This is a genomic window from Reyranella sp., assembly GCF_044224635.1.
GTDB lineage: Bacteria > Pseudomonadota > Alphaproteobacteria > Reyranellales > Reyranellaceae > Reyranella.
The window spans coordinates 227,392-339,755 of sequence record NZ_JBGAKA010000002.1 but is presented as its reverse complement, the minus strand read 5'-3'; the positions used below and the strand labels follow the sequence as shown (position 1 = coordinate 339,755).

113 protein-coding genes, 1 tRNA gene and 2 pseudogenes (2 of these 116 only partly in view) are annotated in these 112,364 nt (G+C 65.3%); 52 read left to right on the top strand and 64 right to left on the bottom strand.

Translation table 11 applies throughout. The features are described 5' to 3' along the window. Positions 1-381: the 3' portion of a sigma-70 family RNA polymerase sigma factor gene (locus ACILR9_RS03420; protein ID WP_395708478.1), read on the top strand. It extends 171 nt beyond the left edge of the window; only the last 381 of its 552 coding nucleotides appear in the window; its start codon lies beyond the left edge, outside the window; its stop codon occupies positions 379-381. Next, entirely contained in the window at positions 362-1,153 is a 792-nt protein-coding gene (locus ACILR9_RS03415) for an anti-sigma factor family protein (protein ID WP_395708477.1), read from the top strand. Before ACILR9_RS03420 ends, ACILR9_RS03415 begins: the two co-directional genes overlap by 20 nt. A 28-nt stretch (positions 1,154-1,181) precedes the next feature. Here the strand turns inward: ACILR9_RS03415 and ACILR9_RS03410 are convergent, their stop codons facing one another. The 10 genes from ACILR9_RS03410 to ffh all read right to left on the bottom strand — a co-directional run bounded on the left by ACILR9_RS03410 (position 1,182) and on the right by ffh (position 10,870). Beyond that, the gene (locus ACILR9_RS03410) at positions 1,182-2,555 is read right to left on the bottom strand and encodes an IS4 family transposase (RefSeq protein WP_395708476.1); all 1,374 of its coding nucleotides are present in this window, start codon (positions 2,553-2,555) and stop codon (positions 1,182-1,184) included. Positions 2,556-3,148: 593 nt separating this feature from the next. Further along, the gene (gene leuB, locus ACILR9_RS03405) at positions 3,149-4,270 is read right to left on the bottom strand and encodes a 3-isopropylmalate dehydrogenase (RefSeq protein WP_395708475.1); all 1,122 of its coding nucleotides are present in this window, start codon (positions 4,268-4,270) and stop codon (positions 3,149-3,151) included. A 26-nt stretch (positions 4,271-4,296) separates the two neighbouring features. Then, the gene (gene leuD, locus ACILR9_RS03400) at positions 4,297-4,911 is read right to left on the bottom strand and encodes a 3-isopropylmalate dehydratase small subunit (RefSeq protein WP_395708474.1); all 615 of its coding nucleotides are present in this window, start codon (positions 4,909-4,911) and stop codon (positions 4,297-4,299) included. A gap of 77 nt (positions 4,912-4,988) precedes the next feature. After that, positions 4,989-5,474: an RDD family protein gene (locus tag ACILR9_RS03395; RefSeq protein WP_395708473.1), complete on the bottom strand. Its 486-nt coding sequence runs from the start codon at positions 5,472-5,474 to the stop codon at positions 4,989-4,991. Positions 5,475-5,801: 327 nt separating this feature from the next. Beyond that, entirely contained in the window at positions 5,802-7,244 is a 1,443-nt protein-coding gene (gene leuC / locus ACILR9_RS03390) for a 3-isopropylmalate dehydratase large subunit (protein ID WP_395708472.1), read from the bottom strand. Positions 7,245-7,254: 10 nt separating this feature from the next. Then, positions 7,255-7,740, bottom strand: a complete 486-nt coding sequence (gene rplS / locus ACILR9_RS03385) for a 50S ribosomal protein L19 (protein WP_395708471.1) — start codon at positions 7,738-7,740, stop codon at positions 7,255-7,257. Positions 7,741-7,761: 21 nt separating this feature from the next. Continuing rightward, positions 7,762-8,484, bottom strand: a complete 723-nt coding sequence (trmD, locus tag ACILR9_RS03380; RefSeq protein WP_395708470.1) for a tRNA (guanosine(37)-N1)-methyltransferase TrmD — start codon at positions 8,482-8,484, stop codon at positions 7,762-7,764. A gap of 1 nt (position 8,485) precedes the next feature. Beyond that, the gene (gene rimM / locus ACILR9_RS03375) at positions 8,486-9,025 is read right to left on the bottom strand and encodes a ribosome maturation factor RimM (RefSeq protein WP_395708469.1); all 540 of its coding nucleotides are present in this window, start codon (positions 9,023-9,025) and stop codon (positions 8,486-8,488) included. A gap of 27 nt (positions 9,026-9,052) precedes the next feature. Continuing rightward, positions 9,053-9,409 (bottom strand): 30S ribosomal protein S16, encoded by a 357-nt coding sequence (rpsP, locus tag ACILR9_RS03370; protein ID WP_395708468.1) that lies wholly within the window; start codon positions 9,407-9,409, stop codon positions 9,053-9,055. A gap of 57 nt (positions 9,410-9,466) precedes the next feature. Continuing rightward, the gene (ffh, locus tag ACILR9_RS03365; protein WP_395708467.1) at positions 9,467-10,870 is read right to left on the bottom strand and encodes a signal recognition particle protein; all 1,404 of its coding nucleotides are present in this window, start codon (positions 10,868-10,870) and stop codon (positions 9,467-9,469) included. 241 nt (positions 10,871-11,111) lie between these two features. Here ffh and ACILR9_RS03360 point away from each other — a divergent pair, with 241 nt between their 5' ends. Beyond that, positions 11,112-11,708, top strand: a complete 597-nt coding sequence (locus ACILR9_RS03360) for a lysostaphin resistance A-like protein (RefSeq protein ID WP_395708466.1) — start codon at positions 11,112-11,114, stop codon at positions 11,706-11,708. Positions 11,709-11,847: 139 nt separating this feature from the next. Here the strand turns inward: ACILR9_RS03360 and ACILR9_RS03355 are convergent, their stop codons facing one another. Then, positions 11,848-12,450: a 2-hydroxychromene-2-carboxylate isomerase gene (locus tag ACILR9_RS03355; RefSeq protein WP_395708465.1), complete on the bottom strand. Its 603-nt coding sequence runs from the start codon at positions 12,448-12,450 to the stop codon at positions 11,848-11,850. Positions 12,451-12,624: 174 nt separating this feature from the next. On the opposite strand from ACILR9_RS03355, the gene ACILR9_RS03350 reads away from it, so the two are divergent. The 4 genes from ACILR9_RS03350 to ACILR9_RS03335 are packed head-to-tail and all read left to right on the top strand — an operon-like array spanning position 12,625 to position 16,300. Further along, complete coding sequence (locus ACILR9_RS03350) at positions 12,625-13,509, top strand: hypothetical protein (protein WP_395708464.1); 885 nt, start codon at positions 12,625-12,627, stop codon at positions 13,507-13,509. A gap of 8 nt (positions 13,510-13,517) precedes the next feature. After that, the gene (gene dapF / locus ACILR9_RS03345) at positions 13,518-14,366 is read left to right on the top strand and encodes a diaminopimelate epimerase (RefSeq protein ID WP_395708463.1); all 849 of its coding nucleotides are present in this window, start codon (positions 13,518-13,520) and stop codon (positions 14,364-14,366) included. Between the two features lie 9 nt (positions 14,367-14,375). Beyond that, positions 14,376-15,704, top strand: a complete 1,329-nt coding sequence (gene ftsY, locus ACILR9_RS03340) for a signal recognition particle-docking protein FtsY (RefSeq protein WP_395708462.1) — start codon at positions 14,376-14,378, stop codon at positions 15,702-15,704. After that, positions 15,701-16,300 (top strand): septation protein A, encoded by a 600-nt coding sequence (locus ACILR9_RS03335; protein WP_395708461.1) that lies wholly within the window; start codon positions 15,701-15,703, stop codon positions 16,298-16,300. Before ftsY ends, ACILR9_RS03335 begins: the two co-directional genes overlap by 4 nt. A 157-nt stretch (positions 16,301-16,457) precedes the next feature. On the opposite strand, the gene ACILR9_RS03330 is transcribed toward ACILR9_RS03335, so the two are convergent. The 9 genes from ACILR9_RS03330 to hemC form a co-directional block, all read right to left on the bottom strand. After that, the gene (locus tag ACILR9_RS03330) at positions 16,458-17,558 is read right to left on the bottom strand and encodes an ABC transporter ATP-binding protein (protein WP_395708460.1); all 1,101 of its coding nucleotides are present in this window, start codon (positions 17,556-17,558) and stop codon (positions 16,458-16,460) included. Between the two features lie 10 nt (positions 17,559-17,568). Further along, the gene (locus ACILR9_RS03325; protein ID WP_395708459.1) at positions 17,569-18,579 is read right to left on the bottom strand and encodes an extracellular solute-binding protein; all 1,011 of its coding nucleotides are present in this window, start codon (positions 18,577-18,579) and stop codon (positions 17,569-17,571) included. A 25-nt stretch (positions 18,580-18,604) separates the two neighbouring features. Further along, positions 18,605-20,332, bottom strand: a complete 1,728-nt coding sequence (locus ACILR9_RS03320; protein ID WP_395708458.1) for an ABC transporter permease — start codon at positions 20,330-20,332, stop codon at positions 18,605-18,607. Between the two features lie 314 nt (positions 20,333-20,646). After that, positions 20,647-21,981 carry a Rieske 2Fe-2S domain-containing protein gene (locus tag ACILR9_RS03315; protein WP_395708457.1) on the bottom strand — a complete coding sequence of 445 codons (1,335 nt, stop codon included), beginning with the start codon at positions 21,979-21,981 and terminating at the stop codon, positions 20,647-20,649. A 342-nt stretch (positions 21,982-22,323) separates the two neighbouring features. Next, on the bottom strand, positions 22,324-22,920 hold the full coding sequence (locus tag ACILR9_RS03310) for an NUDIX hydrolase (RefSeq protein ID WP_395708456.1): 597 nt from the start codon (positions 22,918-22,920) through the stop codon (positions 22,324-22,326). An 84-nt stretch (positions 22,921-23,004) separates the two neighbouring features. Then, positions 23,005-24,210, bottom strand: coding sequence for a phosphoglycerate kinase (locus ACILR9_RS03305; protein WP_395708455.1), 1,206 nt, complete (start codon positions 24,208-24,210; stop codon positions 23,005-23,007). 105 nt (positions 24,211-24,315) lie between these two features. Then, positions 24,316-24,543, bottom strand: coding sequence for a sulfurtransferase TusA family protein (locus ACILR9_RS03300; protein WP_395708454.1), 228 nt, complete (start codon positions 24,541-24,543; stop codon positions 24,316-24,318). Next, positions 24,536-25,351, bottom strand: coding sequence for a M48 family metallopeptidase (locus ACILR9_RS03295; protein WP_395708453.1), 816 nt, complete (start codon positions 25,349-25,351; stop codon positions 24,536-24,538). Before ACILR9_RS03295 ends, ACILR9_RS03300 begins: the two co-directional genes overlap by 8 nt. 136 nt (positions 25,352-25,487) lie before the next feature. Then, positions 25,488-26,417, bottom strand: a complete 930-nt coding sequence (gene hemC / locus ACILR9_RS03290) for a hydroxymethylbilane synthase (RefSeq protein WP_395708452.1) — start codon at positions 26,415-26,417, stop codon at positions 25,488-25,490. 44 nt (positions 26,418-26,461) lie between these two features. Here hemC and tsaD point away from each other — a divergent pair, with 44 nt between their 5' ends. From tsaD to ACILR9_RS03250, 8 genes are all read left to right on the top strand, one after another. Next, on the top strand, positions 26,462-27,496 hold the full coding sequence (gene tsaD / locus ACILR9_RS03285; RefSeq protein WP_395708451.1) for a tRNA (adenosine(37)-N6)-threonylcarbamoyltransferase complex transferase subunit TsaD: 1,035 nt from the start codon (positions 26,462-26,464) through the stop codon (positions 27,494-27,496). Next, a complete protein-coding gene (locus tag ACILR9_RS03280) occupies positions 27,493-28,119 on the top strand; it encodes a TIGR02466 family protein (protein ID WP_395708450.1) in 627 nt (208 codons plus the stop codon). The genes tsaD and ACILR9_RS03280 overlap by 4 nt, the downstream gene beginning before the upstream one ends. Beyond that, the gene (locus ACILR9_RS03275) at positions 28,116-29,105 is read left to right on the top strand and encodes an NAD(P)H-dependent glycerol-3-phosphate dehydrogenase (protein ID WP_395708449.1); all 990 of its coding nucleotides are present in this window, start codon (positions 28,116-28,118) and stop codon (positions 29,103-29,105) included. The genes ACILR9_RS03280 and ACILR9_RS03275 overlap by 4 nt, the downstream gene beginning before the upstream one ends. 14 nt (positions 29,106-29,119) lie before the next feature. Beyond that, positions 29,120-29,530: an EVE domain-containing protein gene (locus tag ACILR9_RS03270; protein ID WP_395708448.1), complete on the top strand. Its 411-nt coding sequence runs from the start codon at positions 29,120-29,122 to the stop codon at positions 29,528-29,530. After that, on the top strand, positions 29,527-30,387 hold the full coding sequence (locus ACILR9_RS03265) for a DMT family transporter (protein WP_395708447.1): 861 nt from the start codon (positions 29,527-29,529) through the stop codon (positions 30,385-30,387). The genes ACILR9_RS03270 and ACILR9_RS03265 overlap by 4 nt, the downstream gene beginning before the upstream one ends. A gap of 64 nt (positions 30,388-30,451) precedes the next feature. Continuing rightward, positions 30,452-30,658 (top strand): hypothetical protein, encoded by a 207-nt coding sequence (locus ACILR9_RS03260; protein ID WP_395708446.1) that lies wholly within the window; start codon positions 30,452-30,454, stop codon positions 30,656-30,658. 257 nt (positions 30,659-30,915) lie between these two features. Next, complete coding sequence (locus ACILR9_RS03255; RefSeq protein ID WP_395708445.1) at positions 30,916-32,151, top strand: hypothetical protein; 1,236 nt, start codon at positions 30,916-30,918, stop codon at positions 32,149-32,151. Further along, positions 32,148-33,395 carry a DNA cytosine methyltransferase gene (locus ACILR9_RS03250; RefSeq protein WP_395708444.1) on the top strand — a complete coding sequence of 416 codons (1,248 nt, stop codon included), beginning with the start codon at positions 32,148-32,150 and terminating at the stop codon, positions 33,393-33,395. Before ACILR9_RS03255 ends, ACILR9_RS03250 begins: the two co-directional genes overlap by 4 nt. Here ACILR9_RS03250 and ACILR9_RS03245 read toward each other — a convergent pair. From ACILR9_RS03245 to ACILR9_RS03230, 4 genes are all read right to left on the bottom strand, one after another. Next, complete coding sequence (locus tag ACILR9_RS03245; RefSeq protein WP_395708514.1) at positions 33,367-33,744, bottom strand: very short patch repair endonuclease; 378 nt, start codon at positions 33,742-33,744, stop codon at positions 33,367-33,369. The two genes, ACILR9_RS03250 and ACILR9_RS03245, sit on opposite strands and share 29 nt — an antisense overlap. A 116-nt stretch (positions 33,745-33,860) precedes the next feature. Beyond that, positions 33,861-34,604: a creatininase family protein gene (locus tag ACILR9_RS03240; protein WP_395708443.1), complete on the bottom strand. Its 744-nt coding sequence runs from the start codon at positions 34,602-34,604 to the stop codon at positions 33,861-33,863. 12 nt (positions 34,605-34,616) lie between these two features. Next, positions 34,617-36,653 carry a thioredoxin domain-containing protein gene (locus tag ACILR9_RS03235; protein WP_395708442.1) on the bottom strand — a complete coding sequence of 679 codons (2,037 nt, stop codon included), beginning with the start codon at positions 36,651-36,653 and terminating at the stop codon, positions 34,617-34,619. A 14-nt stretch (positions 36,654-36,667) separates the two neighbouring features. After that, positions 36,668-37,825 carry a diaminopropionate ammonia-lyase gene (locus tag ACILR9_RS03230; RefSeq protein WP_395708441.1) on the bottom strand — a complete coding sequence of 386 codons (1,158 nt, stop codon included), beginning with the start codon at positions 37,823-37,825 and terminating at the stop codon, positions 36,668-36,670. A gap of 250 nt (positions 37,826-38,075) precedes the next feature. Between ACILR9_RS03230 and ACILR9_RS03225 the strand changes: the two genes are divergently transcribed. Continuing rightward, complete coding sequence (locus ACILR9_RS03225) at positions 38,076-38,333, top strand: DUF6489 family protein (RefSeq protein ID WP_395708440.1); 258 nt, start codon at positions 38,076-38,078, stop codon at positions 38,331-38,333. Between the two features lie 7 nt (positions 38,334-38,340). Continuing rightward, entirely contained in the window at positions 38,341-38,739 is a 399-nt protein-coding gene (locus ACILR9_RS03220; RefSeq protein ID WP_395708439.1) for a (2Fe-2S) ferredoxin domain-containing protein, read from the top strand. Positions 38,740-38,889: 150 nt separating this feature from the next. Here ACILR9_RS03220 and ACILR9_RS03215 read toward each other — a convergent pair whose 3' ends face one another. Continuing rightward, positions 38,890-39,612 carry an HAD family hydrolase gene (locus tag ACILR9_RS03215; RefSeq protein WP_395708438.1) on the bottom strand — a complete coding sequence of 241 codons (723 nt, stop codon included), beginning with the start codon at positions 39,610-39,612 and terminating at the stop codon, positions 38,890-38,892. A gap of 37 nt (positions 39,613-39,649) precedes the next feature. Further along, the gene (locus tag ACILR9_RS03210; RefSeq protein ID WP_395708437.1) at positions 39,650-40,825 is read right to left on the bottom strand and encodes a penicillin-binding protein activator; all 1,176 of its coding nucleotides are present in this window, start codon (positions 40,823-40,825) and stop codon (positions 39,650-39,652) included. Between the two features lie 50 nt (positions 40,826-40,875). On the opposite strand from ACILR9_RS03210, the gene rsmI reads away from it, so the two are divergent. From rsmI to ACILR9_RS03160, 10 genes are all read left to right on the top strand, one after another. After that, complete coding sequence (rsmI, locus tag ACILR9_RS03205; protein ID WP_395708436.1) at positions 40,876-41,766, top strand: 16S rRNA (cytidine(1402)-2'-O)-methyltransferase; 891 nt, start codon at positions 40,876-40,878, stop codon at positions 41,764-41,766. Further along, positions 41,763-42,128, top strand: a complete 366-nt coding sequence (locus ACILR9_RS03200; protein WP_395708435.1) for a YraN family protein — start codon at positions 41,763-41,765, stop codon at positions 42,126-42,128. Before rsmI ends, ACILR9_RS03200 begins: the two co-directional genes overlap by 4 nt. A gap of 9 nt (positions 42,129-42,137) precedes the next feature. Further along, positions 42,138-42,980 carry a SirB1 family protein gene (locus ACILR9_RS03195; protein ID WP_395708434.1) on the top strand — a complete coding sequence of 281 codons (843 nt, stop codon included), beginning with the start codon at positions 42,138-42,140 and terminating at the stop codon, positions 42,978-42,980. A 38-nt stretch (positions 42,981-43,018) separates the two neighbouring features. Continuing rightward, positions 43,019-43,981 (top strand): glutathione synthase, encoded by a 963-nt coding sequence (gene gshB / locus ACILR9_RS03190; RefSeq protein WP_395708433.1) that lies wholly within the window; start codon positions 43,019-43,021, stop codon positions 43,979-43,981. Then, entirely contained in the window at positions 43,978-44,268 is a 291-nt protein-coding gene (locus ACILR9_RS03185) for an ankyrin repeat domain-containing protein (RefSeq protein ID WP_395708432.1), read from the top strand. The genes gshB and ACILR9_RS03185 overlap by 4 nt, the downstream gene beginning before the upstream one ends. Then, the gene (gene arfB / locus ACILR9_RS03180; RefSeq protein ID WP_395708431.1) at positions 44,268-44,726 is read left to right on the top strand and encodes an alternative ribosome rescue aminoacyl-tRNA hydrolase ArfB; all 459 of its coding nucleotides are present in this window, start codon (positions 44,268-44,270) and stop codon (positions 44,724-44,726) included. Before ACILR9_RS03185 ends, arfB begins: the two co-directional genes overlap by 1 nt. Before the next feature lie 427 nt (positions 44,727-45,153). Then, complete coding sequence (gene fumC, locus ACILR9_RS03175; RefSeq protein ID WP_395708430.1) at positions 45,154-46,557, top strand: class II fumarate hydratase; 1,404 nt, start codon at positions 45,154-45,156, stop codon at positions 46,555-46,557. 5 nt (positions 46,558-46,562) lie between these two features. Then, positions 46,563-48,659, top strand: a complete 2,097-nt coding sequence (locus tag ACILR9_RS03170; protein WP_395708429.1) for a hydantoinase/oxoprolinase family protein — start codon at positions 46,563-46,565, stop codon at positions 48,657-48,659. Next, positions 48,656-50,392, top strand: a complete 1,737-nt coding sequence (locus ACILR9_RS03165; protein WP_395708428.1) for a hydantoinase B/oxoprolinase family protein — start codon at positions 48,656-48,658, stop codon at positions 50,390-50,392. Before ACILR9_RS03170 ends, ACILR9_RS03165 begins: the two co-directional genes overlap by 4 nt. Positions 50,393-50,418: 26 nt before the next feature. After that, positions 50,419-50,931 carry a cupin domain-containing protein gene (locus ACILR9_RS03160; protein WP_395708427.1) on the top strand — a complete coding sequence of 171 codons (513 nt, stop codon included), beginning with the start codon at positions 50,419-50,421 and terminating at the stop codon, positions 50,929-50,931. A gap of 94 nt (positions 50,932-51,025) precedes the next feature. Here ACILR9_RS03160 and ACILR9_RS03155 read toward each other — a convergent pair whose 3' ends face one another. Together ACILR9_RS03155 and ACILR9_RS03150 are read right to left on the bottom strand one after the other, a co-directional pair. Further along, on the bottom strand, positions 51,026-51,202 hold the full coding sequence (locus ACILR9_RS03155; protein ID WP_395708426.1) for a hypothetical protein: 177 nt from the start codon (positions 51,200-51,202) through the stop codon (positions 51,026-51,028). A gap of 9 nt (positions 51,203-51,211) precedes the next feature. Continuing rightward, positions 51,212-51,808, bottom strand: a complete 597-nt coding sequence (locus ACILR9_RS03150) for an amidohydrolase family protein (RefSeq protein WP_395708425.1) — start codon at positions 51,806-51,808, stop codon at positions 51,212-51,214. Here ACILR9_RS03150 and ACILR9_RS03145 point away from each other — a divergent pair. Further along, entirely contained in the window at positions 51,803-51,961 is a 159-nt protein-coding gene (locus ACILR9_RS03145) for a hypothetical protein (RefSeq protein ID WP_395708424.1), read from the top strand. The two genes, ACILR9_RS03150 and ACILR9_RS03145, sit on opposite strands and share 6 nt — an antisense overlap. Positions 51,962-52,392: 431 nt before the next feature. Here the strand turns inward: ACILR9_RS03145 and ACILR9_RS03140 are convergent, their stop codons facing one another. From ACILR9_RS03140 to ACILR9_RS03120, 5 genes are all read right to left on the bottom strand, one after another. Then, complete coding sequence (locus ACILR9_RS03140) at positions 52,393-53,640, bottom strand: threonine/serine exporter ThrE family protein (protein ID WP_395708423.1); 1,248 nt, start codon at positions 53,638-53,640, stop codon at positions 52,393-52,395. Positions 53,641-53,646: 6 nt separating this feature from the next. Beyond that, on the bottom strand, positions 53,647-55,137 hold the full coding sequence (gene mqo / locus ACILR9_RS03135) for a malate dehydrogenase (quinone) (RefSeq protein WP_395708422.1): 1,491 nt from the start codon (positions 55,135-55,137) through the stop codon (positions 53,647-53,649). A gap of 272 nt (positions 55,138-55,409) precedes the next feature. Continuing rightward, positions 55,410-55,784, bottom strand: coding sequence for a hypothetical protein (locus ACILR9_RS03130; RefSeq protein ID WP_395708421.1), 375 nt, complete (start codon positions 55,782-55,784; stop codon positions 55,410-55,412). Positions 55,785-55,876: 92 nt separating this feature from the next. After that, on the bottom strand, positions 55,877-58,039 hold the full coding sequence (locus tag ACILR9_RS03125; protein ID WP_395708420.1) for a VIT domain-containing protein: 2,163 nt from the start codon (positions 58,037-58,039) through the stop codon (positions 55,877-55,879). Further along, positions 57,978-58,430, bottom strand: coding sequence for a helix-turn-helix domain-containing protein (locus ACILR9_RS03120; protein ID WP_395708419.1), 453 nt, complete (start codon positions 58,428-58,430; stop codon positions 57,978-57,980). Before ACILR9_RS03120 ends, ACILR9_RS03125 begins: the two co-directional genes overlap by 62 nt. A gap of 392 nt (positions 58,431-58,822) precedes the next feature. Here ACILR9_RS03120 and ACILR9_RS03115 point away from each other — a divergent pair, with 392 nt between their 5' ends. Further along, positions 58,823-59,338: a c-type cytochrome gene (locus ACILR9_RS03115; protein WP_395708418.1), complete on the top strand. Its 516-nt coding sequence runs from the start codon at positions 58,823-58,825 to the stop codon at positions 59,336-59,338. Positions 59,339-59,494: 156 nt separating this feature from the next. Here ACILR9_RS03115 and ACILR9_RS03110 read toward each other — a convergent pair whose 3' ends face one another. Then, on the bottom strand, positions 59,495-60,313 hold the full coding sequence (locus ACILR9_RS03110) for an alpha/beta fold hydrolase (RefSeq protein ID WP_395708417.1): 819 nt from the start codon (positions 60,311-60,313) through the stop codon (positions 59,495-59,497). 24 nt (positions 60,314-60,337) lie between these two features. Continuing rightward, the gene (locus ACILR9_RS03105) at positions 60,338-61,297 is read right to left on the bottom strand and encodes a tripartite tricarboxylate transporter substrate binding protein (RefSeq protein WP_395708416.1); all 960 of its coding nucleotides are present in this window, start codon (positions 61,295-61,297) and stop codon (positions 60,338-60,340) included. On the opposite strand from ACILR9_RS03105, the gene ACILR9_RS03100 reads away from it, so the two are divergent. Beyond that, positions 61,291-61,767: an LLM class flavin-dependent oxidoreductase gene (locus ACILR9_RS03100; protein ID WP_395708415.1), complete on the top strand. Its 477-nt coding sequence runs from the start codon at positions 61,291-61,293 to the stop codon at positions 61,765-61,767. The two genes, ACILR9_RS03105 and ACILR9_RS03100, sit on opposite strands and share 7 nt — an antisense overlap. A gap of 109 nt (positions 61,768-61,876) precedes the next feature. Here the strand turns inward: ACILR9_RS03100 and groL are convergent, their stop codons facing one another. The 3 genes from groL to ACILR9_RS03085 form a co-directional block, all read right to left on the bottom strand. Next, positions 61,877-63,502: a chaperonin GroEL gene (gene groL, locus ACILR9_RS03095; protein ID WP_395708414.1), complete on the bottom strand. Its 1,626-nt coding sequence runs from the start codon at positions 63,500-63,502 to the stop codon at positions 61,877-61,879. A 164-nt stretch (positions 63,503-63,666) separates the two neighbouring features. Then, complete coding sequence (locus ACILR9_RS03090; RefSeq protein ID WP_395708413.1) at positions 63,667-64,803, bottom strand: hypothetical protein; 1,137 nt, start codon at positions 64,801-64,803, stop codon at positions 63,667-63,669. Positions 64,804-64,922: 119 nt separating this feature from the next. Next, on the bottom strand, positions 64,923-65,765 hold the full coding sequence (locus ACILR9_RS03085; RefSeq protein ID WP_395708412.1) for a universal stress protein: 843 nt from the start codon (positions 65,763-65,765) through the stop codon (positions 64,923-64,925). Between the two features lie 342 nt (positions 65,766-66,107). Here ACILR9_RS03085 and ACILR9_RS03080 point away from each other — a divergent pair, with 342 nt between their 5' ends. Continuing rightward, positions 66,108-66,848, top strand: a complete 741-nt coding sequence (locus ACILR9_RS03080; protein ID WP_395708411.1) for a tetratricopeptide repeat protein — start codon at positions 66,108-66,110, stop codon at positions 66,846-66,848. Positions 66,849-66,901: 53 nt separating this feature from the next. Here the strand turns inward: ACILR9_RS03080 and ACILR9_RS03075 are convergent. The 5 genes and pseudogenes from ACILR9_RS03075 to ACILR9_RS03055 all read right to left on the bottom strand — a co-directional run. Continuing rightward, positions 66,902-67,213, bottom strand: a pseudogene (locus ACILR9_RS03075) (YbaY family lipoprotein); the annotation flags it as partial. Positions 67,214-67,231: 18 nt separating this feature from the next. After that, positions 67,232-67,525: a c-type cytochrome gene (locus ACILR9_RS03070; RefSeq protein WP_395708410.1), complete on the bottom strand. Its 294-nt coding sequence runs from the start codon at positions 67,523-67,525 to the stop codon at positions 67,232-67,234. 40 nt (positions 67,526-67,565) lie between these two features. Then, the gene (locus ACILR9_RS03065) at positions 67,566-68,342 is read right to left on the bottom strand and encodes a helix-turn-helix domain-containing protein (RefSeq protein ID WP_395708409.1); all 777 of its coding nucleotides are present in this window, start codon (positions 68,340-68,342) and stop codon (positions 67,566-67,568) included. Beyond that, on the bottom strand, positions 68,308-70,875 hold the full coding sequence (mgtA, locus tag ACILR9_RS03060) for a magnesium-translocating P-type ATPase (protein WP_395708408.1): 2,568 nt from the start codon (positions 70,873-70,875) through the stop codon (positions 68,308-68,310). Before mgtA ends, ACILR9_RS03065 begins: the two co-directional genes overlap by 35 nt. A 29-nt stretch (positions 70,876-70,904) precedes the next feature. Beyond that, positions 70,905-71,501, bottom strand: coding sequence for a hypothetical protein (locus ACILR9_RS03055; RefSeq protein ID WP_395708407.1), 597 nt, complete (start codon positions 71,499-71,501; stop codon positions 70,905-70,907). Between the two features lie 161 nt (positions 71,502-71,662). Between ACILR9_RS03055 and ftsH the strand changes: the two genes are divergently transcribed. From ftsH to ACILR9_RS03035, 4 genes are all read left to right on the top strand, one after another. Further along, complete coding sequence (gene ftsH / locus ACILR9_RS03050) at positions 71,663-73,516, top strand: ATP-dependent zinc metalloprotease FtsH (RefSeq protein ID WP_395708406.1); 1,854 nt, start codon at positions 71,663-71,665, stop codon at positions 73,514-73,516. A 145-nt stretch (positions 73,517-73,661) separates the two neighbouring features. Next, complete coding sequence (locus ACILR9_RS03045) at positions 73,662-74,771, top strand: HlyD family secretion protein (RefSeq protein WP_395708405.1); 1,110 nt, start codon at positions 73,662-73,664, stop codon at positions 74,769-74,771. A 3-nt stretch (positions 74,772-74,774) separates the two neighbouring features. Beyond that, positions 74,775-77,519 (top strand): ribosome-associated ATPase/putative transporter RbbA, encoded by a 2,745-nt coding sequence (gene rbbA, locus ACILR9_RS03040; protein WP_395708404.1) that lies wholly within the window; start codon positions 74,775-74,777, stop codon positions 77,517-77,519. Between the two features lie 6 nt (positions 77,520-77,525). Beyond that, positions 77,526-78,650: an ABC transporter permease gene (locus ACILR9_RS03035; RefSeq protein WP_395708403.1), complete on the top strand. Its 1,125-nt coding sequence runs from the start codon at positions 77,526-77,528 to the stop codon at positions 78,648-78,650. A gap of 21 nt (positions 78,651-78,671) precedes the next feature. Here ACILR9_RS03035 and ACILR9_RS03030 read toward each other — a convergent pair whose 3' ends face one another. The 10 genes from ACILR9_RS03030 to ACILR9_RS02985 all read right to left on the bottom strand — a co-directional run bounded on the left by ACILR9_RS03030 (position 78,672) and on the right by ACILR9_RS02985 (position 85,759). Next, on the bottom strand, positions 78,672-79,586 hold the full coding sequence (locus tag ACILR9_RS03030; RefSeq protein ID WP_395708402.1) for a 1-phosphofructokinase family hexose kinase: 915 nt from the start codon (positions 79,584-79,586) through the stop codon (positions 78,672-78,674). Positions 79,587-79,734: 148 nt separating this feature from the next. Further along, positions 79,735-80,211 carry an Hsp20/alpha crystallin family protein gene (locus ACILR9_RS03025; RefSeq protein WP_395708401.1) on the bottom strand — a complete coding sequence of 159 codons (477 nt, stop codon included), beginning with the start codon at positions 80,209-80,211 and terminating at the stop codon, positions 79,735-79,737. Positions 80,212-80,287: 76 nt separating this feature from the next. Beyond that, positions 80,288-80,473, bottom strand: a complete 186-nt coding sequence (locus ACILR9_RS03020; RefSeq protein ID WP_395708400.1) for a hypothetical protein — start codon at positions 80,471-80,473, stop codon at positions 80,288-80,290. A gap of 40 nt (positions 80,474-80,513) precedes the next feature. Next, a complete protein-coding gene (locus ACILR9_RS03015) occupies positions 80,514-80,834 on the bottom strand; it encodes a hypothetical protein (RefSeq protein ID WP_395708399.1) in 321 nt (106 codons plus the stop codon). A 240-nt stretch (positions 80,835-81,074) separates the two neighbouring features. Further along, complete coding sequence (locus ACILR9_RS03010) at positions 81,075-82,010, bottom strand: ABC transporter ATP-binding protein (protein ID WP_395708398.1); 936 nt, start codon at positions 82,008-82,010, stop codon at positions 81,075-81,077. A 41-nt stretch (positions 82,011-82,051) separates the two neighbouring features. After that, on the bottom strand, positions 82,052-82,432 hold the full coding sequence (locus ACILR9_RS03005) for a response regulator (protein ID WP_395708397.1): 381 nt from the start codon (positions 82,430-82,432) through the stop codon (positions 82,052-82,054). Positions 82,433-82,510: 78 nt separating this feature from the next. Then, positions 82,511-83,602 carry an SbmA/BacA-like family transporter gene (locus ACILR9_RS03000; RefSeq protein ID WP_395708396.1) on the bottom strand — a complete coding sequence of 364 codons (1,092 nt, stop codon included), beginning with the start codon at positions 83,600-83,602 and terminating at the stop codon, positions 82,511-82,513. Beyond that, complete coding sequence (gene glk, locus ACILR9_RS02995; RefSeq protein WP_395708395.1) at positions 83,589-84,542, bottom strand: glucokinase; 954 nt, start codon at positions 84,540-84,542, stop codon at positions 83,589-83,591. Before glk ends, ACILR9_RS03000 begins: the two co-directional genes overlap by 14 nt. After that, positions 84,539-84,673 (bottom strand): hypothetical protein, encoded by a 135-nt coding sequence (locus tag ACILR9_RS02990; RefSeq protein ID WP_395708394.1) that lies wholly within the window; start codon positions 84,671-84,673, stop codon positions 84,539-84,541. Before ACILR9_RS02990 ends, glk begins: the two co-directional genes overlap by 4 nt. 12 nt (positions 84,674-84,685) lie before the next feature. Further along, positions 84,686-85,759 (bottom strand): NAD(P)-dependent alcohol dehydrogenase, encoded by a 1,074-nt coding sequence (locus tag ACILR9_RS02985; protein ID WP_395708393.1) that lies wholly within the window; start codon positions 85,757-85,759, stop codon positions 84,686-84,688. An 88-nt stretch (positions 85,760-85,847) separates the two neighbouring features. On the opposite strand from ACILR9_RS02985, the gene ACILR9_RS02980 reads away from it, so the two are divergent. Together ACILR9_RS02980 and ACILR9_RS02975 are read left to right on the top strand one after the other, a co-directional pair. After that, positions 85,848-86,609, top strand: coding sequence for a CBS domain-containing protein (locus ACILR9_RS02980; protein WP_395708392.1), 762 nt, complete (start codon positions 85,848-85,850; stop codon positions 86,607-86,609). A 205-nt stretch (positions 86,610-86,814) separates the two neighbouring features. Further along, positions 86,815-86,891, top strand: a tRNA-Arg gene (locus ACILR9_RS02975). On the opposite strand, the gene ACILR9_RS02970 is transcribed toward ACILR9_RS02975, so the two are convergent. From ACILR9_RS02970 to ACILR9_RS02950, 5 genes are all read right to left on the bottom strand, one after another. Further along, positions 86,850-88,532, bottom strand: a complete 1,683-nt coding sequence (locus tag ACILR9_RS02970; RefSeq protein WP_395708513.1) for a recombinase family protein — start codon at positions 88,530-88,532, stop codon at positions 86,850-86,852. The two genes, ACILR9_RS02975 and ACILR9_RS02970, sit on opposite strands and share 42 nt — an antisense overlap. A 57-nt stretch (positions 88,533-88,589) precedes the next feature. Beyond that, positions 88,590-89,036 carry a GNAT family N-acetyltransferase gene (locus ACILR9_RS02965; RefSeq protein ID WP_395708391.1) on the bottom strand — a complete coding sequence of 149 codons (447 nt, stop codon included), beginning with the start codon at positions 89,034-89,036 and terminating at the stop codon, positions 88,590-88,592. Positions 89,037-89,112: 76 nt separating this feature from the next. Next, positions 89,113-89,418: a DUF1778 domain-containing protein gene (locus ACILR9_RS02960; protein WP_395708390.1), complete on the bottom strand. Its 306-nt coding sequence runs from the start codon at positions 89,416-89,418 to the stop codon at positions 89,113-89,115. 84 nt (positions 89,419-89,502) lie between these two features. Then, the gene (locus ACILR9_RS02955) at positions 89,503-90,090 is read right to left on the bottom strand and encodes a hypothetical protein (protein WP_395708389.1); all 588 of its coding nucleotides are present in this window, start codon (positions 90,088-90,090) and stop codon (positions 89,503-89,505) included. A 73-nt stretch (positions 90,091-90,163) separates the two neighbouring features. Next, positions 90,164-92,008 carry an AIPR family protein gene (locus ACILR9_RS02950; RefSeq protein WP_395708388.1) on the bottom strand — a complete coding sequence of 615 codons (1,845 nt, stop codon included), beginning with the start codon at positions 92,006-92,008 and terminating at the stop codon, positions 90,164-90,166. A 117-nt stretch (positions 92,009-92,125) separates the two neighbouring features. Between ACILR9_RS02950 and ACILR9_RS02945 the strand changes: the two are divergent. From ACILR9_RS02945 to ACILR9_RS02935, 3 genes and pseudogenes are all read left to right on the top strand, one after another. Then, a pseudogene (locus tag ACILR9_RS02945) lies at positions 92,126-92,425 on the top strand (ParB/Srx family N-terminal domain-containing protein); the annotation flags it as partial. 20 nt (positions 92,426-92,445) lie between these two features. Further along, complete coding sequence (locus ACILR9_RS02940; RefSeq protein WP_395708387.1) at positions 92,446-93,336, top strand: ATPase, T2SS/T4P/T4SS family; 891 nt, start codon at positions 92,446-92,448, stop codon at positions 93,334-93,336. Between the two features lie 9 nt (positions 93,337-93,345). Further along, positions 93,346-93,579 (top strand): DUF2274 domain-containing protein, encoded by a 234-nt coding sequence (locus tag ACILR9_RS02935; protein WP_395708386.1) that lies wholly within the window; start codon positions 93,346-93,348, stop codon positions 93,577-93,579. On the opposite strand, the gene ACILR9_RS02930 is transcribed toward ACILR9_RS02935, so the two are convergent. The 3 genes from ACILR9_RS02930 to ACILR9_RS02920 all read right to left on the bottom strand — a co-directional run bounded on the left by ACILR9_RS02930 (position 93,562) and on the right by ACILR9_RS02920 (position 97,715). Next, on the bottom strand, positions 93,562-94,449 hold the full coding sequence (locus ACILR9_RS02930; RefSeq protein WP_395708385.1) for a LysR family transcriptional regulator: 888 nt from the start codon (positions 94,447-94,449) through the stop codon (positions 93,562-93,564). The genes ACILR9_RS02935 and ACILR9_RS02930 overlap by 18 nt on opposite strands. Before the next feature lie 323 nt (positions 94,450-94,772). Beyond that, positions 94,773-94,979, bottom strand: a complete 207-nt coding sequence (locus ACILR9_RS02925) for a hypothetical protein (protein WP_395708384.1) — start codon at positions 94,977-94,979, stop codon at positions 94,773-94,775. 375 nt (positions 94,980-95,354) lie between these two features. Then, the gene (locus ACILR9_RS02920) at positions 95,355-97,715 is read right to left on the bottom strand and encodes a heavy metal translocating P-type ATPase (RefSeq protein WP_395708383.1); all 2,361 of its coding nucleotides are present in this window, start codon (positions 97,713-97,715) and stop codon (positions 95,355-95,357) included. Between the two features lie 39 nt (positions 97,716-97,754). Between ACILR9_RS02920 and ACILR9_RS02915 the strand changes: the two genes are divergently transcribed. Then, positions 97,755-98,030, top strand: a complete 276-nt coding sequence (locus tag ACILR9_RS02915; RefSeq protein ID WP_395708382.1) for a metal-sensitive transcriptional regulator — start codon at positions 97,755-97,757, stop codon at positions 98,028-98,030. On the opposite strand, the gene ACILR9_RS02910 is transcribed toward ACILR9_RS02915, so the two are convergent. Further along, positions 98,027-98,206 (bottom strand): DUF305 domain-containing protein, encoded by a 180-nt coding sequence (locus ACILR9_RS02910; RefSeq protein ID WP_395708381.1) that lies wholly within the window; start codon positions 98,204-98,206, stop codon positions 98,027-98,029. The two genes, ACILR9_RS02915 and ACILR9_RS02910, sit on opposite strands and share 4 nt — an antisense overlap. A 303-nt stretch (positions 98,207-98,509) precedes the next feature. Here ACILR9_RS02910 and ACILR9_RS02905 point away from each other — a divergent pair, with 303 nt between their 5' ends. The 10 genes from ACILR9_RS02905 (at position 98,510) to ACILR9_RS02860 (ending at position 108,749) form a co-directional block, all read left to right on the top strand. Continuing rightward, positions 98,510-98,965 carry a hypothetical protein gene (locus tag ACILR9_RS02905; RefSeq protein ID WP_395708380.1) on the top strand — a complete coding sequence of 152 codons (456 nt, stop codon included), beginning with the start codon at positions 98,510-98,512 and terminating at the stop codon, positions 98,963-98,965. A gap of 378 nt (positions 98,966-99,343) precedes the next feature. Continuing rightward, positions 99,344-100,777 carry a TolC family protein gene (locus ACILR9_RS02900; RefSeq protein ID WP_395708379.1) on the top strand — a complete coding sequence of 478 codons (1,434 nt, stop codon included), beginning with the start codon at positions 99,344-99,346 and terminating at the stop codon, positions 100,775-100,777. A gap of 15 nt (positions 100,778-100,792) precedes the next feature. Further along, positions 100,793-102,178, top strand: a complete 1,386-nt coding sequence (locus ACILR9_RS02895; RefSeq protein ID WP_395708378.1) for a multicopper oxidase family protein — start codon at positions 100,793-100,795, stop codon at positions 102,176-102,178. A gap of 23 nt (positions 102,179-102,201) precedes the next feature. After that, the gene (locus ACILR9_RS02890) at positions 102,202-102,693 is read left to right on the top strand and encodes a plastocyanin/azurin family copper-binding protein (RefSeq protein ID WP_395708377.1); all 492 of its coding nucleotides are present in this window, start codon (positions 102,202-102,204) and stop codon (positions 102,691-102,693) included. A gap of 31 nt (positions 102,694-102,724) precedes the next feature. Further along, positions 102,725-103,015, top strand: coding sequence for a copper-binding protein (locus ACILR9_RS02885; RefSeq protein ID WP_395708376.1), 291 nt, complete (start codon positions 102,725-102,727; stop codon positions 103,013-103,015). Between the two features lie 340 nt (positions 103,016-103,355). Continuing rightward, positions 103,356-104,657 carry an adenylate/guanylate cyclase domain-containing protein gene (locus ACILR9_RS02880; RefSeq protein WP_395708375.1) on the top strand — a complete coding sequence of 434 codons (1,302 nt, stop codon included), beginning with the start codon at positions 103,356-103,358 and terminating at the stop codon, positions 104,655-104,657. Between the two features lie 80 nt (positions 104,658-104,737). Continuing rightward, the gene (locus tag ACILR9_RS02875) at positions 104,738-105,175 is read left to right on the top strand and encodes a c-type cytochrome (protein ID WP_395708374.1); all 438 of its coding nucleotides are present in this window, start codon (positions 104,738-104,740) and stop codon (positions 105,173-105,175) included. Positions 105,176-105,599: 424 nt separating this feature from the next. After that, on the top strand, positions 105,600-107,333 hold the full coding sequence (locus ACILR9_RS02870) for a 2Fe-2S iron-sulfur cluster-binding protein (protein WP_395708373.1): 1,734 nt from the start codon (positions 105,600-105,602) through the stop codon (positions 107,331-107,333). Position 107,334: 1 nt separating this feature from the next. Continuing rightward, entirely contained in the window at positions 107,335-108,015 is a 681-nt protein-coding gene (locus ACILR9_RS02865; protein WP_395708372.1) for an iron reductase, read from the top strand. Further along, positions 108,012-108,749 carry a class III cytochrome C family protein gene (locus tag ACILR9_RS02860; protein WP_395708371.1) on the top strand — a complete coding sequence of 246 codons (738 nt, stop codon included), beginning with the start codon at positions 108,012-108,014 and terminating at the stop codon, positions 108,747-108,749. The genes ACILR9_RS02865 and ACILR9_RS02860 overlap by 4 nt, the downstream gene beginning before the upstream one ends. A 616-nt stretch (positions 108,750-109,365) precedes the next feature. Here ACILR9_RS02860 and ACILR9_RS02855 read toward each other — a convergent pair. Together ACILR9_RS02855 and ACILR9_RS02850 are read right to left on the bottom strand one after the other, a co-directional pair. Next, a complete protein-coding gene (locus ACILR9_RS02855; protein WP_395708370.1) occupies positions 109,366-109,737 on the bottom strand; it encodes a hypothetical protein in 372 nt (123 codons plus the stop codon). Between the two features lie 1,174 nt (positions 109,738-110,911). Then, complete coding sequence (locus tag ACILR9_RS02850) at positions 110,912-111,283, bottom strand: hypothetical protein (RefSeq protein ID WP_395708369.1); 372 nt, start codon at positions 111,281-111,283, stop codon at positions 110,912-110,914. A 480-nt stretch (positions 111,284-111,763) separates the two neighbouring features. On the opposite strand from ACILR9_RS02850, the gene ACILR9_RS02845 reads away from it, so the two are divergent. Beyond that, a protein-coding gene (locus tag ACILR9_RS02845; protein ID WP_395708368.1) for a class I SAM-dependent methyltransferase crosses the window boundary here: on the top strand, positions 111,764-112,364 show its 5' portion. The gene runs 212 nt beyond the window's last position; the window shows 601 of its 813 coding nt (coding positions 1-601); its start codon is at positions 111,764-111,766; its stop codon lies beyond the right edge, outside the window.

The following is a 112,364-nucleotide window of genomic DNA, read 5'->3' as shown; positions in this document are numbered from 1 at the left end:
TTTCGCGGCGAGGAGGCGAGGCCGTGGCTGCTTCGCATCGTGCGCAATACCTGGAGCGACCTCTCGGCGCGCCGAGGCTCGGCCGACCAGCCGCTCGAGGAGATCGAGGACCGGCCGGCCGACGGGCCCGATCCCGAACAGAGCGCCCTGGCGGTCGATCGTCGCCGACAGGTTGCGGCGGCGCTCGCGACCCTGCCGGCCGAAGCCCGCGAGATCCTGGTCCTGCGCGAGATCGAGGATCTCTCTTACAAGCAAATCGCGGCGGTGATCGACGTGCCGATCGGCACCGTCATGTCGCGCCTGGCGCGGGCGCGCGAAAGGCTGGCTGCCGAGCTCGGCGACCGGCTGGGAAGGAGGGACCATGGATTGCCCGACCTGTGAGGGGATGGTCGACGCTTACCTCGACGGCGAACTGTCGATCACCGAGGTCGCCGCTTTCGAGCAGGCGCTCGTCGGCTGCCCGGAGTGCCGGCGGCGACTGGAGTCGGCGCAGACGATGCGGAGCCTGCTGCGTGAGCTGCAGCCCGAACGGGCGCCTGAGCTTCTGCGCCGGCGCCTCGAGCGCGCGATGTCCGCCAATGTTGGTGTCGGTAGCGGTGTCTACGGCAATGCTCATGGCGGTACCCGTGTCGGCGAGCGGCGCGAGGGATTGCGCTGGCTGGCGATCGCGGCGAGCCTGCTGGTGGCGGTCGGGCTCGGCTGGCTGGGCGGCATCCTGGTCGGGCAGGGCAACCGCCAGGTCGATGAGCTGGTAGCAGGTTACGTGCGCATGGCGATGAGCGAGCATGCGGTCGATGTCGCCTCGTCGGATCGCCACACCGTGAAGCCGTGGTTTGCCGGCCGTATCGATTATTCGCCGCCGGTCCATGATCTCACCGCCGCAGGTTTTCCCCTGGTCGGCGGCCGCATCGACGTGATCGATGGCCGCAAGGTCGCGGTGCTGGTCTATCGCCGCAACCAGCACCGCATCGCGCTCACCGCGTGGCCTGCCGCCGGCGCCAACAAGGCGCCGGATGTCAGCCAGCGCGATGGCTTCGCCCTCGCGCGCTGGCGCCATGCCGGCTTCGATCTGCGCGCGGTGGCCGACATCACACCAAGCGACATGGCGAAATTCGCCGCCGCTGTCGATGGGGCGATCGATGCCGAGAGGTGAGGTTCATTTTCCTCCCCAGCTTCGCTGGCTAGCTTGAGCACAGATGTTGCGCTGCGAGATGGTAACCATCAGCGATAGCGTAGAAGCGTTCGAGTCCGTCGCGCATTGTGATGGGGCCATTTGATTTGTCACTTTGGTATCCGGTCCATCCGCCGAGTCGAGCGATGATCCAGGCAGCGGCAGCGAGACTGTTGGGAGGAAAGGGATTTCGCTGTTTTGCGGTGCGCCCTTGTCTGGTGCTGAGCAAGGCGGCGATGACGATGAGCTGCTGAGATGAGAAGACGCGGCTTGCCGGGGCGGCTTGTTGGGGGGCGGAGCGAGCGGCGACGAGCTGCATGGTGATGGCAGCGGTGATGAGAGCGATGGCGGCGAGCTTTTCGAGAGCGTTGCCGTCCTCGAGGACGCTCTGTTCGAGGCGCAGGCCCTGTTGCTTGAGGGTTCGAAAGAGCTGCTCGATGTCCCACCGCCTGCGGTACCAGCCGATCACGGTGACGGCCTTTTCGAGGCTGTCGAGGCGATGGGTGGTCAAGAGGCGCCAGATGATGGGTGTCTGGCCGGGCGGCGGGTCGATCTCGCGGGCTTCGATGGCGAACAGGTCGATCTCGGGCGAGGCTTGGCGATCGGAGCACGATTTAGGGCGTCGAATGGTGAGCGGTCCGAAGCGGACGGCGATCGTGGCCTTTCGGGCGATGCGCTTTTTGCCCGGTCGGGCGGTCAGATCGAGCTCGAAGCGGTGGACCTCGTCGAAGCTGGCCAAGGTTTCGAACAATTTGCCGCCGTCGCCCAGGCTACGATTGCGACAGGCGCGGGTCAGCAGGTGGGTGTGTTGGTCGGGCAGGCGATCCCATTTCTCGTAGATGTCGGCCTCACGGTCATCGACGACCGAGATCAGGGCGGCGTTGGCCAGGACGGCCTTGGCGCGGTCGGCCCCCGTGAGCCATCGATTGGACTCCTTGGCCTCGATCGGCAGTTCTTTGTAGTTGGCGGCCTTGCCGGTGGTGCGGCGCCAGATCTGTGCGTCGACCAGGCCCAGGCATTCGCTGTTGTCGGCGTCGACGGCGAGCACCGGATGGATGAACAGCCCGACGTCGGTGCCATTGCCGACCGTGCCGAGCGAGTGCTTGCGCCGGCGTTGTGCCTGGTAGTTGATCTCGCTGGTGTCCTGGATTGCCAGGACGTGGCGGCCGACCGCCGCGGCGCCGGCCAGGAGCGCGCGATGCGAGACCATTTCCTCCACCGTGACCTCCTTGTTCGACAGAAAGCGCAGGACCCTGACCTGTTCGGCCCGGTCCTCGGTGAGCTTGCGTATACAGACAGTCTGTCGTTGGTGCATGCGCTCGACCAGCAAGGCGCCATTGCGGGCCAGTCGCGGGTCGCCGAAATAACCGATGTCGCCGAACATGGTGATCCTCTTTGGGTTGAAGAGGATCGTCAGAGATCACATTGAAACTGGTCGCTGCAACAGAGGGCTTTGAAGTGATTCGCCAGGCGATTCGAGGAGTCTATTCTTGCTCTCAACCGTTGTATTGGATTCCAAAATTACAGGGAAATCGTGCGCCTCGACACGCACGCCGAACCTCTCCAGTCTTCGTGCAGCGCAACATCTGTGCTGAAACTAGCCAGCTCCGCTGGGGAGGTGTCTCGGTAATCCGAGACGGAGGGGTCATGGGCTAGGGACGCGCCACTCATAGGTGCGCACTTACAAAGGAGCCTCACCCTGAGGAGCGGCCCGCAGGGCCGCGTCTCGAAGGGTCAGCAGCGCGGCAAGTGCTGCGACACCTCTTTTCCAACGATTTCGTGTGTGGCCCATCCTTCGAGACGGCCGCTGCGCGGCCTCCTCAGGATGGGTTTTTGTTGGGTCTTCGACCAAAGTTGGCGCCTGTGGGCGCGCCACTCCAGTGGCGCGATCATCGTCGATCACACAGAAGAACGCACCGCTGGAGTGGCGCGCCCCCAGCAAGAACATGACCCCTCCCCACTTCGTGGGGAAGAGGCTCAAACCAGCCGGTCGAGCTCTTTGACGATGGCGTCGCCCATTTCCTGGGTGCCGACCTTCTTGAGGCCGTCCTGCTTGCCACCGCCCAGCAGGTCGGCGGTACGGTAGCCGGCGGCGAGCACGTTCTCGACCGCCGTCTCGACCAGGTCGGCTTCCTTGCCGAGGTCGAACGAGTAGCGCAGCATCATGGCGTAGGAGAGCGTCTCGGCCAGCGGGTTGGCGAGGCCCTTGCCGGCGATGTCGGGCGCGCTGCCGTGGATCGGCTCGTACAATGCCTTGCGCCGGCCGGTCGCATCGGGCGCGCCGAGCGAGGCCGAGGGCAGCATGCCGAGCGAGCCGGTCAGCATCGAGGCCTCGTCCGACAGGATGTCGCCGAACAGGTTGTCGGTGACGATGACGTCGAACTGGCCGGGCGAGCGCAGCAGCTGCATGGCGAGCGCGTCGGCGTACATGTGCTCGAGCTTCACGTCGGAGTATTTTTCCTTGTGGAGCTTGGTCGCCTCCTCACGCCACAGCACGCCGGTGTGCATGACGTTGGCCTTTTCCGATGACATCACCTTGTTCTTGCGCTTGCGTGCCAGCTCGAACGCGACGGCGCAGACGCGGCGGATCTCGCCCGCCGTGTAACGCTGCGTGTCGAATGCCTCGACCTCGCCCTGGGCGTTGGTATGCCGGCCGCGCGGCTCGCCGAAATAGACACCACTTGTCAGCTCGCGGATGATCATGATGTCGAGACCCTTGACGATCTCGGGCTTGAGCGAGCTCGCGTCGATCAGCGCGTCGAACACCTTGGCCGGCCGCAGGTTGGCGAACAGGTCCATTTCCTTGCGCAGGCGCAGGAGACCGCGTTCCGGCTTCTTGTTGAACTCGACATTGTCCCACTTCGGGCCGCCGACCGAGCCGAACAGCACGGCGTCGGCCTCGAGCGCCGTCTTCATCGTGGCGTCGGCCAGCGGGATGCCGTGCTTGTCGAGGGCGGCGCCGCCCACGACGTCCTCCTGGATGTCGAAGCCGACGGCGCGCTTCCTGCCCATCCAGGCGATGATCTTGCGCACCTCGTTCATGACTTCGGGGCCGATGCCGTCGCCGGGCAGCACCAGCAGATTGCGATTTGACGCCATTGTCCTGTTCTCTCGGATGCCTTGTCTCAGCTCGCCGCGTGCAGCCAGGGCTGCGCTTCCTTCTGGCGCGCCTCGAAGTCGTCGATCTCCGACTTCTTCTCCATGGTGAGCCCGATGTCGTCGAGCCCGTTGAGCAGGCAGTGCTTGCGGAAGGCGTCGATCTCGAAATGCACCGTGCCGCCGTCGGGCCCCTTGATCTCCTGCTTCTCGAGGTCGATCTCGATGATGGCGTTGGAGCCGCGGCTCGCGTCATCCATCAGCTTGGCGATGATCTCCTTGGAGACCTTGATCGGCAGGATGCCGTTCTTGAAGCAGTTGTTGTAGAAGATGTCAGCGAAATCCTCGGAGAGGATGCAGCGGATGCCGAAATCGAGCAGCGCCCAGGGCGCGTGCTCGCGGCTCGAGCCGCAGCCGAAATTCGGGCCGGCGACAATGATCTTGGAATTCTGGTAAGCCGGCTGATCGAGCACGAAGTTCTTGGACTGGCCGTCGGCCGTCCAGCGCAGCTCGGCGAACAGCCCTTCCTTGAGACCGGTGCGCTTGATGGTCTTCAGGTAGTTCTTCGGGATGATCATGTCGGTGTCGACATTGACCATCGGCAGCGGCGCGGCGACGCCGCGCAGCGTGGTGAATTTTTCCATGGGTTTTCCCTCGCGAACGCCGGAATAAACGGGTTTTCGGCCCGCCGGTCAAGCGATCGAGGGGGCGTCCGTCAGGGTCAGCGGACCTTGATCACCAGGGTGCTGGCGATCATGTCGTGCAGGCCGCGCTTGCGATCGGTGAAGCCGATCATGATGAAGCCGATGCATAGGATGATCGCCGAGATGATCTTGGCGAAGTAGCGACCGGTGGCATTGAGGAAGCTGATCCGCTTGCCCTCGTTGCTCACCACCCTGAGGCCCATCACCATCTTGCCGACGGTGCCGCCGCGCTCGGAACTCTCCATGAGGGCGAAGTAGAGCCAACCGACCAGCAGGGAAACCACATTGGCTTCATTGGCGTGGTTGATGAATTCAGGCGACGTCAGGTCGATGCCCAGGATGGTCGCGACGACGTAGTAGACGATGCTGAGCAGGATCGCGTCGACGATGTAGGCCACGAAGCGAATCCAGAAGCCGCCATAGGCGACCTGGGCGGTGCCGGCCGGCTGGGCATCCCAGACCGGCGGCGGCGGTGCAGAGCTCGAGTTCGGAACACTGGCCACGGCGTAACTCCCCGGAGAGTGACATCGTCATCCTACCACGTGCGCGTCTCCTGCAACATCTTGCACGGGTATGCATTCATGCACCGCGGGCGACCCCGAATTGGGCCACATTTTTCGAAGCGCTCGCTCTTCTCTCCTCCCCAGGCTTCGCTGGGGCGGTGCCCCGTCATACGGGGCGGAGGGGTCATGAGCCTCGGTCCCGCTGCTCATGACCCCTCCGTCGCCAAAGACGGCGACACCTCCCCAACAGAGTTGGGGAGGAAAATGAGAGCGAGAAGTCGGTCTTGCTTCCGCCGATGACGGGGAAGCAAACGACCTGCAGCGTCCCTACTGGAAGTCGCGCACGTCGGCCAGCGTGCCCTTGATGGCTGCTGCCGCCGCCATGGCCGGGCTCACGAGATGAGTACGGCCGCCGCGACCCTGACGGCCCTCGAAGTTGCGGTTCGAGGTCGAGGCGCACCGCTGGCCTGGCTCGAGCCGGTCGGCGTTCATCGCCAGGCACATCGAGCAGCCCTGCAGGCGCCATTCGAAGCCGGCCTCGATGAAGATCTTGTCGAGGCCTTCCTTCTCGGCCTCGGCCTTCACCAGGCCCGAGCCCGGCACGACCATGGCCGACACGTTGGCCGCCACCTTGCGGCCACGGGCGATCTCGGCCGCCGCGCGCAGATCCTCGATGCGGCCATTGGTGCACGAGCCGATGAACACGCGGTCGATCGGCACGTCGACCAGGCGGGTGCCCGGCTTCAGGTCCATGTAGGCGAGCGAGCGCGCCCACGCCTCACGGCGGTTCTCGTCAGGCGCATTGGCCGGGTCGGGGATCACGTCGGTGATCGGCAGCGCATCCTGCGGGCTGGTGCCCCACGTCACCATCGGTGGAATGTCCGCCGCCAGCAGGTCGAGCTGGGTGTCGAAGGTGGCGCCCTTGTCGCTCGGCAGGCGCCGCCAGTGGCTGAGCGCCAGATCCCAGGCGCCGCCCTTGGGCGCATAGGGTCGGCCTTCAAGATACTTGAAGGTCGTCTCGTCGGGCGCGATCAGGCCGGCGCGGGCGCCCGCCTCGATCGACATATTGCAGACCGTCATGCGGCCTTCCATCGTCAGCTCGCGGATGGCGCGGCCGGCATACTCGACCACGTAGCCGGTGCCGCCGGCCGTGCCGAGCTTGCCGATGATGGCGAGGATCACGTCCTTGGCCGTGACGCCGAGCGGCAGGCTGCCCTCGACCGAGACGCGCATGTTCTTGGCCGGCCGCTGGATCAGCGTCTGGGTGGCGAGCACGTGCTCGACCTCCGAGGTGCCGATGCCGAAGGCCAGCGCGCCGAAGGCGCCGTGCGTCGAGGTGTGGCTGTCGCCGCACACGATGGTCATGCCGGGCAGGGTCAGGCCCTGCTCGGGGCCGATCACGTGCACGATGCCGCGGCGCGGATCGTCGAGCCCGAAATACGGCACGCCGAAATCGACGACGTTCTTCTCCAGCGTCTCGACCTGGATGCGCGATTCGTCGTCGGTGATGCCGCCGCTGAAATCGGTGGTCGGCGTGTTGTGGTCGGCCACCGCGATGGTGGCGTCGGGGCGGCGTATCCGGCGGCCGGCCATGCGCAGGCCTTCGAAAGCCTGCGGACTGGTCACCTCGTGCACGAGGTGACGATCGATGTAGATCACGCAGGTGCCGTCGTCCTGGCGGTCGACGACATGGGCATCCCAGATCTTCTCGAACAGGGTGCGCGGCGGCGGCGGAGCGGGCGGCGGTGCTGCCTTCTTGCGGGTGGCCATGGCGCGCCTGCTACTTCCTGCCGCCGCCCTTGGCGGCGCGCACCGAGCCGTCGCCGCGCGGCTTTTCCTTCTTGAGCTTCTCGCGCCGCGGCCGCTTCGCCTCCTCCACGGCCTGCTCGGCGATCAGCTGGCGCTGGGCCTCGACGTCCTCGGCGATGCGGCTCGCCTTGCCGCGCAGATCGCGCAGGTAGTAGAGCTTGGCGCGGCGCACGACGCCCTTGCGCACCACCTCGATTTCCCAGACGCCCGGGCTGTACAGCGGGAAGACGCGCTCGACGCCTTCGTTGAAGCTGATCTTGCGCACAGTGAACGAGGAGTTCACGCCGGCGTTCTTGCGGCCGATGCACAGGCCTTCGAACACCTGGATGCGCTCGCGGGTGCCTTCCTGCACCTTGACGTGCACGCGCAACGTGTCGCCCGGCTCGAAGCGCGGCACCGGCCGCTCCGCTACGATCCGGTCCATCGTGGCCTGGCCCAGCGTATCGAGAATGTTCATGGCATCCATCCTTTCGTCACTTCAATTCGTTTCCCTGCGCGATCGGCGGGCCCACAGGTCGGGCCGCCGACGACGCGTGATCTCTTCTCTCTGCCGGGTCCGCCATTCGGCGACCCGCCCGTGATGGCCCGACACCAGGACCTCCGGCACGCACCGTTCGATCCCGTCGGGCCCTACCCAGGACGCGGGCCGTGTGTAGTGCGGATACTCCAGCAGTCCGTCCTCGAAACTCTCCTCGCTCGCCGAGAGTGGCTCGCCCATCACCCCGGGCAGCAGCCGCACGCAGCAATCCATCACCGCCATGGCCGCGATCTCGCCACCCGAAAGCACGAAATCGCCAACCGAAATCTCCTCCAACGCGTGGGCCTCGATGACACGCTCGTCGACGCCCTCGAACCGTCCGCATACCAGCATCACGCCCGGCCCCGCCGCCAGCCTGCGCCCGCGCGCCTGATCGAACGGCGCACCGCGCGGCGACAGCAACACTTTCGGCGCCTTCGCCATGCCCGGCATCGCCGACACCGCCTCGAGCGCCGCCGACAGCACGTCGGGCTTCATCACCATGCCGGCGCCGCCGCCGAAGGGCGCATCGTCGACCGTACCATGGCGATCCCTGGCGTAGCCCCGGATGTCGACCGGCTGCAACTCCCAGAGGCCCTCCTTGAGGGCCTTGCCGGCCAGGCTTTCACCCAGCGGGCCCGGAAACATCCCAGGGAAGAGCGTCAGCGCCGTCGCGCGCCACACGTTAGTCCTCCGCCTCCTTCTCTGCTCCGCCGGCCAGCACGCCGTCCGGCGGATCGACCACCACCTTGCCACCTGCGACGTCGATCTCGGGCACCGCATCGTCATTGAACGGCAACATCACCGAACTGCGCGACGCTACGCCACCCGACACCTCCATCGTCGACCCTGCGCCGAAATCGTGGAAGGCGATCACCTTGCCCCAATCCCGGCCATCCCGGCCGACCGCGGCGAGACCGATCAGGTCCGCCTCGTACCACTCGCCCTCGTCCGGGGCCGGCAAGACGCTGCGCTCCGCATAGAGCCGCAATCCGCGTATCGCTTCGGCCGCCGTTCGATCGGCTACGCCCTCGATCCGGGCCAGCACCGCACCCTTTACCGTGCTCAGCGCCTCCACCCGGTACTGTTTATGCCCCGTCTCGTCCGACAGCGGGCCATAGCTGGCGATCGCCATCGGTTCCTCGGTGTAGCTCCTGATGCGGACCAGGCCGCGCACGCCGTGCGGCGCCGCCACGACGCCCAGCAGGATGCGGCCCTCAGCCATCGCCCCTTCTCATCAGGTCGCAGCTCATCAGCTCGCGGCAGCTTCCTTCTCGGCTGCCGCGGCCGCCGCCTTCAGACGCTCCTGCGCCTTGGCGCGCGGCAGCGGCTTCTTGCTCTGCTCGCGACGCTCGCGCGGGGTCATCAGCTCGGCCTGGGCGAAGAACTTGGCGACTCGGTCCGACGGCTGCGCGCCGACCTTCAGCCAATGGGCGATGCGCTCCTTGTCGAGCGTGACGCGCTGCTCGTGCTCGCGCGGCAGCAGCGGATTGTAGGTACCCAGCTTCTCGATGAAGCGGCCGTCGCGCGGGCTGCGCGAGTCGGCCACGACAATGTGGAAGAACGGCCGCTTCTTGGCGCCGTGCCGGGTCATGCGGATCGCTAGCATTCCTTCAAATCCTCTCTGGTCGTTTCGTGTGTCTCGATTGATGTGTCGTTTCAGCCTTCAGCGCGGAAAGCCCGGCGGCGGAGTCATCCCGCCAAGGCTGCGCATGAATCCCTTGTCGCCGAGCTTGTTCACCCGCTTCATCATCTTGAGCATCTCGGCGTGTTGCTTGAGGAGCTTGTTGACGTCCTGAACCTGCATGCCCGCGCCCTTGGCGATGCGCTTCTTGCGCGAGGCGTGGATCAGGTCGGGGTTGCGCCGCTCCCTGGGCGTCATCGACAGGATGATCGCCTCCTGGCGCTTGAGCTGGGTCTCGTCGATCTTGGCCTTGGACATCGCCGCCTTGGCCTGCATGGCGCCCGGCAGCATGCCCATCAGGCCCTGCAGGCCGCCCATCTTGCGCAGCTGGCGCAGCTGGTTCAGCAGGTCGTCCATGTCGAACTGACCCTTGCGGACCTTGGCGGCGAGCTTCTCGGCGTCTTCCTTGTCGATCGTCTCGGCGGCGCGCTCGACCAGCGAGACGATGTCGCCCATGCCGAGGATGCGGCTGGCGATGCGATCGGGATGGAACGGCTCGAGCGCATCGAACTTCTCGCCGACGCCGATCAGCTTGACCGGGCGGCCGGTGACGGCGCGCATCGACAGCGCGGCACCGCCGCGCGCATCGCCGTCGACGCGGGTCAGCACGATGCCGGTGACGGCCAGCCGGTCGTTGAACGCCTTGGCGACGTTAACCGCGTCCTGGCCGGTCATCGCGTCGGCGACCAGGAGGGTTTCCTTGGGCTTGGCGAGCGCGCTGATGTCGGCGACTTCCTGCATCAGCTCTTCGTTGATCGAGAGCCGACCGGCCGTGTCGAGGATCAGGACGTCGTAGCCTTCGCGTCGCGCCACCTCCATCGCCCGCCGGGTGATGGCAAGCGGCATCTCCAGGGGCACGATCGGCAGGGTCGGCACGCCGGTCTGCTCGCCGAGTATGGCGAGCTGTTGCTGTGCGGCCGGCCGGCGCGTGTCGAGCGAGGCCATGAGGACACGCCGCTTGACCGAGAACGTTCCCTCGAACATCTCGGCCGCCATGCCCTGCGGGCCCTGGGTCAGGCGGTAGGCGATCTTGGCGCTCGACGTGGTCTTGCCTGAGCCCTGCAGGCCGACCATCAGGATGACCACCGGCGGCACGGCGTTGAGATCGAGGTCGGAGACCGTGCCACCCAGCATCTCGACCAGGTGATCGTTGACGATCTTGACCACCATCTGGCCGGGCGTGACCGAGCGGATGACGTCGGAGCCGACCGCCTTGGGGCGCACCGAGTCGATGAACTGGCGCACCACCGGCAGGGCGACGTCGGCTTCGAGCAGCGCCGTCCTGACCTCGCGCAGGGCCGTGTCGACGTCGGCCTCCGACAGCGCCCCGCGCCCGCGGAGACGGTCGAATACAGTGCCCAGACGTTTGCTCAGACCTTCGAACATGTCGCTTCCGTTCGCCCAAGTGCCGATCGGGCCCGATTCCGATCGGATCACCCAAACGCAGAGCGCGCCGATGCGCGAACCTTCGCGGATCAGCGGAGCTCCCCGACGGGGGAACCGAGAAATCGGCACGACCGATTGAACGGGCGGGGTATAAGGCCTGCCGGGCACGGAGTCAAAAGGCTTGGCGGACCAGCATAACCCGTTGATTGAACAGGGTAATCCAAAGATCCACGGATGGTCCGTGGCGATCTGCATTGTCGCCCTGCCGTTGCTGGTGATGCCGGCGGTCTGGCTGGCCCGCCGCGACGGCACGCTGGCGATCATCATCGCCTTCTTCCTGGCGGCCCTGCTGGCGGTCGTCATATCGGTTGCGCCGCTCGGCCGACGGGCGGTTCCGGCGCTGGGAATTCGGGCGGTCGGCTGGCGGCCGATCGTGCTCGGTACGCTGGCGACGATCGGGCTGTCGGTGGCGGTCAGTCAGATCGGCCTCGACCCGAAGGGGATGAAGCAGGCGGTGGAAACCGCTCGCGATCCCGGTCTGTTCGCCCTGAGCCTGCTGGCGCTGGCCGGCCTGGCGCCGCTGGTCGAGGAGCTGCTGTTCCGTGGCATCCTGTATGGGTGGCTGGCCTGGCGGTGGGGCGGCGTGCTCGCCTGGATCGTGAGCTCGCTGGCGTTTGCCGCCGCCCATGTCGAGCTGGAGCACATCCTCCTGGTGTTGCCGCTCGGCCTGTGGTTCGGCTGGCTGCGCTGGCGTACCGGGTCGCTGTGGCCGTCCCTGGTGGCGCACGCCGCCAACAACGGCTTCGCCATCGCCGCGGCGGCCCTGCTCGGGATTTGACGACGCGGTACGAGATCGCGAGGCCAGAACAGCTGTCATCCCGAGCGTAGCGAGGACCTTTGCTGCGGCCTTAAAGGTCCCTCGCTGCGCTCGGGATGACAGGAATACTGTCTCGGCGGTCGTTGGCTTGTTTCAGACGTCAGGCTGCGAGCTTGCGATCGACGAAATCGAGCCGGTCCTGGCCCCAGAAGATCTCGCGGTCGATCACGAAGGACGGCGCCCCGAACACGCCCTGGTCGATCGCGTACTGCGTATAGGATTCGCGCTTTTCGATCATGTTGGGCGCTTCGCTCGCCTTGATCACCGTGGCGGCATCGAGTCCGCAGCTGGCGACGATCTCGTGCAGGGTCGCCGGATCGCCGGTGTTCTTCTCGTCCTCCCAAAGTGCCGCCAGCACGGCATGCGCGAGCTTGATGGCGTCGGCCATGCGGCCCAGCTCGCGCAGCGCGATCACGCATTTCGCGGCAGGCACCTCGTTGGCGGGAAAGAACTTGGGCTCGAGATTCATCTTCACGCCGAGATGATCACGCCAGCGCTTCAGCTCCATCATGCGGTAGGCTTGGCGCTGCGGCGCGCGCTTGGGCAGCGGCAGGCCGCCCGAGACCGAGAACACGGAGCCAAAATCGACTGGCCAGATCGAGACGTGAGCATTGTGCTTCTTGGCGAGAGTCTCGAAGCGTCGTGATGCGAGATAGGTCCAGGGCGAATTGAGCGAGACGTAATAGTCGACATGCTTGGCCATGGCTCCTCCTCCGTTGGGCCCGCGCGACTCCAGTCGCGCGTCTTTTGTGTGATCGACGGTGATCGCGCCACTGGAGTGGCGCGCCCCCAGCAAGAGGCTTCAGCTGATCGAGGGCGGCCGACTGTGGCGGAAAGGACAGGCGACAGCAAAGCGCAGTTGGGCCACCCTGACTCCATGGCGGAACAAATCATCGCGATCACCGGCGGCGATGCCGGCTACTTCGACCTGATGAAGGACTGCATCGCCTCCCTGCAGAGCGTGCCGGAGGGCCGGGCACTGGCGCTCGGCATCCTCGATTGCGGCCTGACCGACGAGCAGCGGGCCTGGTGCTGCGATCGCGGCGCCACGCTGGTCATGCCGGGCTGGGATTTCGACTTCCCCGGCCGCGACAAGCTCAAGAACGGCTACAAGGCGTTGACGGCGCGTCCCTTCCTGCCGCGCTATTTCCCGGGCTTCGACCTCTATCTCTGGATCGACGGCGATTGCTGGGTCCAGCAGGGTGATGCGATCGCGCTCTTCCTCGCTGGCGCCCGCACCGGAGCGCTCGCCGTGGCACCGGAAATCCATCGCTCGATGCGGCACTACCATCACGCCTGGGCGGAGTTCTCCGCCGTCTGCGGTGCCGCTTACGAAGCGTGCTTCGACAAGGCGACCGCCGAGCGCCTGGTGCGCTACCCCATGATCAACGCCGGCGTGTTCGCGCTCACGTCACGGGCGCCGCACTGGCAGGGCTGGGCGACCGTGCTGGGCGAGGCCTTGCAGCGCTCGACCGACATGACCGACCAGATGGCGCTGAACGTGCTGGTCTACGACCAGGGCTTCGCCTGCGAGCCGTTGCCCAGCCGGTGCAACTGGCCGGTCCATCATGCCACTCCGGCCTGGGATGCCGGGCGCGGCTTTTTCGTCGAGCCGGCCATGCCCTACGACCCGCTCGGCATCCTGCATCTCACGATCTACACCAAGCGGCTGGCGGCACTGGATGTGCGCGAGCTGGGCGGCTCCCATGCCGGCCAGGTCCGGCCACGCTCGTTGCGCTGGCCGGGGCGAACCGCCATATAGCGCGCAAGATGACGGGAACGCCCTTCCTCAAGATGCACGGGCTCGGCAACGACTTCGTCGTGCTCGATGCGCGCGGTGCCGCGTTCGATCTGACGGCCGACCGGCGGCGGACCATCGCCGACCGCCGGCTGGGCGTCGGCTGCGATCAGCTGATCGTGCTCGAGGCGCCGACCGAGCGCGACGCCGACGTCTTCATGCGCATCTACAATCCCGATGGCGGCGAGGCCGGCGCCTGCGGCAACGCCACGCGCTGCGTCGCCTCGGTGCTGATGGACGAGCGCAAGACCGACCACGTCACGGTGCAGACGATCGCCGGCCTGCTCGATTCGCAGCGCACCGGGACAGGCAGCAACGGCCTGCCGGTGATCTCCGTCGACATGGGGCTGGCGCGGCTCGATTGGCGGGAAGTCCCGGTACGCGCCGCTTGCGATACCAATCATCTGCCGGTCGGCGCGGGACCGTTGCAGGATCCGGTCGGTACCAACATGGGCAACCCGCACGCCACCTTCTTCGTCGCCGATGCCGACGCCATCCCGCTCGCCGAGCTGGGCCCCAAGCTCGAGCACGACAGCTTCTTTCCCGAGCGGGCGAATATCGGCGTCGCCCAGCTGCTGGGCGAAGGCCGCCTGCGCCTGCGCGTCTGGGAACGCGGCGCCGGCCTGACGCTGGCCTGCGGGTCGGGCGCCTGTGCCGCCGTGGTGGCGGCGAGCCGGCGTGGCTTGGTGAAGCGCAGGGCAGACGTCGTGCTCGAGGGCGGCACGCTCACCATCGAATGGCTGCGCGACAATCATGTGATGATGACCGGCGGCATCGCCGTCGCCTTCAAGGGCGAGCTCGACCGCTCGCTGCTTTCCTGAGGTGTCCCGGTGAGCGAGACGGAACCCGAGAAGAAGGGCTGGTTTGCGCGGTTGCGCTCCCGGGGAGCGCCGGCGAGCGAGCCTCCCAGGCCGGTAGAGCCCGAGATCGAGAAGGAGGCTGAGACCCCGGTCTCGACGCCGCCGACGCTTTCCGCAAGCGGATCGACGAGCGAGGTGCTCGACGCCCGGGCGGCAGCGGAGGTCGAGAAGGAAGAACAGGTCGAGAAGAAGGGCTGGTTTGCGCGGCTGCGTTCCCTGGACACCCCGGCGAGCGAGACGCCCAGGCCGGTCGAGCCTGACGTCGAGAAGGCAGCCGAGACGCGGATCTCGCCTCCGCCGTCTCCGGCAAACGGATCGGCGAGCGAGGCCCCCGACACCTGGGCGGCGGCGGAAGTCGAGAAGGAAGAAGAGGTCGAAAAGAAAGGAGGCTGGCTGTCGCGTCTGCGCGCCGGCCTTGCCAAGTCGACCAAGCGCGTCACCGAAAGCATCACCGCGCTCTTCACCAAGAAGAAGCTCGACCAGCAGACGCTCGACGACCTCGAGGACGTGCTGATCCAGGCCGATCTCGGCGTCACCGTGGCCTCCCGGCTGGTCGGCAAGCTCGGCAAGGAGCGCTTCGGCAAGGAGGTCACCGACGAAGAAGTGCGCGCCGCCTTCGCCGACGACATTGCCGAGATTCTGCAGCCGGTGGCGATGTCGCTGGTGATCGACCGTGCGAAGAAGCCGCACGTCATCCTGGTGATCGGAGTCAACGGCAGCGGCAAGACCACGACCATCGCCAAGCTCGCCAATCTCTACAAGAGCGAGGGCCGCAAGGTCATGCTGGCGGCGGGAGACACGTTTCGCGCCGCCGCCGTCGAGCAGCTCAAGGTGTGGGGCGACCGCGCCGGCGTACCGGTGGTTGCCAAGGGCACCGGGGCCGATGCTGCAGGTCTCGCCTACGAGGCGCTGGAGCAGGCACGGGCCGAGCAATACGACGTGCTACTGATCGATACGGCCGGTCGCCTGCACAACAAGTCGAATCTGATGGCCGAGCTGGCCAAGATCGTGCGCGTCATCCGCAAGCTCGATCCGGAGGCGCCGCATTCCTGCCTGCTCGTGCTCGACGCGACGACCGGCCAGAACGCCCATGCCCAGGTCGAGACCTTCAAGGCGATGACTCCGGTCGATGCGCTGGTGCTGACCAAGCTCGACGGCAGCGCCAAGGGTGGCGTGCTGGTGGCGCTGGCCGAGAAGTTCAAGCTGCCGGTGGTGGCCATTGGCGTCGGCGAGGGCATCGACGATCTGCGGCCCTTCGAGGCGCGGGCCTTTGCGCGCGGCCTGATGGGGCTGTCGTGAGCGACGGGGCAAGCGCCGATCGCGGCGGCCTGCGCAAGCTCTATGCGACCGCGCTCGAGCTGGGGCCGCTGCTGCTGTTCTTCGTCGCCAACGGCAAGTGGGGCATCTTCATCGGGACCGGCGTGTTCATCGTCGCGACGTCGGTGGCGTTGCCGCTCTATCGCGTGCTCGAGAAGCGTTGGCCGGTCATGCCGCTGGTTGGCGGCTTCTTCGTGCTGGTGTTCGGCGGGCTGACGATCTGGCTGCAGGACGAGACCTTCATCAAGCTCAAGCCGACGATCGTGAACTGCCTGTTCGGCGTCATCCTGGGCGGCGGCCTGCTGCTGTTCCGCCGCCCGCTGCTGAAGCCGATCTTCGGCACCGCCTTCCGGCTGACCGACGAGGGCTGGTACAAGCTCACCGTCCGCTGGGCGGTGTTCTTCTTCGTGCTGGCGGCGATCAACGAGGTGATGTGGCGGAACTTCCCGACCGACACCTGGATCGCCAGCAAGATGTTCCTGAGCTTCCCGCTCACGCTCGTGTTCGCCTTCTTCCAGGTCCCGCTGCTCAAGCGCCACTGGGACGGCGACGACAATCCCTTCGCTGGCAAGGAGTGATCATCCCCTCCCCAGCGTGCAGCTGGGGAGGTGTCGCCGTCTTACGGCGACGGAGGGGCATGGTCTTCCGGATCGCCGGCGTCCCGCCCGCTCATGCTCATGCAGGTGAGACGCCCGCGGTCCAAATGAGGGGGCTTCGGGTCACCCGCGTCACTGCTCACGCCTTCAACGCCCAGGCGTTGTCCGCGTCGACCAGCAGCGTCACCGTCTCGCCGACGGCGGCGGCACGCGTCGCCGGGCATTCGACATTGAGTCGCAGGCCTGCGGCGTCGACTGTCAACGACCGCCGCGAACCGCGGAACACGCACTCGACGACACGACCTCGCCAGGCCAGTCGATCGCCGGCCGGCGCGGCGTCACTTTGCCCGAGGGCAATGTCTTCCGGGCGGACCACCACGAGGACGGGTGCCCCGACCGGATGTGCCTGGCCGGCACGGCATGTGCCGCGCCCGTTGGCGCCCTCGACCGTGAGCGTATGGCCTCCGCGATCGTCGTTGAGACAGCCCGTCACCGTGGCGTCGATCAGGTTGGGCGCACCGAAAAAGGCGGCGACGTCGCGGCTGGCCGGCCGGCGGTAGACGGCTTCCGGCGCGTCGGCCTGCAGGATGCGGCCGCGCTGCATCACCACGACCCGATCGGACAGTGCCATCGCCTCTTCCTGGTCGTGGGTGACGTAGAGCGTGGTGATGTCGAGGCGCCGCTGCAGAGCGCGGAACTCGTCGCCCATCTGGGTGCGCAGCCGGGCATCGAGATTGCTGAGCGGCTCGTCGAGCAGCAGCACTTCCGGCTCGAACACCAAGGCGCGTGCGATCGCCACGCGCTGCTGCTGGCCGCCCGACAGGGCGGGCGCCGGCCGGTCGGCAAAGCGCTCCATCTCGACCAGGCGCAACGCCGCCGCCACCTTGTCGCGGATCTCGGCCCTGGCGACGCGCCGCACACTCAGCGGATAGGCGACGTTGTCGAACACCGTCATGTGCGGCCAAATCGCGTAGGACTGGAACACCATGCCGAGCTTGCGGTGATCGGGCGGCACGAACAGATCGGCGAGCGCATCGCTCACCACGCGGCCGCCGATCGCGATGCGACCGGTATCGTTGCGCTCCAGCCCGGCGACCATGCGCAAGGTCGTCGTCTTGCCGCAGCCCGACGGTCCGAGCAGGGTGACGAACTCGCCGTGCTCGACGGCGAGGTCGATCGCATCGACCGCCTTCACCTCGCCGAAGTGCCGGCCGACCGTCTCCAGGGTGACGCTGGGCACGGTCGGCGTCCTACTTGAAGATCTGCTTGGCGAGCTCGAGCATGGCGTCCTGGCGTTCCGGGACGGTGGTGCCGAGCGCCTTGGTCGCGAGCAGCACGCGGATCTCCTCGATCGTCTTCTCGACCACGCCTTTGACCACCGGATTGTAGCCGGCATTGGCGAAGACGAGCTGCGAGTCAGGCTCGAGATAATGGTTCATGAACAACCGTGCCGCATTGGCATGCGGCGCGTTCTTCAACACCGTCAGGTCGAACCGGACGTAAGGCCGGCCTTCGACGGGCACGATCGGCTTGACCGGCAGGCCCTTGAGGTTGTTGTAGTTCTGCAGCGAGAAGGGCAGGTAGAGCGGGTACTCGCCGCGCGCCACCCGGCGCTCGCTGTTCTGGATATCGCGCGAGAAAGCCGGCTTCTGGGTCGCGAGCTTCTCGAGGAAATCCTTGCCGAACGTGTCGTGCATGACGACGAAGAACACCGCGCCGCCGCCCAGCGCGCGATAGTCGTCGGACAGGATTTTCCCGGTCCATCGCGGATCGAGGATGTCCTTCCAGCTCTTGGGCTCGTCGCCCGGTTTCACCATGTTGGGGTTGATCATCAGGCCGTAGCTGATGACCTCCGCCGGGACGCGGATGTCGTCGGCCCCGTAGGGCGGCACGATGCTCTTGATGTTGGGAATGAAGCCATGCGGCTGGAAATTGCCGTCGCGGTTCATCAGCCAGGTCGTCGTGCTGCCGTTGTGATGGATGTCGCCGAGAAAGCGGCCGGCCGCCTGCTCGACCCGCACCCGCTCGCGCACCTCGCTGGCCCGTGCCTCGAGCATCTCGACCGTGATGCCGTACTTCTGCTCGAACGACTTGATCACCACCTTGTGGAACGGCGAGCCGATCGAGGCCGTGTAGATGACGAGCTTGCCTTCCTTCTTCGCCGCCTCGACCACCTTGGCCCAATCGTCGCCCTGCGCCATTGCCGGCGTGACGACGGCGGGGGCCATCGCGAGCAATCCCAGAATATCCCGTCGCCGCATCGTCCCTTCCTCCCTGAACGCCCCGTCACAGCGTGCTGATTCGTTTCTTGATGAAGCGCAGCTGGGCCCAGCGGAACACCAGCACCAGGATCAGCATGACGAGGCCGATGACGCTGACCTCCTCTGGCTTGCCGCCGAGCCACAGCTTCAGCATCACCACCGACAGCACCTCGGTGCCGGGCGCATAGAGCAGGATCGAGGCGCTGAGCTCGCGCATGATGCCGAAGAAGATCAGCACCCAACCGACGGCGAAGGCCGGCCAGGCCAGCGCGATCAGGATGCGGCCCAGGGTCTGCCACCAGCCGGCCCCGTGTACCCGCGAGCATTCCTCGATGTCGGTCGCGATCTGCTGATAGGCGGCAGAGGTGACGCGTACCGCCACCGGCGTGCCGAGCGCGATATAGGCCAGCAGCAGCGCCCACAGCGTGCCGTAGATCGGGATTGCGTGCGGCAGGATGGCGAAACCCCACAGGAAGCCGATGCCCAGCACCATGCCCGGCATCATCCAGGGCAGCCAGGCCAGCACGTCGATCAGCCGCCGGCCGCGCCAGCGCGTGCGCGTGATGACGTAGGCCACGATGCCGCCCAGCGCCATGGTTGCCGTCGCACCGGCGAAGCCCAGCAGCATGGTGTTGCGGAAGGCGCGCCAGAAGCCCGAATTCTCCCAGACGTTGCGATAGTGCTCGAAGGTCAGCATGTCGGCTTCGTAGAAGCCGAAGAACTTGAAGAAGGAGCTGAGCAGGAGCTGGCCGATCGGCAGGGCGACGCTCGCCAGGAAGAAGGCGACGCAGACGGCGAACGTCACCCAGCGCATCCAGCCCAGTCGGGTGATGTTGGGCGCGTAGCCCTTGCCGGTGACCGTGGTGAAGCTACGGCCGCGCAGCAGACGGTTCTGGAGCATGACCAGCAGGAACATCAGGGCGAGGGCAGCGAAGCTCAGCGCCGTCGCCGACTGGTAGTCGGGCTGCGCCCGCTGGGTGATCGAATGGTAGATCGTCGTGGTGATCACCTCGATGCCGACCGGCGTGCCGAAGAACACCGCCGATTCGAACGATTCGATGCCGCGGATGAAGCTCAGGAGAAAGGCGCTGGTGGTGACCGGCAGCATCAGCGCGAAGGTGATGCGCCAGAAGGTCTGCCAGCGCGTTGCGCCCGACATGCGGCTCGATTCCTCGAGCGAGGGGTCCATGGCGCGAAAGGCATCGACGACGAACAGGAAGATGAACGGCGTCGAATACTGCATCATGTGCCAGATCACGCCGCCGTAGGAATAGACGTCGACCAGCGTGCCGTCGCCGCCGGTGAGCCAGCGCCACGCCAGGTTGATGGTGCCGACCTGGGCGTTGCCCAGCATCGCCCAGGCGGTCGCCGTCAGGATGGGCGGGATGAAGAAAGGCAGCGTGATCAGGATTTCCAGGACGCTGCGGCCCGGCGTGTCGGTGCGCGCCACGATCCAGGCCAGCAGCACGGCGAGCGCCAGCGCCAGCACCGTCTTGACCAGCGAGATGCCGATCGTATTGGCCAGCACGATCAGGCTCTCGGTCGTGGCGATGCCGGCATAGCCGTCGAGATTGAAGACGCCGGGGATGCCCGGCGGCGTCGAATGCAGGCTGCCGTAGAGCAGCATCACCATCGGGTAGAGCGACAGGAAGCAGAGCAGCAGGATCAGCGCGGCAATGCCGGCCGGCCGGCCGTAGCGCCACCAGCCGCCGAACAACGCCTTCTCACCCAAGGGGGCGACAACGGTCACCATCCTCGCGCCTCCTCCCAACCGAAAGCTCTCACTGCTCCTCTCCGCCGCTAGGGCAGGGCATTCCCACATGGAGGCGCCTTTCACTCTCCTCCCCAGCTTTGCCGGGGAGGTGCCCGTCATACGGGGAGGAGGGGTCATGAGCGTCAGTCCCGCTGCTCATGACCCCTCCGTCGCCGAAGACGGCGACACCTCCCCAACAGAGTTGGGGAGGAGAATGATTGAGCGCCCGTCTGCGAATGCCCTGCCCGCTAAAGGAGAGGAACATGAGCCGTCGGGCCCTGTGATGGCTGTCTGGTGCAGCCTTTTCTCGCGTGCTACTCGGCCGCCAGCGGCAGCTGCTTCCTGTTCAACAAGCCCAGCGGACTCTTGGCCGTCTGCATCTTCTCGGCGTAGGCATCGAGCCAGTCCTGCTCGACTGGCGCGACGAATGCGCCGCCGCGCGCGCCGAGATAGATGTCGGGATGATCGACGGTGACCGGCACCTTCTTTTCGTTCATCAGCTCCTGGGCCGCCTGCAGAAGGCGTCGGCGCGTGATGGCGATCATGCGGTCCGACGGGGCGAGGTGCTCCATCGAGCGGTCGACGATCTCGCCCATGCATTCGATCATCGCCTGGTCCTGCCGGCCGATGCCCTGGATGCCGGTGTAGTTGACGTTTTTCTGCATGTCGCGGTCGATCAGGTAGTCGTTCTCGCGCCGTGCCACCAGGCGCCACCGGCCGAACCAGTCGTTGGTGTTCGGCAGGTATTCCACGTCGGGCTTGAGGCCGGGAATCCAGTCGCCGTTCTTCAGCAGCTCGAGCGGACGCGTCTTCTGCTTCCAGGCGATGTTGTAGGTCATGGTGTGCGTGTCATCCATCGGCACGTTCAGGGTGCACGCGACCTGGTCCTCGAAGAAGCCGTTGGGCGTGAGGGTGATGAACGGGAACAGGAAATGGGCGAAGCGATAATAGTAGGTGCCCGGTTCGGCCGGCCGGTAGGCCGCGTACATCGTGCCCCAGTCGGTCTCGGTCGACTTGTAGTCCGGTGCGCGCTCGCCCACCGCCCAACGGTTGATCGTGGTCGGGTCGACGTCCTCGGTCTTGACGCCGCCGACATGCAGGAAGCCGAAATGCGAGGTGTCGATGTCGCCTTCGAGCGACTGGAACCAGTTGCACTCGCGCATGTGCATTCGGGTGACGCGCTCCGCCTCGGGCAGCATCAGCACCTCGATGCTGGGCAGCGGCGGCGCGTCCTTGCGCGTGCCCATGTAGGTCCAGACGAAGCCCGCGCGCTCGACCACCTTGTAGGCCTTGTTCTTGACGCGATGCTTGAAGTCCTGGGCCGCCGGCACGTTCGGCATGTCGAGGCAGTTGCCTTCGACGTCGAACTTCCAGCCGTGATAGACGCAGCGCAGGCCGCCTTCCTCATTGCGCCCGAAGAACAGCGAGGCGCAGCGATGCGGACAGCGGTGCTCCAGGATGCCGACGCGGCCGTCGGTGTCGCGGAAGGCGACGAGCTGCTCGCCCAGCAGCATGAGCCGCATCGGCTCGCCGTCGGCCTTCAGCTCGGACGAAAGGCAGGCAGGGATCCAGTATTCTCGCATCAGGTTGCCCATGGGCGTGGCTGGCCCAACGCGCGTCAGCATCTCGTTGTTGGCTGCAGTCAGCATGGTTTCCTCCAAGTTCGTCCGTTTACCGAACATTTGTACGATCGTAGCAAACGCCAGCAAGACCGGCAACGAAGGGTCGTGTCGAGATCTGCGGGCGTCTCCCTCAGTGGCTTGGCTTTGAAGTCTGGACGATCACCACACGCCGCATCCAGAGGAGCCGCGCGAAGCGCGGCGTCTCGAAGGATGGGCCTCAGGCATGGTGCCGGTTGCCCATCCTTCGAGACGCGGCTTGCGGCCGCTCCTCAGGATGAGGTTGTAGGGTCGCGGCGCTGACGTCCCGGCTCGAGCTGCCCGCCCGCGGGGGGGGGTATGCCGGGGGCGGGCCGACGCAGTCCTATGCGCCTACACGCCCGCGGGCTTGCGCGGCGGCCACAGGCGGGCGAGGTCGCCCGTCGGATTGGAGTAGGTCGCAAAGTCGATCCGCTCGCGCGACTCATGGAAGTGGGCCAGCGCCCACACCACGGTCGGGAAGGCGAGCTGGTCCCACGGGATGTCGGCCCAGTCGACCAGCGCCACTGCCTCGCTCTCGGGTCCGGCGGCAACATCGGCGCTGACCAGGCGCGCGCGATACATGATCTGTACCTGGCCGATGCGGGCGACGCTGTACATGGCGAGCAGGCGGTCGATCTCGATCTCGGCGCACGCCTCTTCACGCGCCTCGCGCTGGGCGGCCTGCTCGGTCGTCTCGCCGAGCTCCATGTAGCCTGCCGGCACCGTCCAGAATCCCCTGCGCGGCTCGATCGCGCGCTTGGCCAGCAGGATCTTGTCCTGCCAGGTGCAGACCGCGCCGGCGACGATCTTGGGGTTCTGGTAGTGGATGAACTCGCAACGGCCGCACACCAGGCGCTCGCGATTGTCGCCGTCTGGAATCCGCTTCTCGAAGTGATCCGGCGGATCCCAGGGCAGCCGCGGCCGGTCGGTCGTTGTCGGGGCACTCATGCCCCGACCCTAGAGCAGCCTCTTGCAACAGCCAACTCCCGTGCGCGCATTCTCGATCAGGGCGCGCCCTGATCGAGAATCGCTCTAGGCTGCCCGGATAAGCGCCGCAACGCCGGGCAGGGTCTTGCCTTCCATCCATTCCAGGAAAGCGCCGCCCGCTGTCGAGACATAGGAAAGCTTGTCCTCGACTCCGGCCGCCGCCAGCGCCGCCACCGTGTCGCCGCCGCCGGCGACCGACAGAAGCTTGCCGGCGCCGGTGAGGCGCGCCACTTCCTGGGCGAGCGCCACGCCGCCCTCATCGAACGGCTTCAGCTCGAAGGCGCCGACCGGTCCGTTCCACACCAGGGTGGCGCAATCGCGCAGTTCCGCGATGTAGTTGGCGACCGACTTTGGCCCGATATCGAGAATCAGCTGGTCGTCCGGACAGGCCTTGGCGTCGACCACCTGGTGCGGCGCCTCGGCCTTGAACTCGGTGGCGACCACGACGTCGACCGGCAGCAGCACCTTGCATCTTGCCGCTTCCGCCTTGGCGAGGATTTCGCGCGCCGTATTGGCGAGATCCTTCTCGCACAGCGACTTGCCTACGGCGAGGCCCTGGGCATGCAGGAAGGTGTTGGCCATGCCGCCGCCAATGATCAGCTTGTCGACCTTGCCCACCAGGTTGCCCAGCAGGTCGAGCTTGGTCGACACCTTGGCGCCGCCGACCAGCGCGCACACTGGCCGCTTGGGATTGCCCAGTGCCTGGTCGAGCGCCTGCAGCTCGGCCTGCATCAGCCGTCCGGCCGCGGCAGGCAGGAGATGGGCGAGGCCTTCGGTCGAGGCGTGGGCGCGATGCGCGGTCGAGAAGGCGTCGTTGACGTAGACGTCGCCCAGCACCGAGAGCTTGTCGATGAAGCCGCTCTCGTTCTTCTCCTCTTCCTTGTGAAAGCGCAGATTCTCCAGCAACAGGATCTCGCCCGGCTTCAGGAGACGTACCGCATCCTCCGCGACTGGGCCGATGCAGTCCTCGGCGAAGGCCACTGGCTTGTCGAGCGCCCTGGCCAGCGGTTCGACCAGCGGGCGCAACGACATCTCGGGCACGCGCTTGCCGTCGGGTCGGCCGAAATGGCTCAGCACGATCACGCGTGCGCCTTTCGACGCCAGCTCGGCGATCGTCGGCGCCGCCCGCTCGATGCGCGTGGCGTCGCTCACCACGCCCTTCTTCATCGGCACGTTCAGATCGACGCGGACCAGCACACGCTTGCCCGAAACGTCGAGCGAGTCGATCGTCTTGAAAGTGGCCTTCGGCATATGCTCCCCTGAGATTTGGCCTCGGAGTAATGACTCGTGAGTTCGGCTCTTGGGCTTGGCCGCCGGGTTTGGCCCCTGAGCCTGGCTGCCGCGCCGCCCGCCGCTCTAGCGTTTCCGGATGACGAACACCAGCACGTCGCCGTCGCGGCGAGTTTCGACCAATTCATGGCCGGTCTGCCTGCAGTAGGCGGGAAAGTCCTGCTCGGCCGCCGGATCGGTGGCGCGCACCGTCAGCAGGCCGCCCAGCGGCAGCTGGCGCAGCTTGCGGTTGGCGCGCAGCACCGGCAGCGGGCAGAGCAGGCCGGTGGCGTCGTATTCAGCGGAGTCAGTCACGGGGACGATAATACCTCATGGCTTCGGGCAGCCAGTGGCGGATGTCGGCGAGCCGCGTCGAATCGGCAGGGTGTGTGCTCAACCACTCGGCGGTGTGCTTGCCGGTATTGGCCGCCCTCATGCGCTCCCATACGCCGATCGCCTCCCGCGGATCGTAGCCGGCGAGCGCCATCAGCACGAGCCCGATACGGTCGGCCTCCGATTCCTGGGCGCGCGACATCGGCAGCAGGTAGCCCACGGTGGCGCCGGCGCCCAGCGCCGCCATCATCATCGGCACGTAGCGCCGGTTGCTGCCGCCGACTGTCGCCGCCAGGGCGACGCCCGCGGCCGTGGCGCCGACCTGTGCGACCATCTGGTCGCTCATGCGTTCGGCGCCGTGACGGGCCAGTGCGTGCGCCACCTCGTGGCCGACCACGACGGCAAGGCCTGCCTCGGTGCGGGTGATCGGCAGGATGCCGGTATAGACCACGACCTTGCCGCCGGGCAGGCAGAAGGCGTTCGGCTCCTTGTTGTCGACGGTCTTGAACTCCCAGCGGAAGCGCGGCGCGCGCCACAGCTCGCCGGGCGGCCGTTCCGCCGCCGCCGCGATGCGGCGCCCGATCTTGTCGACCAGCGCGGTGACCTGCGCGTCGTGCGACAGCGCCTCTTTCGACAGCACCTGCTGATAGGCCTGCAGGCCCATCTGGCGTTCCTCGCTCTCGCTCACCAGCATCATCTGCGAGCGGCCGGTGATCGGTGCCGAGTCGCAGGCGGCGAGCAGGCTCGCCGCTGCGCCGAGAGCCATCAGGAGTCGCGGACCGAAACGCATGCAGCCGACTCTAGAGCGTGATTTTCTCTGGTTGAAGCACCAAAGAATGACCTCACCGCTGAGGAGCGGCCGCAGGTCGCGTCTCGAAGGGTGAGGTTTACATTTGAAGCAACCATGCTCTAGGGGCGTCTGCCAGTCAGGTCGAGAGGAAGCCCGGACCGCCGCGGCGCAACAACTCGTGGCCGAGCTCATGGCCCAGCGCCTCGGCCTCGCTGGCCGCGCCAAGGCGCTCGCCGAAGATAAGCTCGGACCCGTCAGGCTTGGCGATCAGGCCACGCAGATGCAGGCCGGCGTCACCGGTCAATACGGCATGGCCGGCGATCGGCGTGCGGCACGAGCCATCGAGCACCGCCAGCATGGCATGCTCGGCCTCTACACAGGTCGCGGTCGGCGCGTGATCGATGGCGGCGAGCCAGGCACGGGTCCGCGAATCGTCAGCCCGGCATTCGATGCAGACGGCGCCCTGGCCGACCGCCGGCAGCATCTCGTCTTCCGGTACCGCATGGCCGACATGGGCGAGGCCAAGCCGCTTCAGGCCCGCCAGTGCCAGGAGCGTGGCCTCGACCGTGCCAGCCTCGCGCTTCGCCAGCCGTGTGTCGACATTGCCGCGCAAGGTCACGATCTGCAGGTCGGGCCGGCGATGCAGCAGTTGGGCGCGCCGGCGCAGGGCAGACGTGCCGACGATCGCTCCCTGCTTGAGATCGGCAATGCGCGCCACGTCGCCCGCGATCAGCACGTCGCGTGCGTCTTCGCGCGGCAGGAAGGCCGCGATCGTGAGCCCCGGCGGCTGCAGTGTCGGCATGTCCTTCATGCTGTGCACGGCGGCGTCGATGCGGCCGGCGAACAGGGCGTCCTCGATCTCCTTGACGAACAGGCCCTTGCCACCGGCCTCGGAAAGAGGACGATCCTGGATGGCATCGCCGGTCGTACGGATGGTGACGATCTCGATGGCGTCGGCCGCCGCCAGGGCCGGCACCTGGGCGGCGAGCGCCGCGCGCACGAGGCCGGTCTGCACGAGAGCCAGCTTGCTGCCGCGCGTGCCCAGCCGGAGGGAGGGGGTCGCCATGATGCTGCTCTAGCGTAGCCGGGGCGCCGACGCTAGAAGACGCCATGCGCGTCCTGGGAATCGAAACCAGCTGCGACGAGACGGCGGTGGCCATCGTCGAGACGACGGAGCCGGCGCCGCAACCGGTCGGCCGAATCCTGGCCAACGTCGTCTACAGCCAGCTCACCGAGCATCGCCGCTTCGGCGGCGTCGTGCCGGAGATCGCCGCGCGCGCCCATCTGGAGCGCATCGACGGGCTGGTCGAGGAGGCGCTGCGCACCGCCGGGCTCGACCTGGCCGATCTCGACGGCGTTGCCGCGACGGGCGGTCCCGGCCTGATCGGCGGCGTCATGGTGGGCGTCATGACGGCCAAGGCGTTGGCCTTCGCGCACCAAAAGCCGTTCATCGCCGTCAACCATCTCGAGGGCCATGCCCTGTCGGCCCGGCTCACCGAGGAGGTGGCCTTTCCCTACCTGCTGCTGCTCGTGTCGGGCGGTCATTGCCAGCTGCTGACGGTGCGCGGCCCGGGCGATTTCACGCGGCTCGGAACCACCATCGACGACGCCGTCGGCGAATGCTTCGACAAGACGGCAAAGCTTCTGGGACTGGGTTTTCCCGGCGGACCGGCGGTCGAGCGGGCGGCCGCGGGCGGCGATCCTGCTCGCTTCAGCCTGCCGCGGCCGATGTGGCGCAAGCCCGGCTGCGACTTCTCCTTTTCCGGGCTCAAGACGGCGGTGCGGCAGACGGTCGAGAAGATCGCGGCAGGCGACAGCGCGGCCATCGCCGATCTCTGCGCCTCCTTCCAGCGCACCGTGGGCGACGTGCTGGCCGATCGCTGCGCCAACGCCTTCGCGATGTCGTCGTCGCCGATCCTGGTCGTTGCCGGCGGCGTCGCCGCCAACCTTTATCTGCGACAGAGGCTGGAGGAGGTAGCCGGCCGCCATGGTGCGCGCCTGGTGGCGCCGCCAGTGAAGCTCTGCACCGACAACGGCGCCATGATCGCCTGGGCCGGCATCGAGCGGTTGCGGCTCGGCATGGTCGATGCGCTCGACTTCAAGCCGCGACCGCGCTGGCCGCTCACTCGGGAATCGATGTCATGAGCACGGATCCCGAGCTCCTGCCGATATTCGCTACGCCGATCGTGGTGTTCGATGTGGCGGACGCGGCGGCGCTCAATGCCGACTTGCGCAAGGTGATCGAGGGGCGCCAGCGCACGCATCCCGGCACGCAGCATTCCAATCTCGGCGGCTGGCAATCGACGTGGGACATGGATCGCTGGGGCGGCGTGCCGGCGATCAAGCTGCTCGCCATCGGTCGCAACCTCGCCAATCGTTTCACCACGGATCGTGAAGGCAAGCCGATCGCGCCGGCCTGGCGCGGCAACATCTGGGCGAACGTCAATAGAAGCGGTCACGGCAACGAGTTCCATTCCCATCCCGGCAGCTTCTGGTCGGCCGTCTACTATGTCGACGACGGGGGCATCTCGGCCGATGCCTCGCTTGGCGGCGAGCTCGAGTTCATGGATCCACGCGGTCCGGGCCCGGCGATGTACGCACCGCAATTCGCCTTCGCCATGCCCGGCGGCCTGTCGGTCGGCGCCAACGAAATGGTTCGTCCGCAGACGGGCCGGATGGTGATGTTCCCATCCTGGGTCCTCCACCAGGTGCGTCCTTACCGCGGCACGGCCGAGCGCATCTCGATCGCCCTCAATCTCAGCCTGTGACCGGCATTCGCCATATCGGGGTGGTGGGCGGCGGCGCCTGGGGAACGGCGCTGGCCTGCCTGGCGCGCCGGGCCGACCGGCGCGTGACCTTGTGGTCGCGCGATCCGGCCATTGCGGCCTCCATTGCGCGTGATCGCGTCAACTCGGTCTATCTGCCGGGTCAAACCATCGAGGCCGGCATCGACGCGGCCAGTGCGCTCGATGATCTCGGATCCTGCGATGCGATCCTGCTCGTCTGCCCGGCTCAGGCGGTGCGCGAGGTTGCGGCGCGCCTGACAGGCGATGCGCCCGTCGTGATCTGCGCCAAGGGCATCGAAGCGAGAAGCGGGCTGCTCATGCCCGAGCTGCTGGCCGAGGTGTTGCCAGGGCGGCCGCTTGCCATGCTGTCGGGTCCGAGCTTCGCCGAAGAGGTCGTGCGCGGCCTGCCGACGGCGGTCAGCATCGCCACCGTCGACGAGGAGCTTGGCCGCCTGCTGGCGTCATCGCTGGGCGCTGGTGCCTTTCGCCCGTATTGGACGGGGGACGTGCTGGGTGTCGCGCTGGGCGGCGCGGTCAAGAACGTGCTGGCGATCGCCGCCGGCATCGTCGAAGGCCGTGGGCTCGGCTACAATGCTGCCGCCGCCCTGATTACGCGCGGCTTCGCCGAGATGGCCCGGCTCGGGCAGGCGATGGGCGCCCAGCTCGAAACCCTGACGGGGCTGAGCGGCCTGGGCGATATCGTGCTCACCTGTCACGGTCCGCTGTCGCGCAACCGCTCCCTGGGCCTTGCACTCGGCAAAGGAGCGAGCCTGTCGGACTACATGAGCGGCCGGCGCCAGGTTGTCGAAGGCGAGGCAACGGCGCCGGCGGTCCTGGCGCGCGCCCAGCGCTTGGGAATCGAGATGCCGATTTGCGCCGCCGTCGACGCTATCCTGCACCGCGAAGCAACTCTCGACGACGCGATCCGCGCCCTGCTGGCGCGGCCACTGCGCCGGGAAGGCAAATGAAGGCGGAGGGTGACATGGCGCACTGGCTCATCAAGTCCGAGCCGTCGGCCTATTCGTGGGAGCAGCTGGTGAAGGACAAGAAGACGTCCTGGACCGGCGTGCGCAACGCCCAGGCGTCGAGCAATCTCAAGGCGATGAAGGTGGGTGATCGCTGCTTCTTCTACCATTCCAACGAGGGCAAGGAGATCGTGGGCATCGCCGAGGTCGTGAAGGCAGCCTACCCCGACCCGACCGACAAGGAAGGCAAGGCAGTGACGGTCGACGTCAAAGCCATCGAGCCGGTCAAGCAGCTCGTGACCCTTGCGGCGATCAAGGCCGAGCCGAAGCTCAAGGAGTTCGGCCTGGTGCGCCAGTCCCGGCTCTCCGTCGTGCCGGTCAGCGACGAGCAGTGGAAGCTCATCATGAAGATGTCTGCTGCAAAGTGATCGACAATCGCCGCGGCATCCTCGCGATGTCGGCGTCGGTCCTGGTGTTCATTATCAACGACGCACTCATGAAGCTGGTCGCCGAGACGGTGCCGGCGGTGCAGGCGATCGGTGTGCGTGGCGCCTTCGCCACCCTGTGGTGCGGGCTCGCCCTGCTGGCCACGGGGACATGGCGCCAGCTCGGCGCCGTCGGGCATCCCCGGGTCCTGCTGCGCGGAGTCCTGGAATCTGGATCGGCCTTCATCTTCCTCATCGCGCTGTTCCACATCCCGTTCGGCATCGCCACCGCCGTCGGCCTGTCGTCGCCCCTGATGATCACGGTGCTGGCCGTGCTGATTCTTGGCGAGGATGTGCGATGGCGGCGGTGGAGCGCGGTCGCCGTTGGCTTCGCCGGCGTGCTGATGGTGATCCAGCCGCGCCCGGGCGACCTCAATGCCTGGACTTGGGTGGCGCTGGCCGGGACCTTTTGCGGCGCCCTGCGCGATGTGCTGAGCCGCGATTTCCCGCGCGGCCTGCCGACCCTGGTCGTGTCGTTCGCCACCGCGGTCATCGTCACGCTGGTCGGCTTCGGCTCGATCCTGGTCGAAGGCTGGCAGCCGATGAGCCTGCAGGCGCTGGGCTACATCGTCGCCGCCTCGCTGCTCCTGGCGATCGGCTACCAGCTTGTCGTGCTGGCTCTACGCTCGGGTGGCGAGCTCTCCGTCATCGGCACGTTTCGCTATTCTTCTATCCTGTGGGCGCTCGCCATCGGCTATGTCGTGTGGGACGAGGTGCCCAATGCGCTGGCCCTGACGGGCATCGCCGTGATCGTGGCGTCGGGCATCTACATCCTGCACCGCGAGCGCATGCGGCGATAAGGCATGCGCCGAAGCAGCCGCCGCGGCGGATGATCACCTCAATTCACGGGAGCAGATTGCCAGAATGGACATCACCAGAACGGACAAGCGGTGCCCGCACTGCCATGTCACGCTGTTCCGCGCCGTTTCCGAGGAGTCCGACGAGCTGTTCTGCCTCGACTGCGGGGCAGGCGGCCCCACGATCGACATCATGGAAGGCGCCGGACTGACGGCCGGCTGGGTGAAGCCAGACGTGCTCAAGGCAATCCGGCGGACGGTGGTGCGGGATTAGGCCTGCTGCAGCGGCCAAGTGCCGGCCGTTCGGCAGCCGGCAGTCGCTCAATGCACATTGAAAGCGAAGCGGGGAAGCGTATTTTATGACACGTGAGACCGCTCGGCAACTTGTGGTTGGGTATCCATGCAAGCCAGATCGGTTAAGTGGAGCAGATATGATGTCGACGTGGTGAATTTGAGCGCGTCAGAGCCGGCTCCTCGTTTCGCTCGGCCACGTTGCCGAGCCGCTCCTGTGCGGCTGAGGAGGCCCTTCCGATGAGAGGTGCCACGCAGGGATTAATTCCCGGATTGAGGACGTACTCGGTCAACCCGAGGGCTAGGGCGCCCCTTGTCGACTACATGGTCAGCGGACTTACGAAGGCAGGCTGCAAGATCATTCACAGCTCGTCCTCAGACAGGGCACCTTTCGTCGTAGCCTTCGAGACGGCGTCACGCGAGAGGATGGGCATTGTTGCCTACGCCTTCCTGGCCACGCGGACGCCAACGAGGAATCGACCTCAAGACGAGCGAAGCTTCCAAATCAAGTATGGCAGCAAGGAGAGCTACGCTGAGAAGAACTCTCATGAGCTATGGCAGGACCCTTTGGGGATGTTTACGACCATGCTCGTGGGTATCGATCCCGAGCATGCAATTTGCGTTTCCGCTGATCCGATCGCTCACAGCCCTACCAAGTTCTTCATCCGGCTGGAGTTCAAGGACGAGCATGCGGAAGCCATTGCCAAGAAGGGCTGGCATGCTTGGGAGCGCATCAGGAGAAGCACGCCTGCTGACGCTCCTCGTGTTGAGACATTGGTCGGCGCAGACAAGAGCAGGTTTCTAGACCTCGTGCGTTTTGAGAGGGCCGCACGCGGGTTGGAGCCGGGCAACAGGCTGATCCTTGCAGAAGAGCACGCGTTCTCATTGCCGACCTCCCGAGCGACCCAGGAAAGCGAGAGCCCGACAGTGATGCGGATGGCCGCAACGCATCCGCTCGTGAGGCAATTCGGGCTCAGGACGAGTGAGATTCTTGATCTCATTGCGGGTGCGCGGCGATTGAAGATGGCAGTCCGGGGATGGGTGGCCGAGGAGCATCTTCAGAGGAGCTTGTCCAAGGTGCCTGGAGTCAGCCATTGCGAGCGACTCGACGAGGAAGGAGGTCCGGATATCAGGCTGCGCTATCGCCAGGGCCCTGTCCTGACGGTTGAGTGCAAGAATGTCGCGCGGGAAAGGGATCGCAATGGCAATCCCAGATTGGACTTCCAGCGGACGCGCGCCGCCAAGGGTAATCCGTGCTCACGGTACTATGAGCCTACGGAGTTCGATGTCGTTGCTGCTTGCTTGCATGCGGTCTCGTCGGAGTGGGATTTCCGGTTCGCGTTGCCAGGTGATCTGTCACCCCACAATATCTGCGTCGGACGAATCGCCAGCAACGTAAGGATAGACGATCGCTGGCGTGAGGATGCCGGAATGGCTTTCCAACGCGCCTATGCAGCCAAGGGCCTCACCCTATGAAGGAGCTAGCCGCGATAAGCCTGTTTACCGGCGCAGGTGGCCTAGACTTCGGATTTGAGGCTTCAGGATTTCGCACGGCCGTTGCGCTCGAGATCGACAGGCGGTGCTGCGCGACGCTTCGCCACAATCGAACGTGGCCCGTGATCGACCGGGACGTGGCGACAGTCTCAACCAAGGAACTTCTGGATGTTGCCGGGCTCAAGATTGGAGAGGCCGATGCATTGATTGGCGGCCCGCCGTGCCAGCCCTTCTCGAAGTCGGGATTTTGGGCGACGGGTGACGCGAAGCGTCTCGACGATCCACGGGCAACGACCCTCGAAGCATACTTGCGCATTCTGGCGGAGGCTCAACCCCGAGCGTTCCTGCTGGAGAATGTCGAAGGGTTGGGATTCAAAGGCAAGGACGAGGGGCTGAAGCTCATCCATTCGCGCCTGTTGGCCATCAACGAGGCGCACGGGACACGCTATCGTGCGACGATAGCGACGCTGAATGCCGCCGACTACGGTGTGCCGCAGCTCCGAAAGCGCATCTTTGTCGTTGGCGCGCGAGATGGATCCACCTTCAACTTCCCGGCGGCAACTCACGCGCCGGCCGGCTCGAGCGATTGGACGGACTCGCGCCCGCGGACACTGACTGCCTGGGATGCGCTTCATGACCTTCCCGAGCCGAACGATCCGGGTGTCCTGCTGAAGGGAAAATGGGCTCACTTGTTGCCCACTATTCCCGAGGGAAAGAATTATCTTTGGCACACAGACCGGGGGGGTGGCGAACCTCTGTTCGGTTGGCGACGTCGGTATTGGTCATTCTTGCTGAAGCTCGCCAAGGACCAGCCGGCTTGGACGATTCAGGCACAACCCGGTCCGGCGACCGGGCCTTTCCACTGGAACAACAGGCGCCTGACCATGCGAGAGATGGCCCGCCTACAGACCTTCCCGGACGATGTCGAGATTCTCGGCAGCATTGCCGATGCGCAGCGACAGCTTGGCAATGCCGTACCTTCCTTGCTCGCGGAGGTGCTTGCCAAGGCGATCGTCTGGCAGTTGCTGGCGATCCGGACATGGCCGGGTAGCCTCAAGCTTGCCTTGGGGCAGGCCAAGGAAATGCCTCCTCCCGCGGTTCCCGCAACTTCAGTGCCGTCGGCTTACTTGGCCCTCAAGGGCAAGCACGACGCCCATCCCGGCACTGGGAAGGGCGTGAGAGCGAGCGCACGCAGTATCAACGCGAGCGAGCAAGCGCCCGAGTGAGACGACGTTCGAGCCTTTCCAGGTGGCTGGTTTGGCACTCCCATATCACCAGGACGCGCCAACCGGCTTTGCAGAGCGCCTTTCGAGACTGCATGTCACGCTCGACATTGCGCGCGAGCTTCGGATGCCAATACTCAGGGCGGCTGCGAGGCCGTTTGGCCAGCGGGCAGCCAGGATGCTGATGCCAGAAGCATCCGTGGACCTGGATCGCCATCCCGTGACGTGGAAGCACAATGTCCGGCGTTCCTGGCAGGTCGGCTCGATGCAGCCGGAAGCGTGTGCCCATTGCATGAAGAAGTCGGCGCACGGTCAGCTCCGGCCGTGTGTCCTTCTTTCTTATGGACCGCATTATCGCCGACGTTAAGGCCGAGCTCCTGGGAACTCGCGCATTTTGAGGTTGGCCGATACAGCCAAGGGCCTGATCAGGGCCAGCTTTCGCCATGGCAGCGCGTCGCTCGTCGGCGTCTACCGCGCCACCCACTTCTCGTAGTCGCGCGCCACTTCCTCGACCGCCACGTCATAGAAGCGCTTGCCGTGCTCGGGCGTCGCCTGGCTGGGATCGGAGCCGATGCGGCCGTCGGGGAAGGCGCGGCGGTAGTCCTCGGCATCGGCGAACGAGCCGTTGGGGGCGACCCGCGGCTCGAGCTGCGTGCGGTTCATCGTCTCCGGATACTTGTACCAGGTGAGGGCCACTTCCGAGGCGGTGGCGTGGCTGCCTTCGCCGACCGGGTAGAGCTCCTGGCTGAGCTTCTTGATGCCCGGACCGTCCCACCAGTTGCGCAGCGCGCACTTGATCGAGGGCTGGTTGCTCAGCCGCTCCATCGAGCGCTCGGCGTAGATCTCCGAGAACGCCGCAGTCACGGTGGCGATGTTGCCGCCATGACCGTTGACGAAAAAAAAGCGGGTGAAGCCGTGGCGCGCCAGCGACACCACGGTATCGCGCACGACGGCGATCAGCGTGGTTGGCCGCAAGGTCACCGAGCCGGGAAAATCGAGGTGATGCTGCGCCATGCCGACGGAGATGGTGGGCGCCACCAGCGCGCCGACTTTTTCGCCGGCGCCACGGCCGATCATCTCGGCGGTCAGCGCATCGGTGCCGATCAGGCCGGTCGGTCCGTGCTGCTCGGTCGAGCCGATCGGGATGATGATGCCGGTCTTGGTCTTGAGATAGTCCTCGACGAACGTCCAGGTCTTGAGCTGCAGTTGCACGAACCAACTCCTTCACGGATCGAATGCGGCCGCATCGGTGATCGGCGGCCGGCACGCCATGTCGTGGCAAACGTAGAGGGCGGGCCGGCCGTCGACCAGCCCCTTGCCCGCGGCAGGATGGCCGGGTGGCAGCGCGCTGCCAGGCGCCAGGACGCGCACGATCTTGTTGGGCAGGCTGCGGCCCTGGACGGCGCGGTGCAGCGCCCGCGTCTCGCGTGCCGCCGGATCGCCCACGATCACGATCTCGGTGGCGCCCTGCAGCAGGTCGTAGCCGTTGAGCAGCGTCATCAGCGGGAAGAAGTTCTTCTCGAGCTCGGCGGCGAAGGCGGCGAGCTGGCGCTCGGCCTTGTCGCGCCACGCTGAATCGCCGGACAGCGCCCATAACCTGGCGAACACGCCGAGCAGCATGCCGTTGCCCGACGGCGCGGCATTGTCGTGGCAATGGCGGGCGCGCAGGATCAGGTCGCTGGCATCGTCGGCGGTGATGAAATAGCCGCCGCCCTCGGTATCGGCGAAGTGACGATCGAGCACGCTGACCAGGGCCTTCGCCTCGTCGAGGAAGAACGTTTCGCCGGTCACCTCGAACAGGACCAGGCCGGCGCGGGCCATGGCGGTATAATCGTCGAGCGTGCCGCGATGCTGGCGCTTGCCGGCACGCGCGGCATGGAACAGGCGGCCCTCGCCATCGCGCATGTCGTCCATCACGAAGCGCCAGGCACGCCGTGCGGCCGCGAGCCAGTCGTCGCGCTCGAACACGATTGCGGCATTGGCGAGGGCGGCGATCATCAGGCCGTTCCAGTCGGCCAGCACCTTGTCGTCCCAACCTGGCCAGACCCGCTTGTCACGCACCATCTTCAGCTTGCCGCGCAGAATCTCGAGTCGCTGCTCGCCGGCCTCGTCGAGCAGCTGCGGCCGGCGATTGCGGTGCAGGATGGTGTGATGCTCCCAGTTGCCACCCGGCGTGACGTCGTACGCCTGCTTGAAGAAGGCCGCATCAGCGCCGAGGATCGCCTCGATCTCGGCGTCGTCCCAGACATAGAACTTGCCCTCGACGCCTTCGCTGTCGGCGTCGTACGTGGCGGCGAATCCGCCGCTTGCCGTCGTCATCTCGCGCAAGGTCCAGTCGCACGTCTCGGCGATGCGCCTCGCGTAGAGCGGGCTCCTGGTTTCCTGCCAGACCAGGGTCAGGAGATCGATCAGCTGCGCATTGTCGTAGAGCATCTTCTCGAAATGCGGCACCAGCCATTCGGCATCGGTCGAATAGCGGGCGAAGCCGCCGCCGAGATGATCGTAGATGCCGCCCTGGCACATGCGGTCGAGTGTCACCGTGACGATGTCGAACAGCGCGGCCTCGCGCCGCCCGCCGCGCAGCCACGCCCGCCACAAGGTCTCGAACATGTAGGGCGAGGGGAACTTGGGCGCCTGCTTGAGGCCGCCCCATTCGCTGTCGCACGCCTCGGCGATGCGCCGGGCGATCTGATCCAGCATCTCGAGCGGCAGGGGCGGGCCGTCGCCTTTGAATTGCACGGCCTGGCTCTCAGCCCGCCGCTTCAGCGCGGTCAGCAGGCCCTGGCGATTCTGCTCGACCTCGGTGGCCTTCTCCTGGAAGGCCTTCGATACGCCGTGCAGGATATCGACGAAGCTCGGCCGGCCATAGCGCGCAGGATAGGGGAAATAGGTGCCGCCCCAGAACGGCTCTCCGGCCGGCGTGCAGAACATGGTGAGTGGCCAGCCGCCCTGCTCGCCCAACACCTGCAGCGCCTGCATGTAGATGCCGTCGATGTCGGGCCGCTCCTCGCGGTCGACCTTGATGTTGACGAACAGCTCGTTCATCACCGCGGCCACCTCAGGCGCTTCGAAGCTCTCGTGCGCCATCACGTGGCACCAGTGGCAGGCGGCGTAGCCGACCGACAGCAGGATCGGCCGGTTGGTGCGCTGCGCCTCGGCCAGCGCGGCATCGCCCCACGGCCACCAATGGACCGGATTGTCGGCGTGCTGCAGCAGGTAGGGGCTGGTCTCCTCGTTCAGTCGATTGCGGCTATTGGTCATGACAGAGACTCGCGTCATGGCGGGGCCTCGCCGAGATTGCCTTCACTGTTGATCAAAAGAATGCGCGACTGGCGATCGAGTTTCAGCGCCTTGAACGCGGCTGCGTCGGCGCCGACGCGCAGCAGGCCGGCCAGGCCGGCGCAGCCCGACGGACCCGAGGCGACCGCGGGATCATTGCCGAGCGGGTGCGCATAGAGGCGCCGGGCTGGCAGCACCTCGTCCTCCTCGATGGTCATGAACCAGTCAGTGCCGTCGCCGACCACCGGCCACGTCACCGGCGAGATCTCGCGACAGGCCAGGCCCCCCATGACGGTATCGGCATTGCCGCTCGCCAACGCCGGCTTGCCGGCGAGGTTGCTCTGGAACCAGCAATCCGCACTCGCCGGCTCGACCACGATCGAGATCGGGCGCTCCTCCAGCACGGCCCACAGATAGCCGATCACGGCGGCGGCGAGGCCGCCGACGCCGGCCTGCACGAACACGTGTGTCGGCGCCTGCCGCCATTGCACGACCGCCTCGTGGGCCAGCACGCAGTAGCCGCGCATGACGCTGCGCGGCACCGAATCGTAGCCCTCCCACGAAGTATCCGAGATGATCGACCAGCCTTTTTCGTCGGACAGGCGCCGGCATTCGGCGACGGCGGTGTCGTAGTCGCCATCGACCCGGATCACCTCGGCGCCGCGGGCACGGATCGCCGCCTCTTTCTCGGCACTGGTGAACTTGGGCAGGAACACCGTGCACGGCACGCCGAACAGCTTGGCGCCGGCGGCGACCGACCGGCCGTGATTGCCCGAGCTCGCGGTGGCGAAGGTGAAGCGGGAGGTGATTTTGCGATGCTGTCCCTTCACGAGCTCGGCGAAACTGGTGCTGGAATGGCAGGCCTCGCCGACCGCGCCGGACAGCACGTTGTAGACGGCAATGACGCCGCCCAGCGCCTTGAAGGCGCCGAATCCGAAGCGCTGGCTCTCGTCCTTGACGCGGACCTGTCCGACTCCCAGGCGCTCGGCCAGCGCCGGCAGGTCGTGGAGCGGCGTCGGGGTGTGGCGCGGGCATTCGCGCAACTCCTCGCAGAGCTCGGGAATGCCGTTGGGATTGACCACGAACTGCTGGTCGCGGCCGAATTTCTGCCGCCGGTTGGCGCGCGGGTTGGGGGCAAGCCAGGAAGGAACCATGGTTCTTCATACGCCTCCCCAGCTTCGCTGGGGAGGTGTCGCGTCATACGCGACGCAGGGGTCATGGATTCATGGTTCATGAGAGCCATAACCCTTCGTTGCAGTATCGGCATTTTGGCTGCTGCGCGGCCAACAGCCTTTGACGGCGACACCTCGCCAGCGAAGCCGGGGAGGACAATTGCGAGGAACCATGGCCAGCATGGCTCGCCGCGCCGATATCGCCTAAGCTCGGCGAAACGGAGAGAACGCCATGAAGGTCAACGTCGAGGTTACCTGCACGCCCGAGGAAGCGCGTGCCTTCTTCGGCCTGCCCGACATCAAGCCCATGCAGGATCGCATCATGGGTGAGATCGAGGAGCGCCTGCGGTCGAGCCTCGGCGCCATGAACCCTGAGACCATCTTCAAGACCTGGCTGCCGGCATCGATGCAGGGCATGGAACAGATGCAGCAGATGCAGCAGGCTTTCTGGGCACAGCTCGCCAACATCGCCAGCGGAAAGAAGGATTGAACCCCCCATGAGCCAGCGTGAAAAGCCGACCGACCCCAAGCCGTACTACAATGCGCATGTCTTTTGCTGCACCAATCGCCGGGTGGCCGGCCATCCGCGCGGCTCGTGCGCCGATCGCGGCAGCGAGGCGTTGCGCGATTACATGAAGGGGCGAGCACGGCAATTGGGTATCGACAATGTTCGCATCAACAATGCCGGTTGCCTCGATCGCTGCGAGCTCGGACCGACCGTGGTGATCTATCCCGAAGGCGTCTGGTATTCCTGCCCGACCAAGGAAGACATCGACGAGGTGCTGCAGAAGCACCTGATCGAAGGCGAACGCGTCGAGCGCCTGATGCTGCACACCGCCGACAAGATGCCGGAAGATCGCGCCAGGCGCAGCGAGGGTCTCAAGGCCGCGGAGTAGTGATCATTGTCCTCCCCAGCGTCTTCGCTGGGGAGGTGTCGCCGTCTTACGGCGACGGAGGGGTCATGAGCTGCAGTCGCGCTGCTCATGACCCCTCCGTCGGCGACTACGCCGACACCTCCCCAACTTCGTTGGGGAGGAAAAAGATGGCTACTCCAGCAATTCCCCCAGCCGCCGGATGATGCGCGTGGGCTGTGCTGGCGCGTGGGCCGGGACGCCCGCTTCGTAGGGGTCGTACCAGATGCCGCACATGCCGAGTTGCTGCGGCGCCACGACTTCCCATTCGTAGTTGTCGCCGACCATCCATGCGTCGGCGGGCGTGACTCCCAGCCGCTCCAGCGCGTGGCGATAGACGGCGAGCTCGGGTTTGCCCTGGCCGAACTCGCCTTCGATCTGGATGTGGTCGAAGCGATGGCCGAGCTCGAAGCGCACGATCTTGTCGCGCTGGGTGGCCGAGGCGCCGTTGGTCACCAGGGCCAGCCTGACGCCGGCCTGGCGCAGGGCGTCGACGGTGGCGTGCGCGTCGGGATAGAGCCGGTACTCGTTGCGCCGCATCTCGGTGAAGGCATCGGCGATCCTGTCGGCCAGCGCCTCGTCGGCGTAGCCGAGCCGCGCCAGCCCGCGCCGCGTCGACAGCCGACGCGCCGTCGGAATATCCAGGCGCCACTTCGCCGCCTCGGCCTGGTCCGACCAGAAGGCGCGCGCCTCGTTCATGATGGCGATGCGGACGCGCTCGATCGCCGCCTCGTCGTGGGCGTCGAGATGGGCGGCGAACACGTGGAGCAGCCGGCGCCACGCATCGTCCGGCTGGGCGTAGGCGCGGATTAGCGTGTCGTCGAGATCGAACAGAATCGCGCGGGGCAGGCCTGGCATGGTCAGCGGATTGGGGTCTGTGACACGTCACAACCCCCTAGTTGGTCGGCCGCGGCGCGAACTGGCCCGGGGCCGGGCTCACCACGTTGTTGCGGCCGGCCTGGACCTCGATCACCGCCAGCGCGCGCTCCGACTTGCCGTCCGGCAGGAAGCGGAAGATGCCGTCGATGCCCGACCAGCCGGCCGGGTTGGTGATCGCCTCGGCCGAGAAATCGCCACCAGGCTTGAGACGGGCGAGGTGCCCGGCGAGCGCCACGGCGTCATAGGCGAGGGTCGACAGCCGGTTGGGCGGCCGGCCATAGGTCGCCAGGAATTTGCGCTCGAAATCGGCCCGCGCGGCCGGATCGGGTGCGGCATACCAGGCGCCGCGCAGCAGGGACTCGTTGCCGATGCCGGCGACGTCCCATACCCCGGTGCCGATCAGCTGGATCGACTTGGTGTCGATGCCGGCCGCGGCGAGGGCGGCCAGCGCCGATGACAGGCGCGGCGGCGCCACCGGTACCAGCACGGCGAGCTTGCCGTCGTCGCCCTGCAGCGTGCCGGCTAGGCGCCGGGCGGCCGCGGTAAGGTCGAGGCTGTTGGGATCGTAAAGTTCGGTCCCCACCACCCGGGCGCCGCGCAGCGTGGCCTGGCTTTCCAGGGTGCGGACCATCTGCTCGCCATAGGAGGTCTGCGGCGCGAAGGCGGCGAAGCGACGGATGCCGTTGTCGACCGAGTAGTCGACGACACGGCGGACCTGCGGCGGCGCCGCGATGCCCATGATCCACACGCCGCGCCGCGCCACCGATTCGTCGTTGGAGAAGGAGATCACGTTGGCGCCGCCCTGGTCGACCAGCGGCGCCAGGCCGGCGGCCGACTGGCCGAACAGCGGGCCGAGCACCAGCGCCACCCCGTCGGTCCGCGCCTTGCGGTAGGCTTCCATGGCCGTATCGGCGCTCTCGCCGGAATCGTAGGCGGCCAGCGCCAGCTCCTTGGCGCCGGTGTCGAACAGCGCCATCTCGGCGGCCTGCTGCATCGATTGCCCGATCGGCGCCGCCCGGCCGGTGAGCGGAAGCAACAGGGCAATGCGCGTCTTGCCAGAGGGCGTGACCGGCGATCCGACGGCCGGGCCGGTGGTCGTGGGCTTGGGCGGCGCCGTGCTAGTCTGGGGCTGCTGCGCGCAGGCGCCCAGCAGGAAGGCAAGGGCGGCAAGCGCGAAGAACGACTGGCGCATCGGCGCAAAACTCCAGCAATCGGCTGACGATGGAAGTGGACGAACGGGACGTGGACGAACCGGCACAAGCTAGCGATGGGCAGGCGCGGCGTAAACCGCCGCTGGCGCCGGGGTTGCACATCGTCGCAACCCCGATCGGCAACCTGCGCGACATCACGCTGCGTGCCCTCGATGTCCTGCAGGCGGCCGACCTGATCGCCTGCGAGGACACCAGGGTGTTTGCCAAGCTCGCCAGCCATTATGGGATAGCCGTGCCGACCGTGGCCTACAGCGACGCCACCCAGGACGATGCCGAGCCGCGGCTGCTGCGCGCACTCGCCGCCGGCAAGCGGGTCGCCCTGGTGTCCGACGCCGGCATGCCGCTGATCTCCGATCCGGGCTATCGCCTGGTGCGGGCCGCCCTGGCCGGTGGTTATTTCGTGACGGCCGCGCCGGGCGCCTCGGCCCTGCCGATGGCGCTCGCCCTGTCCGGCCTGCCGACCGACCGGTTCTTCTTCGGCGGCTTCCTGCCGGGCCGGGAGGGCGAGCGCCGCCGCGCCATCGCCGCCGCGGCCAACGTGCCTGCGACCTTGGTGTTCTTCGAGGCGCCGCACCGGCTTGGGCCCTCGCTGGCCGACCTGGCCGACCTGCTGGGCCCGCGGCCCGCGGCGATCGCACGCGAGCTCACCAAGCTGTTCGAGGAGGTGCGGCGCGGCCCGCTCGACGAGCTGGCCCGGCATTATGCCGGCCAACCCGACGTCAAGGGCGAGATTGTCCTCGTGATCGGGCCGCCCGACCGGGCGGCTGCACCCGGCCCCGGCGCGCTCGACGAGGCCCTGCGATTGGCGATGGCTGGTGCGTCGGTCAAGGATGCGGCGGCGGAGGTCGCGGCGCGCTATGGTTTGCAGCGCCGCGAGGTCTATGCCCGGGCGCTCGAACTGAAACGAGGGATGACGGCATGACAATCCAGGCGCGTCAGCGGGCTCATCGGCTGGGAAAGGTTGCCGAGACGTGCGCGGTCTGGCGCCTGCGATTGGCCGGCTATTCGATCCTGGCGCGGCGTTACAAGACCAAGCTCGGCGAGATCGATATCGTCGCGCGGCGCGGCGGCGTCCTGGCCTTCGTCGAGGTCAAGGCGCGGCGCGATGTCATCGTTGCTGCCGAGGCGCTGGGCGGCCGCCAGTTCGGCCGCGTGGCGCGCGCCGCCAGCCTGTTCGTCGCCCGCCATCCCTATTATGCCACGCACTCGGTGCGTTTCGATGCCGTCCTGGTCTCGGGCGTCTGGCCGCGCCATCTGCCCGACGTGTGGCAGGCGCCGGAGTGATGGTGAGACGTGCCGGATGACCGCGCGCTGCAGGCCAGGCTCGATCGCCTGCGCGATCTCTGCGCCGGCGGCGGTCAACGACTCGACGTGCTCGAGGCTGGCTTCGCCCTGAGCGTCGCCCGCAGCGAGGAAGCCATCGATCTCGTGCCGTTCCGCCAGCATGCCGCGGCGATGGTGTCCGACCTCGCCGACCTGGTGCGCCGGCGAGGCGCCACGTCCGAGGGCTTGGCCGAGATCATCGCCCGCTCCTACGCCTATCGCGGCGACACCGAGTCCTACGACGACCTGCAGAATGCCGACCTCGTTCGCGTCATGGAGCGACGCAAGGGACTGCCGGTTGCGCTCTCGCTGCTCTACCTGCACGTCGCACGGGCGCAGGGATGGCCCGCCGTGGGGCTGGGCTTTCCCGGCCATTTCCTGATCCGCGTCGCCATCGACGGCGCGCGCCATGTGGTCGATCCGTTCCACGACGGCGCCGTGCGCGATGCCGCCGATCTGCGCGGGCTGCTGCGCAAGGTGCAGGGCCAGGAGGCCGACCTGCAGCCGCAATACTTCCACCCGGTCGACGACCGCGACGTGCTGCTGCGGCTCGAGAACAACATCCGGCTGCGCCTCGCCAAGAAAGCCGACTGGCCGGGCGCGGCGCAGTCGCTCGAGCGCATGCTGGCTATCGCCCCCGACCGGCCGGAGCTGCTGTTCGAGGCGGGGCAGCTCCATGCCCGGCTCGACAAGCGCCGCGCCGCTATCGCCGCCTTCCAGCGATTCCTCGATCTCGAGGGCGGAGGTGGCGACCCGGCCGTGCGCCAGCACGCAACGGCGCTGTTGCAGGAGTTGCGGCGCGGCCTTAACTGACTGCAACAGACCTCGCAATTCCAGTCCAGGACCCGCCCATGACGCTCAGTGTCGCCATCCAGATGGATCACGTCTCGACCATCGACATCGAGGGCGATTCGACCTTCGTGCTGGGCCTCGAAGCCGAACGGCGCGGCTATACGGTGTGGCATTACACGCCGCCCGACCTGACGTTTCGCGACCGCAAGGTGACGGCGCGCGCCCAGCCGATGAAGCTTCGGCGCGAGAAGGGCAATCACTTCACCCTGGGTGCCCCCGAGATGATCGACCTCGCGACAGTCGACATCGTGTTGCTGCGCCAGGATCCGCCGTTCGACATGTCCTACATCACCACCACGCACATCCTGGAGCACATCCATCCCAGGACGTTCGTGGTCAACGACCCGGCGAGCGTCCGCAACGCGCCGGAGAAGCTGTTCGTCACCCATTTCGACAACGTGATGCCGCCGACCCTGATCAGCGCCGATCCGCGCGCCATTCGCGCCTTCCGCGAGGAGCATCAGGACATCATCCTGAAGCCGCTGTTCGGCAATGGCGGCGCGGGCGTGTTCCGCGTCCGGCCCGACGACGAGAATTTCAACTCGCTGCTGGAGATGTTCTCGCAGCGCAGCCGCGAGCCGCTGATCGCCCAGCGCTACCTGCCCGAGGTGCGCAAGGGCGACAAGCGCATCATCCTGATTGACGGCAAGGCGGTCGGCGCGATCGACCGCGTGCCGGCGGCGGGGGAGGCGCGCTCGAACATGCATGTCGGCGGCGTCGCCACCAAGGCCGGCCTGACGAAGCGCGACATCGAGCTGTGCGAGACGATCGGCCCGGAGCTTGCCCGGCGTGGCCTGCTGTTCGTCGGCATCGACGTCATCGGCGACTACCTTACCGAGATCAACGTCACCTCGCCGACTGGCCTGCAGCAGATCAACCGGTTCGACGGCGTGTTACTGGAAGCACAGATCTGGGACCGCATTGAGGCCCGCTTCCAGGAATCGCGGGGTGGGAAGACGTGATCCGCCGGACTGTTCTCGTATGGTTGCTGGTGATACCGGCTGCGTCGGTTTCGGCGCAGGACCTTCTGGGTGTGAAGCCGATCGTCAAGGCGCAAACCGAGCAGGGGGCGACGGCGCTGATCATCGCCTCGCGGCGGGGCTTCGCCGAGGTGGTGCGTGGGCTGCTCGACAAGAAGGCTGATCCCGACATTGCCGACTTCACCGGCCGCCGGGCGCTCACCTATGCCAAGCAGGGCGGCCGCACGCCGATCGAGGAGATGCTGTGCAAGGCCGGGGGGCGGGAGTGATGGCGGCGGTCGGCGAAACCACGCATCGCGCCCAGCCGATCCGCATCACCGGCACGATCGCCCTCGATCCCGACGAGATCGAGGAGACGTTCGTGCGCGCCGCCGGGCCGGGCGGCCAGCATGTCAATACGACGTCGACGGCGGTGCAGCTGCGCTTCGACGTGCGCCATTCGCCGTCGCTGCCGGACGACGTGCGCCAGCGGCTGGAGCGGCTGGCCGGGCGGCGGCTGACGCGCAGCGGCGTGCTGGTCCTTGTCGCCCAGGGCGAGCGCAGCCAGCTGCGCAACCGCGAGGAAGCGCTGGCGCGCCTGGTCGCGCTGGTGCGCGCCGCTGCGCGTCCGCCGATCCCGCGCAAGAAGACCAAGCCCACCAAGGCGAGCAAGCGGCGGCGCCTCGACGACAAGAAGCGGCACGGCACCCTGAAGTCGCTGCGCGGGGCGCGGCCGCCGGTGGAGTGAATGAAGAAAGAATTAGCCACAGATGAACACAGATGTTCGACGTGGCGGCGTGGCCTCTTCTGGACTGCCGGCGTTTCGCCGGTTTACGCGCCGGGAGCGCGCCACTTCGTGGCGCTCATCTCATTCTCCTCCCCAGTTTCGCTGGGGAGGTGTCCGCGTAATCGCGGACGGAGAGGTCATGAGCAACCCCTCCTGTGCCCTTAACCCCTCCATCGCGTACGACGCGACACCTCCCCAGCGAAGCTGGGGAGGGAGAATGAAAAGAGCGCCACAGAGTGGCGCGCTCCCGGCAGAGCATGAGCGGGCGAGACGCCCGCGGTCCAAAGAACAAAGCAATCCGTGTTTATCTGCGTTCATCTGTGGCTAGGAATCAGTTGATCTGTGGCAAGATCGAACGCTGCTTCCAAAACAAGGCGAGGAGGTCCGTGTGGCAGACTTTCGCAAGGAGACCGACAGTCTCGGTGATGTGAGCGTCCCGGCGGACAAGCTGTGGGGCGCCCAGACGCAACGCTCGCTCGAGCATTTCAGTATCGGCAAGGACCTGATCCCGCGCGAGATGATCGGCGCCTATGCGACGCTGAAGAAGGCCTGCGCCAACGCCAACCATGCCGGCAAGCGGCTCGAGGCCGCGGCGCACGACCTGATCGTCAAGACGTGTGACGAGATCCTGGCTGGCCGGCATCACGACATGTTCCCGCTGCATGTGTGGATGACGGGCAGCGGCACGCAGTTCAACATGAACGTCAACGAGGTAATCTCCAACCGCTGCTGCCAGCTCGCCGGCACGCCGGTCGGCTCGAAGAAGCCGGTCCATCCCAACGATCACGTCAACATGTCCCAGTCGTCGAACGATTCGTTCCCGTCGGCGATGTACATCGCCGCCGCGGTCGGCGTCGCCGAGCGGCTGTTGCCGGCGGTCGGCGCGCTGCACGATGCCATCGCCGGCAAGGCCAAGGCATGGGACGACATCGTCAAGATCGGCCGCACCCACATGCAGGATGCCACGCCGATCACGCTGGGCCAGGAATGGTCGGGCTATGCCGGCATGCTGGCCGACAATCTCGAGCGCTTGAAGGATTCGCTGAAAGGGACATACCAGCTGGCATTGGGCGGCACCGCGGTCGGCACCGGCATCAACGCCGCCCCGGGCTTCGCCGAGGCGGCGGCGGCCGAGATCGCGCGGCTCACCGGCCTGCCGTTCGTGAGCGCGCCCAACAAGTTCACGGTACAAGGCGCGCACGATGCGCTGGTACAGCTCTCCGGCACGCTGCGCACGCTCGCGGTGTCGCTCTACAAGATCGCCAACGACATCCGCCTGATGTCGTGCGGGCCGCGCGCCGGCTTCGCCGAGCTCGAGATTCCGGAGAACGAGCCCGGCTCGTCGATCATGCCGGGCAAGGTCAACCCGACGCAGTGCGAGGCGCTCACCATGATCGCCGCCCAAGTGATGGCGAACGACGTCGCGGTGGGGCTGGGCGGTGCCGGCGGCTATCTCGAGATGAACGTCTACAAGCCGCTGATCATCTACAACATCGCCCATTCGATCACGCTGATGACCGACGGCTGCACCAACTTCCGCAAGTTCCTGGTCGAGGGCACGAAGCCCAACCTTCGCAAGATCAAGGAATATGTCGACCGCTCGCTGATGCTGGTGACGGCGCTGGCCCCGGTGATCGGCTACGACAAGGCCTCGAAGATCGCCCATCACGCGATGGACAAGGACCTGACGCTGAAGCAGGCAGCGCTCGAGCTCGGCTATGTCGGCGAAGCCGATTTCGACCGCATCGTCGACCCGGCTAAGATGGTGCGGCCTTACGTTGCGAGTGAGTAGAAATCATGGCTTGGCGTATTGGGGTCGATATCGGGGGTACATTCACTGACGTTGCCGTGGTGGACGACGCGAGCGGTCGCATCGGCGCTGCCAAGACGCTGACGACACCACGTGATTTCGTGTCCGGGGTGCTCGATGCCCTTGGCTCCGCGATGCGGGCCTATGGCATCGCACCGGGCGACGTCGGGTTGCTCTGCCATGCCACGACCGTCGTCACCAACGCGCTGCTCGAGGAAAAGGGCGCTCGCGTCGGCCTTGTCGCGACACGTGGCTTTCGCGATGTCCTGGAGTTGCGACGGTCCTCGCGCGGCGATCTCTATGATCTTTTCCAGGACCCTCCGGCTACGTTGACGCCACGTCGGCGCCGGTTCGAGATCACGGAACGCATCGGCGCCGACGGGCAGATCGCGACGCCGCTTGCAGAGACGGAAATCGACGGGTTGATTGCCGATCTGAAGGCAGAGCGCGTGGAATCGATTGCGGTCTCGCTGCTGTTCAGCTTCCTCAATCCGGCTCACGAACAAAGCCTCGGCCGCCGGCTGCGGGCGGCATTTCCAGACATTCCCGTCTATCTCTCGTCCGAGGTGCTGCCGGAGATCCGCGAGTTCGAGCGCACCAGCACGACGACCGTCTGCGCCTATGTCGGGCCGATCCTCGGTTCCTATCTGGCGAAGCTCGAGGCGGCGACGAGACAGATGGGCCTGCCGGCGCTCTACCTGATGGGCTCGAACGGTGGCGTGTTCGAAGCGCCCGAGGGCGTCGCCATGCCGGCGATGGCGGTGGAGTCCGGCCCGGCGGCCGGCGTCGTCGGTGCCGCCCTGGTTGCACGCCAGACCGGCAAGCTGGATCTCCTTTCGTTCGATATGGGCGGCACCACCGCGAAGGCCAGTCTCATTCGCGATGGACGATACGAGACGACGCCGGAATACGAGGTTGGCGGCGGATCCAACGTGACGCGGTTCATGAACGGCGCCGGGCATCCGATCCGCGTTCCGGTGATCGATCTCGCCGAGGTTTCCGCGGGCGGCGGCTCGATCGCCTGGGTCGACCGCGCCGGTGCCCTGCGCGTGGGGCCGAAGAGTGCGGGCGCCGAGCCCGGCCCCGTCTGCTATGGCCGTGGCGGCACCGAACCAACCGTGACCGACTGCAACTTGGTGCTGGGTTATCTCGGCCAGCAATCGCTGCTTGCCGGCACCATGGCGTTGGATCTCGAGGCAGCTGCGGCCGCAATCGAGAAGCGGCTCGCGATCCCGCTCGGCGTGGACGGGCGGACTGCTGCCGCCGCCGTCATCGATATCGTCAACCATGCCATGGCAGAGGCGTTGAAGATCGTCTCGGTGCAACGCGGCCATGATCCCCGCGACTTCGCGCTGGCTGCCTTCGGGGGGGCCGGCCCGCTGCACGCAACGGCTCTCGCCGAGGAGCTCGGTATTGCGTCAGTCGTTTGTCCGCCGATCCCGGGAGCGTTCTCGGCTTTGGGCCTGGTCGGCACGGACCTGCGGCGCGACTACGTGCGTACCGTTTACACCACGACGGCGACAGCCGATCCGTCCGTCCTGGAGGCGGCCTTCCGCGCCATGGAAGCCGAAGGCAGTGCCATGCTCGAGCGAGCCGGGATCGTCGCCGCTCGCCGCCGCTTCGATCGTTCCGTCGACGCGCGCTATGCCGGCCAGTCGTATGAATTGAATGTGCCCGTCGCGGGCGGCGCCGTCGATGCGGCCGCGATCGGCGGAATTGCCGAGGCCTTTCACCGCCATCACGCGAAGACTTATGGTCACGACAATCGCGCCGAGCCTGTGCAGTTCGTCAGCCTGCGTCTCGCGGCGATTGGGGTCATTCCGCCGCTCGCCATTCGCCAGCAACCGGCCGCGCCCGGCGCGCGGTCTGCGAAGCCATCGCGCGAAGTCTGGTTTCGCAGTACCGGCATGATCACCGCCGAAGTGCACGATCGTGCACGCATGGCGGAGGGCGCTGTCGTCGACGGCCCCGCTGTGGTCGAGAGCCTCGAATCGACCATCCTGATCCCGCCTGGCTGGCAGGCGCGCATGGATGGCGACGGATTCATCCTGATGGCGCGGGCAAAGCAGGGAGCCGCACAATGACGAAGCCACGCCGAAAGGATCCGGCAGCCTTCGAGATCGCGAAGAATGCCCTCTTCAAGATCGCCGAGGAGATGCGCGTCATCCTGTGCAAGACCGCCTATTCGCCGATCTTGAAATCGGCCGGCGATTTTTCCTGCGGCGTGTTCGATGCCGAGGGCGCCATGGTGGCCCAGGGGATCGATCTTCCGATCCATCTGGGCTCCATGCCGGATGCCGTCCGTGCCATCGTCACTGCCTTCGGCGGCGACGTGCACGATGGCGACGTCTTCATCCACAACGATCCCTATTTCGGCGGCAGCCATCTGCCCGACGTCAACGTCATCCGTCCGGCCTTCCACGATGGACTGCTGCTCGGTTACACGTGCCTGCGGGCGCACTGGCCTGATGTCGGATCCGCGACGCCCGGCAGCTATGGCGCGGTGACCGAAATCTACGGCGAGGGCTTGCGGCTGCCCCCGCTTCGCCTCGTCGCCAAGGGTGTCATGAATGCCGACCTCGAGAAGCTGATCCTGGCGAACGTCCGCACGCCCGCCGAGCGGCGCGGCGATCTCGGCGCCCAGCTGGCGGCAACCCTTCGGGGCGTTCAACGGCTGCAGGAACTGGCGCAACGCTACGGCGCGCGCGAGCTCGTCGAGACGATGGCGGAGGTCATGGACTACTCCGAGCGCCTGATGCGCGTCGCCCTCGTCGACCTGCCCGATGGCGAGGGCACGTTCGAGGATTTCTGCGACGGCGATGGTATTGCCGACGATGCTGATGGCAACGACACAAGGTTCCGCGTGCGCATGCACATCAAGAAGTCCGGCGACCGGCTCGTGGTCGATTTCGCGGGCAGCGATCCGCAGGTGAAGGGTCCGATGAACGCCCCGCTGTCGGTGACGGCATCGGGCGTCTATTGCGGCCTGAAGATGGCGGTGGACCCGGGCAGCCTCATTCCGCCGAACTCCGGTTGCTGGCGCGCGATTTCCGTCGTGGCGCCGCAAGCCTCCGTGGTCAACGCGGCGTTTCCCGCACCCGTCGTCTATGCCAATCACGAGATGAGCCACCGCGTCGCCGACATGGTGATGGGCGCGCTTGCCGCGATCTGGCCGGATCGTGTCATGGCCTGCAGCCAGGGGACGTCTGCCGTCGTCACGTTCGGTGGTGTCGATCCCCGCTCGGGAGCGCGCTACGTCTCCTACGAAACGATCAAGGGCGGCTTCGGCGCGCGGCCGAACAAGGACGGCATCAACACGATCGCCAGCGGCATCTCGAACACGATGAACACGCCCATCGAGGTTCTCGAGATGGCCTTCCCGCTTCGTGTCGAGCGCTATGCCGTGAATCCGGATTCAGGCGGCGCGGGACAGTTTCGCGGCGGCTGCGGCGCCGTCCGCAGGTGGCGCTTGCTGCCGGGAGCCGATGCCGTGGGCTCGCTCTGCATGGAGCGGATGACGTCGCCACCGTTCGGATTGATGGGAGGCAAGGCCGGCGCCGCTGCCGTCGTCACGCTGACCACACCCGACGGCAAATCGCGCAACCTTCCTTGCAAGGGAGCATTCCAGGCGCCGGCGGGCTCGGTGATCGACATGGTCACGCCGGGCTCCGGCGGCTTTGGCGTACCTGCCAAACGTGCGCCGGAGGCCATCGGCCGGGATCTGCTCGACGGCTACGTGACTTCTGACGGGGCAACACGCGACTATGGCGTCGGAACTCCAGGCGAGCTTCTGGTTCGCGCAAGGAAGGAAGGCTGAGGCTTGCGAGCCGCTAGGAGACTTCGATGACGATCGCACTGGAAATGATGATGCCGGTCGCGGGTCGAGCGCAGTTCCGGCTATCGCTCGTTCTCGCCGCGGCTACCGTTTGCGCAGTCGTGAGCGTGCGAACCTTGCCCTCAAAAATGGACGCGACGTCGGAGAGTCCACTCCCGATATGCGCTTCTGATGCCTCGGCCGGCTCATCGCTCAATAAAGTGGAGGTGATCAGTTCGCACGCGCTACCGGACATACCGGGCAAGAGAGTAACCATCGTCCGAGTGACCTACGGACCGGGTGGCTTTACGCCGCCGCACCGTCACGCAGGCACGGTCACGGCCCACATCACCAAAGGCCAAATCAAGTCGCAACTCAAAGGTGGCCCGGTGGAGATATTCGATGTCGGTCAGTCGTTCTTTGAACCGCCAGGCGCAATCCATCTCGTATCCGCCAACGCGAGCAACACCGACTGGGCCGAATTGATTGCCGTCTTCGTCGCTGACGAAGGTGCACAATTGACGACCCTTATCACGCCTTGAGGCAACGGACGCCCAAAGCGCACAATGCGCGCCTTCTGACGTGACGATACGCTCTGCCATCGCGGGACCTTCTCGGTACGTGCCCGTCGGTCCACTATCCCAGCACCGTGCCTCGTCGCCTCAGCAGCCGGCCCGGCAAGGCGCCGGTGTGCTCGCCATCGTCGATCACCACCGTTCCATTGACGATCACTGTCCCGATGCCTGCCGGATACAGATGCGGGTCATCGTAGGTCGCCCGGTCGATGATGGTTGCGGGGTCGAAGAGAACCACGTCGGCTGCCTAGCCTTCACGCAACAAGCCACGATCCGCCAAGCCGAGCGCCGATGCGGCGCCGCCGGTCATCTTGGCGATCGCCTGAGGCAAGGTCAGCAGACCGAGATCGCGGGCATAGTGGCCGATCAGGCGCGGGAACGTGCCGTAGAAGCGCGGGTGTGGCTTGCCCTGGCCGGTAACGCCATAGGGCACCACGCACGTCCCGTCGGAGCCGACGAGCGCTGAAGGGTCGGCGGCGATGGCGCGCACGTCGTCCTCCGACATCGATCGAACCACGATACGGGTCGCGCCCTTGTCGGCGATGATGACATCGCAGACCGCGTCGAGCGGATCGCAGCGTCGCTCGCGCGCGATCTCCTCGATGGTGTGGCCCGGTTCGGCTGCGCCGTGCGGCGAGATGGCGATGCGGATGTCGGCCCACGACTCGATCTGGCCGAAATTGTTGAAGCCGACTTCGGCAATCTTCTGCCGGATGCGCGAGCGGACGTAAGGATCGGCCAGCCGCTCCAGCATCGTCGCCATGCCGCCTTCCTGCAGCCAGGTCGGTAGCAGGAAGCGCAGCGGGTTGCTGGCCCAGTCATAGGGATACTGGTCGCCGTGCACGTCGACGCCGCGCGCGCGGGCGGCGGCGATGTCGCTGAGAGCTCCGCCTCGCGCGGCGCGCCGTTCTCCATGCCCATCGCCATCAGGCGCAGCGTGTTGTGGCCGACCTGCATCACCGTGTTCACCGCCATGTCGGGCCAACCGTCCATGTAGCGAGCGAAGTCGGTTGCCTCGAACGTCAGCCAGGGGGCACTGCCTGACAGATACGTGCGCAAGGCATCGACCTTGTCGGGAAGGGCCGGCGCGACGGAGAAGCCGCAATTGCCCACCACTTCGGTCGTCACCCCCTGGCGGATCTTGGACTCGGCCTCGGGGTTGAGCGGCAGCGTGAAATCGGAATGGGTATGAATGTCGATGAAGCCCCGAGCCACCACGCAGCCCCGGCCATCGACGACGCGATCGGCGCTCTCGGTCCGGTTCGTCTCGATGGCGGTGGTGCGACCGGCCCGGATCGCCACGTCTGCCACGCGGCCCGGCGCACCGGTCCCATCGATCACCTGGCCGCCCCGGATCAAGATGTCGTCCATCGCCACGCCCTTTCCAGAAAAGTCAGCGCCCACGAGTGGCGCGTTCCCTGCAGTGTGTCACCGCTCGACCAGCCAGCGCCTTTCCGTGAGGAAGCGGGCGGCGACCAGGCCCATCGCCATGGCGCCGACGATGAAGAAGCCGGTGGCGCCGGCGATGATCGCCGCCTGCGCTGCGCCCTGGTTGACCATGACGATCGCCTGGAAGGCGAACAGGCCCGGGGTCATGATGATGATGCTGGGCACCGTCAGCACGATGCGCGGATGGTGCAGCCGGTGGCGCGCCAGGGTGGCGATCAGGCCGACCAGCAGCGCGCCGAAGAACGTCGCCGGCGCCAGCGCCATGCCGAGATCGTGCAGGGCCAGCCGCAGCTCGTTGCCGGCGAGCGACATGGCGCCGACCACCAGCAGGGTGGCGAACGGGCTATTGTAGAGCACGGCAAAGGCCACGCCGCCGGCAAAGCTCGCCAGCGCGCGCAGCATGAGGGTCGAGACCTCGATGCCACCCGGGTGGGCCGGTGCTGGCGCCACCGCGATGCCCGCGATGGCGGCGACCGCCGACAGGCCGATCGCGGCGGCGAGCAGGATCATGGCGGCGTAGGAGAGGCGTCCGACCGCTGCCATGGTCTGGTGCTGCACGCTGTCGAGAAGCCCGGCCACCAACGGAAAGCCGGGCACCAGGAACAGCACCGAGAAGATGAACCCCGCGGCATGGCCCGGCCCGAAGCCGCTGGCCGCCAGCGTAGCCACCAGGGCGCAGTAGAGCCCGGCGGTCAGCGCCGCGCACATCGCGGTGACGGCAAATTGGTTGAGGCGTCGGGCGAACAGAAGCGCCCGCACCGCCTGGCCGGCGCCGCCGGCGATCGCCGCCGCCACGGTGCCCAGTGCATCGCCGCCATTGAGGTAGGAGAACGCCGCCGACGCCAACCCGATCGCCCCGGCGACGACGACAACTGGGTAGTGCGGCGGCGCCTGCTCGAGGGCGTCGAGCGCGGCTGCGAGCTCGCGCGCTGTCAGGCCTGGCCGGTTCGCCTGCGCCAGCCTCTCCAGCGAGACGATGCGCTGGGCGTCGATGCCAGGCGGGCCGATCTCGCGCACCAGCGTGGCCGTCGTGCCGCCGCGCCGAGCTGTCGCCTGCAGGCTGCCGATCGTCACCTGCACGGCCAGGGACTCGATCGCCAGGGCGCGGGCCAGCCGGGCCATCGCTGCGCGCACGCGGAAGGCCGTGTCGCCGGCATGCATCATCGCCGCGCCGAAGCGCAGCAGCACGTCGAGCGCTGTGCCGAGATCCGTCCGCTCATCCGACATTGCCGGTCAGACGGTGCGCAGTTTCAGCACCTCGGCCGTGTCCTTGCGCACCCTCTCGCAGAGCCGGGCGTCGTCCTTCAGCGAATGGCCGTAGGACGGGATCATCTCGGTGAGCTTGGGCACCCAGTGGCCGACCAGCTGCTTGTGGAAGCAGTTCTCGAGCATGTGCACCATGATCCACACCGCCGTCGATGCGCCGGGCGAGGCGCCGAGCAGCGCCACGATCGAGGAATCGGCGGAGTGGACGATGTCGGTGCCGAACTCGAGCTTGCCGGTATGCGCCTGGTCCTTGCGGATGATCTGCACGCGCTGGCCGGCGACGCTGAGCTCCCAATCGTGCTCCTTCACGCCGGGATAGAACTCGCGCAGGGCATTGAAGCGCTGCCCCATGGTCTCGAACACCTGGCCGATCAGGTACTCCTCGAGTGCGAGATTGTCGCGCGCCACGGCCAGCAGTGGCAGGATGTTGCCCAGCCGAACCGATGCCGGAAGGTCGAACGGCGAGCCGTGCTTCAGGAACTTGGTCGAGAAGCCGGCGTAAGGTCCGAATAGCAGCCAGCGCTTGCCGTCGATGATCCGGGTGTCGAGGTGCGGCACCGACATCGGCGGCGAGCCGGTCGCCGCCATGCCGTAGACCTTGGCGTCATGGCGGCCGGTGATCGCCGGGTTGCCGCAGCGCAGCCAGATGCCGCTCACCGGGAAGCCGCCATAGCCTTGGGCCTCGGGAATTCCAGACTTCTGCAGCAACGGCAGGGCGCCGCCGCCGGCGCCGAGAAAGATGTAGTGGGCGCGAACCGAGCGCTTCTCCTTGGTCTGCTCGTTTTCGATCTCGAGCTGCCAGCCGCCCTGCGGATGGCGGTGCAGATCGTGCACCATCTGATTGAAGCGTACGGCGAAGCCGTCCTGCTTCTTCAGGTAGGCCATGAGTTTGCTGGTGAGCGCGCCGTAATTGACGTCGGCTCCCGTCACCATATGGGTCGCGGCGACGACCTGCTTAGGATCGCGCCCTTCCATGACCAGCGGCGCCCATTCGGCGATCTTGGCGTGATCCTCGGAATACTCCATGCCGCGATAGCAATGGTGCGCGCTCATGGTTGCGTGGCGCTTTTTCAGGAAGGCAGCGCGATCGGCGCCGACCACGAAGCTCATGTGCGGCACCGGATGGATGAAATCGCCGTCGATCGCGCCCTTGCGGATCAGGTATGACCAGAACTGGCGCGACAGGTCGAACTCGGTGTTGACCTCGAGCGCCTTGGAGATGTCGACCGTGCCGTCGGCCTTCATCGGCGTGTAGTTGAGCTCGCAGTTGGCGGCATGGCCGGTCCCGGCATTGTTCCAGGCACCGGAGCTTTCCTGCGCCTCGCCTCCCAGGCGCTCGATGATCTCGAGCTTGAGATGAGGCTGCAGCTCCTTGAGGAAGACGGCGAGCGTCGTGCTCATGATGCCGGCGCCGACCAGGACGACGTCGGCATCGATGACGGTGTTGCTGTCGCTCATGCGCTCGTCTCCTCCGGGCTTGTCACTGTATGTGCGTTCTTCTTCTTCTCCTCCGCAGCTGTGCTGGGGAGGTGTCGCCGTCATACGGCGACGGGGGGCATGGCACTTTGCCGGGAGCGCGCCACGCCGTGGCGCTCTTCTCGTTGATCACACGACCCATGAGCACCACGGCGTGGCGAACTCCCGGCCATGACTCTCTGGCGGCGCAGACGCCGGCACCTCCCCAGTAGAGCTGGGGAGGAGACCGACCAGGGACACCAACTCCGGCTGGATCACGTCGCGCGCTCGAACGGGACGGATTCATCCGGCCGCAGCACGACGTAGACGCGGCGCCACGGCTGGTCGTCGACCAGCCGCCAGCTGTGCCCGCCGCCCGCCGTGTCCTCGGCCAGCAGGATGTCGCCTGGCCGCAGGGTGAAGTGCTGGCCGCCACGCGTCTGGAAGTCGAGCGTGCCGCTCAAGGTGATGACGAGCTGGCGGACCGGTGCGGTGTGCCAGGCGAGCGTGCCGCCCGAGGCGGTCTCCTGGAACGAAGCGTGCGTCGTCGCGAGCTGACCGGTCAGCAGGTCACCGTGCGCCCCGCGTTCGAGCTTGATCCAGCCTTCCTCGAAGTGCGAATTCTGGTCGATACCCGTCCAAATCCGCACACATCGGATCATCGCCCGCCCCGTCGCCTGCCACCAACACTGGCCGGCGACGGTAGTATGGGCTGGTTTCACTGGCAAGAAATCGGGCGCCCCTAGGCGAGACCGAGCCGGCGAGCGAGTTCGGATAAGGCCGCTTCCGCGCCGCCGCCGAGCAGGGCGCGCTCCAGGCGTTGGGCGGTGCGACTGCGCGAGGCGGCCGCGCGTGCCAGCAATCCGACGATCAGCTGCACCGGCTGGATGCCGATCCTTTTCGCGAGCGCGCTGACTTCGGGCAAGGTCGACGCCTGTCGGATCGCCTTCTTGGTCTCGCGATCGAGGCCCGACAGGTCGCCGGCCTGCAGCTTGCCGGGATCGACGTCCCAATCGATGTTCTCACCGAGCCGTGCCAACTCGGCCAGCGAGCGGTCGCCGTCGCGGTTCGGCAGGAAGCGCTTGAGCAACTCGGCGGGGTTCGGAAGAGACGGGCTCCGGCGCAAGGGGGACGGTGCCATCGGGGCGCCGGGCGCTCCCGGGCGCACCGACCCGACGCGCGGCGCGCTGCCGGGCCGTGCGCTTTGCGGGCTCGGCGCCGGCATGCTGGCAATCGCCTCGTATCGCTGCCTCTCTGCCATCGCGGCCGCATGCAATTCGCCAGCGTAGGTCGCCGCCACGGCCGTAGCCGGCGTGGGTAGCGGGATCTTGCGCATGGCCGGCACGGTCTCCTGCACGGCGCCGGCTTCGTCCACCAGCACCAGGCTGGTCAGGTGCGTGACCAAGCCCTCGCGTTCGGCAAGCTCTGCCGCCGCCGCTTCGTCCAGCGCAGGCAGGGCGAGGCTCGCGGCAACGGCTGCGACAGCACGCGACAGGATCGGATCGAGCGCGTCCCCCGTGGCGGCCGTCCATTCGACCTGCAGCTCCGCGCCACCTCGCAAGGTCCTCATGCGATCGAGGGCGCCGTCGATCTTCGGTGCCGGCGCGGCCGGCGTGCGCAGCGATTCCAGCGCCGTGACCAGGATGTCGGCGAGCTCGCCGTCCTGGGCGACGAAGATGTCGCCGCCGGTCAGGCTCGCGAGATAGCCGACATTGGCTTCCAGGCTGTCCTCGCCGACCAGCACCACGGCGATGCGCCGGCCCGCCCGGGCGAGGCGCTGCACATCGAGCGCGTGGCTCTTGCCGTCGGTCACCAGCAGGAGGTCGCGGCTCTGCGAGTCGCCGATCGCCCGGGCGAGCGCGTTGCCGATCTCGGTGCCGCCTTCCGGCGGGGCCAGCTGGTCGACGAGGGACGGCAGGCCGCGCCCGGTCTCGGCGCGCAACGTGCCGACCTGGTTGACGAGCGTATTGAACTGCCAGAGCTCGATCGCATCCGACCTGCCGAGACGTTCTGCCATCGCGCGCAGGCCGTTGGTCACGGCGCGATGCTTGGTGACGCCCGGCTCGCGCGTCGAGCAGGGACCGTCCATCGACCCCGACCGGTCAACCAGCACGCACGCATCCAGGGCGCGACCTGCCTGGTCTGGACGGCGAACCGTGAGGAGCACATCGCGGCCGTCGGCGGCCCGGCCACGCAGCGCGTGGCTGCTCTCCTGAACGACCAGGAGATCGATCGGCCGGTCGGTGGGCACGCAGGCGCGTCCCTCCTGCAGAACGCCGCCGGCGAGGCTCACCGCGCCATCGCGACAGCGCACCACAAGTTCGGCTTGCGCAACCGGAGCGCCGTGGGTGAGCTCGTCGGAGTCGGGCAGCCCCGAGTGGCCGTAGATATCGCCGACGGTTAGGGGAATGCGCAGCTGCGCGCGCGACTGCACGAAAGCGAGCGTCGCGGCCCAGCGCGTCACCACCTCGATCGTGGCACCGGGTGCAATCTGGCCGACCGACAGCATATGCACGCCGCGCAGCACCTCCTCGTGCAGGATCGCGGCTTTGCCGCGTTCCAGGGCGGCTTCGTAGGCGAGCCGCGCCTGCTTGCGACGCTGTGCTCTTGCCGTCAGTACCCGGCCGTCGACGTGCGCCTCGAGAGCGTAGAGCGTGGCGTGGACGGGCAGGGGAAAGGTGATCGTGGCCTCGATGCTGCCGGCCTCGTCGTTGCGGAACGTGCGCCTGGTTTCGACGACGGCGAGGCCGGCCTCGAGGGTGACGTCGAAGGCCGTGGCGATCAGAGGCAGGGCGTGGCCGCGCGTCTTCCCCATGGCGCCGACCAGCAGCGCGGCCAGGGGATCAATCGTGGCGTTCGACGCGACGGCTGGCGAGGGGACGGCTGGCGGCTGGGCGATCGGCATGGTCGGGCTCCTTGAGCAGGTCGGTGAGAAGAGTCTTCAGTCGCTCCATGAGAGGGCGGACAGGCTCGCCGCTTCCCAGCTTGTCGGGAGAGACGACGAGCGTGACGCCCGGGGCGACTTGGAAGGGCACGCCTTCCGTGGAATTCAGCAGCAGCTTGATGGCCGCCGGCGGAAAGCCGAGCGCGTGCAGCCGCCGATACCGCTCGATCGCCGTGACGTGGTCGTTGCCGTATTCGGCATTGGCCCGACCGCCGCGCGGCGCCGGCATGAAGCCCTCGGCGATCAGGTAGCGAACCTGCCGCTCCGGGATCCCGGTGCGAGAGATGAGGTCTCGTATGTTCATGGCATGTCTTTCGACAAAAGATTTGGCTAAAGACATGCCGACATGCAAGCTCTTTTTAACAAGAATTTTGTCAAAAGCTTGGCGGCAGGAAGAATTGGGAGTCCCGGCTGGGGCTACGCCACTCCAGTGACGCTCTTCCCGCTGATGACAGACCTCATGAGCGCCCCTGGAGTGGCCTGCTCACAGCATGAGGTAAGCTCATGCTCTTCGGGGACTGCAGGCGTCCCGCTCGCTCATCGCCGGCAGCACTCTGCGGCGCTCGCAGAGATGGCGGTCACACCGAGTGCGGACCGGCAGACGGCATGAGCACCACGGAGTGGCACGCTTCCCGGCGATGAGCGAGCGTGACGCTCGCGGTCGGGAAGGTCATGAATGTAGATTTGCTGACACCGTTTTCGGCTGACCATAGGATGGGAAGAGGGAATTCGGGGATATCGTCGATGCCTTTGTCGTGGAAGTTGCTGCTCCGCAGGCTGATCTTTGGCGCCGTCCTGGCTGCCCCCGCCGTCCAGGCCCAGACTCCTGTCGAGCGAGGTAAGTACCTGGTGACGATCGCCGGCTGCAACGACTGCCATACGCCGGGATACTTCCTCGGCAGTCCGGACAAGGCGCGCTTTCTCGGCGGTTCTGAAGTCGGTTTCGAGCTTCCCGGGCTCGGCACGTTCTATGGGCCCAACATCACGCCCGACAAGGAGACCGGGATCGGCGGCTGGACCCCTGCCCAGATCCTCGCCGCGCTGCAGACCGGGACCCGTCCCAACGGCCGCCTGCTCGCGCCGATCATGCCGTGGCACGCCTACGCCTCGCTCAGCCAATCCGACGCCAGCGCCATCGTCGCCTTTTTGCGCAGCCTGCCTGCGGTCAAGAACAAGGTGCCGGGCCCGTTCGGCCCGAACGACAAGCCGACCTCCTTCGTCATGAAGATTCTGCCGCCGTCGGCGCCGGGCGCGAAATGACCAGCCGGCGAGGAGACATGCCATGCCGAACCGCCGAGCAGTGATGCAGGGCACGGCATTGCGACTCCGCGTCGTCAATGATCTCCGCGGCGACGAACGTACGCTGCTCGCCGGCCGCCGACGCCGACCCATTGACGTCGCTGGCTTGGCAGCGTCTCAGGTTGCAGGCGTGGCCCGGCGGGCGATGAAGTCGAGCGTCGCGTTCGCGCACAGCTCGGGATGCGTCGCAGCGACGTGATAGGAATCGCCCGCAACCACCATCAGCTCGGATCCGGGAATGGTCTTCTGCCAGCCACGTACCGACTCGACCGAACCGAGGCCGCTGCCGTCGGTCGTCACCACCAGGGTCGGGCACTGGATTGCAGGAAGGTCGCCGCGCACGTCGATGCCCGGCACCGAGCGGATGAAGCCGAGCTGTGTCGACAGCTTGGTGCGTCCCATCAATCGAGACCATCCTTCGTGCATCGCCGGCGGACAAGCGCTGCCCAGCCGCCCCGGCATGGTCCAGCGGGCCCAGCTCTCGACGCCGTGCGTCTCGATATGCTCGAGCCAAGCCGCCGCACGATCGCCGATCGAGACCTCGCCGGACACGATGCCGCCCAGCACGACCAGGGAACGCACGCGATCGGGATGGCGGGCCGCGAGGCGCAGCGCGATCGGGCAGGCGACCTTTGCCGCCGCGATATGCACGGCACCAAGACCGAGCCCGTCGGCCAGCGTCAGGAAATCGTCGATGATGCGTTCGGGTGACCACGGATAATCGATCGCCATCGGCGTCGACTGCCCGAAGCCTCGCATGTCCGGCCGGACGACGCGAAAGCGCCGGCCGACCAGCGGCATCCAGGCGTTCCACCCCTCGCTGCTTTCGGCGTTGCCGTGCAGCAGCAGCAGCGTCTGCGGCGCCTCCCAGGCGTCGGCGAAGCAGTCGTCGCGATAGAACATCTCGAGGTCCGGGGTGATGCGCACTACGGGCATCGGTCGTCTCCTGGATATGCCGCGTCAGTCCGGACGGATGCCGGCCTGGCGGATGATGTCGGCCCATTTGGCGACGTCGACGCGGATGCGCTGGCCGAACGCTTCGGGCGTCGAGGGAGCAGGCGTGGCGCCCTGCTGGTCGAGCTGTCGTTTCACTTCAGGGTCGGCGAGGATGGCGCCGATCTCGCGGTTGAGACGCTGCACGATCGCGTCGGGCGTCGCCGCGGGCGCCAGGATGCCGTTCCAGCCCAGCACCTCGTAGCCGGCCAGCGTCTCGGCGATGGTCGGCACGCCGGGAAACAGAGCGGAACGTTCGCGCGTGCTGATGCCGAGCGCGCGCAGCCGGCCTTCGCGCACGTGCGGCGCAGCCGTGATCGGCGTATCGAAGAACATCGAGACTTCGCCGCGCAACAGGGCTGCCTGCGCATCGGGCGCGCTGCGATAGGCGATGTTGGTGAGGTCGATCGCCGCCATCGAGCGGAACAGCTCGGCACCGAGATGGCCGAGGCTGCCGGCGCCGACCGAGGCATAAGTGAGCTTGTCGCGCTTGGCGAGCGCGATCAGCGAGGGAACATCCTGCGCCGGCAGCGCAGGCGGCACGACCAGGACGAGCGACACGGTCGTCACCGTCGTGATCGGCGCGAAGTCGCGGATCGTGTCGTAGGGCAGCCGAAGCTTCAGCGCCGGGTTCACCGGGTGGCTGGGAAACACCATCAGCAGCGTGTAGCCGTCAGGTGGCGCGCGGGCCACGATCTCGCTGCCGATGATGCCGCTGGCGCCCGGACGGTTGTCGATCAGCACGTTCTGGCCAAGGCGTTCACCCAGTCGTGCGGCCACGATGCGCGCGACGATGTCGGTGATGCCGCCCGCGCCGGTCGGCACGACGATGCGCAGAGGCTTGGTCGGAAAATCCTGCGCGTGCGCACCGGCGGTCGCCGCGAGCGCCAGCAGCGCAGCGCTCGCCACGCGTCTCGACAATGTCATGCCCCGCACTCCGTGCGTTTGCTTCCGGCAAGAAAGCTAGGAAGCGACCCGAGGGACGGTCAAGCCCACGCTTTTGCGCTGTGATACGGTCTACACGCGGCGTTGGCACCTTCCGCGCCGCTGGTCTGGCTGATCACTTCTTTCCCTGGCTCGAGGAGCAAGGGCACGCGCCGTTTGCCTGGTCTGTGCTGGGAGCGTTGGCGCAGGCGACCCGGCACTTGGGGCTGATGACGGCGATGACCTGCCCCATCATGCGTTATCATCCGGCAATCATCGCGCAGGCGGCGGCAACCATGGGGTTTCTGTCAGACATCCTATCTCGGCGAGCACTTCCGCGTCGATCATGCGAAGCTCTTCGATCGCCCCGACACGAAGCCTCCGGTGATTGTCGCGGCCGGCGGCCACATTTCATCGACGAAGGAGCGCTCTCAGCGCACGGATCGCCTGCTGGTCGGGGGGCTGCCCCCTGACCGGGGGCGTCGGCTATTGCCTCGGGCTCGGAAGCGCCATTTCTCCCGTTGATTCGATCGGTGCACGAAGACTTGGCCCGCCCGACGCACGGCGCAAGCGATCCTCGACTTATAGTGAAGCGAGTTCCGGCTCGCGCCCGGGAGCCTTGGAAGGCTCCTCGATCTCGGTCATGGTAGCTTCGCTCAGCAACAGGACACTTGCCACCGAGACCGCATTCTCCAGAGCAACGCGGATGACCTTGGTCGGGTCGATAATCCCTTCCGCAACAAGGTCGACGTACTGCTTGCGCGCCGCGTCGAAGCCGTAATTGCCCTTGCCGTCGAGCATCCGGGCCACCGCCACGCCGCCGTCGGTCGACGAATTTTCGGCGATCTGCCGGGCTGGCGCCTCCAACGCGCGCTTGAGCACCTGGATACCCGTGCGCTCATCGCCCTCCGACTTGGCTTCCTCAATTGCCACGGCCTCGATGCAACGGAGCAGCGCAAGACCGCCGCCCGGGACGACGCCTTCCGCGACGGCGGCCTTGGTCGCGCTGATGGCGTCGTCCAGGGCCTCCTTCTTGGCCTTCATTTCGGATTCCGCAGGTGCGCCGACGCGAATGACGGCAACGCCACCGGCGAGCTTGGCCAGCCGCTCGCGCAGTTTCTCCTTGTCGTAGTCGCTGGTCGATGCCTCGATCTCACGGCGGATGGCGGCAATTCGCGCCTCGATGGCAACCTTGTCGCCGGCGCCGCCGATGATGGTCGCCGTGTCCTTGTCGACGACTACCCGCCGGGCGGTGCCGAGATCCTTTATGGTCACGTTGTCGAGCTTGAGTCCCAGTTCTTCCGAGATGATCATGCCGCCTGTCAGCACAGCCATGTCCTGTAGCATCGCCTTGCGTCTGTCGCCGAAACCCGGTGACTTGACGGCGCAACTCTTGAGGGAGCCCCTGAGCTGATTCACGATCAGCGTAGCCAAAGCCTCGCCCTCGACATCTTCGGCAATCACCAGCACTGGCCGTGATGCCTTGGCGATCTGCTCGAGCAACGGGATCATGTCCTTGAGGGCGGAGATCTTGCGGTCGCACAGCAGGATCCGGACGTCCTCGAGCACCGCCTCCATCTTCTCGGGATTGGTGATGAAATAGGGTGAGATGAATCCGCGGTCGAACTGCATGCCCTCGACGACATCCAGAACGGTCTCTGTCGTTTTCGATTCTTCGACAGTGATTACGCCATCGCTGCCGACCTTTTCCATGGCGTCCGCGACCATTTCGCCGATGGCCTCGTCGTTGTGGGCTGAAATGGTGGCGACCTGCGCCTTCTCCTTGCGCGTGTTGACCGGCTTCGACATTGCCCGCAGGGCATCGATCGCCGCCTTGGTCCCGCGGTCCAGGCCACGCTTGAGGTCGATGGCGCTCGCGCCGGCCACGACGTTGCGCACGCCATCGGCGAAGATCGCGTGAGCCAGGATCGTCGAACCCGACGTGCCGTCACCAACCAAATCGCCGGTGCGCTCAGCCGCCTGGCGCAGCATCTGTGCGCCGAGATTCTCCTCGGGATCCTTGATCTCGAACTCCTTGGCGATGGTGACGCCGTCGTTGCAGACGATGGGCGCGCCCCATTTCTTCTGGATCAGCACCGACTTGGATTTGGGGCCGAGAGTGACGCGAATGGCGTCGGCGAGCTGGGAGGCTCCGCGCAATATCTTCTCGCGGGCGGCGGACCGGAACATCACGTGCTTGTATGACATGGCGAAAGCTCCCTGGAGCATCTGCTTAATTCTAATCGAGCGAGGGTTGATCCGACCTGATCCAGATCAAGGCCCGACCCGGCCGCCGGGCGGCGTTTGCGTAATCTCAATTGAATGTCACACCGTCGCAGGACGCACGTCGTTGACCTGGCTCAAGTCGCTCGTCACCAGGGACAACGCCTGGCCGGGCCGAACAGGCTTGCGAAATCCTGCTTCGTCGGGCTCAGGGGACGCTCGATGCGCCGCGCGAGCCCGCCGGAGAATTCGATCGTCCAGCCGGAAAAGCCTGCCATGAAAAAGCGTGCCAGCGCAGCCGCCTGGGTATCGCCGCAACCCGCTTCGAGGCCTATGACCTGCGGATACCAGGCTCCACCACGAACGATCCGCAACGGCGGGCTCCAGCCCGCCGGATCTTCGAGCGTAGTATTTACGCTGGCGTAGATTCCTTCCTGCACGAAGTCGGCGGAGCCGCCCGCGGTGCGATTGAGCAGCATCACATAGGAATCGAGTGCCCAATTGTAATGCACTGCCGGTCCCCAGTAGCCATCCGGATCGACGTGGCGCCAGCCGCGCGTCATCGGCCAAAGCGGCACCGGAAGGTGATCCGCGGCCGGACGCCAAGCGTCGCCACACCAGAGGTCCAGCCCGTCGGTGGGGCAAGAGTGCCGGGGCAATGGCAGGCGGGCAAGCCCGATCCCCTGGGAACGCTCTTCGCGAAGATAGCTCGTAAAAAACAGGTACAGGCTGTGGCCGAGACGGTCAGGAACCACGCTGAGATCGCCATAGCCTCCGGCAAAGAAGCCGTTTCGCCACGAACCGTCGATCTGCCCGAGCGGAGAGCGAAGAACCTCGCCGCGACAGTGCCACGTGATGCCGCCATCGTCCGATGAAAGCTCACCGATATGCGGCACGACCAGGCGCGGATTGCCCGGTGCAGGTTCCTCCGCATGATACCAACCGCGCAGGACACGGGCAGCCGCATCCTGCCAGACGGCCTCGATCCACTTGCCGGTTTGCGGCTCCGGATCAGACAGCAACCGCACGGCAACTGCCTCGCTCTCGAAGCGCAGGTCACGCGGGCCATGACGGCGGTAGGTATGACCGCGTGGCTGGTAGTCGGAGAAGAATACCGTAGAGCCGCTGCGGTCGATTTGTACGGGACTGTTGCCGTCCGTCCGCCACTGCCGCTCATCGTGCAAGGTGAGCGGCGGCGCGGCGCGAAACGCGACATGCAGCCGGTCGTTGGCGGCTTCGCCCGCCAGCACCTCAGGATCCGGAGGGTCGCGCGTGAGATACGTCATTTGGTCGTCCAGTTGGCTGCAAGGCTAGCCGCAGGCGCCGCCGGAAGACTTGATCTGGATCATTCACGCGCCGCCAGAACTTGGCGGACACGAGACCTCAGGGAGAAACCAGGCACAGATCAATGGGAAACCATCGAAGCTCCCACGGGTCGCAACAGGAGTTCCCGCGTCACGCCCCCCAAGACCCATTCGCGCAGCCGTGCATGACCATAGGCGCCGCCGACCAGCAACCCGGCGCCAAGCCGGCGCGCGATGGCTGCGAGCTGCGTCGCATCGTCGCCTTCCGACCGGTCGACCCTGCTGCTCGCTGTCACGCCGTGTCCCGTCAGCCAGCGAGCAACGTCGGTGGTTCGAGCTTCAGCAGCGGCCAGGCTTTCATCCGGCGCCACCTCGGCCACGGTCACGCGATTGGCGTGTACCAGAAGCGGCAGCGCATCCTGCACTGCGCGCCGTGCCTCCTTGCTGTCCTTCCAGGCAACGACGGCGCTGCGCAAGTCGAGGCGCTCGATGCCGGATCCGGCGATCAGAACCGGCTTGCCGATTCGCAACACCAAATCGGCAATGTCGACGTTTCGCGTCCGATCGAGCATGGTGCCATCTTCCGCTGCCGATGCGATCAGGAGATCGGCTGCGCGCATCTCCTGCGCCACGAAGTCGACGATCGAGCCGTAATCCAGGACCGACGATCGCCACTCGACGGCAGGCACCTTGCCGCCGACGGTGCTTCGGAAGGCGTCTTCGGCCTCCCTGAGCTCTTTGTCGATTTGGGTACGGTCCCAGTCGATGAGCTGCGGTGGGACATAGGCGTCGGGGCTGCCGTAGAACATAACCGGTTGGCAAGCGCTGATGCCGACCACGCGGCCAATCTTCAGGCGCGTGGCGAGGTCGGCGGTGAATGCCAACAACGCGTCATTGGCAGCGCCGGCTGCCAAGCGGACCATCAAGGTCAAAGAGTCGGTCATCTCGATCCTCCCGAGTCGGGGAATGCCATGAAAACCCTCACTGGCCGAGATGACCCTTGTGAAGATTCCCGCTGTCCGCGAGCAGAAGACATCACCTGATCCGCCCGCGATATGAGCCAGATCAAAGGCCCGATTTGCCGAGCAGGTCGCCGCAAGATCCTGGCCGCTCGGCAAGGGTGGCAAGAGACGGTAGTCTATGAGGAAATGACGCACCCGGTCGTTCGACGCCCCAGGCGGGGTCAATAGTGTTGATGCGAATCAACGACTCGATGTCAGAAGATCGGCAACGTGCTTTGCAGTGCCAGCACAAGCGACGGCGCTCCGTCGCAAAGGAAGGCTAACTTGCTTCTCGCCCGCTCACATATTCGAGCCGTTGTTGGTGCGTTCGCGCTCGCCAACGCCGCAATGTCGTTCGCACGGAGCGACGACGAGCTGTTTCGGACGTGCTTCAACAGCACCATTCCGAGCCAGGTGCTGGAGAGCTGTTCCGAGATCGTCAAAAGACCCAGTACCGAACAGGAGGATCTCGCCGCCGCGTTCAAGAACCGCGGCGTCGCCTACGACGACCTTGGCCAGTATGAGCTGGCCATGCAGGATTTCGACCGCGCGATCGCCCTCAATCCCCGGGACTGGGATGTCTACAACAGCCGAGGCGGCACAAGGACTGCGTTGAGGCTCTATACCGAGGCCGTCGACGACTTCAATCGGGCGCTCGGCCTCAACCCGCTGGCCTACGTGGTGTATGGCAATCGGTGCTTCGCGAAGGCGCTGCTCGGAGAGCACGCCGCAGCACTGTTGGACTGCGACAAGGGGCTGCGACTGAAGGCCGACAATCCCGGTGGGTTGGCGTCTCGCGGCTTCGTGAAGCTCCTGCTGAAGCAGTACGATGCGGCCATCGCCGACTACGACGCGGCACTCAGGATCCGGCCGGATGATCCCTATTCTCTATACGGACGAGGCGCGTCGAAATTCCGAAAAGGTGACCTGAAGGGTGCCGATGCGGACTTGGTCAAGGCGCAGGGGCTGCGGCCGGACATTGCCGACTACATGGCGAGTATCGGAATTCGCCTCGCTGCCTCATAGCGGCGCTGCAAGGCGCGAAAGTTTCGTCGACGCGAGGCGCCATCCGCAACGCTTCAGCGGTCGGAGATTTTGGTTTTCGTGAGTGTCAGGGCGAGGAACTTCGACAAGTCAGAAGCATTCAGAAGCGGCTGCTCGTCCAACTGGAACAACGTCCGATGCGCCAGGACAATGCGCTCTGAAATCGAGAAGCGGCGTTCCGCCAGTGGAGTATTCCCTGGCAGACGCAATGAGAATGGAATTGGAACAAGCCAGCCGCTTCGAACGATCTGCTCGGCGACGATACGCGAGGCTGGCGGCTGCAAGGGATCAATCAGCTGGACTTGCAGCTCCACCCCTCTCGGCAGGGACGCCTTTTCGCCTAAGGTGGCCGATCCCTCCGCGGATTACCTCGCACGCAGGCTGAAGATGTAGGCGATCAGATCGTCCTGTTGCCGCTTGCTCAGCGCGAGGTCGGGCATGCGGCTGTGCTGCGGATTGATGGCCGCTCGCAATTGATCGCTGCTCAGATCGACGCGCGCCGCGATGGCAGGAAATGTCGGCAATCCATTGGCGGGCGCTTCGGTCGCCGTTCGCTCGACGACGTGACAAGCGGTGCACCATCGCCGTGCGATCTCGCGTCCCGCATCGGCGTCCTGCGCCGCTGCATAGACGGGAAGAAGGGCCAGCAGCCCGGACAAACAGCGGAGCACTGTGCACATGACGCCACCTCGTTAGCCGTCAGGCGTCGAGAAACTTGAGGCCGACCTTGTCGACCAACGAGATCGAACGGCTGCCGGCGGTGAGGGAGATCAGGCCGCTGCGGGCAAACTCGGTCAGGGTGCGCGAGACCGTCTCGATCGTGAGGCCGAGATGGTCGGCGATGTCGGTGCGTTGCATCGGCAATTCGACTTGGTCGCTCTGTTGCAGGCGGTGGGCCAGATCGAGCAGGAAGCTTGCCATCTTCTCCTTGGCGCTCTTGCGGCCGAGCAACAGCATGTGGTCCTGGGCGCGCTGGAGATTGCGGAGCATCGAGGACAGGACTTGTTCGCCGAACGCCGTGTGTTCGCGGGTCAATCGATCGAGGTTGCTGCGGCGATAAGCGACCACGACGGTGTCGCAGACGGCCTCCGCGGAGAAGCGGTGCTCGGCGCCGGTCTCTATGCCGAAAATGTCGTTCTGCAGGTGGAATGCATCGATCTGCCGCCGACCGTCGCTCAATAGCTTGCAAGTGCGCACTGTGCCGGACACGATCTTGTAGAAATATTCGGCAGACTCGCCTTCTGCGAACAGCTCCTCCCCCTTGGCGAGACGCAAGGTGAAGCCTTGAGGCGCGTTGGGCATTGCCGCGCGCCGAGGAGCCACTGCAGGCGAAGCGGATTTCGTGGCGGCAGCGGCGGCGAAAGCGGGGTGCATGGGCATCTCCTGTGTCGATGTCACTTCGATACGTCGACCTCGGGCGACCCGCCATTCAGATATTGACCTACGGGAATCTACGGATGTCGCGCGACGGTTCAACGGATTTGGATGCCATGGAGGACGATTTGGTTGCGGGCCTTCGATTGGCCATTCGCTTCGTCAGCTCAGCCATGGCCAGGTAAAGGAAAACCAGGAATGTTATGGAAGCGATGACCGGCCACGGCGGCGCCTCGAAGCCGAACCACCCGCCGGGCGGCGAGAACGGCAGGGCCAGAGCGAGCCCCAACGCCGCTACCGAGGAGATCATCAGCGCCGGGTGGGGGCGGTCCGCCCAGGGGCGGCCACGGGTGCGGATGACGAAGATGACCAGGATCTGGGTTGCCATCGATTCCAGAAACCAGGCGGTGCGGAACTCAGCCGGCGAGACCTGAAACAGCAGCAGCAGACCGGCGAAGGTCAACAGGTCGAAAGCCGACGACAGGGGCCCCATGACAGTGGCGAAACGCGCGAGGGCGTGCAGATCCCAGACTTGCGGCCGGGCCGTCGCTTCGCGTCGCACCGTATCGAAGGGAATTCCCACCTCGGAAAGGTCGTAAAGCAGATTGTTGAGCAGGATCTGCGTTGGCAGCATGGGCAGGAAAGGCAGGAGAAGCGATGCCGTTGCCATCGACAGCATGTTGCCGAAGTTCGAGCTCGCACCCATGCGCACGTATTTGAGGATGTTGGCGAAGGTGCGCCGGCCTTCTTCGACGCCGTCGGCCACGACCTCGAGATCCGGCTCCAGCAGGATCATGTCGGCAGCGGCCTGTGCAACGCCGGTCGCCCCGTCCACGGAAAGGCCGACATCGGCAGCCCTCAACGCCGGGGCATCGTTGATGCCGTCGCCCAGGAAGCCCACCGTCTCGCCGCCGGCCTGGAGCGCCCTTACCACCCTGAGCTTCTGATCGGGCGTGAGCCGTCCGAAGACGTCGGCCGTGCGCGCCTGGACGATGAGCGCGTCGTCGCTCAACCGGGCGACCTCGCCGCCGGAGAGCACGGCAGAGGTCTGAAACCCGACCATGTCGGCGAGCCGTCGCACCACGGCGGGATCGTCCCCCGACAGGATCTTGACGCGCACGGCGGCGCCGGTCAGTCGCGATATTGCGGCTGCGGACGTAGGTTTCGGTGGGTCGGCGAAGGTGCAAATGCCTTCGTAGACCAGGTCACGCTCGTCGTCGTCCTTGATGTCGAGCCCTGCCCCGCGCCACGGTCGCGACGCAACCGCGACCGACCGCAACCCCTGCTCGGCGAGGTGGCGTATGCCGCCGAGCCCCTCGAGTCGTGCCGTCTCGGTCATCGGCTGCTCGACCCCGGCGACTCGCCGCGATGCGCATAGCGGCAGGATCGCCTCGGGAGCTCCCTTGACGATCAGAATTCTCCCCTGCGGCCCTTCCGCGAGCACGCAGCCGCGACGCCGGTCGAAGTCGAAGGCGCGACGCGAAAGCAATGTCCAGGTTGGTTCGCCGGTGGCACCTGCAGCCAACGCAGCATCGAGCGACCCCCGATCGCCACCGAGACGAGCCGCCGCGGCGCCCAGCTGAGCCGCTCGGCCATCGGTGTTGCCGCCTGCATCCAGGCTTCCTGCCAAGGTGATCTGCGCCGAGGTCAGGGTGCCGGTCTTGTCGGTGCACAGCACTGTCATGGCGCCAAGATCGTGTATGGAAGCCAGGCGTTTCACGATCACCTTGCGCGCCGCCATGCGCAGCGCGCCTCGCGTCAGCGTGACCGTGGTGATCATCGGCAACAGCTCGGGCGTGAGCCCGACAGCGAGGGCCACCGAGAACAACAGTGATTCGAGCGCCGGCCGGCCGAACAGCACGTGCGCGGCCAGGACGACGACGATCAGGCCAATGGACAGTCTTGCGACCAGCAGCCCGAATGCATGCAGATCGCGCTGGAAGTGCGACGGCGCCGGGTTCTCGGCAAGCGCCATCGCGGCCGCCCCGAATACGGTCGCGGCGCCGGTTTCCGCCACCAAGACCAACCCCTCTCCCGTTTGGGCCACTGAACCCCGGAACACAGCGTTGTGGGCCTCGGCTGGTTCCACTGAGAGGATCGGTTCGCAGCGTTTCTCGACGGGGTAGGGTTCCCCGGTCAGCGCCGCCTCGCTCGTCGTCAATGCGATGGCCTCGAGCAACAGGCCGTCAGCCGGGACGATATCGCCGGCCCGGATCCGCAGGACATCGCCGGGTACGACGCGGTCGATCGCGACGGCGACGAAGCTGCCGTCTCGCTTGACCTCCGCTCGCAGTGCCACCGATTGACGCAGCAGATCGGCAGCCTTCACGGCCCGCCCTTCCTGGACGGTGTCCAGTCCGATCGACAGGGCCAGCACGCTGACGATGATCGCTCCGCCAACCTCATCGCCGGTGAGGCCCGACACGATTGCAGCGGCAAGCAAGATCAGGCAGAGCGGCTCCAGCAGGCGGCGCGAGATCGCCTGGAGCAAACCGATCCTGGCGACCGCGATATCGGAATTGCGTCCGTAGCGCTGCAGTCGTGCGGCTGCTTCCTTGCTGTCCAGTCCGTCGCCCGTACAGCCCAGGCGCCGGCACAAATCGTCCTTGCTCAACGTCCAAAACGGCGCCGGCACGGCACTGTCGCCAGGGGTGGCAGCTGTCTTCAATGCCGCAGACGTGCCAAACGGGCGCCGGGCACTCCGCCTGGGCCGATGCAGCGGCGCATGGCGGCGATTGCCGCTCGTCCGCCCGCATCGGCGAGCGGGACGACAGCCTCCCCATCGAACGCCGTGGATTGGCCGTGTGGCTCGGCGATCAGGTCGAGTTGCAGTGTCATGGCTTTGCCGGACTGCAGCGCGGCCACCAGCGGCGATGACAGTTTGGCGAAGAGGCCCTCACTGCCATCGGCCAGGACTGCGTAAGTGTCGGCAAACATCGGGGAAACCGGAAAGACGCGGCCGTCGATCACAAGCGCCGCGCGCGGCTCATCCTTCATCGGCGCTGCCAGCGCAGCTTTCGCACGCAGCGGACCATCGTCAGTCCGGTAGATCTGCAGCTGCAGCACCCGAACAGTGCCGGTGTCCTCGCAGGTGAGGGCGACGGCGCTTATGTTGAGGTTCGTCGCAACGGGCTGCACTACAGCGTAGCGTGGATCGTCAGTTCCCGGTTCGATCGACCAGCCGGTCGACTCCGCCTTGACCGGGCACGCTGCAAGCCAGGCGAACAGCAAAGTGAAGAGCAGGGGGCGACAATTGCTCATGGAGGGGCTCCGGATCGTCCGACGTTACGAATATCCCACGGAAGCGCTCTTGACCCAGGTCAAGTCCGGGATGGCCCGCGACTGGTTTAATTGCTGTTGAGAGGCGAGAGGACATTTTCGCCGGCGTTCGGTTCCGCGCAGGCCGTATCGAGCAACAGACCGTGAAAAAGTCCCAGGTCTTCAACTACGTGTATCTGGTGGTGGCGCTGCTCAGCATCGCCTTCGTGCGCGACCTGTGGGTCCAGCAGCAGAAAGTGGACCAGATCGCTTATAGCGAGTTCCGCGCCTTGCTCGAAGCCGGCAAGGTGGGAGAGGTCACTGTCGGCGACACGTACATCCGGGGCACACTCGCCAATCCGACGGCGGGCGAGAAGCCCGAGTTTGTCACCGATAGGCTGTCGCTGGACGTTGCGAATTTCCTGGCCCAGTACAAGGTGAGGTTCAAGGCCGAGCATGATTCCGGCTGGCTGAAGGCAATCCTGTCGTGGGTGGTGCCTACGGCCCTGTTCATCGGCATCTGGTTGTTCGTCGTTCGGCGGATGCAGACGGGCGTCGGTGCTGGCGGCGGCTTGCTGGCGATCGGCAAGAGCAAGGCGCGGATCTATCTCGAACGCAGCACGGGCGTCGACTTCGACGACGTCGCCGGTGTCGATGAGGCGAAGGCCGAGCTCGAGGAGATTGTCGACTTTCTGAAGAGACCGGAGGCGCACAGCCGGCTGGGAGCCCGCCTGCCGAAGGGCATTCTGTTGGTGGGTCCGCCGGGAACCGGAAAGACGCTGCTTGCCCGCGCCGTGGCGGGGCAGGCGGGAGTGGCGTTCTTCTCGATCTCCGGATCGGAGTTCGTCGAGATGTTCGTTGGCGTCGGAGCCGCCCGCGTCCGCGATCTCTTCGAGCAGGCGCGCCACCATGCACCCTGCATCATCTTCATCGACGAGCTCGATGCACTGGGCCGCGCCCGTGGCAGCTTCACGCTTGGCGGCCACGACGAAAAGGAGCAGACGCTCAACCAGCTGCTCGCTGAGCTCGATGGCTTCGACCCCAAGACCGGCATCGTGCTGCTGGCTGCCACCAATCGGCCAGAGATCCTCGACCCGGCGCTCCTGCGAGCCGGGCGTTTCGACCGGCAGGTGCTTGTCGACCGGCCGGACAGGAAGGGTCGAGCGGACGTCCTCGCCGTGCACGTCCGCAAGATCAGACTCGCCAAGGACGTCGACACCGATCGCGTCGCCGCCATGACGCCGGGCTTCACGGGAGCTGACCTGGCCAACCTGGTGAACGAGGCGGCATTGCTGGCGACGAGGCGTGGCGGCGAGGATGTCACGATCGCTGATTTCACCGGCGCGATCGAGCGGATTGTGGGTGGTCTCGAGAAGCGAAGCCGGATTCTCAGTGCCGGCGAGCGCGAGATCATCGCGTTCCACGAATCCGGTCATGCCGTGGTGGCGATGGCGCTGCCCGGCAGTGATCCGATCCAGAAGATCTCCATCATCCCGCGCGGCGTGGGTGCGCTGGGGTACACATTTCAGCGGCCAATCGAGGATCGGCACCTGATGAGTCGCAGCCAGCTCGAAGACCGCTTGACCATGCTGCTCGGCGGACGCGCGGCGGAGCTGCTGCGCTTCCCGTCGGTCTCGACCGGTGCGGCCGACGACTTGCAAAAGGCGACCGAGATCGCTCGCAGCATGGTCGTGCGCTTCGGCATGGTCCCGGAGCTTGGCCCGGTTGCTTACGAGGGAGAGCCGTCCGTCCTGATGATGCCGATGCTGGGGGCACCTCCGCCCGTGCGCTGGTACGGCGAGGCGACGGCCGGCCGGATCGATGAGGCCGTCGTGCGGCTGATCGAGCAGAGCCTCGAGCGCGCCAGGGCGATCGTCGAGCGCAACCGCGATCTGCTGTACGCCACCGCCGAAAGACTGCTCGAGCGAGAGACGCTGGGCGACGACTGGCTGGGGCCGCTGGCCAAGCGCGTGATAGCGGCCGGGCGACCAGGCGAGACGATGGCTCAAATGGCCTGACTGCCGGACGATCGGATGGCAAGCTACGCCCGGGCGGCCCGGCTGCTTTGACACCAATCAAGGTTCGTGCAATGCGCCCTACCTATCCATATTGCATGGCGATCATGCCCTTCTTGCAGAACCCCTTCGCCGTGGGTGGGATTGCATGAACGATCTGCGCAATGGCGAGGCGCCGCATCCGCAGGCTCTGCAGAGCGACAGCGGGTTCGGCCGCGCGCTGACTTCGACGAACGCGGCCTCTCTTGCGGTCGTGCCGTCTTCTGCCCCAGCGGCGCCGTCCCGATGGCGCCGCCGGTTGTTGCTGGGCTTGCTCTTCGTGGTGGTCGCCGCCGGCGGCGCTGAATACTGGTGGCAGCACCGTGTGCCGCCGCTGCCGGCGGGCATCGTTGCCGGCAATGGGCGGCTCGAAGCCGACCCCCTCGATATCGCCACCAGGTTTGCCGGCCGCATCCAGGAACTGCGTGTCGACGAAGGGGACATGGTGAAGGCAGGTCAGATACTGGCACTCATGGATGTCAAGGATCTCGAGACCTCGCTCCGGAAGTCAGAGGCGCAGGTCGAGCAGGCGACCAAGGCGGTTGCCGAAGCCCGAGCCAACGTCGCCCAGGCGCATACGCAGGTCGTGCTGGCGCGGCAGCAGATGGAGCGCGCCGAGAGCCTGCTGAAGAACGGCTGGATAACCCGCGAGCTGTTCGATCAGCGGCGCCAGCAGCTGGAAAGTGCGCAGGCGATGGAACGCGCCGTCAATGCCCGCGTGCTCGCTGGCGAAGCAGCGCTCAACGCGGCCCAGCATGAAGTCGAGCTCTTCCAGGTCCACATCGCCGACAACACTTTGGTCGCGCCGCGCGATGGCCGTATCGAGTACAGGATTGCCAATGTCGGCGAGGTCCTGCCGGCCGGTGGGAAGGTCTTCACGTTGCTCGATGTCGGCTACGTCTACATGGATATCTACCTGCCGACGGCGATGGCGGGGCAGGTCAGGATCGGCAGCGACGCCCGTATCGTGCTCGATGCCTATCCCGGCCGTCCGATCCCCGCGAAGGTGAGCTTCATTGCTGCGCAGGCGCAGTTCACGCCCAAGATGGTCGAGACCCGGACGGAACGCGACAAGCTCATGTTCCGGGTTCGAGTCCGCATCGATCCCGGCCTGTCGCGTTCGCACGCCGAGGCTGTGCGAAGCGGGGTGCCGGGGGTCGCCTACGTCAGGCTCGATCCCGAGATCGCCTGGCCGCAAGGCCTGCAAGGCGCGCCTTGAGCCATGGCCGAGCCCGTCCAACCGGCCGCCCGTCTGGAGCGGCTGAGCCACAGGTATCGCCGTGAGGCGCTCGTGGACATCACGCTCGACATTCCGGCCGGCCAACTCGTCGGGCTGATCGGGCCGGATGGCGTGGGGAAGTCGACTCTCCTCGGGCTCGTGGCCGGCGCCAAGCGAATTCAGCAGGGTCGCGTCAAGGTGCTCGACGGGGACATGGCTGATCCGGATCATCGTCGCGCCATCTGCCAGCGCCTCGCCTTCATGCCGCAAGGTCTCGGCAAGAACCTCTATCCCGAGCTCAGCGTGCGGGAGAACATCGAGTTCTTCGGCCGATTGTTCGGCCAGGCACGCGCCGAACGCGCCGAGCGCATCGACGAGCTGCTGCACAGCACGGGGTTGGCCCGCTTTGCCGAACGGCTGGCGAGACAGCTCTCCGGCGGCATGCGTCAGAAGCTCGGACTGTGCTGCGCCCTGATCCACGATCCAGACCTGCTGATACTCGACGAGCCTACGACTGGGGTGGACCCTCTTTCGCGCCGGCAATTCTGGCAACTGATCGGGCGAATGCGTGCACGCCGGCCGGCGATGAGCATCGTCGTGGCGACGGCGTACATGGAGGAGGCCGAACGGTTCGACTGGCTGATCGCCATGAACGCCGGAAAGGTCCTCGCCGTGGGCACGCCCGAAGCGCTGGTGATGCAAACCGCCGCGGCAAGCGTTGAGGAAGCCTTCATCCGCCTGTTGCCCGAGGCGCTTCGGAACGGGCATCGATCGCTCGTCGTCCCCCCAAGCCGCAGGTTCGACCACGAGCAGGTGATCGTTGCCCGCGGCCTGACCCGCCGCTTCGGTCAGTTCACGGCGGTCGATCGCGTCGATTTCGCGATCGAACGCGGGGAGATATTCGGCTTTCTCGGATCCAACGGATGCGGCAAGAGCACGACAATGAAGATGCTGACCGGGTTACTGCCGGCCAGTGAAGGCGAGGCGACGCTGTTCGGCCAGCCGGTCGATGCATCCGACCTGGCTTGGCGGAAGCGCGTTGGCTACATGTCGCAGGCATTCTCGCTCTACTCGGAGCTGACAGCTCGGCAGAATCTCGACCTGCATGCGCGACTGTTTCATCTGCCTGCCGCCGAGGCACGGAGTCGGGTCGACGAGCTCGTTTCCCGCTTCGGGCTGACGGAGCACGACGAGCAGCTTGCTGACGCCCTGCCGCTCGGCATTCGCCAGCGGCTGTCGCTGGCCGTGGCCGTCGTGCATCGGCCCGATCTGCTGATCCTCGACGAGCCGACATCCGGCGTCGATCCGATTGCGCGCGATTCCTTCTGGGAGCTGCTGATCGACCTCTCGCGCAACCAGGGTGTCACGATCTTCGTGTCGACCCACTTCATGAATGAAGCCGCTCGCTGCGACCGGATCGCGCTGATGGATGCAGGTCGTGTGCTCGATACCGGTGCGCCTGCCGACCTCGTCCGCCGGCGCGGTGCCGATACCCTGGAGGAGGCGTTCGTCGGCTACCTCGAGGAGGCAGCCGGCAATCGCGCGGCGGTCGAGCCGACGCTGCCCGCGGCCATCGTGCCGCCGCCCGCGCGATCGCCTGCGGCGAGTCGGACGCGGCTGTTCAGCTCGCGCCGGATGATCGCCTACGCCATCCGCGAAGCGCTCGAGCTGATGCGCGATCCGATACGGCTTGCCTTCGCGCTGGGCGGGACGGCATTCCTCATGCTGGTGTTCGGCTATGGCATCACCACGGACGTGAATTCACTGAGCTTCGCCGTGCTGGATCGCGACGACACTTTCGAAAGTCGCGCCTATCTCGAGGTTTTGCGCGGCTCGCCGTATTTCATTGAACGCCCGCCGATTCGCGACGCCGCGGATCTGCACAACCGCCTCAAGCAAGGCAGGGTCACGGCCACGATCGAGATCCCACCTGGATTCGGTCGCGACGTCCGCCGCGCGCGGCCCACCGAGGTGGCGGCGTGGATCGACGGCGCCATGCCGTTTCGAGCCGAGACGATCCGGGGTTATCTCCAGGGTGCTCATCGGCAATATCTCGGCGACAATACCATTCGCGGGCATGCGGAGGGTGCCATCGTGCCTGCCGCGGCGACCATCGAGGTGCGTTTTCGCTACAATCAGGATTTCGACAGCGTCTACGCCATGGTGCCGGCGCAGATCGCGCTTCAGCTCGCGCTCATACCCGCCATTCTCATGGCGCTGGCGATCGTCCGCGAAAAGGAGCTGGGCTCGATCGTCAATCTTTACGTGACGCCAGTCAGCCGGCTCGAGTTTCTGCTCGGCAAGCAACTGCCCTATATCGCCGTCGCCATGATCAATTTCGCCCTGCTGGTCGTCATGGCGATCGTCCTTTTCGGGGTGCCCTTGAAGGGAAGTGCGGTCTTGCTGGTGCTGGCGGCGGTCGTCTACGTCGCCGCGACGACTGCGTACGGGCAGGTGATTTCCGCCTTCACCTCGACGCAGATCGCGGCGCTGTTCGGGACGGCGATCCTCACGGTCCTGCCGGCAACGATGTTCGCCGGCATGCTGGTGCCGACTTCGTCGATCACCGGCTTCGGTGCCGTTCTCGGCCGCCTCTTCCCGATGACCTACTTCCTGCCGCTGAGCGTCGGGGCCTTCACGAAGGGATTGGGCTTCGCCGACCTTTCCGGCGACCTGCTGATCCTGGCGGCCTTCGTCCCGGGGCTTACGATTCTAGGTCTCCTCCTGCTGCGCGCCCAGGAGAGGTGAGGGGAGATGCGGTCGCTCACCACGATCTTCTGGCTGTCGACGAAGGAACTGCGCAGCTTCCTGCGCGATTGGGTGCTGTTCGGCCTGGTAATCTACTCCTTCTCGCTCGCGATCATCGCCCAGGCCCAGGGCAATATGCAGGAATTGCACAACGCCTCGATCGCCATCGTGGACGAGGATCGTTCCGAGCTTTCGAGGCGGATCGCCCAGGCGTTTCTGCCGCCCCACTTCAAGGCGCCTCAGTCCATCGAGCAGCGCGAGGTCGATCATCTGATGAACGTCGGCAGGTTCACCTTCGTGGTCGACATACCGCCGCATTTCGAGCGCGACGTTCTTGCCGGACGCGCACCCGCGCTGCAGGTCGCGGTCGATGCAACGGCCATGATGCAGGCGGGCATCGGCGCGGGCTATGCCGAACAGATCATCCGGACGGAGATCGCCGGCTTCGTGGCCCGTCGGTCGATCGCCGAATCGACGCCGGTCAACCTCGACGTACGCATCGCCTTCAACCCCAATGTCACCACCGCATGGTTCACCAGCATCATGGGCATCATCGGCAACGTCACCATGCTCGCCATCATCCTCGCCGGTGCGGCGGTGGTGCGGGAGCGTGAGCATGGCACGATGGATCATCTCCTTGCGATGCCGGTGACCCCGTTCGAGATCGTAGCGTCGAAGGTGCTCGCCAACGGTCTCGTGATCACGGTGGCGGTCGGTCTGTCGCTCGAGCTCGTGGTACGTCGGCTGCTCGGCGTGCCCGTATCGGGCTCGGTGCCTTTGTTCATGGTAGGCGTCGTGCTCTACCTGTTCTTTGCCACCTCGGTCGGGATCTTCCTGGCGACGATAGCCCGCACGATGCCGCAGCTCGGGCTGCTGTTCATCCTGGTCGCGGTTCCGCTCAATCTGCTGTCGGGCAGCAACACGCCTCTGGAGAGCATGCCGCCGTTCCTGCGGGCCGTCATGCAGGCATCGCCGACGACCCATTTCGTCTCGATTGCCCAGGCCATTCTCTACCGTGGCGCAGGGTTCGACGCCGTCTGGCCGCAGTATCTCGCCGTCGCTGCCATGGGTGCCCTGTTTCTCGGCCTCGGACTACGGCGTTTCCGCAGCGTCTCCGTCATCAAAGGATAGGCGCCCGACCACGTGGCGCCCTCAGGCGAGCAGCGTCGCCACATCGGCCCGCCTGACCTGGGCCGTTCCGCTGCCTTGGACAGCGGCAGCACCGCATGCCACCGCGAGTCGCAAAGCGCTTTCGTGGGATTGCCCACGGGCGAGCGCGAGCACCAAACCGGCGAGAAAGCTGTCCCCTGCGCCAACGCCTGTCCGCGCAGTCACCGCAGGAGCCGGCATATGGCAGACGTGGTTCGCAGTGGCCAGGATGGCCCCGGCAGAGCCCAGCGTGAGGGCGATCATGTCGGCGGCGCCGGACTGTACCAAGCGCTTGGCTTGATCCATCTGACTCTCGAGATCGGGCACCTTGCGGCCGAGAATTGCCTCAAACTCCGAAAGGCTTGGCTTGAGCAGGGAAACCTTGTGCCCAAGCGAGGTGGTCAGGGGCAGGCCGGACGTATCGAGGGCAAATCGTGCGCCGCGCGCCGCGGCAATATCGGCCACCTTGGCGTAGAAATCCGCAGACATGCCTGACGCTAGGCTGCCGCTCGCCACGATCCAGGCCGCCTCGACATGACGCAACGTCTCCAGGATATCAGCCGCTTCTGCCGGGCTGATCCTCGGGCCTTGCGGCACGAAGCGATATTCCTGACCGCTCGACCTGTCGTGCACGGTCACGCTGATCCGACAGGTTCCTCCGATCAGGACGGCTTGCCAGGGAACCTTTGCCTGGGTCAGCATCTGCTCGACAAACCGCCCGGTAACGCCGCCGGACGCGAAGAGGGCGAGTGTCTCCCCGCCCAGTTCGCAAATGACCCGCGCCACGTTGATGCCGCCTCCGCCTGGATCATAGCGCTCGTCGAAGGTGCGTATCTTGTGCCCGGGCTGCACCGCTTCCGCTTGTGCCGCGAGGTCGACAGCGGGGTTGACGGTCAGGGTGACGATGCGTGCCGACATGCAGGCGCCTCCAGTGGCTTTCGACCGCGATCCGGGCCGCACCGCAGACGGATGCCGCCCATGCTGACAGGCCTGCGCGATCACCGCCTCGCGGGAGAGGAGGTCGGCACCCGCAGGGCGCGCCCTGAAGGGTGCCGGCCAAAAATCCTCATGCCGACTTGATCGCGACCTGCTTGACCTGGGCCGGCGGGTTGGCGGTCTTGGCGATCTCCAGCGTCAGCACGCCCTTGGAGAAGGTGGCCGAGACGGCGTTGGGATCGGCGTCGGCCGGCAGCGTGAAGGAGCGGGTGAAGCTGCCGTAGCTGCGTTCGGAATAGTGCGTCTTGTCGTCCGACCGCTCCACTTTTTTCTCCCCGGAAACGGTCAGGACGTCGCCGTCGACCTGAACCTTGACATCCTTGTCGTCGAGACCGGGCAGCTCGACGGAGACGGTATAGGACTTGCCGTTCTCCCTCACCTCGACCTTGGGCATGTGCTCGAAGGCGCGAAGTGCCTGCGGCTCCCTGGAGGGCGCGATGTCGCTCCAGTTGGACGGCCAGCTTCGGAGGCGGTTGATGATGTGGTCGAATTCGCTGCCGAAAGGCGACGCGATACGCGGGCTTGCAAGGCTCCTGGGTTCTATCATGTCAAACCTCCATGGCGGATCGTCATGATCCAATGAAACATCTAAGGCAAATCGGGGGATATCCCTTTGACTGAAATCAACCGGCAAGCCAGGCGATGGCGCGATATTGAAAATGCGAGAGGGCAGCGCCATCAAATCGATAGATCTTCACATCGAGTCGCCTCTTGGGCATCCCGATCAGCAGCTCACGGATCCTCGTGAAGCCATCGTCGATGCCTTTCAGCGCGCGCGAGCCCTTATTGCCGACCACCTTGCTCGGCACCGGAAGAAGCGGCCTGGGCGCATGGCACGCTAGGTCGATCTCATCCGATGATCCTGGCAGTTGCCTGAGCGTCTGGCGTCGCGCCGGTCAGGGAAAGCGCGGTAAACAGGCGCATCACCCTGCCGGCTTCGTGCATGTAGTCGGTCGCCAGCTGCAACCCCCATTGTTGCTGCGCTCTCATTACCCCTGCGACGTCGCGCGACGCCGCCAGCGCCTCCAGGGTGTCGCGATTTGCTGTCAGCCGACGACCGAGGAAACGCGCGATCTCCTGCTGCCACTCGGAGCAAGCCGCCGCGTAACCTTGAAAGGCGTCCGCCGCGGCGCTTGTCGTCGCGGCTACAGGATCGGCCGTGGTGCTCATCATATCCTCCATCGATGATTTCTCGTCGGCGCGGCACTCCAAATCTGCAGGACTGCCCTCTCCTGAGGGGTACGATGCTGAATGCCTACCTCTCGGAGCGGCAATCGACCATTCGGGAATTGACCTAAGGGTTTCTACGGTGACAGTGGTCTGTGCCGCCGCGCCGAAGAAAGCCATCACCCGATCACAGATGTGCGCTGGGCTGTTCCCGCGTGAGGCCTGCCCGGTCCGGATTTCTGTTCACGGATGAAGGCCGGCCGCTTCGTCCGCCTGCTCCTTCTCCCGCGAAAAAAGCCGATCAACCGCGCCAACGAACAGTCGATACTTGACCTCGACGACGGACAGCTCTCGCGCCCAGTTGACCAGATCGCCCCATGGATCATTCAGCTTGCCCATGCCGGCGACGATTGCCACCACCGTGCCGACCTCGATGCGGCCCTGCAGGGCCAGCCAGCCGCCGACGCCCAGCGCGACCGCCACTGCCGAATGGTGCATCAGGTTCATCAGGAGGTTCATGGTGAATTTCAGCTTGTAGATGCCCATGTTGAGCGAAAAGACGCGGTTGATCGGCTCCTTTATCCAGCCCCGTCCCTTGCCCGAGCCGATCGCTGTGTTGACGATCTCGCTGCTGAGCCCCCGTTTCGTGATGATGCGGGACTGCGCGCGACGGTTGATGGCCAGCTGCAGCGCCGGGACGAATACGAGCTGAGGCAGGAAAAATGCCAGGGCCAGCAGGGCAAGACCGGCATCGAGGTAGAGCATGTAGCCGGTTACGCTGACGAGAATTCCACCTTGGAGAAGTGGCTCGGATATGCTGATGCCGGTGAAGCCGCCGATCGGCTCTACCTCCTCGAGCATGACTGCGATTTCGACACCGGTATCGACGGCGGTCGCGCCATCGGCGTTGCGTGAGGTCTCGCCAGCTCGCGTGCGCAGCGCGCGCACCGAACTCTCCGACACCCATCCGCGGTAAATGTTGAGGGCCAGCTTGAGGCTCTGCTCCATCAGGGCTACGGCGCCATAGGCAGCGGCCAACCACAGGACAGTCTCCAACGCGCCGCGATCGACGATCGTGTTGATGATGCGGCGCTGCAGGTCGAGGGGCGCGGCGCTGAGCAGAAAGACCGCGATCGACAGCATTGCCAAGCCGGCCTGGTGCTTGCCCGTGAGCTGCAACACATAGCCCATGACGGTGCGTGGCATGCGAGACATGGCAGTCAGGCGGCGGACAGGGCTTGCCGGGTGCGGTCGGCTAGCGCTACGGCCGACAGCGGCTTCTCGAGGATCTGCGCGATTCCCGTCCGCTTCGCCAAGTTGCGCAGGCGCTCGTGCGCCCTGCCGCTGCCACTGATCACGATGGCCTGAAGCGCAAGGTCACCGCGGCGCAGCGTCTTCACCGGCTCGATGCCGTCGAGACCGGGCATGGAATGGTCCGTGACCAGGCAGGCTCGCGCCGGCAGTCTCGGGTCGGCGAGCAACACTTCGGGGCCGTCGTGAGGCTGTGCTCGCAACCCATCCATCTCCAACGCGAATTCCGCCGCCGCTCGAACCGCGGCATCGTCGTCGACGACAAGGACGATACCCGATGCAGGCAACATCCACCAATTCATGCCGATGCAGTCACGGCCCGCCTTGATTCAGCGCAAGGAGCACGGCCCACCCGAGCGACAGGCTCGTTACGATGCTTCGCGGCGAACCTTGGTCGTTGCCAGCATGTCCAGGCTGAACAGGAGGACACCGACCCGGCTTGCCGAGGAAGCCCATTCGGCGAGGCGGGGATAGTTGTCGACGAGCCAGTTGAAGGCGCCCTGGACCGCGGCAAAGGCCGCCGCCGCTTGCGTGACCTCACCCAGCGACATCGTCTCGTGAATGTACTGAGGAACGCAAAGAATCAGGCCGACGAGCGGGGCAAGCAGCGTGTTGCCATGAGATACCAGTGTGGTTCGTACATGCTGTCCGCAGAGGTTGCGCCACTGGCGAATGACCTCGGCCAGGGCGAAGTTGACCGAGGCATTTTGTCCGTCGCCCGAAGGGGTAGTCGGCCGGGGCAGGTTGCGCAGATGGGCCACGGCGAACTTGAGCTCGGATTCGGCTTGATTTTTGCGCTCGATGACGTGCGCCATGCGACGGCCGACCAGGATCATCGCACCGGTCGTCAGTACGGCATACGCGATGCTGGCGAATACGAGATAGCCCGGCAGCTTCAACGTGGTGCCGGATCCCTCGAGATCGAGCGTCCCCCCAACGGTCCACAACACTACGACAAACGTCGCTGCCGTCAGCAGCGAGGACAACAAGCCGACCAGCAGGTCGATCGGTGCGTCGGTGGCGATACGCGCGTCCTCGGCGATACGGTATTCGGCGAGCTGTGGCTCGCCCCGGCCATTGTCGAGGCGCCGGTAGTTGTCGTTGCTGAGCCAAACGTCCAGCAGTTGCCCGGTGAGCCATGCCCGCCACGACCTTTGGAAGGTCATGCGTCCCCACACGGCGGTCATGGCGAGTCCGATGCTGCTCGCCGCGAGCGCAGGCAACAGGTAGGTCTGCTGCAAGATTTCCCGGCCGTCGCGTCGCTCCAAGGCGTTGAAGAAGTCCCGGTTCCAGAAATTCAGCCGGTATTGCATGAGAAGCTGCGTCACGACGCAGACGGTGAGCAATGCCATCAGGGCCCATGGAATCCATGCGCTGCCGCCAGTCCAGAAGCCGAGAGCCATGCGCCAAAAACGGCGGAGCGGCGCGGGTCCGACGGCGGACGGATCATTGCCATTCATGGGCCAGGGCCATCAAGCCGAGAAAAGTCGGATCTCGCCTGACGACGATTCTGGTTGGAATGCGGGCAAGGTAGCGACGCAGACGGCCTTTGCGCTCGAAGCGCTCGCGGAATGGCGATTTGTCGAGGTAGTCGACGATGTTGGGCATGATCCCGCCCGCGATCAGTACCCCTCCTCGCGAGCCGAAGGTCAGGGCCGCATTGCCCGCCACCGATCCAAGGAAGCCACAGAACAAGTCGAGCGCTTGCCGTGCCGTATCGCAGGTTCCATAGACTGCTTCGCGTACGACCTGCTCCGGGGTGGCTACCGGCGCGTGCACCTGGCCCTGCGCTGTCAGAGCCTCATGCAGGTTCATCAAGCCGCGTCCTGACAGGACGCGCTCGGCCGACACATGGCCATGCCGTTGGCGCAGGAAGTCTATGATTGCCGTCTCGGCTGCGTCGGTCGCGGCGAGCGTGGCGTGCCCGCCCTCACCGGCCAGCACCCTGTTCCCGCTTCTGCCGGGGCTGAAGCAGGCCATGCCGAAACCGGTTCCGGGTGCCAACACGACGACGGGTTCGCTGGCCAGTTCGGCGCCGCCACCGATGCCGACGACATCCTGGGATCCGAAGCAGGGAACGCCCCAGGCAAGGGCCTCGAGATCGTTTACCAGCTGGACGCTGCCGAGATGCAATGCCTGCGTGAGCTCCTCGCATGTCATGACCCAGGCAGCATTGGTCAGCGCGCAGCGGCCGCCTTCGACAGGTCCTGCTGCGGCGATCACCGCCCGACCTAAGGTGAGGCCGTCCTGCTTTCGCGTATTGAGAAAATGCCGAATAGCGTCGACGGCGCTGGCATAGGCGCCGGTCGGCACGGCCTCGATCGCGCCAAGTTCCGAGCCGTTCAAGATGGCGAAGCGGGCCCATGTTGCACCGATATCGGCGAGAAGGCAGGCAGTCATGGTGTCACCTGTTTGCTTTCGCCCGACGCTTCGGGCTTCTCGACCGCGCCGGCGCCGTTCTTGGTCACGTAGACCGGCAACCCGTAACGGTCGGGAGCGGCTTCGAGTGTAACGGCTTTCGAGATGGCCATCGCGCCTGCTCTTTACGGTGTGATGGCGACCTTGAGGACGCCATCGCGCTGGTGACCGAAAAGCTCGTAGGCCTGCTCGATCTGGTCGAGCCTGAAGCGGTGGGTGACGAGGGCTCCCGGGTCGGCGCGGCCCGACGCCACGACGGCCATCAGCCGGCGCATGCGCTCCTTGCCTCCCGGGCAGAGCGAGGTCACGATCTTGTTGTCGCCCAGCCCGGCGGCGAAGGCATCCAGCGGAATGCGCAGATCGGTCGAATAGACGCCGAGGCTGGACAGCGTACCGCCCGGCCGCAGCACCCGCAGGGCATTCTCGAAGGTCTGCTGCTGACCCAGTGCCTCGATGGCGACGTCGACGCCTCGTCCGCCGGTGAGCTCGCGGATCGAGCCAACAGGATCGGCCTGTCGATAGTCGACAACCTGGTCGACGCCGAGCTGGCGCGCCATGGTCATCCTTTCGGGCACGGTGTCGACGCCGATCACGGTCGTGGCGCCCATCAACCGCGCGCCCATCGCGGCGCAAAGGCCGATCGGCCCGAGAGCGAACACCGCGACCGTGTCGCCGACGCGCACGCCGCCATTCTCGGCGCCGGCAAACCCGGTCGACATGATGTCGGGACACATCAGAACCTGCTCATCGGTCAGCGGCGCGGGGACCGGCGCAAGGTTCGCCATGGCATCCGGCACCAGCACGAACTCTGCCTGACAGCCGTCAATTGTATTGCCGAAACGCCAGCCGCCCGCCGGCTTGAAGCCATGCCGTGCCGTCCCGCCATCTTGCGAGTGCTGGCCGCACAGGCAGGCATAGCTGTGACCGCAAGGAGTGATGGCGCCAGCAATGACGCGTTGACCTTCCTTGTAGCCTGCGACCTGCGAGCCCAGCTTCTCGATGATGCCGACGGGCTCGTGGCCGACGATGAGGCCCTTGCGGACAGGGTATTCGCCGCGCTGGATGTGGACGTCGGTGCCGCAAATGGTCGTCGTGCTGATGCGGATCAGCGCATCGAGCGGGCCGACGTCCGGCACCGGTCGGGATTCGAGCACGATGCGGCCGCGCTCGACAAATACTGCAGCCTTCATCCTGGGCATCGGCGACCCTCCTCATGGCCGTCCTGGACGCTATTGGAGGCTTGCGCAGCGATACTTGATGTATCTCAAGCGCTGCCTGTTTCAGTGATTGATCTGGAACAAGGTGGCTCGGGCGCCCGGGCTGTACCCGAGACTTCAGCACGTTGGGAGGAAGATCATGCACGCTGTCAAGGTGATGACGCGGCCGGTCGTGACGGTGCCGGCAGATGCAACGGTATGGTCTGCCGCCGACATCCTGCTGGGCGCACGCATCAGCGCGGCGCCGGTAGTCGAGCCTGACGGTCGAATGGTCGGCATCGTCAGCGAGGCCGACCTGATGAATCGGCCCGAGCTCGGCACCGTGCCTGGCCGATCGTGGTTGCAGCGGCTGCTTGCCGACGAGGCCTTGCTGGCGCGTGACTACATGCGCTCCCACTCCCATCGTGTGACGGACGTCATGACGCGCGACGTCGTCACGGCTGATGAGCACGCGGAGCTCAAGGAGATTGCCGGCCTGATGCAGCGTCGTGGCATCAAGCGGGTGCCGATCGTGCGCGACGGGAAAGTGGTGGGCATCGTCAGCCGAGCGAACCTGTTGCAGGGTCTGGTTGCCCGCGGACCTGGGCAAAGCGGCAGGACCGCGCTTGACGACGAGCTCCGCGAAAGCGTGTGGAAGGAATTGCGCAGCCACTCGTGGAGCTCAGGTGTCAGCAACGTCGTGGTTGAAAGCGGTGTCGTCCATCTGTGGGGACAGGCCTTCTCCGCGTCGGCCAAGGATGCGGCCAGAGTGGCGGTCGAGAACGTTCGCGGCGTGAAGGGGGTCGTGAACAAGATCGTCGTGCTGCCGACCGAGGCACTGATTCTCGGCTGAATCACATTCGAAAGCGATCCGCTTCGAGCTTGCCCGAACGTCCGACTTCCCGGAAGGCAGTTCGACCCACGGCGGCGCGTTCTTGGCGCCGCTCGCTCCCGGCGACATCTCGATTCCTCGCAATGGAGTGTTGTCAAGAGCGGCGGCACGTCGGGCTGCCTCGGAGTAGTGACAAGGGTCCGGGAAGCAACTAGAAAACGCCTACGTCCCCGTAGCTCAGCCGGATAGAGCAGCGGTTTCCTAAACCGGAGGTCGGAGGTTCGAATCCTCTCGGGGACGCCACTTCGGTACAAAACTGCGAACGCCGAGAGCCGCCGATTCTACGCTCACTCCAGTGACAAGGGTCCGTAGAAGCTCGGTTTTCGCCCCGATGATGCGGATCTGGGTCTGATCAACGACCTCGACTCGCTGGGCGAGTGCCCGTAGATGGTCCCGTCGGTACGTTCCGTCTTTGTTTCGGAGCTTGCGTCTTGCCGCAAGGGCAAAGCGGCGCAGAGTCTCCGGTGTGATCGCCGGGCCGAGTCGTTCGATAGAGGCTGCCGACCGTTCAGCGTCTAGCCGGGCCTGATCACGAATAGCGGTCAACTCAGCGATGCGATCCTTGAGCGACGGGTCCGCGACGTTGACCACGCCGTTTTCGATCGCTTCGTATATGCGCTTCAGCTTTGCCTCGGCTTCGGCACTGCGCTTTCGCAGTTCGGTGATGTGGCCCCGACGCCGCTCGCTCCACTCTTCTCGACGCTCCAGAAGTTGGTCCATCATCTTCGCAAGACGCTGAGGGTCAAGCAACCGCCACTCGAGATGGTCAACGACGGCTCGGTCGAGCCTGTCCATCGGCACTGTCAGGCCGCGACACCCGCTCGCGCCCTGACGCGCCTTCGTCGAGCAGGTGTAGTACCTGTAGATACGGCCGACCGACCCCTTTCCGGTTCGCAACGTCATTGCTCCACCGCAGAAGGCGCAAAAGCAGATCCCTGTCAGCAGCGTAGGGCCACTCACTGCGCGCGGTGCCATCCACTGGGGGCTGCGGCTCTTGAGCGCCGTCTGCACGGCATGGAACTCCACTGCAGTGACGATTGGCGGCACTGCCATGATGGCGTGTTCAGTCTCGGGCTTGAGCACTTTCGTGCGATAGCTGCGATGGTTGTATTTATGCTGGCCGATATAGGTTGTGCGCGTAAGAATTTGATGAATCGAGGCAACGCCGAACTTGCCCCCGTCACGCGTCCGGATGTTGTGGTCGTTCAGATAGGTTGCAATCGACTTGATACCCATGGGGCCGTTCTGGCCGTCGCCTGTCAGCGCGAGCCTGTAGATCAGACGCACGGTATCGGCGTGGATGGGATCTACCTCCAGCTTCTTCTTGATCTTCGTACCGCGTTGTCCGGCGGCAACCGTGCGGTAGCCGATCGGCGGCAATGCTCCATTCCAATAGCCCTGACGCGCATTCTCCTTCATCGCCCGAAGGGTGTGCTTGGCGTTCTCTTTCGACTGATATTCGTCAAATAGCGTCATGATCTGACGCATCATCACACTCATCGGATCGTCGCCAAGATCCTGTGTGATCGAGATCAGGCGCACGCCATTCTTGGCGAGCTTTCGCACATAGAACTCGAACTGAAACTGATCGCGAAAAAAGCGGGAGAAAGAATGGACGATGATAATGGTGAAGCCAGGGGGCTTGACGAGTGCCGCATCGATCATCGCCTGGAATGCTGGGCGGCGATCGTCTGTGGCCGTATTGCCTGGCTCGACGAACTCTGCCGTGACGTCCCATCTCTTCGCGGCGCAGTAGGACGTGATTTGACGACGCTGATCCGGAATCGAAAGATCGCTGTCCGCTTGCCGGCCGGTCGAGACGCGCAAATATAGAGCAGCCTTTGCGGCCGGACCGGCCGCTGCGTTCTCTGGTGTGGAAGCCATCTCCGTCATTCTGTCACTGTCCTCTCTCGGCACGGCCTTTCGTTTCGCCGAGCCGCCTCATGGTGCTACTAGCGCTTCAACTGCGCGCATCGGCAACACCAAGCGCATTGAGTCGGGCAAACGCGTGAAGCCGAACATTTCATAGAACGCGGCCGCACGTTCGCTTAGCGCGTCGACGACAAGCATCGACGAACCGACGACGCTCGCGCTGGCGTAGGCCCGCCGAACTGCGTCCGCCAGGAGCAGAGCTCCGAAGTGCTGGCGTTGTCGCAACACCGAAACCGCAAGGCGTCCGATCAGGGTTGCGCTGACCAGTGGATAGCGAGGGATGTACTTGCGAGCCGCCACCGGCACATCGCCTTGCGCCAAACCGCTTGCGCAGAGCGTGTAATAGCCAAGCACTGTGTCGGGCACGTCCCGCTCAACCAGCACGAATACGCCGTTTGCCTTGCGCCGCACGTCCTGGCTCGCCTGCGTCCTGAGATAACGATCGAGACTGTCCACGCCGCACGTGAAGCTCACTCGATCGTGGTGCGAGGCTAGTGCCTCGATCCTCAGATCCGGCCGAGGCGCCGCCATGTCACGAGGCGAGGCGGCGCTTGTGTTCGGCCAGCGCGGCCACGAGCCGTTCAGGCAACTTAGGCGGATGAATCAATGCGTCAAAGAACGCCTTACGATCACGATCGGAGAGCGCCAGCGTCTCGTGCTCCGCGATCGTTCGACGTGCCGTGTCGGTTAGGGCAGTCACACAGAAGTCGCTGACCTTGCGTCGAGACAGGTGTGCCGCGCGTTCGATGAGGTCCTTCGTCTCTTCATCCAGCCGGAATCCGAGGCGCTCAATCCGGTTAGGCGTATCCGGTTTCATTTTGACTTGCTTGCGGGGCATTGGTGCTGCTCCAAATGGATGTCCATCTGGCAACAATGTACGTCATATAGGCTAACAAAGCAATATCCCTCTGAGCCGCGGCTGTCAGGCGCGGGGACCAATAAGCTCGTCAAGCTCCTCCGCGAAATGGCCTTCGATCACCCGTAGCTCGGAGTCCGCGATCGGCACCTCTTCGGGCCAGTCGTCCGTGACGACGATCGGCGCGGGGGCTTCATTCGGCGCGCGCATGGCGCGGGACCGAAGCGAACGGGTGTAATCATAAAGATCAATGGGATCGCCAGAGCACTCACGGGGGACCCGGCGCGCAGATCGCTTCTGGATCATGCTTGGAAGACACCTCTGCTCTTGGCTGAGTGAACCTGTTCCCTGACATCCAAACCTGCGCGTTTCACGAGTATCGCCGCCAAGCCAAAACCTTGGGCAGAATGGAGAGCCACGGCTTGCCGCAAAAACACCAGAGATCATCTTCGATATCTCGGACCGTTTGATCCTGCGCTTGTTCGCGCGGGCAAAAGATGCCGCGTAATTGCTGGCCGAGAAAGCAGCAAACGATGTCGGTGTTAGGTTCGGAAACAATGGGCTAGAGAACGGACGGTTCGTTCTCATCCGCCTCATACCGGTCACGCGAGTTTCCGGCCATTGCCGCGCAGCATCAACAACTGGAAGCGCCATGCCTTCCACCAACTTGCGGCGGTATGCGGCCGTTGCGGGACAGGGCGGCCTTCACCCGGTGGCTAACATCCGCTCATTTCGGCCCTGTGACGTTGGCCAGCAAGCCAGCTTGTTCGACGCTCTTGAGCGCCTCGATCGCGGGTTTTGCCTGCTTCACTGAAGGTTTGCGTTCCCAACCTCCCACCGCATAGCCGGCGAGCGTGCGGCAGATGCCAGCGACCCTCCAGTGAATCAAGCCAGCACGCTGGCCGCGCTCGGCAACTTCCAGCCAAGTGGCGCCGCTGACTTCCATGCAGCGCGCGATCCGGTTGTAGTCTTCCAGGGAAATCTCCGCTGACCGAGCCGGCGGGCCGGACGACTGTCCGTCATCACGAAAAGACAACTCGGGAGGGAGCGGATCAGCGAGCGCGGGCAGCGCGCTACGGAATTCAGCCCAGCAGTCCTCCTTCTTGTACCATTCACTTGGATTTCTCTGGCCGGCGGACGCCCGCAGGGCGCCGTCGATCTGAGGGGCCCATGTTCTGACAAGCTCCTCGAGCTGAGGGCTCACCCCCTGACTGGACCAGATCCGCCCAAACTCGATGCGACCGCCTGTCCGGTAGCTGAGCCCGGCGACGAGGTAAGCGACGATCTGCGCTCCGTAAGCTGGAAACTTCATCGCCCGTACGGTCCGCTCGACCGAGCGGTACAGAATAGCGGTCGCGACGAGCCGCTTGAACCACGTGACATCCGGCGGCGGCGGGGGGGCGTCCTTCAGTCGCTGCATGAAGTGCTGAAAGTTCTTCTGTCCGCCGAGGCAGACCCGATATGGAAGCCCCGCCCAGGCGGTGAGATATCGCGCGACATCCAGTTTGCTCAGTCGGCGCTGCTTGGGCGTCTGGGTGCGGAAGGCCTGCTGTTCGGTCTTGCGATAGGCTGCCTTCTGCTCGGCAGCCAGATAGGAGCCGCGTGCGCGCTCGTAGAACCATCGGCCTTTGCCGTCGTCCAGCCACGTATTGTTGGCGAGCGTTTCCACCTGCTGGTGAAAAGGATCGCTGGCAGAGAAGTCCGCTAGCTGAACCGCGTTCTGCCGATTGGCGGCCCGCGATATCGAAGTCACCATCTCGGCGAGATCGGCGCCACCAACTTTGATGATCTTGATGGGCACCGACACGTGTCCGAGGTTCGCACTCTCCTTTCGCCTGGCTCGATGAAGCGAAGCGGTGGTCTGCCCGCCGTTCACGATCTGGAGGCCTTTCAGAACATGAATCTCGGCTGCGCCGTCGCGCTCCGCGGAGAGCTCGATGTCATCAACCGTGGCGACGATTCCGTTGTTGAACGCGAGGAACATTGACGGCTGTTCCATGATCGTTCGCCTCAGCTCGGCGTTCACGCTCTTGCGGCCCTGAAGGCCGAGAAAGGCCCTGACGTTGAGCTCAAGTAGACGCACGCCGTAGCGCTCGTAGATCCGCGAAAGCGTTTCTCCGGGCATGACGGCGAGATAGGCCTCATAGCCTCCGTCAACGGACGGAACGTGAAGGGCCGGGATCGGCGAGCCGGTCATCGCAACAAGGTCGACTGTGATGTCGGCGCGCGTTGCCGGCACTCGCAGGCGCCGCCTGAAAGAGAGCAGCGCGCCTTTGAGCGTTTCCGGCCCGGCCTGTCGCGCGGGCGCGTCAAGCGGCCGGCCGGCAGCTGCGACCGCGTCCTGCTTGGCAAGCGGACGACGCCAGTCTTCTCTGCGACGACGGCCGAGTTCGGCTGCCGCAATTTCGCGGCAGCGCCGCCAAAGGCGGCCCCCGAGGGCAGCGCCTTCGTCACGATCTCCCAGCGCGGCTGCATTGTCTCGCAAGGGCCGGAAGACCAAATGCCGGCACACTTCGAGCCCCAGAACCTCGACCTGTGAGGTCGGCCGCACATTGGGGGCGCGTCCCGGCACCTGCGGCCCATCGGCCGTGCGAGGAGCGGGACCGGGAGAGGCAGAGGGCAGACCAGGCTTCGTGACGGGTTGGAGGCCAGGAGAGTGGCTCCCGGCCGCCCGTCGCGGAGAACTCCCATGGCAAGTGCTGTTCAGAAGATCACGCTGTCGTCCTCGCGCGACATCCCCTTCAACAAGCTCGTGCTCTCGCAGTCGAACGTCCGCCGCGTGAAGGCGGGCATCTCGATTGAGGAGCTTGCGGCGTCGATCGCGCGCCGCGGCTTGCTCCAGAGCCTCAACGTCCGGCCTGTCCTGGATGCCGACGGTGAGGAGACCGGCATGTTCGAGGTGCCGGCCGGCGGCCGGCGCTACCGCGCGCTCGAGCTGCTGGTGCAGACCAAGCGTCTCGCCAAGACCGCGCCGGTCCCCTGCGTGGTGCGCGGCAAGTCCATGCCGGCATGCCGCGCGTTTCGGCGGAGCTGCCGGAAAGCGGAGAACGTTTCGAAGGGCTGGTGCCGCCCGTGGTGGCGGCTCCGTGCTTCGCCATCCGTCGGCCGGCAATCGCGGTGTTCTCACTCGACGACTATGTCGAGGCCGGGATCATGTCGTGCGCGCAGGCCAACCTGCTACGCCGTGCCGTCCAGGATCGCAGGAACATTCTCGTTGCCGGTGGCACCTCGACCGGCAAGACGACGCTGATCAACGCCCTGCTGGCGGAGGTCGCCTTTCTCAATGGCAACGTCGATCGCCGCACAGTCAGCGGCGAGCGTATCGACGCGCCGGTCAGCCCCTATGTTCTCCAGGCTGGCGCTGTCATCCCTGCCGCGCTGCTCACCGGCTTGCGCTCGGACCTGCCCGGTCAGGTGACGGCCCAGGTCACTGAAGATGTCTACGACAGCCCCACCGGTAGCACGCGTTTGATCCCGCAAGGCGCCCGATTGGTTGGCCAATACGATGCGCAGATCGCCTTCGGCCAGACGAGAGCGCTCCTGGTCTGGACTCGGCTCATCATGCCGAACGGACGATCGATCGTATTGGAACGTCAACCAGGCGCCGATGCCGAAGGCTACGCCGGCCTCGAGGACGAGGTCGACAACCATTGGGGCACACTATTCAAGGCAGCCATTCTCGCGACGCTGCTAAGCATTGGCTCAGAGGTTGGCAGCAGCGGCAGCGAGGACGACCTGATCCGAGCCATTCGTCGCGGCGGGTCGGACAGCGTCAACCAGATCGGCCAGCGCATCGTTGGCCGGTCCCTCAACGTCCAGCCCACCATCACAATCCGGCCGGGGTTCCCCGTCCGCGTCCTGGTCACGCGCGATCTCGTGCTCGAGCCCTACCGCGAATGAGGGGAACCGATGTCGAAGCTTAAGCTCGCTGCAATCGAAGACGACAAGCCCGTGCGGTTCACGATCGAGCTACCCGCCACCGTGCACCGCGATCTTGCTGCTTATGCCGAGGCGCTCGGACAGGCAACCGGTAAAGCCGCGATCGAACCCGCGAAGCTCATCCCGCCGATGCTCGCTCGCTTCATGGCGACGGACCGGGCTTTCGCGAAACTTCGGCGGACGCGGTCAAAGCAAGTTGCGTGACCTTGCCTCGTCGCGCATGAACGCAACGAACCGGCCCACCGCAGCATCCTCAGTCGTTGGACGCCACGCCAGCTCGATCTGAACCCAGGCATCCTCTTCGAGAATTGGCCTATAGACCACGCCGGGAAACACGACCTCCGCCTCGCTTTGCGCCGCGAGCGTTATGCCAAACCCGGCGCCAACGAGGGCCATCACCGATTGCTTGCTAGCGGGATGGGAGGAGAACTTCACACCCTCTCCCAAGAGCGACGCATAGAACTCTCGGGCAGAGTGACTGTCGTCCCACCCCTGAGCGAGAACGGTATGGTCGCGTAATAGAGCCCAAGTCAGTGACTCATAAGCGGCAAGGATGTGCCCGAGCGGGAGTGCTGCGACGAGGGGCTCTCGATAGACAGCAATAGAGTTAGCGCCACGCCGCAGCGCATGCGTCGTCACAAGAGCGATATCCAGACTGCGCTCGGTCAGCGCCACCGAGAGCTGGTGGTCATTCAACTCATGAAGGGTAAGAACTACATCTGGATGCTGGTTGCGCCAGGCCGACAACAGGGACTGCAGCGGACCCCCAATGGGCGGCATCCGGACGCCCAATCGGACATGGCCGGTCATTCCCGCCCCGCTGCTCTTGCCGACCTCCCGTACGCTGTCGAGGCTATCTAGAGCTTGTCTGACCCGGACCATGACCTGCCGGCCGGCTGCCGTGAGGCGAATCCCAAAGGACCCGCGCTCGAGTATAGTGACGCCAAGCTCATCCTCCAGGCGGACGATGCGCCTGCTGATCGTCGAGGGCTTGACGCCGAGCGATTGGGCAGCGTTAGAAAAGCTGCCGGTTTCGACCGCGACCGACAGATAGCGGAGATCCATCAAATCCATCGCCCTCGTCCTGTGCTGGCGCAAGCTTTCAGCTGACCTCTGGCTTGGTCACCAGCACGGCAGCAACAATGGGCCCGGGCGTTTGCGATGCATTGACGTGTGGCACCTCAATCCGCGGCAGATCGGGCTTCAGACGTGCGAATGTAGCGAAGTGGTCTTAAAACGCGGATTGCGGGAACATTAGATGGTTGTAATGATTCGCAGAAATAACCGGCAGCGTTCTTGGAACACCGCAGTTCGGTGTTCTCGGTTGCATCGCCTCAAGTTTGACTCACGCTCTCTGCCTCGAGGGGCCCTGGGTTGTGGCAACGATGATCACATCGTTAGGTGGTCACGCCGATCTCCCCGTGTGTGCTGCTTGCGGCGTTCGCCAGCACGAGCCCTGCCTCCGGCCAAGCCGACGGCCAGCTTCCGTACCAGGACGGCAGCATCATTGCCCGCATCGCTGGAGCTGCGATGCGTTGGTGACAGGCAAAGCAGACCTTGTGCACCGCTTCGCTCGCGGGCTTGCCGTCGTCGAACTGGGCCAATCCTTAGCCGCCGGTCGCGGCGTGTTTGCGTGTGTCCTTGATCATGAACTGGGCCCCGTTCTGGGTAGCCCGGCGATAAAGGATTGCCCTTGGGCGACAAGTGTCGCCCCAATAAAATCAATGACTTAGCTCGTAGATTGAAATCGCTCTGCGCTGCTTCGCGCGCCGTAACGACGACGCGGGGACAGGGACGCTACTCTTCGTCGAGGCAGAAATCGGGGGAGAGCCTTCGCTTAGCTGCGTTCAACCGTAGCGGCCAATCCCATTCCCCGTTTGGCGTTGAGATCGGAAATCTGCTCGGCTTTCACTGGGCGCCTCTCCACAACGGAAGATGACGATGCCGGGGCTTCTCTCGAAGCGGATGCAACCTGCACCTCACAGGCGCAGCCGTCGCAAGCGCAGCGAATTGCCGACGACGCTGACTGAGCTCAGCGCCATCGCTGCCGCCGCGATGATGGGCGACAGCAGGATGCCAAAGGCGGGATAGAGCACGCCGGCCGCGATCGGCACGCCGGCGGCGTTATAGATGAAGGCGAAGAACAGGTTCTGCCGAATGTTGCGCATGGTCGCTTGCGACAGGTGGCGCGCCTTCACGATCCCCATGAGATCGCCCTTGAGCAGGGTGACGCCCGCGCTCTCGATCGCCACGTCAGTGCCGGTGCCCATGGCGATGCCGACCTCGGCCGCCGCCAGTGCCGGTGCATCATTGACGCCGTCGCCCGCCATCGCCACCACGCGCCCTTCGCGGCGCAGTTTCTCGACCACGGCGCTCTTCTGGTCGGGCAGCACCTCGGCCTCGACCTCGCTGATGCCGAGCCGGCGGGCCACGGCAAGGGCGGTGGTGCGGTTGTCACCGGTCAGCATCACGACGCGGACCTTCTCCCGCTTGAGCGCTTCGAGCGCGGCCGGTGTCGTCCCCTTCACGGGGTCGGCGATGGCGAAGAGAGCGGCGACCTTGCCGTCGACGGCGAGGAAGATCGCGGTCGCGCCCTCCTGGCGCAGGCGCTCGGCCTCCCCCTCGAGCGCCGACACCTCGATGCTGAGCTCGCGCAGGAAACGCGCATTGCCCAGCGCCAGCCGACGGCTATCGACGGTGCCGACTACGCCCTTGCCGGTCGGCGAGTCGAAGGCCGTCACCGGCAACAGCGCAAGTTTGCGCTCGGCTGCCGCGGCGACGACGGCGAGCGCCAGCGGGTGCTCGCTCGCCTTCTCCGCACTGGCCGCAAGCCGCAGGACATCGGCTTCGGCGAAACCCGCCGCCGGGACGATCGCGACCACCTTGGGCTTGCCCTCAGTCAGCGTGCCGGTCTTGTCGACGACCAGCGTGTCGACCCGTTCCATGCGTTCCAAGGCCTCGGCGTTTTTGATCAGGACGCCCGCCTGCGCACCGCGTCCGACGCCGACCATGATCGACATCGGTGTCGCGAGGCCGAGCGCACAAGGGCAGGCGATGATCAGCACCGTCACCGCCGCCACCAGCCCGAAGGCCAGCCGCGGCTCGGGGCCCCACACGGCCCAGGCAGCGAAGGCGGCGAGAGCGATGGCGATTACCACGGGCACGAAATAGCCGGAGACCATGTCGGCCAGGCGCTGGATCGGGGCACGCGACCGCTGGGCTTCGGCGACCATCTGCACGATGCGCGCCAGCATGGTGTCGCGACCAACCTTCTCCGCGCGCATCACGAAGCTGCCGGTCGTGTTCAGCGTGCCGGCGATCACCTTGGCGCCAGGTTCCTTGGTGACGGGCATCGATTCACCGGTGACCATCGATTCATCAAGCGATGAGCGGCCATCGATTACCTCGCCGTCAACCGGCACTTTCTCGCCCGGCCGCACGCGCAGCTGATCGCCGACAGCGATGGCATCGAGCGAGACCTCCTCATCGGAGCCGTCGTCCTTGAGGCGCCGCGCGGTCTTGGGCGCGAGGTCGAGCAGGGCGCGGATCGCGCCCGAGGTTTGGTCTCTTGCCCGCAGTTCGAGCACTTGTCCCAGCAGCACAAGAACGGTGATCACCGCGGCGGCCTCGAAGTAGACCGCGACGGTTTCTTCGGGCCCGCGAAAGGTCGGCGGGAAGAGGCCAGGCACGGCGACGGCCACGACGCTGTACAGCCAGGCGACGCCGGTGCCCATGGCGATCAGGGTGAACATGTTGAGGTTGTGCGTCTTGAGCGACTGCCAGCCGCGCACGAAGAACGGCCAGCCCGCCCACAGCACCACGGGCGTGGCGAGCACGAACTGCAGCCAATTTGACAGATTTGGGCCCAGCAACATGTGCAGGTTGGTGAGGTGTCCACCCATCTCCAGCGCCATCACGGGCACCGCCAGCACCAGGCCGATCCAGAAGCGGCGCGTCATGTCGGCCAGCTCGTGATTGGGGCCGGAATCGGCCGACACGACCTCGGACTCCAGCGCCATGCCGCAGATCGGGCAGCTGCCCGGTCCGACTTGGCGGATTTGCGGATGCATCGGGCAGGTGTAGATGGTCCCAGCCGGCAGCTCGGGTTCTTTCGCCTCACTGGGCTTCAGGTAGCGGTCGGGTTCGGTTGTGAACTTTGCCAAGCATCGGGGATTGCAGAAATAGTATGTCTGACCGCCATGCGTGGTCGTGTGCTTGGCGCCCTCGATCCTCACCTTCATGCCGCAGACCGGGTCGATCGCGGTGGCGTCGGTAGTCGGGGCATGGGCGTGTGTGTGGGCCGCATGGTCGTGACCGGAATGGCCGCAGGCGTTCTTCATGGCTTGCTATCTATACCCGCCCAGGGTATCCTTCAAGTCATGGATGCTAAAATCAAGAAGTCCCAGCTCGCCCGGCTCAGCCGTATCGAGGGCCAAGTACGTGGCATTGCTCGTATGATCGAGGAAGACCGCTACTGCATTGATGTCTTGACTCAAATGCGGGCGGTGCGGGCGGCCCTCGACAAGGTGGAGCAGGAGACGCTCGGCGATCACCTGCGGCATTGCGTGGCACATGCCTTCAATGCCGGCTCCGCCCGCGACCGCCTAACCAAGATCGACGAGCTGATCGAGGTCCTCGACAGTCGCCGGCGTTAATTGCCCCCGCGCAGCAAGCCTTTCATCTGCTCGATCTCGGCCTGTTGGCTCGCGACGATCTCCACGCACAGCTTCTTGATCTCCGGCGCCTTGCGTTCGGCCTTCTCGCACATGAGAATTGCGCCGGCATGATGCGGGATCATCGACTTCAAGAACTCTCTGTCGGTGATTGCCACCTGCTGACGAATTCCCACTCAAAATGCGAGCAATGCCACGATGCTGCTGGCGAGAATCGCCAAGTTGGGTACATTGACCGCATGAGCAGAAGTTCGGCGATCACCATAGGGCTGCCATCAGTCCTGCCATGTAGAATTGATGGAGGTCGGGATAGCGTTTGCGAAAGCGTTCTCCGCGGCAGGAACGGCAAGATACCCTGCCAGGGTTTGGTGTGCGCTTCAGTAAGTTGCTGATTTTTCGTCGTTTTTGGAGGTCGACACCGAAAGCTTCCCCTTGATCAGCGTTCATCGCGAGGCGCTGCATTGACAAGAATGATTGCGGGAGCCATTTTTGTGGCGATGCGCAGACTTGGTTCCATCACGATGGTTGTGCGAGCATTGCTCCTCGCGGTGCTGGGCCTCGCCGTCACATCAGGTGTTGCCTTAGCGCACGGTGATGTTGCCCTCGTACAGATCGCCGCCGAACGTCATTCGTACGATGTGCAGCCCGCAGATATTCACTCGACGAATAATCCTGTGGCTTCGCTGGACGCCCCAGAGCAACTCGCGCATTCGGGCGCGCCGTGTTCCTCCGACGAGCAGTCTGGTAGCCATATGGCAGGTGGCTGCTGCAATGTCGCGTGTCATGCGGCGCTGGTGAGCTTTGCGGTCGGTCCCATCGCTGCCATCGACCTGCCGGATACCCGCATCGTCGGCCTGACCGACATGCTTGAAGGGCGATCGAGCGACCGTACCGAACGACCTCCCAGACGCAACTGACGGCGGTTCGCGCCGATGGCGCGCGTCCGGTCGTGAGCAAATTCTAAGCGCTCCCCGACCTGACGCCTGATCTGCGCGAACGAGCCTGAGCCCGCTGTCGCACGTCGACGTGCGCCGGTCGGTATGACGTCGGTCAACTCCGTTCGGGTCGTTCCAGATGAAGGTCCTCTTTCTAGGCGCTTTTGCGCTTTCCGTCTCGGCGTGCAGTTCCGCACCGCTGCCTGATCTCACGCCTGCCGAGGCCGCGAGTCCGGAAGCACCGGTGGTCGCCGCTCCCTATCAGCCCGTCATGGCCGGGACCGCGTCGCACGTGCCGGTGGCCCTGAAGCCCTGGCGAGAACTCAACGACAGCGTGGCGCCTCGCGGCAGCCTGACGCCATGACTGCTGCCTCGAAAATCGCCCTTATAGTGGCCCTGGGGCTGCTGGCGGCAGGTTGCGCCAAGTTCACCGGCGACGGTGGCATGGCGCCCGTCACCGACGGAGTCCGCAAGGAGATCGGCAAGGATGCCAGCAAGCTGACCTCCGCCGAAGACCATCGACGCGCACGCGAACGCATCCAGGCGTTGCTCGCTGAGCCGCTGAGCGAAGACACTGCCGTCCAGATTGCGCTCCTCAACAATCGTGGCTTGCAGGCCGCATACAACGACCTCGGCATTTCCGAAGCGGAGTATGTGCAAACAAGCCTGCCACCCAACCCCGTCATCACGGTATCGCGTGTGTTCGGCCCCGGGTTCGTCGAGATCGGCTTTCAGCTGATCGGCAACCTGCTCGCGGCGGCGACTTTGCCCGCGCGGACGGAGATAGCGAAGCGCGAGTTCGAGGAGGCGCGCTATCGCGCCATTGCGACCACGCTCAGCCTATCCATCGATGCGCGCAGAGCCTACATCCGCGCGGTCGCCGCCCGCCAGCGCCTCACATTGCTCGAGCAATCACGCGAAACTGCCGATGCGTCCGCCCAACTGATGAAGCAGCTCGGCGAGACCGGAGCTGCCAACAAGCTCGACCAGGGGCGCGTCGCCGCCTTCTATGCGGAGCTAAGTGCCCAGGTCGCGCAGGCGCGCCTGTCCGTCACGAGGGAAAGGGAGGCCCTCAACCGCATCCTGGGGCTTTGGGGAACGGATCTCGAATACACCCTGCCTGCCAGGCTGGCCGCGTTGCCTGCGGCGCCGGAGCCTCTTTCCGACGTCGAGATCGAAGCCATGCGCCGGCGCGTGGACCTCATCATTCTGCGCTACGAAATCGTGACGCTGGCAAAGTCGGCCAAGTTCGTGGAGGCGACGAGGTACATGTCGTTTCTCGAGCTGGGCGGTGGCTACCGAAACGAGCTCGAGACCAATGACGCCGGCGAGCAGACGTCGAAGAACCGCTACGGCTTCGAGCTGGGCATCGTGATCCCGATCTTCGACCAGGGCCAGGCACGCGTCACGACCGCGCGAGAGATCTATATGCGAGCCGTGAACCGGCTTGCCGAACGGTCGGTCAATGCACGATCCGAGGCTCGCGTAGCCTACACTACGTACCGCGCCACCTATGACATCGCGCGCTTCTATCAGACTCGCATCCTTCCGCTGCGGCGGCAGATCTCTGCGGAAGCGCTGTTGCGCTACAACGGAATGCTCATCGATGTGTTCGAGCTGCTCATCGAGGAGCGCGAACGCATCCATTCCAGCATCGCCTCGCTTGACGCGCTGCGCGACTACCACTTGTCGATCGCTGACCTGCAGGCCGCACTGATCGTCGGCGGAACGGTCCCGCCGTCAGGCGTCATCAACACCACACCGCCTCCCGAAACCATTCCTCTCGGCCTCTGACACGAAGGAGATGACATGAGCCTCTCGAGACGCGACCTCGTTGGAGCTTCCAGCATTGCACTTCTCAGCGCCGCCGCGGTGAGCGGACGCGTGCAGGCACAGTCCATTCCCGAGGCGCCGACGACCACGACCAACACCATGCAGGCGCCGCTCTATCCAACGAGCGGGCCGGACTACCAGCCCGTCGTGACGCTGAACGGCTGGACACTGCCGTGGCGGCAGAACGGCGACTGGAAGGAGTTCCACCTGGTCGCCGAGCCGGTCGAGCGCGAAATGGCGCCCGGCATGAACGCGCGGCTGTGGGGCTACAACGGCCAGAGCCCGGGGCCGACTATCGAGGCCGTGGAAGGCGACAAGGTGCGCATCTTCGTGACCAATCGCCTGCCCGAGCACACCACCATCCATTGGCACGGCCAGCTCCTGCCATGCGGCATGGACGGCGTCGGCGGCCTTACACAGCCGCACATCAAGCCCGGCAAGACTTTCGTCTACGAATTCCAGCTCATGAAGAGCGGCACCTTCATGTACCACCCGCACGCCGATGAGATGGTGCAGATGGCAATGGGCATGATGGGTTTTTTCGTCGTGCATCCGCGCGATCCCAAGCTGCACCGCGTCGATCGCGACTTCGTGTTCCTTCTATCGGCGTACGACATCGATCCCGGCAACTACGTGCCAAAGGTCGCCGAGATGCTTAATTTCAACATGTGGACGTTCAACACCCGTGTGTTCCCGGGCATCGACCACCTGGTGGTGGCCAAGGGCGACCGCGTGCGCGTGCGTGTCGGCAACCTCACCATGACCAACCATCCGATCCACATGCACGGCTACGATTTCGAGGTGACATGCACGGACGGTGGGTGGGTCCGACCGGAGGCGCGATGGCCCGAGGTGACAATCGACATACCGGTGGGCGCCATGCGCGCTTACGAGTTCGACGCGATCTATCCCGGCGACTGGGCGCTACATTGCCACAAGTCGCATCACACCATGAACGCGATGGGCCATGACATCAGGACCTTCATCGGCGTGAACAAGAAGGAGTTCAGCCGGCAGATGAAGCGAATGGTGCCGGACTACATGGCGATGGGCACCGCCGGCATGGCCGACATGGGCGAAATGGAAATGCCCCTGCCCGAGAACACGCTGCCTATGATGACAGGCTTCGCCCAATTCGGCGCCGTCGAGATGGGCGGCATGTTCACAGTCGTGAAGGTGCGGGAAGGCTTGGCCGCCGGGAACTACAAGGATCCGGGCTGGTACCAGCATCCGCCGGGCACAGTGGCCTACGAGGTTAAAGGTCCGGTTCCCGCTACCACACGCGCGCCCACTCCGACACCGCAGACGAAGGCGGCGCCGGTCCGCGTCGTCAAGCCGAACGGCCATGGTTCGCACAAGTAAGCAACAGTCAGCAGGAGGCAGAGATGAAAGTGACAGCATTGATCGCCGGAACCGTGATGCTCGGGATGCTTGCCGGTGCGGCGAGCGCCGGGCCGGGGCACAAGCCTGGCGAAGGGCACAGCCACGCCGACGAGACCGCCTACGGTAAGCCCGGCGACCCGAAGAAGCCGGCGAGGATCGTCCAGGTCATATTCCGCGAGGATGCCGGCAGGAACCTGTTCGTGCCCGACAAGGTTCGGGTCAAGAAGGGCGAGCAGATTCGCTTCGTGTTGCGTAACAACGGCGCCATCGATCACGAGTTCGTCGTCGCCACCGTCGAGGAGAACCAGAAGCATATGAAAGAGATGGAGAAGAACCCGGACATGGAACACGACGATCCCAACGCCAAGCGGCTTAAGCCCAAGGCGACCGGGGAGATTCTCTGGCACTTCACCAAGGCTGGCACGTTCGAGTTTGCCTGCCTCATTCCCGGGCACTATCAGACCGGCATGGTCGGCACGATCGTCGTCGAATGAACCGATCAATCACCCAAAGGAGGATAAGCCCATGTTGAAGCGCACTGTCATCGCCGTTGCCGCATCCCTCGTCATGGCGTTTTCAGCCTTGGCTGACGGAAACATGATCAAGGGCGAGGTCGTGAAGGTCGACAAGCCGGCCGGCAAGATCACCCTCAAGCATGCGCCCATCAAGAACCTCGACATGGATGCCATGACCATGGTGTTCCGCGTCGCCGATCCGGCCATGCTCGACAAGGTCAAAGCGGGCGACAACATCGAGTTCGCAGCCGACCGCGTCAACGGCGCCATCACCGTCACCAAGATCGGCAAAGGGCACTGATGCCGGTGGCGCACCATGAGCACATTTGGCTTGAGACAGGTGTTGGCCGTATTCGGTATGACGGGAGCGCTCCTTGCTGTGCCCAGCCATGCTAGCGATCAGGCATTGCAAGCGAGCCTTCAGAAGTTGCGATGCGTGCCGTCGAGGATCGCGGCTGCGGAGCTCGCCGCGGGACTCGTCTCCTACGAAGTGACCTGCAAGGGGCGGCCTGACGTCGTATTCATCGTGTGTCAGGGAGCGGAGTGCCGACAGCAGACGAAGCGCCTGAACCACGAAAGTGAACCACCGTCCTGAAGGTCGACGTCGCCGGCCGCTTGCCAAGGCGGACGCCGGGGAAAGCATGATTCATCTGGGCATTGGCAGGGACGAGCCTGCCTTAACTGCGGACGAGCGCCGGTGGCGTCGCGAGGTACGATCTGCGTGGCTGCGGCTGGTTGTGTTCGCGATCCTGATTGTCAACGTCCTCTTGGGTGAGCACGGAGGCAGTCTTTTCGTGCATGCCAATGTCGTTGTCGGTTACGGTTTGGCTACCGTTCTGGCGCTGGCCTTTGCGCTCGCCAGGCGTGGGCCTGTCTGGCTGATAGCCGCCTTCACCGCCGTGGACGCGCTGGCGGTGGTGGCGCTATTTCATGAGCATCTGTTTGCAGCGGGCGATGCGTTTGGCCATGCACTCACGACCACTAATCTGGCGATCGCGTTCGTGCTGCTGAACCATGTGGCGCTCCGCTTGCGGCCGCTGCTGGTGTTACTCTATGCAGGCATTGTCGTGGTCGGCTGGCTATCGCTGCTTGTCGCCAAGAGCGCAGCCAGCCGCTGGCAGGAAGCCGAGTCCCTTAAGGTCCTCGAAGCCGATTCTGCGCTAGCAGCGGCCTTTGCTTTCGCGGCGTTCGTGGCGTTCCTGCTCATTCGAGATCATGACAGCCTCCTCCGAAGCGCGCTCAGAAGCGAACGCCGCCGCCTGGGTCTTTCACGTTTCTTTTCGCCGGACGTCGTTGGCGAGTTGGAGCGCGGCCGCGTCGCGCTCGACCTGCAACGGCGTGTAGCCTCCGTGATGTTTGTTGACCTGCGATCCTTCACGCGGTTTGCCGAAGCGGCTTCGGCGGGCGATCTCGCCGAGCTCCTTGTCGAATATCGAACGCATGTCACCCAAGCCGTTTTTGACTGGGGCGGCACGGTCGACAAGTTCATCGGAGACGGTGTCATGGCCGTCTTCGGCCAGCCACGGCCGAAGAACGACGACGCCGAGCGGGCGATCCGGTGCGCCTTGCATCTAAGCAAGCTTCTGGTGACCTGGAAGGCGAGACGACTGAAAGAGGGGCGTCCCGCGCTCGATGCCAGCATCGGACTGCATCTTGGTCCGGTAATAGGCGGTGTGCTGGAAGGCGGGCACCATGACGAGTTCACCGTGTTCGGTGATGCCGTGAATGTCTCCGAACGGCTCGAGCGCCTGGCCAAGAACCTCGATGCAGCGTTGGTTGTCTCGGCCGAGTCGCTCGCCAAGGCCCCCGCCATCGTGCGGGAAATGCCTTGGATATGGAAGGAGGGAGTCCGCCTCGAAGGCCGTGGCACCACCATAAATATCGCTTATCTGCGACGAGTGTCGTTCGAGGAGACTGTCCCGAGCGAGGGTGTCACGGGATGATTGCTCAGTCTCGAAGACCTTCCTCTGGGCGAAAGAAAGTGGCGCCAAGCCGCGGTGCCATTGTGCTCGTGAGATTACCCTTGGTCTCATTCTTGTTCGTCTTAGGTGGACTGATCGCCGCCGTTTTGTTTGTTGTCATTCCATCCATCAGACCGCCCATCATTGATCACACCAACGTTGACTTGGTCGATATGGGGCGGGGTATCTACGGAACGGAATGCGCCGGCTGCCATGGCGCGAAGCTCGAAGGACAGCAGAATTGGCAAACTCGGTTGGCAACCGGCAAGCTGCCGGCGCCTCCCCACGATGCCTCTGGTCATACCTGGCATCATTCCGACCGTGTTCTCTTCGACATTACCAAAAGAGGGCCAGCCGCATATCCAAGTGGCTACCCGACGGATATGCCGGCTTTTGGTGATCGGCTGAGCGACAAACAAATTGCTGCCGTGCTGGCGTTCATCAAAAGCAGTTGGCCAACGGAAATTCGAACGCGGCAAGCGAAAGCCAACAATCAATGAGATGCCAAACAGTCGAATCGATCGGACCAACTAGGATCAAGAATGAGAGTCCAGCGCAGGCCATCGCGAAGTGCCCGTCCAGTCTCCTCGGACCCGCCAGGTTGATGCTGGCGCCAGGGCTGACATGGACGCTCAGCGTGCCACGGCTCGATGCCCTTCGTGCTGTGACTGGATTTGGGTCAATCAACCTGTTTTGCGGCAACGAGCGATGAGACCGACGCACAATTCGAAGAATTTGTATGGCCTCAACCGGGCGGCATTCAGTTACTCGGTCGTTGTCGCGGCAGTTCTGGTGTGTGGTGCTCCAACCGGCGCGCAAGCGCCGGACCCTCACGCAGGGCATCATCGTGGACCTCCGCAACCCGACGCGCCTGGCCCAACACCGGCCACGCCTCCTTCAGGTGGAACGGAGATGATGGGGTCCATGATGGGAAGGCCGCCGCCAAAGCAGCTCTATCCCCAGCTCATGGAGTTGCCGGCAATGACGCCGGAAGCGCGCTCCGGGATCGAGGCCGACGCCCGGGCGCGTATCAACGCCGGCAACGCCGCACTCGTCCAAGCGCAGGACGATTACCATCGTGCGATGATGACGCAGGATACCGCCGCCATGGTCGCCGCCGCGTCGCGCCAGCGCATTGCGCTTGGCGAACTGGAAAGCGGGACCGCGGCGCTGCGAGCTCTGGCGGCGGGCAAACCGCCGCGCGAGATCGCGCTGACTTGGTTTCGCGAGCAGATGAACCTCGCTCAGCCCATCGGTCAGGTTGATGAGGCGGGCGGACCTTTGGGGCTGTCCTGGTTTCACTTCATCTCCATGGCCGTTGCCGCGCTATTTGCGTTTAGCATGCTGGCCTTCGGCTTTGGACGCCATCGTCGCTCGGTCGCCCTGGTCAATCAGCTCACCAAGACCCCTCCAGCCGCGCGAAGCATCGCGCCGGCAGCTCCGCCTGTACCGCGATCGTCGCCGCCTTCACCAACGCCGCCGCCTAAGGTTGCGGAACTTGTAACGCCGCCCGCCACACCTGCGGCAAGCGGCGTTTGGTCGGGCATGATGCAGGTTGTCGCCATTGTTCGCGAGACACCGCATGTGAAGACGTTCCGCCTTGTCGAACCCAATGGCGGGCGCGTTCCCTTCACTTTCATTCCGGGCCAGTTTCTGACCTTCTCCGCCCAGATCGGCGACAAAACGGTGCGGCGTTCCTACACGATCGCCTCGCCCCCGACGCGCAGCGCCTATGTCGAAATCACGGTCAAGCGCGAAGACGAGGGCGAGTTCTCTCGTTACCTGCATGACAAGGTCTTGGTCGGTAACACGTTGCAGGTGAGGGGACCGTTGGGCGTGTTCACCTTCGACGGCGGCAATGCCGACAGCATCGTATTGATCGCCGGCGGCGTCGGCATCACGCCGATGATGTGCGTGATCCGCTATCTCACCGACAAGTCCTGGCCAGGCGAGATCTACCTGGTATTCGCCACACGTAACACCGACGAGCTCATCTTTCGCGAGGAACTCGAATACCTGCAGCGCCGATACCCCAAGCTGCACGTCGTGGCGGCGGTGGCAGCCCGGTCGGAAGGGACGGCCTGGATGGGGCTGGAAGGCCAGATCACCAAGGACGCCCTCGCTCACGCAGTCCCCAACATCCAGAGACGCAGGGTACATCTCTGCGGTCCGCCGCCGATGATGGATGCCATTCGCCGTGTCCTGACCGAGCTCGGGGTGCCGTCCGACCAAACCAAGACCGAGGCGTTCGGTCCCGCCATGGGCCTGGTGCCACCACCGCGACCATCGCCCGCGCCACCACCGCCGGTTTCGGTCGCCGAGCTTCTGCAGAGGGTCGAGACCGGCATCGTCCCACCCGGAGCACCGGAAGCGCGGGAAGCCGAGGCGGGCCCTGCCACGGCGACGCTGTCGTTTGCCCGGTCCGGCAAGGCCGCGCCGCTGCCGCCGGACAAGACCGTTCTCGAGGTCGCTGAAGCCAACGGCGTACCAATCGACTATTCGTGCCGAGTCGGGACCTGCGGCATCTGCAAAACCAAGCTGCTGGCGGGCCAGGTGACGATGGAAGTCCAGGACGCCTTGACGGAGGAAGACAAGGCTTCCGGCGTCATCCTCGCCTGCCAGGCCCGATCGCTCACCAACATCGCGGTCGACGCTTAAGATGGGCGACAGGGAGAAACTGAGCGTTCTGGCCTTGGGAACCGTGCTCTTGTTCCTGGCGCCGGGTTACCTGCTGCACGTTTCGCCACGCTTTGCCGGCAACCTTGCCGGCGGCATGCTTGGTATCACAGCCGCATCGCTGATGATCCTGGTCGTGGTCTATCCGGCCGTGAAGTACATCGGTTGGCTGAACAAGCGTGTTACACGGCATGTGTCGCAGGGCCGGCTGCTGAGCCTGCACATCTATGGGGGACTTCTCGCTTCCATCGTCGCAATCCTCCATTCGGGCCACAAATATCAGAGCGTGCTGGGGATCGCGCTGGTGATCGACGTCATCATCATCATCGCGACAGGGTTCGTCGGCCGCTACTACCTTGGGCATCTTGGCGCGGAGGTGCGCCAACAGCAGGCGCTGCTCGGGACGTTGCGTAGCGCGTACGACCGCATTGCCCTTCGCCTCGGCACCCAACACGCGACGTTGCCGGCGGCGCCTGACTTACCGGTGCTGGATCTCGTCGATGCCATTGCCGACGTCGAATATTCCCTGACAGCGCGCGATGCCGCCAAGCGCATTGCCGGCCGATGGACAGTGGTGCACATTGTCGCCTCGATCGCGCTCTACGGTCTCTTGCTGTTACATATCGGCAGCGGCATCTACTACGGCCTGCGGTGGCTTCCATGAAATGGAAGACGCTTGCTTATCTGATCCTGACCGCCGCCTCGATCTCAGGCGCCGGCGCTATCATCGGGGCGGTCTATCGGCAGGGTTCGGCGGCGGTTCCGCGCTGGACGGCGTTCGTCAAGCCGGGCCAGCTTTCGGTTAAGCACGCCTTCCTTTCCGACAAATGCGAAACCTGCCACACGCCGGCACGCGGCGTCGAAGCGAGTGCTTGCATCTCCTGTCACGCCACCGATGCCGCAGCCCTGGCTCGGGAGTCGACAGCGTTTCATGCAACGATCCAGTCTTGTACCGCATGTCACGTCGAACATGAAGGAGGCGTGCGGCCAACGCAGATGGATCATGAGGCTCTGATCGCGCTCGGCCGCTCGAGCCGCGCTCGGCCACCGTCGCATTGGCTATCTCATCTGCAGCCCAGGCCGGAGGGCTTGGACAGCCTCGACTGCTTCGCCTGCCACAGCAACCGCAGCCCGCACCGCGACCTGTTCGGCCGGGAATGTGCGGCCTGCCATCTGGTCACCACCTGGAATGTCGCAGGTTTCAAGCACCCCTCTCCAAGCTCGACTGAATGCGCGCAGTGCCATCAGGCGCCGCCCAGCCATTACATGCACCACTTCCACATGATCTCGATGATGGTAGCGCGCCAGGAACACGCCCGCGTTGAGCAATGTTACCTCTGCCATCAGACCGACGCCTGGAACAATATCCGCGGGGTCGGCTGGTACAAGCATCACTAAGGACCTGGACCAAGTCAGCCAGATCAGAGATGGATGACGTGTCTTTTCTTAGGCTCTTCAGGGAATCGAGTGGGTCAATTCGACGGGTCAACGGGGCAAGGATGCTTGTGGGAAGCGGCTTTCGCAGCCACTCTCAGAGTCTCTTTCTTGGCGCGCTGAGCATCGGGGCTGCGGTAGAGGCGGTGGGTATGTGGGCGAAGGCGAGCATTTCCCCGCGTTCCCAGGCTGCCAGCCGCCCGAGGCACGGAACGCGGGGGAAGCGCAGCCGGTCCGCGAAGCGGATCGTCCACATATCCACGGCCTTTTTCGATGCGCCCAAGCACGAGACCAGGGCTCTGGGCAAGTCCTCCGGCATCTCCTGCGCCAAGCACAAGCTCGCCAGCCAGGAGCCTCGGCACGACAGGCGCGGCCCTCAAGTCGACCCACTCGATTTCCTGAAGACCCTTTTCTTACAGCAAGTCAATCAGACAACTTTGGGCTTTAAGCCAACACTTCCATCAGGTCTCTCGTCGACCACGGCCTCATGGTTGAGTGCAGAACGCAATCAACCCCTTTAGTCAGAACACTAGTTCGCGGCGACCAGGAGATATTGAACCGCCCCGGGTTTGTCGCGATTCTAAGTCTTATTGACTGGAGGATGCATGTCGCCGTGCGGTCCAATCCTGCATTTCGTTCCCGTCGCAGTAGCATCGTCAATGATGCCGCTGGGATCGACGGTGAAATTGATCATGCAGTTGGTTGCACGAAATATTACCTGAGACTTCGGTCCGGTCACCGCTTGATTGGTGAAAAGGTAGCCAATTGCCCTGCCGCCGTCAGCGGTTGGGTAGTCGTGATGAGGCTTGCCCCAAGCCTGGATGAGATGACTTGAGCTGTGCCCGACCCAGTCACGGACGTTGAGGTCCTTAACCGTGCCAGACGACATAGGGCCACAAGCCGTAAGGCCAGCAAACACCAATATTGCGACCAGGCAAAGGCGGATCTTCATAACCAGTTCTCCCTCTGCTCTTGCCACAACTCACGCATTCAAACTCTGGACTAGGCACAACGCTAGTCGTAGCCCTTGTCGTCAATTTCGCATCCAAAGCAGTTCCGATATTTGAGATATCTCAAGATTCCGCGGACCCATTTGAGCGACGGCGACGAAGTGTTCTCACCTGAATGCAGCACATTTTGTGCCACGCTTGTCAGAATACAAGGCGAGTAACTCGCATCCGCATTACTGTGCTCGTTGGAAGGCTTGAACGTGCGATGCCACTCACGATCGCACCTCGCCGGAGGCAGCTGTCAACAGTCTCACGAAGCTAGATGCTCGCGTGAATGCTGGCGATTTCAGGCACGGGTTGTATGGACAGGCAAAGCGTCGAGCTTGCCTACCTGGTCACCTGGTCCAGGGCTTGAGCTAGATCAATGCGAGGGTCCACCGGGCCGGCCAATTTGTGAGCCTGCTCTTGTGACTTCGGCCGGAGGTCGCAGATGTTTCGAATCGCCATTCGCGGGGCTGCCGTCGCCAGCCTGCTTGTTGCTGGCTCCTTGGGAGTGTCGGCACAGCAGCCCGCACCGACGACGCCCAATCCCGTGGAGCATGGCCACGGCAGTAGGCAGGGGCAAGGGATGAACCAAGGACCGGGTCAGGGCCAAGGTGGCAGCATGGGCATGCATGACATGGGCTCCACTGGCCAGGACCAAAGCCAGGGCGGCATGAAAATGCAGCCGGGCTCAGATACGCCTCCATCATCGACCCATGCGCCCGCTCCCCAGGCTGCGCCGGCGCCCGCCACGCCGCATTGCCCAGCCGGGACAACCGCCCAAATGGACGACAAGGGCCAGCACGTCTGCAAGTAGCAGGCGATTGAGGAGCCGGATGTACCTGAGACTCATCCTGGTTCCAGCAGTCTTGGAGACGACTGGGTTGGCAAGTTGCGTGTCGCACGAGAAGCAGCTCACGAGCGACGCGGTTCAGTCAGTTGTTGGGGCACTCCCCAAGGTGATTGCGACTATGCATGAAGTCGCGGGGCTCTTGCTGCCGCCGAGGGCTGCGGCGGGAATGCGATCTTGAGCGGCGGCGGGCTTGGCATCATTGTCGGCCGGGACTCACCTTCATTTCCAACGTCGTGGCGCCGAACACTTGTCCATCGCGACAAACCCGAAACGTCGATATCTTACGTCTTGCTGGCCGGAGGATGCATATCGCCATGAGGCCCAATCGTGCACTTCGTCCCAGTTGCCGTTGCATCGTCGATGATGCCATTTCGGTCAACCGTGAAGTTGATCATGCAGTTCCTTGCCTGGAATAAGACCTGCGACTTCGGCCCCGTCACCGCCTGATTGGTGATCAGGTAACCGATCGCCCTGCCACTGTCGGCTGTCGGATAATCGTGATGCGGTTTTCCCCAGGATTGAATGAGATGAGCCGAGCTGTGTCCGATCCAGTCCCTGACGTTCAGATCCTTCACCTGTCCTGTGGACATCGGTCCACACGCCACAAGTGCCACAGCGGCGACTGCGTGCATCAAGAAATGACTAACTTTCATGACCGGCTCTCCCTCTTATGATTGATGGCTGATGCGTCAGGGAACGCAACACCGAAACCTTGGTGCATGGGGTAAATTCCCTGGATCGACCCTCTGCCAAGCGGCTGCGATTGTCGGAGAGTATACAATTGGACATCAGGTCGTTTGACATGGATCAGTCGCTGCGACCGACTCTGGTCGCGCGAACTTCGAAAGCACATTTCATGCCAACTATGGCCACGCCGCTGACGTTCGGAGTGCGGGCGCACAGCCAGCCGCTTAGACTGTTCGACTGTTCTTCCTGACCACACTCCTCCACTTGCCGACACTGCCAGTCGACTGCAACGGTCGGCGATATGGACGACTGCGCCCGCGGGCCTGACTCCCCATCATGGCGGCCGTGGCGATGCCGCTGTGCTCGGTTTAGTGTGGTCGGCAACGCTCTACGTTTGCGCCAATTGCATTTGTAGCTACGCGAAGTCGCGCCGCCGGGAGGCAATCATGGACGAATTCCCGAACGTCAATCCGGCCGAAGCCTACGAGCAGTATCTCGGCCCGGCCATCGCCGAGCCATTTTCGCGAATGCTGCTCGATCGCGCGGCGCCGCGACAGGGCCAACACATTCTGGACCTGGCATGCGGCCCCGGCATCGTCGCGCGTCGCGTAGCGCCAATGGTTGGCATCGAGGGGAGGGTCGTCGCCCTCGACATAAGTCCGGCCATGCTGGACGTAGCACGTGCGCTGCCCGCCCCAGCCGGCGCGGCGATCGAATGGCTGCAGGGCGATGCGATCGCGCTGGACCTGCCCGACAAGGCGTTCGACCTCGTTCTTTGTCAGCAAGGATTGCAGTTCTTCTCGGATCGCAAGGCCGCCTTGCGCGAGATGAGGAGAGTCCTGGCGGTCGACGGTCGCGCTGTTCTTAGTGTGTGGCGAGGCCTCGAGCACCATCCTTTCTACGAGGGCCTTTTTCGTGCCATCAGTCGACGGTTCGCCCTCGAAGTCTCCGATCTCGATGTGTCTTTTTCGCTGGGACACACCGAGGATCTGCAGGCACTGTTGATCGACGCCGGATTTTCGCACCGGGAAATCGAAGAATGCTCTT

Excerpts from the sequence above, each read along its gene's own strand:
- ACILR9_RS03415 (WP_395708477.1), top strand. The coding sequence starts at position 362 with ATGGATTGCCCGACCTGTGAGGGGATGGTCGACGCTTACCTCGACGGC.
- ACILR9_RS03410 (WP_395708476.1), bottom strand. The coding sequence starts at position 2,555 with ATGTTCGGCGACATCGGTTATTTCGGCGACCCGCGACTGGCCCGCAAT.
- leuB (WP_395708475.1), bottom strand. The coding sequence starts at position 4,270 with ATGGCGTCAAATCGCAATCTGCTGGTGCTGCCCGGCGACGGCATCGGC.
- leuD (WP_395708474.1), bottom strand. The coding sequence starts at position 4,911 with ATGGAAAAATTCACCACGCTGCGCGGCGTCGCCGCGCCGCTGCCGATG.
- leuC (WP_395708472.1), bottom strand. The coding sequence starts at position 7,244 with ATGGCCACCCGCAAGAAGGCAGCACCGCCGCCCGCTCCGCCGCCGCCG.
- rplS (WP_395708471.1), bottom strand. The coding sequence starts at position 7,740 with ATGAACATTCTCGATACGCTGGGCCAGGCCACGATGGACCGGATCGTA.
- rimM (WP_395708469.1), bottom strand. The coding sequence starts at position 9,025 with ATGGCTGAGGGCCGCATCCTGCTGGGCGTCGTGGCGGCGCCGCACGGC.
- rpsP (WP_395708468.1), bottom strand. The coding sequence starts at position 9,409 with ATGCTAGCGATCCGCATGACCCGGCACGGCGCCAAGAAGCGGCCGTTC.
- ffh (WP_395708467.1), bottom strand. The coding sequence starts at position 10,870 with ATGTTCGAAGGTCTGAGCAAACGTCTGGGCACTGTATTCGACCGTCTC.
- ACILR9_RS03355 (WP_395708465.1), bottom strand. The coding sequence starts at position 12,450 with ATGGCCAAGCATGTCGACTATTACGTCTCGCTCAATTCGCCCTGGACC.
- ACILR9_RS03350 (WP_395708464.1), top strand. The coding sequence starts at position 12,625 with ATGGCGGAACAAATCATCGCGATCACCGGCGGCGATGCCGGCTACTTC.
- dapF (WP_395708463.1), top strand. The coding sequence starts at position 13,518 with ATGACGGGAACGCCCTTCCTCAAGATGCACGGGCTCGGCAACGACTTC.
- ACILR9_RS03325 (WP_395708459.1), bottom strand. The coding sequence starts at position 18,579 with ATGCGGCGACGGGATATTCTGGGATTGCTCGCGATGGCCCCCGCCGTC.
- ACILR9_RS03320 (WP_395708458.1), bottom strand. The coding sequence starts at position 20,332 with ATGGTGACCGTTGTCGCCCCCTTGGGTGAGAAGGCGTTGTTCGGCGGC.
- ACILR9_RS03315 (WP_395708457.1), bottom strand. The coding sequence starts at position 21,981 with ATGCTGACTGCAGCCAACAACGAGATGCTGACGCGCGTTGGGCCAGCC.
- ACILR9_RS03310 (WP_395708456.1), bottom strand. The coding sequence starts at position 22,920 with ATGAGTGCCCCGACAACGACCGACCGGCCGCGGCTGCCCTGGGATCCG.
- ACILR9_RS03305 (WP_395708455.1), bottom strand. The coding sequence starts at position 24,210 with ATGCCGAAGGCCACTTTCAAGACGATCGACTCGCTCGACGTTTCGGGC.
- ACILR9_RS03295 (WP_395708453.1), bottom strand. The coding sequence starts at position 25,351 with ATGCGTTTCGGTCCGCGACTCCTGATGGCTCTCGGCGCAGCGGCGAGC.
- hemC (WP_395708452.1), bottom strand. The coding sequence starts at position 26,417 with ATGGCGACCCCCTCCCTCCGGCTGGGCACGCGCGGCAGCAAGCTGGCT.
- tsaD (WP_395708451.1), top strand. The coding sequence starts at position 26,462 with ATGCGCGTCCTGGGAATCGAAACCAGCTGCGACGAGACGGCGGTGGCC.
- ACILR9_RS03280 (WP_395708450.1), top strand. The coding sequence starts at position 27,493 with ATGAGCACGGATCCCGAGCTCCTGCCGATATTCGCTACGCCGATCGTG.
- ACILR9_RS03270 (WP_395708448.1), top strand. The coding sequence starts at position 29,120 with ATGGCGCACTGGCTCATCAAGTCCGAGCCGTCGGCCTATTCGTGGGAG.
- ACILR9_RS03260 (WP_395708446.1), top strand. The coding sequence starts at position 30,452 with ATGGACATCACCAGAACGGACAAGCGGTGCCCGCACTGCCATGTCACG.
- ACILR9_RS03255 (WP_395708445.1), top strand. The coding sequence starts at position 30,916 with ATGAGAGGTGCCACGCAGGGATTAATTCCCGGATTGAGGACGTACTCG.
- ACILR9_RS03250 (WP_395708444.1), top strand. The coding sequence starts at position 32,148 with ATGAAGGAGCTAGCCGCGATAAGCCTGTTTACCGGCGCAGGTGGCCTA.
- ACILR9_RS03245 (WP_395708514.1), bottom strand. The coding sequence starts at position 33,744 with ATGCGGTCCATAAGAAAGAAGGACACACGGCCGGAGCTGACCGTGCGC.
- ACILR9_RS03235 (WP_395708442.1), bottom strand. The coding sequence starts at position 36,653 with ATGACCAATAGCCGCAATCGACTGAACGAGGAGACCAGCCCCTACCTG.
- ACILR9_RS03230 (WP_395708441.1), bottom strand. The coding sequence starts at position 37,825 with ATGGTTCCTTCCTGGCTTGCCCCCAACCCGCGCGCCAACCGGCGGCAG.
- ACILR9_RS03225 (WP_395708440.1), top strand. The coding sequence starts at position 38,076 with ATGAAGGTCAACGTCGAGGTTACCTGCACGCCCGAGGAAGCGCGTGCC.
- ACILR9_RS03220 (WP_395708439.1), top strand. The coding sequence starts at position 38,341 with ATGAGCCAGCGTGAAAAGCCGACCGACCCCAAGCCGTACTACAATGCG.
- ACILR9_RS03215 (WP_395708438.1), bottom strand. The coding sequence starts at position 39,612 with ATGCCAGGCCTGCCCCGCGCGATTCTGTTCGATCTCGACGACACGCTA.
- ACILR9_RS03210 (WP_395708437.1), bottom strand. The coding sequence starts at position 40,825 with ATGCGCCAGTCGTTCTTCGCGCTTGCCGCCCTTGCCTTCCTGCTGGGC.
- ACILR9_RS03200 (WP_395708435.1), top strand. The coding sequence starts at position 41,763 with ATGACAATCCAGGCGCGTCAGCGGGCTCATCGGCTGGGAAAGGTTGCC.
- gshB (WP_395708433.1), top strand. The coding sequence starts at position 43,019 with ATGACGCTCAGTGTCGCCATCCAGATGGATCACGTCTCGACCATCGAC.
- arfB (WP_395708431.1), top strand. The coding sequence starts at position 44,268 with ATGGCGGCGGTCGGCGAAACCACGCATCGCGCCCAGCCGATCCGCATC.
- ACILR9_RS03170 (WP_395708429.1), top strand. The coding sequence starts at position 46,563 with ATGGCTTGGCGTATTGGGGTCGATATCGGGGGTACATTCACTGACGTT.
- ACILR9_RS03165 (WP_395708428.1), top strand. The coding sequence starts at position 48,656 with ATGACGAAGCCACGCCGAAAGGATCCGGCAGCCTTCGAGATCGCGAAG.
- ACILR9_RS03160 (WP_395708427.1), top strand. The coding sequence starts at position 50,419 with ATGACGATCGCACTGGAAATGATGATGCCGGTCGCGGGTCGAGCGCAG.
- ACILR9_RS03140 (WP_395708423.1), bottom strand. The coding sequence starts at position 53,640 with ATGTCGGATGAGCGGACGGATCTCGGCACAGCGCTCGACGTGCTGCTG.
- mqo (WP_395708422.1), bottom strand. The coding sequence starts at position 55,137 with ATGAGCGACAGCAACACCGTCATCGATGCCGACGTCGTCCTGGTCGGC.
- ACILR9_RS03125 (WP_395708420.1), bottom strand. The coding sequence starts at position 58,039 with ATGCCGATCGCCCAGCCGCCAGCCGTCCCCTCGCCAGCCGTCGCGTCG.
- ACILR9_RS03115 (WP_395708418.1), top strand. The coding sequence starts at position 58,823 with ATGCCTTTGTCGTGGAAGTTGCTGCTCCGCAGGCTGATCTTTGGCGCC.
- ACILR9_RS03110 (WP_395708417.1), bottom strand. The coding sequence starts at position 60,313 with ATGCCCGTAGTGCGCATCACCCCGGACCTCGAGATGTTCTATCGCGAC.
- ACILR9_RS03100 (WP_395708415.1), top strand. The coding sequence starts at position 61,291 with ATGTCATGCCCCGCACTCCGTGCGTTTGCTTCCGGCAAGAAAGCTAGG.
- ACILR9_RS03105 (WP_395708416.1), bottom strand. The coding sequence starts at position 61,297 with ATGACATTGTCGAGACGCGTGGCGAGCGCTGCGCTGCTGGCGCTCGCG.
- groL (WP_395708414.1), bottom strand. The coding sequence starts at position 63,502 with ATGTCATACAAGCACGTGATGTTCCGGTCCGCCGCCCGCGAGAAGATA.
- ACILR9_RS03090 (WP_395708413.1), bottom strand. The coding sequence starts at position 64,803 with ATGACGTATCTCACGCGCGACCCTCCGGATCCTGAGGTGCTGGCGGGC.
- ACILR9_RS03085 (WP_395708412.1), bottom strand. The coding sequence starts at position 65,765 with ATGACCGACTCTTTGACCTTGATGGTCCGCTTGGCAGCCGGCGCTGCC.
- ACILR9_RS03055 (WP_395708407.1), bottom strand. The coding sequence starts at position 71,501 with ATGAGCAATTGTCGCCCCCTGCTCTTCACTTTGCTGTTCGCCTGGCTT.
- ACILR9_RS03045 (WP_395708405.1), top strand. The coding sequence starts at position 73,662 with ATGAACGATCTGCGCAATGGCGAGGCGCCGCATCCGCAGGCTCTGCAG.
- rbbA (WP_395708404.1), top strand. The coding sequence starts at position 74,775 with ATGGCCGAGCCCGTCCAACCGGCCGCCCGTCTGGAGCGGCTGAGCCAC.
- ACILR9_RS03035 (WP_395708403.1), top strand. The coding sequence starts at position 77,526 with ATGCGGTCGCTCACCACGATCTTCTGGCTGTCGACGAAGGAACTGCGC.
- ACILR9_RS03030 (WP_395708402.1), bottom strand. The coding sequence starts at position 79,586 with ATGTCGGCACGCATCGTCACCCTGACCGTCAACCCCGCTGTCGACCTC.
- ACILR9_RS03025 (WP_395708401.1), bottom strand. The coding sequence starts at position 80,211 with ATGATAGAACCCAGGAGCCTTGCAAGCCCGCGTATCGCGTCGCCTTTC.
- ACILR9_RS03015 (WP_395708399.1), bottom strand. The coding sequence starts at position 80,834 with ATGAGCACCACGGCCGATCCTGTAGCCGCGACGACAAGCGCCGCGGCG.
- ACILR9_RS03005 (WP_395708397.1), bottom strand. The coding sequence starts at position 82,432 with ATGTTGCCTGCATCGGGTATCGTCCTTGTCGTCGACGACGATGCCGCG.
- ACILR9_RS03000 (WP_395708396.1), bottom strand. The coding sequence starts at position 83,602 with ATGAATGGCAATGATCCGTCCGCCGTCGGACCCGCGCCGCTCCGCCGT.
- glk (WP_395708395.1), bottom strand. The coding sequence starts at position 84,542 with ATGACTGCCTGCCTTCTCGCCGATATCGGTGCAACATGGGCCCGCTTC.
- ACILR9_RS02990 (WP_395708394.1), bottom strand. The coding sequence starts at position 84,673 with ATGGCCATCTCGAAAGCCGTTACACTCGAAGCCGCTCCCGACCGTTAC.
- ACILR9_RS02985 (WP_395708393.1), bottom strand. The coding sequence starts at position 85,759 with ATGCCCAGGATGAAGGCTGCAGTATTTGTCGAGCGCGGCCGCATCGTG.
- ACILR9_RS02970 (WP_395708513.1), bottom strand. The coding sequence starts at position 88,532 with ATGGCTTCCACACCAGAGAACGCAGCGGCCGGTCCGGCCGCAAAGGCT.
- ACILR9_RS02960 (WP_395708390.1), bottom strand. The coding sequence starts at position 89,418 with ATGCCCCGCAAGCAAGTCAAAATGAAACCGGATACGCCTAACCGGATT.
- ACILR9_RS02955 (WP_395708389.1), bottom strand. The coding sequence starts at position 90,090 with ATGGCGCTTCCAGTTGTTGATGCTGCGCGGCAATGGCCGGAAACTCGC.
- ACILR9_RS02940 (WP_395708387.1), top strand. The coding sequence starts at position 92,446 with ATGCCGCGCGTTTCGGCGGAGCTGCCGGAAAGCGGAGAACGTTTCGAA.
- ACILR9_RS02935 (WP_395708386.1), top strand. The coding sequence starts at position 93,346 with ATGTCGAAGCTTAAGCTCGCTGCAATCGAAGACGACAAGCCCGTGCGG.
- ACILR9_RS02930 (WP_395708385.1), bottom strand. The coding sequence starts at position 94,449 with ATGGATTTGATGGATCTCCGCTATCTGTCGGTCGCGGTCGAAACCGGC.
- ACILR9_RS02920 (WP_395708383.1), bottom strand. The coding sequence starts at position 97,715 with ATGAAGAACGCCTGCGGCCATTCCGGTCACGACCATGCGGCCCACACA.
- ACILR9_RS02915 (WP_395708382.1), top strand. The coding sequence starts at position 97,755 with ATGGATGCTAAAATCAAGAAGTCCCAGCTCGCCCGGCTCAGCCGTATC.
- ACILR9_RS02900 (WP_395708379.1), top strand. The coding sequence starts at position 99,344 with ATGACTGCTGCCTCGAAAATCGCCCTTATAGTGGCCCTGGGGCTGCTG.
- ACILR9_RS02895 (WP_395708378.1), top strand. The coding sequence starts at position 100,793 with ATGAGCCTCTCGAGACGCGACCTCGTTGGAGCTTCCAGCATTGCACTT.
- ACILR9_RS02890 (WP_395708377.1), top strand. The coding sequence starts at position 102,202 with ATGAAAGTGACAGCATTGATCGCCGGAACCGTGATGCTCGGGATGCTT.
- ACILR9_RS02885 (WP_395708376.1), top strand. The coding sequence starts at position 102,725 with ATGTTGAAGCGCACTGTCATCGCCGTTGCCGCATCCCTCGTCATGGCG.
- ACILR9_RS02880 (WP_395708375.1), top strand. The coding sequence starts at position 103,356 with ATGATTCATCTGGGCATTGGCAGGGACGAGCCTGCCTTAACTGCGGAC.
- ACILR9_RS02870 (WP_395708373.1), top strand. The coding sequence starts at position 105,600 with ATGATGGGAAGGCCGCCGCCAAAGCAGCTCTATCCCCAGCTCATGGAG.
- ACILR9_RS02865 (WP_395708372.1), top strand. The coding sequence starts at position 107,335 with ATGGGCGACAGGGAGAAACTGAGCGTTCTGGCCTTGGGAACCGTGCTC.
- ACILR9_RS02860 (WP_395708371.1), top strand. The coding sequence starts at position 108,012 with ATGAAATGGAAGACGCTTGCTTATCTGATCCTGACCGCCGCCTCGATC.
- ACILR9_RS02855 (WP_395708370.1), bottom strand. The coding sequence starts at position 109,737 with ATGAAGATCCGCCTTTGCCTGGTCGCAATATTGGTGTTTGCTGGCCTT.
- ACILR9_RS02850 (WP_395708369.1), bottom strand. The coding sequence starts at position 111,283 with ATGAAAGTTAGTCATTTCTTGATGCACGCAGTCGCCGCTGTGGCACTT.